Here is a 109597-nt window from a genome sequence, read left to right on the forward strand (position 1 = left end):
CAGGAACGGGAGCGCGCCCGCCCCGGCGGCGCCCCGCAGGAGGGTGCGTCTGCTGATCGCGGGCATGAGTCTCTCCAGAGAGGCCGCGTGGTGGGGCCGGGCCCCCCCCCGGGGGCCCGCCCCCCCCCCCCCCCCGACCCCCCCCCCCGCCCCCCCCCCCCGCAACGCGCCCCCCCCCGCCCGCCCGCGGCCCCCCCGCCCGGCGCCCCCGCCCCCCGCGGACGTGTCGCGTCGCGCGTCCGTGCCCGTGTGGCGGCCCCGCGACCGGCGCCTTCCGGTCAGCGGGCCGGGTAGTCCGTGTAGCCGCGGGCGTCGCCCCCGAAGAACGTGGACGGGTCCGGCGTGTTGTACGGGCCTTCGGTGCGCAGGCGCTCGGGCAGGTCGGGGTTGGCCAGGAAGAGGGCGCCGAAGGCGAGCAGGTCGGCGGTGCCGTCCTCGATCAGGGTGAGGGCGCGGTGATCGGTGGGCCCCTCGGTCGCCGGGTTCAGCACGAGCGGTCCGGAGAACTGCTTGCGCAGCACGAGGGTGGTTTCCCGGGCATCGGGGCCGTGCTCCATCACGTGGAGGTAGGCGAGGCCGAGCCCGTCGAGCTCCTTGACCAGCGCCTCGTACGTCGGCCGCGGGTCCGGCTCGGAGATGTCGTTGTACGTGTTCCCGGGCGACACGCGCAGGGCGGTGCGCTCGGCGCCGATCGCGGCGGCCACCGCCCGCACCACCTCCACCGCGAAGCGGATCCGGTTCTCCACCGGGCCGCCCCACTCGTCGGTGCGCAGGTTCGAGCCGGGGGCGAGGAACTGGTGGATCAGGTAACCGTTGGCCCCGTGCAGCTCCACCCCGTCGAAACCGGCCTCCACAGCGTTGCGGGCTGCCAGGGCGTAGGCGGCGACGGTTTCCCGCACCTCGGCCCCGGTCAGCTCGCGCGGGGTGACGAAGTCCTTCATGCCGTCGCCGGTGAACAACTGCCCCCGGGGGGCCACCGCGGACGGGGCCACGGGTACGAGGCCGTCGGGCAGCAGTGACGGGTGGCCGATCCGGCCGGAGTGCATCAGCTGGGCGAAGATCCGGCCACCGGCCGCGTGCACGGAGTCGGTGACCTCGCGCCAGGCCGCCACCTGCTCGGCGCTGTGCAGCCCCGGGGTGAAGGGGTAGCCCTGCCCGACGGCGGAAGGCTGGATGCCCTCGCTGATGAGCAGGCCGGCGGAGGCGCGCTGGGTGTAGTACTCGGTGACGAGGGCCGTCGCGACGCCGCCCTCGCCCGCGCGGCTGCGCGTCATGGGGGCCAGTGCGATCCGGTTGGGCAGGGTGACGCCGGGAATGCGGACCGGTTCGAACGCGCTGGTCATCTTCGCCTCGCAAAGATAGAAGATAGTTGGTCGGCCAATAATTGGCTGTGGATGCAGCGTACCCCATTGTTTGGCCGACCAATCAAATTGCCCCGGCGGGTAGGATTCGCATGACGGCGGCGGGCCGCCGCCCTCGGGGGCGACGGCCGGTGACCGGATCCGACACACCCCTTCAGGAGGAGCGCCCCGATGACTGCGGAACCCGTTCAGGAGCCGCGCACCGCGCCGGGGTGCGCGGCGGCGCCCAGTGCCGTGCTGGACGGGCCGGTGAGTCACGCGATCAGCCGGGTCTCCCGGCTGCACCGGATCGCGGCGGGCCGGGTCCTGCGCGAACTGGGACTCCATCCCGGGCAGGAGTTCGTGATGATGCACCTCTGGGACAGCGGTGCGGTGCGTCAGTCCGAGCTGATCAAGGCGGTGGGCCTCGACCCCTCCACGGTGACCAAGATGCTCCAGCGCCTGGAGCACGCCGGCCACGTGCGCCGCCGCCCCGACCCGTCCGACCGGCGCGCCTCCCTGGTGGAGGCGACGGAGGCCAGTTGCGGCCTGCTGGTCGAGGTCCGCAGGGCCTGGGGCGAGCTGGAACGTCAGACCCTGGAGGGCCTGGACGCCGTCGAGCGCGGCGAACTGGCCCGCCTCCTGGGCAAGGTCGAGGCCACGCTGTGGACGGAGCTCACGCGTGGGGGCGCTGCGGGGTGCGGCGCCGCGTCCGGGGAGCCGGATCCCTGCTAGGAACCGTCCGGCCGGTCATGTGACCACGGTGAAGTCGTCCGGCAGGATCGGGGGAGGGCCCTGGGTCCACACCACCCGCAGTGCCGAGTCGGAGATCCGCCAGCCGTCGGCCGTCCTGACCAGGCTGGCCTCGGTGTGGCCGGCGGAGATGAAGACGTTGCCCGAGCCGTCTGCCAGGACGTGGGTGCTCAGTTGGGCGCCACGGGCGGTGGCCCGGGCGCCATCGATCTCGATGCCGGTGTTGGTGCCCAGATGCACGGTTCGGTCGAAGAGGGCCATTGCGCGCCGGACATGGGCCATGAGGGCGTCGCGGCCGTGGACGGTGCCGATGGGCATCTCGGCGGTGACGTCTTCGGTGTGGAACGCCTGCGCCCACTCCTCGTCGAAAACCCTGTCGTCCAGTGAGCGCAGGTAGCGGTCCATCAGGTCGGTGATCTCGGCGCGGTCGGTCAGGGCCCGCAGTTGCCGCTGCATCTCTTGGGTGTCCATGACCGAAGACTCCTCCCTCAAGTGTGCTTGAGGTCAAGGCCCTTCATTCGAGTCCATCCGGCCGAAGGTATAGGTCGGTCATCGACATATGTCGGCTGCCGAGCTATGTTGATCGTTGTGAACGATCAACCTCTGCGAGAGCCGACCCTGCTCATCCTCACCGCCATCGCCGACGCCCCGCGTCACGGATACGCGATCGCCCGTGAGGTGGAGCAGATCTCTGAAGGCCGCACGAAGATGCGCACCGGAACGCTGTACGGGGCCCTTGAGCGCCTCCTGGAACAGCAGCTGATCGCCGTCCACGACGAGGAGGTGGTCGACGGGCGCAGGAGGCGCAGTTACGCGCTGGCGCCACGGGGACGTGAGGTCCTGGCCGCCGAGGCGGCCCGGCTGGCGCACACCGCCCAGGAGGCGAACCGGCGTCTGGGGCTGGGCGGATTCGGCCGGGCGGTGACCGCATGACCGTCCTGCTGAAGCTCTACCCGGCCGCCTACCGCCGGGAGTTCGGCGACGAGATCGCCGACGCCCACCGCCGGGCCACCGAAGGCGCGGGCCGACGGGCCCGGACGCGCGAGGCCTTGGACGTCGTCGGGCACGCGCTGCGCATGCGGCTCGGACTGTCCTCGGCGGGCCGCGCCGGGCGGCTGCCGGCGGCCGTGGCGCCGTTCGCCGTCGTCGTGGCCGGCCTGAACGCGATGTTCTGGTCCAGGCTGACGGTCTCGTCCCTGCGCGCGGCTTCCGGGATCGGCGAGGCGGGCCCCGTGCTCCTGGTCGGCGTGTCGGGCTTCGTGACGCTCCTGGGTGCCGTGGCGGCCCTGACCGGCCGCTGGGCGGCGGGGGCCTGGACCGTCCTGGCGGGCACGGTCGCCGCATTCGCCGCCATGGCGTTCCGGCCGGGCTTCGGCCTCGGCTTCGCGGTGGTGGTCGGCGGGCTGCCCCTGCTGGCGGCACTGTCGGCGGTGCTCTGTCCGCCCGACCTGCGGCCGGCCTCGCGTCTTCGTACCGCGACCGGGGCGGCCGCCGTGTCGGCGGGGGCGGTGGCGCTGACCGTCGTGCCCGCGGTGAGCGCACTGCCGTCCCCGCTCGGCGCGCTGTTCGCCGTCGCACCGGTGACCGGCGGGCTGCTGCTGGCCGGCCGCCCGGCGTTCGCCCGGCTGCGCACGGCGCCCGCGGTGCTCGTCGCGGGCCTGCCCGTGGTCGCGCTCGTCACCCTCGCGGGGGCGCTGGGAGCCCCGGCCATGATGCTCGCGCTCGGGCTGTTGGTGGTCGCGGCCACGGTGGTGGGGGTCCGTCGCCGCCGGGGCGGATCGCTGCCGTCGGTGTGAGGCCGGAGGTGCCGCCGCCTGGGCCCCGCGTCCGGCGCGGCGGCGTCACTCCCCAGCGGTGTCCGCAGGCGACGAGGGTCGGGCCGTCGGCGGGGCCCGGCTCGGCTCGGGCCGCGGGACGCCTCAGCGCGGCCGCATTCCGTCGAAGACCACCTCGAAGATCCGCTCCCGGGGCGCAGGATCGGCTCCCAGCTGTTCCAGGGCCCTGCCGGTGCCGGCCAGGAGGGCGACGAACTCCGGCAGCCCCAGATCCGGCCGGACCGCCCCGGCCCGCTGCGCCCCGGCCAGCAGATCGCCCAGCCGGGCCCGGATCTCCATGGTCGGCCCCTGCAGGGACGCGTGGACGTCCACCCCGGCCGCGGCGAGGGCCCCGGCGAGCTCGTTCTTCCCCTCGGACTGCTCCACCAGCAGGCGGAAGCAGGCGAAGAAGGCTTCGGCGGGACCCGCCTCCGCGGCCAACCGTGCTGTCCGGGCGGCCATCTCCTCCAGCCTGCGCACCATCACCGCCTCCAGCAGTGCCTCCTTGGTGGGGAAGTGCCTGAAGAGCGTGCCGACCCCGACCCCCGCGATGCGGGCGATCTCCTCGGTCGGCACGCCGACACCGCGGGTGGTGAACACCTCCGAGGCCACGTCCAGCAGCCTGGCCCGGTTACGGGCCGCGTCCGCCCGCAGCGGGCGCTCCTGCGCGCCACCCATTCCTCTCCCATCCTTCGCCGTCGTCGGCAGAATCCCGAGAACCCTGGACAACCGGAGTGCTCAGTCCGTATCGTGAAAACGGAGTTGCCAGTCCGATTCTAGCCGCGGATCCCATCGGAGGTTCGTCATGCCCGAAGCCCTGTCACCGCGCGAGGTCTTCCAGAAACTGATCGAGGGCATCGGGGCGGGACGGTACACGGAGCTCGCCGAGCTCTATGCCGAGGACGCCGTGGTGGAGACCGTCTTCGCGCCGGTCGGACCGCGCCGGTTCGTGGGGCGGGCCGTGCTCGGGGAGCGGTTCGCCCAGGTCGCCGCGAGTTCGCCCGTGGAACTGACCCCGGCGAACGTGGTCGTGCGCGAGACCGACGACGCGGAGGTGGTCGTCGCCGAGTTCGACTACCACGTGCTTCATCGCGACACCGGGCGGACCTTCGAGGCCGCCAACATCCAGGTGCTGCGGGTCCGTGACGGCCTGATCGTCAACAGCCGCGACTACCACGACCACCTCGCCCTCGCCGTGGCCGGCGGCAACCTGCCCGCGCTGGTGGCGGCCCTGGAAGACGAGTAGCGCGTACCGGCCGGGGAACCGGGGGGGCCGCCGCACCCGGTGCGGCGTACGCTCGTGATCGGGACCCGTCGTCGTCCGCCCTTCGTCGTCCGCCCGCCGACGGCCGCGCGGCGAACCGGGTCCGGACCGAACGGGACGGGACCGCGGGAGGACGTGTGACCGCACTCGGTGACTCGGTCGGGATCGACGGCTCGACCGTGCTGGTCCTGGGACAGGAACTCGCTGTCGAGCGTGGGCAGCCGGACGTCGCCAACGCCCTGGTCCACCGGACCGGCGACACCCTGGTGCTCGTCGACACCGGTGTCACGGACGTCTTCCGCGCGGCACTGGGCGAGGCCGCCGACCGCGTCGGGCCCTGGTCGCGGGCGCTGGTGCTCACCACGCACGGCCATCCGGACCACGTCGGCAACAACGACCTGGCCGATGAACTGGGCGTACCGGTCGAGCACTTCGTGCCCGCCCGGGACCTCGACCAGATGCGGGACCCGGCGGCGTACTGGGCGCGGGCCTTCGAGAGCATCGCCGGACCGGCGCCGGGTCCGGCGCCCGCGCAGGCCGCCGAACAGCTGCTCTCGCTCTTCCGGCCACTCCGGCCCTTCGGCGCGACGACCCGTACCTACGAGGAGCGGCCGCTGGAACGGATCCGCATCGGCTCGCTCCGGTTCACCGGCTGGACCTTCGCCGACGGCGCGGTCCGCGTGCTGCGCAGCCAGGGCCACTGTGCCGGGCACGTGATCGTGCACCTGAGGGACTGCGGTGTCCTGCACCTGTCCGACGAGGGCAACGGACCCTGCGGTGCGATGGCCGACGCCGACCAGCTCAAGATCCAGACCGTGCTCGGCGCGGTCGCCCTCCTCTTCGAGGAGGGACAGGCCGCACTCCTCACCGACGGGCACACCTTCACCGTGCGCCGCGGCGCCGAGGCGGTGTCCTACCTCGACGGGCTCCTGGAGCAGGCCACCGCCCTGCAGGAGGCCGCCCTCGGGCTGACCGGGGAGAGCGGGCGGGCCCGGCTCGGGGCGTTCACCGCGGGGTACGCGCGCAGCGCCACCGAACTCGGCGTCAGCGGCGCCAACCCGAACGCGATGTTCACCGCGCTGATGGCGGTGAACCAGCTCCAGGAGCTCGGGCTGCGGCCGGAGTCCGGCGACGCCGACGCGCCCTGGTCCCGGCCCCCGCTCCACGACCCCGACCCACCCGACGGCTGAACCCCGCCCCCGCGCCCGGCCGTCGGGCGAGCGGGCCGCCCCGCGGGACCCGCGGTCGGCGCCCGCTCCCGAAGCCGGCCCCCCGCACCGTCACGCCGACTAGGAGGAACCATGCCAGATCGTGCGCTCAAGTCAGGCAAGTTGCTCGACGTTGGGTAGCGCGGCGGGCCGCCGACAGGGATCAGGCCGTCGAGGGCGTCGACGACGAACCGGGACGCGGGGCATCGCTTCGAACTCGTCTCGTGAGTCGTCGTTCAGCACCGTGCGTGTTTCAGGTGACGGATGCTCAGCGACGGCTGGCCCCGCCGGTCAGTCGATCCCTTCGATGATGCGGAAGTCGCGCTCGACGCCGTCGGGGAGGGTCACCAGCGCCTTCTGGTATGCCTCGCTCTCGTATGCCGCGAGGGCCTGTTCAAAGCTGTCGAACTCGATCAGAACGACGCGTTGCGTGATTCCGGCCTCGTGGGCGACGACTCGACCGCCACGGGACAGGACGCGCCCGCCCCCAGCCTGGACAGCCGGACCGGCCAGCTTGTCGTAGGCAGCCAGCCTCTCAGGGTCGGAAATGGCGGGGTAGACACTGACCCAGTAGCCCTTGGCCATGGAAACCTCCTGTGTTCGGCCGGACAGGTCTGACTTCGAATCGACACTCAGATCGATCGATCCCGGCATGCGCAGGTTAGGGCTTGATGTGCGGTCGGGGGAAAGACCGGTACGGGATAGACTCAGAACGGATCGTTATCAATCGGCGGGGAGGGCGCGTGGCGCCGGATACGGTGAGCCTGCGGTACTTCCTGGTGCTGGCGCAGGAGTTGAACTTCACCCGCGCGGCCGCACGGATCGGTATCGCGCAGCCCGCACTCAGCGCCCGGATGCGCCGATTGGAGGCGGAACTCGGTACGGCCCTGCTGGTCCGCAACACGCGCAACGTCGTATTGACCACGGCCGGTGCGGCTTTGGCGGAGTCCGCGCCGCCCGCGCTGGCGGCGCTGGACCGGGCGTGGGACACCGCCCGGAGCGCGGCGGCCGGTGAACTGGGCACGCTGCGCATCGGTTACAGCCTCAGCGCCGGGGCCGAGACGGCACCGGCCCTGGTGGACAGACTGATTCGCGGCAACAGCGGACTCGACGTCGGCGCGGTCCCGATGGCGACACCGGAGATCTCCCCCGCGGTCGCCGACGGCCGCATCGATGCCGGGATCACCCGCGGTGAACAACCGGGCCGTGGCGTGCGCCGGTTCCTGCTGCGGCGTCAGCGCATCGGGGTCCAGCTGGCGCAGCACCATCCGCTGGCCGAACACCCGGAGATCGAGATCGCCGACGCGGCCGCGTATCCGCTGCGACTCCCGGACCGTGCGGCCAACCCCGTGATCCACGATCAGCTGTCCGCACTGTTCCGGGACATCCGACCACACCCCCGATTCCACACGCCTGCAGTCTCTTTCGACATGTCTCAGAGCGACCTGCGCGACGGGGTCACCCTCGCCCCGGCCGGAGAAGCCGCGGCCACGGCACAACCGGCCGGCCTCACCTGGCGACCGCTGCGGGGCGCGCCCGGCCTGACGGTCCATCTGGTCCTCCCGCGCGAGCAGTCGCCACTACACCGCCGCATCCGTGCCGTCGCCAAATCCCTGGCGCACGAGCTGCACTGGCTGCCGGACTGACGCGCAAGAGGGGGGTCCGGCCGGCCGTCCCCGCCTCGTTGACCGGGCCCGCCGGGCGCGGTCCGGATGGGCCGCCCACAGCAGGGCGAAGGAGGCCGGTACGAGGAAGGCCGCGCCGGCGCCCTGGGCGAACCGGCACCCGATCAGCGCCACTGCCGAGGGGGAGAGGGCGCAGCCGGTCGAGGCCTGGGTGAACACGGTCAGCCCGAAGAGGTAGAGCGGCCGCTGCCCTGATCGCGGACGCCTCTCGCCCTGCGCCGGAGGGCTGACCCGGGTGGACGATGGACCGCCGGCGCGCCGCCGGAGGGCTCCACCTCCCGGACCGTGGACGGGGAGACGGTCTAACGGTGTGCGCGCTGGGACTCGACCATCCGGCGCACGGTGCCGTCGACGTCCGCCCGCGCCTGGATCCGCTCGGCGAACCCGGGGAACTGGCCGGCGATGGCGCTCAGCAGCCGCAGCTCCAGCGGCGCCACGTTGACCTCGCAGAGGTCGCGGCGGACGGCCCGTACGACGCCGTCGGCGACCTGGCCGGGTGTGACGGTCCTGATGCCGTTCGGGGTCGTGGCACCGGTGTCCGCGAACATCCCGGCGTCCCGGACGAAACCGGGCTGGATCAGGGACACCCCCACCCCCGTGCCCCTGAGCTCCTGGCGCAGGGCGAGGGCGAATCCGCGCAGCCCGAACTTGGTCGCGTTGTACAGCGAGGTCGACCTCGACGCAGCCTTGCCGGAGATGGATCCGACCAGCACGATGTGGCCGCGGCCGCGGGCGACCATGTGCTCCGCGAGCAGCCGGGACAGCAGGAGGGGCGCACGCAGGTTGACGTCGAGGGCGCGGTCGAGCTGATCCTCGGTGTAGTCCAGGAGTTCGCCGCTGGCGGGCAGCGCGGCGTTCGCGACGAGGAGGTCCGTCTCGGCGCAGGCCCCGGCGAGGCGGACGACGTCGGACCTGACGGCGAGGTCGGCGACGACGGTGCGGGCGCCGCAGGCGTCCGCCGTGGCCTTGAGGGCCTCCGGCCGCCGCCCGGTGACCGTGAGGCGGGCCCCGCGCGCGCTCAGGCGTGCGGCCAGGGTGGAGCCGATGCCCCCGGTGGCCCCGGTGAGCAGAACGTTCGATCCGGAAAGGTCCACAACGACTCCTGTGTGACGTCCCTCAACTGTTCGTTCGAACGAACAGTAGGGACCGCTCCGCCCCGTGTCCACACCCGGTCCCCCCAACTCCCGTCTCCCGCAAGGGCGTCCGGGCAGGTCGATGGGGCAGAATGCCGACATGCCCCATGCCTCCGACACCCGCCAGAGCATCATCGACGCCGTACTGCGGATCATCGGGCAGGACGGCGTCGCGGCCGTCACCAACCGGCGGATCGCCAAGGAGGCCGGAGTCTCCCTCGGTTCCGTCACCTACCACTTCGCCACCCAGCACGAGCTTCTGCGCGAGAGCCTGCTGCACTTCGTGGCCGAGGAGACCCGGCACTTCACGGCCCTCGCGGACGTCTGCACCGACGAGCCCTTCGACATCGGGCAGGCGGCCGAGGCGGTGGCGCGGGTCGCAGGCGGCAACGCCTTCGACAGCCGCCACATCGCGCCCTTCGAGCTGTACGTCCAGGCCGGCCGCGACGAGCGGCTGCGCACCGCCGCGGCCGACTGCTTCGCCGCCTACGACCTGCTGGCCACCCGGATCCTGACCCAGCTCGCAGTGCCCGACCCCGAGCGCCTGGCGGGTGTGGCCGTAGCCCTGGTCTTCGGGCAGCAGCTGCGCCGCCTGGCCACCGGCGCCCCCGCGGAGGACCTCGTCGACACCCTGCTGATCCTGACGAAGCTCACCCCGTCGCGCATTCCGTAGGCGCCGGCGGGTGATCCGAGCGCCGCGAACACGCCGATCCGCTCCTGCCCTGCCCTGCCCTGCCCCGATCCGGTCCCGCCCCGCGTCGCCCACGCGTGACGGGCCACCCGGACGCCCCTCGCGAGTGCGCGATATGCCCTGATTCCTCCGATATCTCCTCATGGGGGCGGGAAGTGACTCCCGTCACTTCCCGTGACCGATGGGACATGCCTCCGTAGGACCGGGGCAGGCGGGCCCGAGCATCGCCGCCGCGGGCAGTCCGCGGTGCCGGAATCGGAGGTACAGCGCGTCGTGTCCGAGCAGACGACCATCCACATCGCCGGGACCTGGCGTTCCGCGGTATCAGGAGCCACCCGAGAGGTCCTCGACCCGGCCGACGGCACGGTCCTCGCCGTCGTCGCCGAGGCGGGCGCCGCGGACGCCGACGCGGCCGTCGGCGCGGCCCGCGCCGCCTTCGACAGCGGACAGTGGCCCCGGACCCCCGTCCCGGAGCGGGCCGCACTGCTGCGCCGCACCGCCGACCTGCTCCACCGCGACCGCGACCGCCTCGGGCTGCTGGAGAGCCTCGACGCGGGCAAGACCCTGGAAGAGGGCCGTGCGGACGTGGACTGCGTCGCCGCCGCCTTCCGCTACTTCGCCGACCTCGTCGCCGGCGAGAGCGCGGGACGTGTCGTGGACGCCGGGACCCCCGACGTCCACAGCGTCGTCGTCCACGAGCCCGTCGGGGTCTGCGCCCTGATCACCCCCTGGAACTACCCGCTCCTCCAGGCCTCCTGGAAGATCGCCCCCGCCCTCGCCGCCGGCAACACCTTCGTGCTCAAGCCCAGCGAGATCACCCCGCTGTCCACCGCGGCCCTCGTCGGCCTGCTGGTGGAGGCCGGCCTGCCGGCCGGTGTCGCCAACCTGGTCACCGGCCCCGGCGACCCCGTCGGCGCGCGGCTCGCCGCCCACCCCGACGTGGACCTCGTCTCCTTCACCGGCGGGCTCACCAGCGGTACGAAGGTGATGCGCGCGGCCGCCGACTCCGTCAAGAAGGTCGCCCTCGAACTCGGCGGCAAGAACCCCAACGTGGTCTTCGCCGACGCCTGCGCCACCGAAGAGGGCTTCGACACCGCCGTCGACCAGGCCCTCAACGCCGCCTTCATGCACAGCGGCCAGGTCTGCTCCGCAGGCTCCCGCCTCATCGTCGAGGAGGGCGTCGCCGAGCGCTTCGTCGCCGAACTCGCCCGCCGGGCCGACCGGATCCGCCTCGGCCGCGGCACCGACCCGGGCGTGGAGTGCGGACCGCTGGTCTCGGCCGCCCAGCGCGAGCGCACCGAGGAGTACGTGGCCTCGGCCCTCGCCGAGGGCGCCGTGCTCCGCGCGGGCGGACACCGCCCCGACGGGCCCGGCTGGTTCTACCGGCCGACCGTGCTGGACCGTTGCCACCGCGGGATGCGCGTCGTACGGGAGGAGGTGTTCGGGCCGGTCCTGACCGTCGAGACCTTCCGTACCGAGGCGGAGGCCGTCGCGCTGGCCAACGACACCGAATACGGGCTCGCCGGCGCGGTGTGGACCTCCGACCCGGGCCGCGCTCGCCGCGTGGCGGGCCGGTTGCGCCACGGCACCGTCTGGATCAACGACTTCCACCCCTACCTCCCGCAGGCCGAGTGGGGCGGCTTCGGCAAGTCCGGCACCGGACGCGAACTGGGCCCCTCGGGCCTGGCCGAGTACCGCGAGACCAAGCACGTGTACCAGAACCTCGCCCCCCACCCCGTGCGCTGGTTCGCGGGCTGAAGGAGGAACAGAGCCGTGAACACCCCCACCCCCACCCCCACCCCCACCCCCACGCCCACCCCCGCGCCCGAGGAGCAGGAGTACGACTACGTCGTCGTCGGCGGCGGCACCGCCGGCTCGGTGATCGCCTCCCGCCTGACCGAGGACCCCGACGTCACCGTCGCCGTCATCGAGGGCGGTCCCAGCGACGTCGACCGCCCCGAAGTGCTTACCCTGCGCCGCTGGATGGGGCTCCTCGGCGGCGAGCTCGACTACGACTACCCCACCACCGAGCAGCCCCGCGGCAACTCGCACATCCGCCACAGCCGCGCCCGCGTCCTCGGCGGCTGTTCCTCCCACAACACCCTCATCGCCTTCAAGCCGCTCCCGTCCGACTGGGACGAGTGGGAGCGGTCGGGAGCCGAGGGCTGGCACGCGGCCGCCATGGACCCGTACTTCGACAGGCTCCTGAACAACATCGTCCCGGTGGCCGAGAAGGACCGCAACGCCATCGCGCGCGACTTCGTCGACTCCGCGCAGACCGCCCTGGGCGTCCCGTGCGTCGAGGGGTTCAACGAGAAGCCCTTTCACGAGGGCGTCGGCTTCTTCGACCTCGCCTACCACCCGGAGGACAACAAGCGCTCCTCCGCGTCGGTGGCCTACCTCCACCCCGTCATGGACGAACGCCCCAACCTCCGGATCCTCCTGGAGACCTGGGCCCACCGCCTCGAACTCGACGGCACCCGCGCGCGCGGCGTCCACGTACGCGCCGAGGACGGGACGGAGTTCCTGGTCACCGCCCGCCGCGAGGTACTGGTGTGCGCCGGCGCCGTCGACACCCCACGGCTGCTGCTGCACTCGGGCATCGGCCCGCGCGCCGACCTCGAAGCCCTCGGCATCCCCCCGCAGCACGACCTGCCCGGTGTCGGGGAGAACCTGCTCGACCACCCCGAATCGGTGATCGTCTGGGAGACCGACGGCCCGATACCCGAGAACTCCGCGATGGACAGCGACGCCGGGCTGTTCGTCCGGCGCGACCCCGACTCCGCCGGGCCCGACCTGATGTTCCACTTCTACCAGGTCCCCTTCACCGACAATCCCGAGCGCATCGGCTACGAACGCCCCGCGCACGGGGTGTCGATGACCCCGAACATCCCCAAGCCCCGCAGCCGCGGCCGCCTCTACCTGACCAGTGCGGACCCCGAGGTCAAACCGGCCCTGGACTTCCGCTACTTCACCGACGAGGACGACTACGACGGCCGGACCCTGGTGGACGGCATCAAGCTCGCCCGCGAGATCGCCGCGACCCGGCCACTGGCCGACTGGCTGGTGCGCGAGGTGTGCCCCGGCCCGGAGATCACCGGCGACGAGGAGCTGAGCGCCTACGCCCGCTCCGTCGCCCACACCGTCTACCACCCCGCCGGAACCTGCCGGATGGGCGCCGTCGACGACCCCGGCGCCGTGGTGGGCCCGGACCTGAAGATCCGCGGACTCGAAGGCATCCGCATCGCGGACGCCTCCGTCTTCCCGACGATGCCCGCGGTCAACCCGATGATCGGAGTGCTCATGGTCGGCGAGAAGGCAGCCGAGCTGCTGGCCCGGGAAGGCGGTACCCGGTGAACACCGCCACCGCCACCACCACCGAGGCGCCCGTCTTCGCCGTGGACGGCCTCTGGAAGGTCTTCGGCCCCGAGAAGGCCGCCGCCCGGGTCCCCGGCTCCGCCGAAGCCACCGGCCTGTCCGCCGCCGAACTGCGCGAGCGCACCGGCTGCACCGCCGCCGTCCGCGACGTCACCTTCGACGTCCGCAAGGGCGAGGTCTTCGTCGTGATGGGCCTGTCCGGCTCCGGCAAGTCCACCCTCGTGCGCTGCCTCACCCGGCTCATCGAACCCACCGCCGGAAGCCTGGCCATCGACGGCGAGGACGTCCTCGCCATGGACGCCGCCCGGCTGCGCGCCCTGCGCCGCCACCGCGCCGCCATGGTCTTCCAGCACTTCGGCCTCCTCCCGCACCGCAACGTCCTGGACAACGTCGCGTACGGACTGGAGATCCAGGGCGTCGGCCGCGGCGACCGCCGGGACAAGGCCGCCGAACTCGTCGCCAAGGTCGGCCTCGAAGGACTGGAGGAACGCCGCCCCGGCCAGCTCTCCGGAGGCCAGCAGCAGCGCGTCGGCCTGGCCCGCGCCCTCGCCGCCGACCCCGAGGTCCTGCTGTTCGACGAGCCGTTCAGCGCGCTCGACCCCCTCATCCGCCGGGAGATGCAGGAGGAGGTCGCCCGGCTCCACCACGAGGAGGGCCGCACCATGGTCTTCATCACCCACGACCTCGCCGAGGCCCTGCGCCTGGGCGACCGGATCGCGCTGATGCGCGACGGCCGCATCGTGCAGCTCGGCACTCCCGAGGAGATCGTCGGCTCGCCCGCCGACGACTACGTACGGGACTTCGTCCGTGACGTCCCCCGCGAACAGGTGCTCACCGTCCGCAGCGCGATGCGCCCCGCGGCCGCGGGCGAGGCGGAGCGGGGGCCCGCCCTGGCCCCCTCCACCACCGTGGTCGAGGCCATCCAGGCCGTCGCCCGCAGCGGGGGCGCGGGGGGGGGGGGGGGGGCCCCCCCCCCCCCCGCCGGGCTGCTCGCCGTCGTGGCCGGACTCCCGGCCGGCCCCGGACGGGGGGTGGCGGCATGACCCGCCCGGCCCGCCCCACGGCCCACGCCCCCGACGAACGGAGGTGGTGCGCGTGACCGCGACCCCGACCCACACATCGACCGGAACCCCGTCCGGCAGCCGCACCGCCACCTCTTCGCAGGGCCCGCAGTCCGTCGAACGGTCGGCCGGTCCGAGTCCCGCGGGCGCCTCGCCCGCCGCCCGGGAACGTCCCCGCAGACCCCTGGCCGCCCTCGCCGCGCGCCGCGCCTTCCTCGTCCCGATGGGCGTCGCCGTCGCCCTGCTGATCCCGCTCGCCGTGGCCTTCCCGGGCGCCGGCAGCTGGCCCGCGGCCCTCACGGCCGACCTGTCCGGCCCGCTCGGCCGCGCCGGCGACTGGATCATCGACCACCGCGACAGCCACCCCCTCTTCCTCTACTTCTTCGGCCACATCAGCAACGCCGTCGTGATGTCCGTCCGCGCCGTGTACGTCCTGCTGCTCGCCGCCGGCTGGACCGGGGTCACCGCCTTGGCCGCTCTCGTCGCCTGGCGCCTCGCGGGCATCCGCCTCGCCCTCACCTGCGCCGCCGCCTTCGTCGCCTGCGGGCTGCTCGGCATGTGGGTGCCGACCATGCAGACCCTCGCGCTGATGGCGGTCGCCGTCGCGGCCTCCGTCGTGCTGGGCGCCCTGCTCGGTCTCGCCGCGGGACTTTCCCCGCGCGCCGACCGCCTCCTGCGTCCCGTACTCGACACCATGCAGATCCTGCCGGCCTTCGCCTACCTGCTGCCGATGGTGCTCGTCTTCGGCATCGGCGTGCCCGCCGCGGTCCTCGCCACCGTCGTCTACGCCGCCCCGCCCATGGCCCGCCTCACCGCCCTCGGCCTGCGCGGGGCCGACGCGGGCGTCATGGAAGCCGCCGCCTCGCTCGGCGCGACCGGACGCCAGCGACTGCTGACCGCCCGCCTGCCGCTCGCGCGCCGACAGCTCCTGCTCGGAGTCAACCAGGCCATCATGACGGGCCTGTCCATGGCCGTCATCGCCTCGGTGATCGGCGCGGGCGGCCTCGGCGACCGCGTCTACCAGGCCCTCGCCTCCGTGGACGTCGGCGCGGCACTGGCCGCGGGCATCCCGATCGTGCTGCTCGCCGTCGTACTGGACCGCACCGCCGACGCCGCGGGCCGCCGGATCGGTGCCACCCCCGTGCCCGTCCGCGAACAGCACCTGCTGCGGCGGGTGTTCTCCGGCTGGTACGGCCGGCTGCTCACCTTCCTCGTGGCGGTGGCCGCCGCCGTCGCGGGCCGCGTCGCCGGAAGCTCCCTGTGGCCCGGGTCCTGGACCGTCCCCCTCGCCGACCCGGTGAACTCCGCCGTCGCCTGGATGACCGGCCACCTCTACTCCGGCGTCCCCGTCGTCGGCGGCACCGCCGACTGGGCCGGCCGGTTCACCGGCTGGATCCTCGACCCGCTGCGCTCCGGACTCCAGACCGCCCCCTGGTGGCTGCTCCTCCTGCTGGCCTGCGCGCTCGCCCTCCGCGCGGGTACCTGGCGCACCGCACTCACCGCCGTCCTCGCCCTGGGCGCCGTCGGAGTGCTCGGCGTGTGGGAAGCCTCCCTGGACACCCTCTCCCAGGTCCTGGCCGCCGTCGCGGTCACGCTCGTACTCGGCTTCGCGATCGCCGTGGGCGCCGCCCGCAGCGCCCGGGCGGAGCGGCTGCTGCGGCCCGTCCTCGACGTGTGCCAGACCCTCCCGCAGTTCGTCTACCTCATCCCCGTGGTCGCACTGTTCGGCGTCGGCCGCGCACCGGCCGCCGCGGCCGCCGTGGTGTACGCGCTGCCGGCCGTCGTACGGATCACCGCACAGGGCCTGCGCGAGGTGGACCCGACCGTCGTGGAATCCGTCCGCTCGCTCGGCGCGACCCGCGTGCAACTGCTAAGGCAGGTCCAACTGCCGCTCGCCCGACCCGCGTTGCTCCTGGCCGTCAACCAGGCCGTGGTCCTCGTCCTCGCCGTCGTCATCATCGGCGGCCTGGTCGGCGGTGGCGCGCTCGGCTACGACGTCGTCCTCGGCCTCGCCCAGGGCGACCTCGCCACCGGCCTGGTGGCCGGCGCCGCGATCGTCTGCCTCGGCCTGCTGCTCGACCGCCTCACCCAGCCCGCGAAGGAGGCCTGACATGCGCGACGCACACCCCCGGCGCCCCCTCGGCCGCCACGGCGCGGCCGTACTCGCCGCCGCCACCGCCCTCGCCGCCCTCACCGGCTGCGGCGCGGCCGACATGACCCGCCAGTCCTCCCCGTACGCCGTCGCACAGGGCGCGAAGACCGTCACCCTCTCCGTCCAGTCGTGGGTCGGCGCCCAGTCGAACACCGCCGTCGCCGCCTACCTCCTCGAACACGAGCTGGGCTACCGCGTGGACACCGTCCAGGTCGACGAGGTTCCCGCCTGGGACGCCCTCAGCCAGGGCCGCGTCGACGCGATCCTGGAGGACTGGGGCCACCCCGAGCAGGAGAAGCGGTACGTCGAAGGGAAGAAGACCATCACCCCCGGCGGGGACCTCGGGGTGACGGGCCACATCGGCTGGTTCGTCCCCACCTACTTCGCCGAGGCCCATCCCGACGTCACCGACTGGAAGAACCTCGACAAGTACGCCGATCAGCTGCGCACCCCCGAGAGCCGCGGCAAGGGCCAGCTGATGGACGGCTCCCCGTCCTACGTCACGAACGACAAGGCGCTGGTGAAGAACCTCGGCCTCGACTTCGAGGTCGTCTTCGCCGGTTCCGAGGCCGCGCAGATCACCCAGATCAAGCAGTTCGCGAAGGAGCACAAGCCCTTCCTGACGTACTGGTACGAGCCCCAGTGGCTCTTCGAACGCGTCCCGATGACCGAGGTGAAACTCCCCGAGTACACCGACGGCTGCGCCGACGATCCACAGAAGGTGGCCTGTGCCTACCCGCGCACACCGCTGCAGAAGTACCTGAACACGCGCTTCGCGGACTCGGGCGGCAAGGCGGCCGACTTCCTCAAGAAGTTCCACTGGACCAAGGCGCAGCAGAACGAGGTGTCCCTGATGATCGCCGAGGAGAAGCTCTCGCCCCAGCAGGCGGCGAAGAGGTGGGTGGAGCGCAACGAGGACGTGTGGAAGCCCTGGCTGACCTGACGTCCGCGCACCCCCACCGCCCACCGCCCACCGCCCGCCGGCCTGCCGCAGGAGGGGCACCTGCCGCCGTACGGGCCGTCAGACGGGCGGCCGGGACGGGGTGTCCAGGCCGTCCAGGCTGTCCAGCAGCCTTCGGAAGGGCTGCCGCAGGGCCACCGCCACCGGCTGCCGCACCGCGGCCGCGTACGCGGCGAAGGCACTCCGGGCGGCCGCGACCTCCGTCCGGGCACTGCCACCGGCCAGGGTCTCGTCCACGGCCCGGACCGTGGCGGCGGCCAGGCCGGGCAGATCGCGGCGGGCCCGCGCGACATCGGCGGCCAGGTCATTCCGGCCGGCGAACGCCGCCACCTCCTCGGCCAGGGCCTCCACCCCGGCGCACAGGTCGCGGGCCAGACGCAGTCGCCGTGCGAGGCCGCGGATCTCCTCGCGGTCGCGTCGGCGCAGCGGATTGAACCTCAGGGCCCGTTCGGCGTCACGCGCCTCGTCCCCGGCCCGGCGCACCGCCCGGGTCTCACGGAGCACGAGGTCCAGGTTGTCCCCGGCGGCGGCCGGACCCGTACCCAGCACCTGTACCGTTCCGGCCAGCGCGCGGGTGAGCCGCAGCCGGCACTCCCGTACCGAGACGGCCATCGCTCGGCGGGGACTCGGCGGCCACAGCAGCGGGGCCAGGAGCACCGTGACCGCGGCCCCGGCCGCCGTTTCCCACATTCGGTCCAGGGCGTAGGCGTCGGGGCTGGGGTTGGCCAGGACGAGCAGGGAGGACGCGGCGATCTGGACGTCGAGCGAGGCACCGGCGCGCAACACCATCCCCAGGGCCAGCCCGAGCGAGACCACCAGGGCCAGCGCCGCGGTGGAGGGGCGCAGCCACTGCAGGACGACGATGCCCAGCAACACGCCCGCGACCACGCCGCCGACCCGCTCCAGCGAGGTGCTGAACGCCGCCGCCGGATCACTGCGCAGCGCGACCAGCGGCACGATCGCGGCGAACACCGGGGGCTGGTCGGCGCCCAGCCACAGGGCGGTCTGCCATGCGGCGACCACCGTGACGGCGATACGAGCCGCCGCCGGCCCCTCGGCGGCCGCCCTCCGGCGGACCCGCCCCCACACCTCTGCGCTCATCCGCGCCCATCCGCTCACCGATCCGCGGTCCGGAACCGAAGCCTGTCAGGACGCCCGCGGCGCCGTACGGGAGGCTCCACCACGGGTCCCCCGAACGCGGCCGCGGCGCACGCCCGCCCGCGGAGCTCCGGCCGGGTCGGTGACCGGCTCAGGTGCCGAGCGGGTGGCCGGTCGTCGCGTCCACGTGGTCGGGGACCTCCTCGTGGCGATCGCCCACGGTCGGCGTCCCGGTGGGCTCGAACAGCAGGATGGCGGCGCCGGACGGAGCGTGGGGCTTGTGCTCCGTACCCCGGGGAACGGTGAAGACCGACCCCCGCGGGAGCAGGACCGTACGCTCCCCGGCGGGCTCGCGCAGGGAGATGCGCAGCTCCCCGTCCAGGACCAGGAAGAACTCGTCGGTGTCGTCGTGGACGTGCCAGACGTGTTCGCCCTCGACCTTGGCGACGCGCACGTCGTAGTCGTTGACCCGCGTGACGATACGGGGGCTCCACAGGGCATCGAAGGAGGCCAGGGCCTCGCTGAGGGAAAGGGGTACGTTGCTCATGGGCTCATCCTGGGGCGTTACGCACGGCCGGTGTGAGTGCTAGGAATTGCACATGTCGAAAGAATCCTCGCAAGGGGTGCGCCCGGCCGGCGCGCACCGGGTCGTCGTGATCGTGGACGAGAACTCGAACCCGTTCGAGCTCAGCTGCGCGATCGAGGTCTTCGGCCTGCGCAGACCCGAGCTCGGCCGTGATCTCTACGACTTCCGGCTCTGCTCTCCCGGGCCCCGCACCCTGATGCGGGACGGGTTCTTCACCCTCACCGGAGTCGCAGATCTGGAAGCGGCAGACGAGGCCGACACCCTGATCGTCCCCAACCGCCCCGACGTCGAGGTGCCCCGCCGGCCCGCCGTGCTCGACGCCGTCCGACGGGCGCACGCGCGCGGCGCGCGCCTGATCGGCTTCTGCAGCGGCGCCTTCACCCTGGCCGAGGCCGGAGTCCTCGACGGGCGCCGGGCCACCGCGCACTGGCAGTGGGCCGATTCCTTCCGGGACCGCTTCCCCTCCGTCCACCTCGAACCGGACGTGCTCTTCGTGGACGACGGTGACATCCTCACCGCCGCCGGGAGCTCGGCCGCGCTCGACCTCGGGCTGCACGTGGTCCGCCGCGACCACGGCGCGGAGGTCGCCAACTCCGTGAGCCGGCGACTGGTCTTCGCCGCGCACCGCGACGGCGGGCAGCGCCAGTTCGTGGAGCGCCCCGTCCCCGACCTGCCGGACGAGTCCCTGGCGCCGGTCCTGGCCTGGGCCCAGGAACGGCTGGACACGGTGCTGACCGTGTCCGACCTCGCGGCGCGTGCGGCCATCAGTCCGGCGACCCTGCACCGCCGCTTCCGGGCCCAGCTGGGGACGACGCCCTTGTCGTGGCTCACGGGGGAACGGCTCGCCCTCGCATGCCGGTTGATCGAGCGGGGCGAGTCCCGCTTCGAGGTGGTGGCGCGGTGCAGCGGGCTCGGCACCGCAGCCAATCTGCGCGCCCTGATGCGCCGCGAGACCGGCGTCGCCCCGTCGGTGTACCGGCGCCGGTTCGGGGCCGGGGTGGAATGACGGACGGACGGGCGGGCGGGCGGGCGGGCGGCCCGGTCGCCGCGTCGGACGGGGGAGCGGCCGGAGCCGGGGCGGTCCACCGCCGGTGGGGCGAGGGGGGATGGTGGTGGCGCGCCCTCACCGCGGGCGGATGCCCTCGGTGGGCAGGTCCGCGTGTTCCTTGAGATGGGGGTCGGCAGCGAGGGCCCGCGCGTACCAGGCGCCGTATCGGGCGCCCAGCATTGGGGCGGTGGCGCCGTGCAGGCAGATGCTCAGCGCCACCGTCAGCGCTACCGCACCCTCGACGACCCGGCCGCCGGGAAGCTGCGCCTCGGCCGCGATCAGGCCGAACACGATCGAAGCCAGGCCACGGGGGCCGAACCAGCCGACGTACGCGAAGGTCGCGGGGCGCAGCCCCGTTCCCAGCAGGGCGGCGGCGACCGGGAGCATCCGGATCGCGGTGAGACTGAGTACGGCGTAGACGGGGATCTGCCAGGTCATGTGGCCCAGGGCCGGTCCGAGAATGGCCGCGCCGAACGCCAGGAAGCTCAACGAGGCGAGCAGCACGCCGAGCCGCTCCGCGAAGTCGGTCGCGTCGGCCGGGGGATCCGCGGCGGCGTCGCCCGCGAGGGTGGGTGACCGCAGGACGTTCCCGAAGGCCAGTCCGGCGACCCAGACGGCGATGAACCCGCTGCCCTCGATCTCCACGGCCAAGGGGTAGGCGACGACGGGAACGGCCAGCGACGCCAGCTGACGCCACCCCTGGGCGGTCCACGTGCGCGAGGCCGACCAGCGCAGGAGCCGCGCGACGGTCCAGCCGACGGCCAGCCCGATCGCCGAACTCAGCAGCAGGGCACGCAGGAACGTCTCACCGATGCCCTGTCCGCCCTGCCCGCCGCCCGCCGCCGTCAGCGCGAGGAGGAAGAACGGCAGGGCCAGGCCGTCGTTGAGCCCCGACTCGACGTCCAGACCGTGTCGTACGAGGGCGGGCACCCTGCGGTCCGAGACGGCCTGCTGGCCCAGTGCCGCATCGGTGGGACCGAGGACGACGGCGACGACCGCCAGTTCCCACACCCCCAGGCCCGGAAGCAGCGGCCACGCCACCAGCCAGCCCAGCGCGAACGTCAGCGGCAGCCCGACGGCCAGCAGCCGCAGCGGTACGAACAGTTCCCTGCGCAGCTCCGCCCTGCGGATGGCCGCCGCACCCGTGAACAGCACCACCGCCAGCGCGCCCTCCAGGAGCGCCCTGACGGACTGCGGGTCCGTCCCCTCGTCGACGAGGCCCAGCCCCAGGGGGCCGATGCCCAGGCCGGCGACCATGAACACCAGGGGTCCGGACACGACCGTGGTGGACAGTCGACGGGACAGCGCCGCGTAGCAGGCGATCACCGCGCCCGCCACCATCCACGCCCACGGGCTCACGGCTCTTCCTCCCGGCACGAACGACAGCGGCGAAAACGTCCCGGTGTCATCTTCCGCCGACGGCCCCGCAACCGGTGGCAGGCCCCGCCGCGAGTCGGCGCGCGCCGGAGCGGCGGGCGGGCCGGACCTCTCACACCGTTTTGATGCCGCCGCCCTCGACGCGGTAGTCGGCGCCGGTCACGCTGGCCGCGCGGTCCGAGACGAGGAACGCGACGACGGAGGCGACCTCGTCGGGTTCGACCATGCGGCCGGTGGTCATGCCCATCGCCGCCGGCACCCCGGACACGAAATCGTGGTGCCCGACGCCGTTCGCCTCGGCGAGGCGGGCACCGAAACCGCCGGCGTCCTCCCACATGCCGGTTCGCGTCGGCCCCGGGGAGACCGTGTTCACGCGTACGCCCCTGGGGCCGAACTCCTCGGACAGCGCCTTGCCGAACGCGTTGAGGCCCGCCTTCGCGACTCCGTACTCGATGGGACCCGTGCCCGGCATGCGGGCGCTCATCGACGAGATGTTCACCACCGAACCGCGGCGTTCCAGGATGCTCGGCAGCAGCCGTCGGGTGACGCGTACCGTCCCGAACAGGTTCACCTCGAAACTCCGTGCCCACAGGGCGTCGTCCGTGGCGAGGAACCCGTTCAGGGTGAACTCGTCCCCTCCGCCCAGGTTGTTGACCAGGATGTCCACACCGCCGAGTGCGGCGAGCGCCCGCGCCCCCAGTTCCTCGGCGCCCTCCGGAGCGCTCAGGTCGACCGCGACCGCGTGGGCGCCGGTCTCCTTCAGTTCGGCCGTGATCGTGCGGGCCGCACCGACCACGCGGACCCCCTCGGCGACGAGCCGCCGGGTGATCGCGAGGCCGACGCCCCGGCTCGCCCCTGTCACGACCGCGGCCTTGCCCGCGAGATCGAGCTCCATGTCGGACTCCATTCTCCTCGAATTTTTTTGAACCACAGGTACAAAACAAGCTCATAAAAAAGAGGCGGGCCGCCGCCGGGCGCCGCCGGACTACAGGGCGCCCATCGCCGCGTCCACGACCTGCCGCAACCGCGTGCCGTCCCGGTCGGTCCTCGCCAGCACCCGCATGCCGATCACCGTGGCGAGCAGCCAGGCGGCCACCGCCTCCGCGTCCCGCCCGCCGTCGATCTCGCCGGCCCGTTGGCCCGCCTCCACGGTCGCCCGGAACGCGCTCTCCGTCCGCGCGAACATCATGCGTACGGTGTCGGTCGTCCCGGCGTCCGAAGGGGCGGACTCGGCGGCGGTGTTGACCGCCATGCATCCGCGCCGGTCCGGGTCGCCCAGGTCGAGCTCGACCAGGGCCTCCAACGCGCCCCGCAGCCGGTCCCTCGCGGAGCCGGGGTGGTCGAGGAGCTCCTCCAGCCATGCGGCCTGCGAGTCCCGGTAGCGCGCGAGGGCCCGCTCGAACAGGGCGTGCTTGCTGCCGAAGGCGTTGTAGAGACTGCCCTTGCCGATGCCGATCTCGTCCACGAGGTCCTGAGGCGTCGTCGCCGCGTACCCCTTGCGCCAGAACACGCCCATCGCGCGCTCCACCGCCACGTCCGGATCGAACTGCTTCGGCCTGCCCATGACGCCCACCGTAGCAGTGTTTTTGACCTACGGGTCAAGTAGTCGTCGATTCCCCGGCGCACCGGACCGCCCCCGCGGCTGGGCCGTCCGGGGTCGTCGGCATCGGACTCGCCGTTGTACTGACGTTCGCCCTCGCCCAGGGTTCCTGACAGTGGTTCGCCACGTTCATCGGCGTGACGCTCCTGGCGGTGATCCTGGCCTTTCAGGGACGGCCGCCGTGGACGCCCGGCATCAGGACCGGGTACATGCGCAATCCGGTCGCGTACTCGCTGGTCGTCGGTCTGTGCGTGGCGCTCGTGCCGGCCCCCCATGCTCCAGCGCCGGGCCTGGCTGTTCCCCATGTCGGGCACGCGCAGCGGTTGCCCGGAGATGGGCAGGTACGAGGCCCTCCTGACGGAGGCCGCGCTGGCGGACCTGGCCGGCCGCGACGGCGCCGCTCTGGCGTACGCCCGGGCGAACCGGAGCGGGAAGGCCGTCGCCGACTGCCTGGCGGCCACGACGACCCTGTGGCTGCCCCTCTACGGCGCCGCGGCGGCCGTGCTGGTCGGGGCCCGTAGCCTGGTTCCGCGACCGGGCCCGCGCGCGGCAGGACCCCCGGCCCGCCTCCGTCCCGACGGGGCCGCCGGCCACGGGGGCCCTCCGGGACGGCGCGACGTAGTCCGAAGCGCGCACGTCCATCGGATGACGCACCCGCGGTGGCCGGATGCCGGTGATCAGAGCGGAGCCCCGCCGGCTCGCGGAGGCACGGCGTACGGGCGGAGGACCATCAGGGAGTCTTCGGGGGTCGCCACCATGGCGAAGGGGAAGCGGTCGAGATCGAGGCAGAGCGCGACGTCGTCCGGATGGACTCCCTGGCGCACGCCCCCGGCGAGCTCGGCGGCGGCGCGTGACTCTCCGGCGCGGCGGAGGAACCCGGCCGGATCCGTCCCGGCCCCGGTGGCCCGCCCGGCGATGTACTGGGCGCACGCCAGGTCCTCATCGGCCTGACCGTCCTCGCCGGTGACCACGAACGTGACGCCGTCGCACCCGCGTGTCCGCAGGAGCCGGGCCGTCGCCTCCGCCACCACGAAGGCGGCGCACAGCACCAGCGACGCGTCCTTGACCGCGAGGGCGCCCACCGTCCCCGCCGTGGTCTTCTGCACCACGGTCCGTCCGCCCAGGTCGGCGGAGCGCAGCAGGCCCGGCGAGTTGACCAGGTCGAACCCGGGCGCGGCCGGGCCGTCCTTGAGTGCCACCCAGTCCGGGTGACGGGCCTTGAGGGCCAGGGCGTCGTCCAGGGACTCGGCCAGAACCATCTTCTCCGCCCCTCGGGCAAAGGCCCAGGCGGCCACGGTGTAGGCGCGCATGACGTCGATCACGACCGCCACGGAAGGGGTTTCGACCAGTTCGGAGATGCCGAGGAAACGAGCGTCCATACCGGTCATGATCGTCCATGCCCGCCGCGAAGCCCCCGGATGGTGGTGCGCGTCACAACTGTCGTCCGGGTCCGGGCCGGTGGTGGTGCGCCGCGGGCCGGCCCACGGTGGGGGCCGGCCCGGGGGTCGGGTCGGGTGCGTCGCCGAGGACGCGATCGGGGTACCGCGAGCCGTGTCTCAGGCCGTTGCGGGTGCCGGGGCCTCGGGGGCCGCGGTCTCCGATTCGGTGGCGGGGTGGGGGATGCGGTGCAGCCCCCTGCGGTCGTAGAGGCGGGTGACGGCGAAGCCGAAGACCAGCGCGGCGACCAGGGCGATGCCCATGGAGGCCCACGCGCGGGTCAGCCCCGCGTCGGCCTGGGCGCCGTAGTAGAGGATGGCGCGCATGCCCTCGGTGATCTGGCGCAGCGGCTCGAATGCGGAGAGGGCGTGGAAGAACCCGGGCAGCGCCTGGAGCGGCACGGTCGCGCCCGAGGAGGGGACGGCCATCGCGACGAAGACGATGGTGGCCAGCAGCATGCCGGGGGTGCCGAAGGCGGCGAAGAGGGCCAGGCTGCCGATGCCGACGACGGCGATGGTGGCGACGGAGTAGAGCCACAGCAGGCCGAGGTGGGAGGCGTCCATGTCGAGGATCGCGACGGTGGCGACCTCGACCAGGGTGCCCATGACGAGCGACATGCCGAGCATCAGCGCCATGCCGACGGCCAGGGTGCGCACGCGGCTGGTGTGCTGGACGGGCTCGCGCTTGCGGACCGGGCCGTAGTCGGTGTGCAGGTAGCCGAGCGCGGTGTCGACCTGGGAGTTGACCAGGTTGGCGCCGAGCATGCCGCACACGACCAGGACCAGTGCGTAGTAGAAGGCACTCAGACCCATGGCGCTGCGGGAACCGAGGGGGTGGCCGTCGGCGACGGTGACGGTCACCGGGTCGGCCAGCTTCAGCTGGGCGGCCGTCGGGAGCGGGGTCTTCTGGGCCGCGGCCTGCTTGAGGAGTTCCTGGCCGATGTGGGCGGAGGCCGCGTGGGCGGCCTTCTGGGCGGCCTGGGAGGACATGGAGGAGCCGATGCTGCCGGCGGCCTGGTTCGTCAGCACGGTCAGGGTCGGCGGGGCGGCCTTGCCCTGGGGCGCGGGCTGCGGGGAGGTGAGCGCGGCCACCGTGGCGGAGAAGTCCTTGGGTATGACGAGGGCGCCGAAGACCTTGCCCCGGCCGAGCCGCTTGTCGGCCTCCTCGCGGCTGACGACCTGCCAGTCGAAGCTCTTGTCGCCCTCGGCGGCCTTCTGGATCCCCGAGACGACCTGGTCTCCCAGGTTGACGTGGCGTCCGCCCGCGTCGGCGCCGCTGTCGGTGTTGACCAGCGCCACGGGCAGGTCGCGCAGGTTGCCCCTGGGATTGACGTTGCCGCCCACGTAGAGCAGGGCGAACAGCATCGAGACCACTGCGGCGATGAGTCCCGTCCCGATCCACAGCCGAGGTCTGCGGAGAACGGAGGGGGGCGTGGGCTGAGGCATCGATTCTCCGGTGCGGTGCGGCAGGGTTCCTGAGGCTGGATACTTGAAGTATCCAGCTACTGGATAGTGGCAGTATCTTGTTGTGGTGTCCAATCGCCGATGACGCGCACCGGACGGGTACCGCATGACCGGCAGGGAGGCCGTATGAAGATCTCGGAGCTCAGCCGGCGGACCGGCGTGCCGGTCGCCAGCATCAAGTACTTCCTGCGCCAGGGGCTGCTGCCCGCGGGGCGGGCGACCGCCGCGACCCTCGCCGAGTACGGGGAGGAGCACGCCCAGCGACTGCGCCTGATCAAGGCGCTGACCACGCTCGGCGGCCTCTCCATCGCCGCCACCCGTGACGTGCTCGGGGCCGTCGACCAGGCCCACACCTCCGAGGGCGCGCTCGGAGCGGTCAGCTACGCCCTGCCGGTGCCGGTGGCGGCCCAGAGCGCCGCGGCCGACGAGGCGGAGGCCGAGGCCGCGGCGACCGCGGATGCCGAGGTGTCGGAGCTGCTCGCGGCCCTGGACTGGCGGGCGCCGGACACGTCGCCGCACGTGGAGGGGCTCGCGGTGGCGCTGAAGGAGCTGCGGCGGCTGGACGCGCAGTACGCCCCGGGCGAGCTCGCCGCCTACGCGAGGCTGGCCGAGTCGGTGGCCCGGCTGGACCTGGAGCGGGCGGAGGGCCTCGACGACCCGGTGGCGCTGGCGGAGCGGGCGGTCATCGTCTTCGCGATCTGCGCCCCGGTGTTCGAGCTGCTACGGCGTCTCGCCCAGGAGGACCAGGTCCGGCGGCGGGTCGCGGCCGAGGGGACGGCCTTGCGGACCAGCCGGGGGCCCGCGGCCCCCGAGCTGCCGGACGGTTCCTCTCCCACTACTTCGGGTCGGCGTTGAACTTCGCGGTGGCCCAGAGGTAGCCGAGGGCGGTGAGGGCGAGGTACCAGGTGACGGCGAGCCGGCCGTTGTTGCCGATCTCGGTGCCGAGGAGGAGGCCGCGGAGGGTTTCGATGGCCGGGGTGAACGGCTGGTACTGGGCGATTGGCTGGAACCAGCCGGGGCATCGAGTGGACCGGGGTGAAGGCGCTGGAGAAGGCCGGACGCCGGCGTCCGGCTGGTCTGCCTGCCGCACGCCGGCGGCTCCGCGAGCTTCTGCCTCCCCCTGGCCCGGACCATGCCGGACTTCGCCGACGTCCTGTGCGTCCAGTACCCCGGCCGCCAGGACCGCCGCGCCGAGCCCCTCGTCGACAGCGTCCCGGAACTCGCCGACCCTGCCTGCGCGGCGGGACCCCCCGTTCCTGGTTCGGACACCACGAGCCGATCGCCCGCCGGGACTTCCGGCGCCGACTGTGGGCCGCGGGCGACCGGCCCGTGTTCACCGTTCCGGTGGCGGGCGGACTGGGCCTGCACGTCGTCTACGAGAACGCCCACGAGGAAGTGGGCGTCCACTACCTGGCCCATCACCCCGACTGGGACCAAGCCGAGCTCCTCGCCCGCGACGACGGCCACCGGAGAGGCCCGGGCCTGTCCTGGCCCGAGCTGGTCGCCGCCGCCGACAACGGTCTGCCCGGCGGAACCACCACCGATCCCGACACCCGCCTGCTCCTGCTGCTGCCCGCCCTCGGGGACGCCGACGTGCCCGCGGACGCCGGCAAGCGGCTCGCGGCCTGCCTGCGGGACCGCCTCGGCGCCGCGGAACCCGGCCGGCTCGCCGCGGCCGTGCTGCGCCGCCAGGGCATGGCCGGCCCGACACGCTGGACCTCGGACGCACGGGGGGTCCGGGTCGACGACGGCAGGTACTCGTTCCGCAATCCGGGCAACCGTGACGCGCTGCCCGACTGCCGACTCGCCCAGGTATCCGCCGCCCTCACCCCGGAGCCGGACGCGGCAGCCCTCCGGGCAACCGCGCTCCACGGCGAGCGCGGCCCCGATGACTGCCGACCGGGCGGCTGCCGGGCCACTCCCCAAGCCACCGCCACCTGCCCCCGCCGGGCCGCGTACACCACCTGGCTCGCCACCCTGATGGGGGACTCCCCACCCTTCTGACCATCGCCCCGCTTCCCCTTCGGGGACCGTCCGACGCCTCCGCGCACCCGTCGGCCGCGAGGTGCGGTGGGAGGACCTGCCGGTGGAGGCGGCGCGGAGGCAGTTGACGGCGGCGTGGGGGAACGCGGAGTTCGTCGACGCGAGACTGCGGGCGTGGGGGGCGTTCGTGGAGTCGCCCGAGCGGGTGACCGGCACCGTGGAACGTGTACTGGGGAAGCCGGCGCGGACGTTCCGCTCGTGGACCGGGGAACACGCGGACGAGTTCCGCTGACCGGCTACCGGGGTGGGCGAGGGTCAGCCGTGCGGATGGCCCGGGTGGTGGCCGGGCTGGTGGCCCGGGTTCCCCTGCCAGGGCTGGTACGCCGGAGCGCCCTGTGCCGGCTGCCCGTAGGGAGCCGGGGCCGGGGCCGGGCGGGCGTTGCGCAGCAGCGTGTCGAAGTGGTCGTGCAGGTTGCGGGCCCTGTCGGCCGGGGGAACGTACGCGGTGACGGACCCGTCGGTCCGCTGGACCGTCACCACGACGCCGCCCTGCGGGTCCACTTGATGCCACACCCCGAGGAGAGCGGTCCCCGGAACCCACCCCGGCTCGGTCTCCGGACCGCCGCCGCGCAGCCGGCGCAGCACCGTTCGCCGGTAGCCCGGAATCAGCAGCCCGGGGAACGTCACCACGACGAACAGGAACAACAGGACGTTGGCGACCACCCCGGCGGTCCAGTGCAACAGCGCGATGAGCGTGCCGTAGCAGACCGCCACGATGAACACCCACATACAGGCCGTGACGGCGGCCTCCGGCGCCCCGTTCTTGCGGAGCAGACTGAACAGCCCCACCGACGCGAGCAGCACCAGTGCGGTGATGCACCCGGCTCCGTCGCCGAAGAGCGTTTCGGCGACGCGGCCGACGCGCCGGTCCGGTCTGACGACGAAGCCGTGCTTGTGGAACCGGACGTTCATCCGTCCGCCCGGCGTGGCTCTCACGCCCTTGATCTCGTACATGGTGATCACGCTAGCGTCGACGTTCACCCCGTGGAGGACCGCCCCCCTTCCGCCTCCGCGCCCACCAGGGTGCTGACGTCGCCGTTCCCCCGGCGCAGGAGCAGACCCGTGTGCACCTCCTTGCCGTGACGCCCGTCAGGGCCTGCTCGCCGGACGGGTCCGGTACAGCACACAGCGGCGGAGCGGCCCCTCGGGCACGCTCGGATCCTCGAAGTCATCAGCCGGATCACGGGTCATCCCGATGCGCCGCATCACCGCCTGGGAACGGAGGTTGCGAACGGTCGTCGTCGCAATGATCTCCGGCAGCCCGAGGGTCTCGAAGCCGAAGGCCAGGCAGGCGCGAGCGGCCTCGGTGGCGTAGCCGTTCCCCCACGCCGAACGCACCAGCCGCCAACCGACGTCCACCCCCGCGAACGGCAGGCCCCCGTCCACCGTGTCCAGGCCGGCACGCCCGAGGAACTCACCGGTTTCCCGTGCTTCGAGTGCCCACCAGCCGAATCCGCGCGCGTCGAAGTCCGCCCGCATGCCGGCCACCACGGCGTCGCTCTGCTGCCGCGTCAGCAGTCCCCCCAGGTGTTCGCGCACCTCGGGGTCGGCGTTCATCGCCGCCCACGGTTCGAGGTCCGATTCCCGCCACCGGCGGAGCACGAGACGGTCGGTACGCAGCTCTGGCATGCCGGTCAGCAAACGCCATCACGGCCACCGTGTCGACCGGATATCCGGTTGCGGCCCGGCGATGCGGTGGATGCAATGTCCCGCACGGTCGCCCGGGTACGCCCGCCGGGGCGAGTCGACAAGAACGCGTACGGCCGGGCCCCGCCACTCTGCGATCCGGGCGCACCTCGACCGGATCGCCACACAGGAGACACCAACACATGAATATGCCCCCGTCGCCTTCGGCGGCGGTACGGACCGACGGACCCCCCGTCCGCATAGGCGCCCTCGTTCCGCTGACCCCTCCCGGCTGGGTCGAGGCGGGGCGGCATCTGCTCGCCGGACTCGAACTGGCCGTGCGCGAGGTCAACGACACCGGCGGGATTTCCGGAAGCCCACTGGAACTGGTGGTCCGGGACACCGCGGCCGATCCGCAGAGGGCCGCGGCGGCCGTCGACGAACTCGACCGCCTGGGCGTGGCCGCCGTGGCGGGGGAGTACCACAGCGTCGTCGCCCGCACCGCCGCTGCCAGGGCCGACGCCCTCGGCCTGCCGTTCCTCTGCTCGTCGGCGGTCCTCGACGCGCTCACCGAACAGCCGACGCCATGGGTCGCGCGCCTCGCCCCGCCGCAGTCCCACGGCTGGCGGACCTACGCGGACTTCCTCCTCGCCGCCGGCCACGGCCGCATCGCCGTAGCGGTCGATCCGAGTGTGTACTGGGAGTCCGGCATCCGCATCCTGCGGGACCACATCGCTCCGCGCGGCGCAACCCTCATCGAACTCGACATGCGTGAGCTCGCCCCCGAGGCCGTGTGCGACGCACTCGTCGACCACCGGGCGACGGCCCTGCTGCTCCTGGTCGGCCACCCGGAGCCGGCCGTGCCGATCGTCCGGTCCGTCCGCCGCGACCCGCGCCTCGCCGACGTCCTGATCGGCGCCCCGGCCGGGCAGCCGGAGTTCTCGCAATGGGCGGCGTTGCTGGGCTCCGCCGGCGCCGCGATCCCGTTCCTGCGCTACCTGCCCGAGCACCTCGGCCCACTCGGCGCACGGGTCGGGAAGGCCCTCCGCGAGCGGCTGGCCGAAGCGCCCTCCTTCGTCGCCTTCGAGGGCTACGACACGATCACCGTCCTCGCCGATGTGCTGCGCTCCCACGGCCCGGACCGGGCGCGCATCGCGGAATCCTGGCCGCACGTCACGGTCGAGGGCACCCGGGGGCGGATCCGGTTCTCCCGCACGCCGGACATCAGCGTCTGGCAATGGACCCGGACACCGGTCCAGGTCGTCGACCGGGATCCGGCGCAGCCGGCGCGCTTCCGGATCCTCCACACCGGCTGAGCGACGACGGAGGGGTCCGGCGGGGGCGCCGGCCCCCGCGCGGGCCGGCGGGTGACGGGCCATCACCGCCGGGCCCGCGCGGGGCGGAGGCCGAACGGACAGGGCGGTCGATCGGGCCCGACGGACAGCGGTCGCGCTACGGCTGCCGGGCGCACATCCGGGCGAGCGCCACCGCCCCCGCGAGCCCGTCCCGCACCGGATGCGGGACCAGTCCCCACCGGGACACGCGGTCGGCGAAACGCTCCAGCAGCGGTCCCTCCCGTCCCAACAACCCTCCCGCCGCGACCAGGGGTTCGCCGTGCCCGGGCCGCAGCGCCCGCGCGCTCTCGGCGAGCAGGTCGGCGGCTTCGTCGAGGATCCGGCCCGCCACCGCGTCCCCGTCGACGGCCGCCCCGACCACCAGCGGGCAGTACCGGGCCAGCGAGGCGGGGCCGGATCCGGCGAGGGCGCCGTCGACGAGGGCGAAGCGCACCGACGCGGGATCCGCGGCAGACGCCCCGAAGGCCTCGGCCAGCCGGTCGACCAGCAGTGTCGCGGGCCCGCGCCCGTCGGCGGCGCGCAGGGCACGGCGTACGCCTTCACGGGCGATCCAGAAGCCGCTCCCGTCGTCACCGGTCAGCCACCCGCAGCCGTCCGCGGTCGCGGCGAGGCGGTGGCCACGCATCCGGGCAGCGGCCGCGCCCGTGCCCGAGATGACCACGAGGCCGTCCGGTGGGGTGCCCGGGGCGCCGGCGAAGGCGACCTCGGAGTCGGCCACGACGCGCACGCGGGCCCCCGTCACTCCGTGCCGGAGCAGGGCGGCGGACAGTGCCCGGCCGGCCAGGTCCTGCCCGCCGTCGCCCGCCCGCCCGGGGATCCCCGCCCCGGCGAACCCCGCGACCACGCAGCGCACGTCCGCCGCCCGCCCCGGGGGCAGCACCTCCGCGACGACCTGCGCCAGCCGCTCCGCGAGCACCGCCTCCGGCACGCTCCGGGCGTTGCCCGCGCCCGCCGCCGACGTGGTCGGCGGCGGCCCGCCGTCCGCGTCGGCGACCGCCGCCCGCAGGGTGGAGCCGCCGCCGTCGATCCCCAGCACCAGCGTCATGTCCCGTCTCCCTCGTCCAGGGGCGTGGGCGGCCTTGCCGGCCGTCAGCTCCCGCCGCCGTCGCCACGGTAGGGCCGGACCGCCTCCGGCCTGAGGCCGGTGGCGCGCACACGGGTGGCGAGTACCGGATCCGCGTGCGCGGCGAACGGCGAAGCGGGCGTGTCGGTCACGGCGATCGTGGTCGCGCCCCGGGAAGCGGCCTCCGCCAGGACGTCACGGGGCTCGCGGGTGCCGCCGCTGTGCGAGAGTCGCGGCGCGACCGGACGACGGCCGGCCGGCCCCGCCGTCCCGGGCGGCCGGTCCGCCTCGCCGCGCCGCCCGTACCGCTTACGCGCCACGGCCGCGCTCCTCGCCGTCCTGTCCGCCAGCTCGTGAACGCCGAGTCCTGCCAGGCCGGCCGCCGCGTGTGCCTGGACGTCGCCCTGGCCCGGTTCCTGCTCGGCCACGACCTGGTCACCCAGGTCGTGTTCAAACACTGCCCCCGGCATCCGCTCCGCTGGCAGCTCGCCGACTTCCGGGCCGGCCGGGTGAGCGACGACACGGACTGGCTCCGGGTCAGGCTGCTGGACGTACCGCGTGCGCTGACCGCACGGGGCTGGTTCACGGACGGCGGGCTCGTCCTCGACGTCGACGCCCCGTTCCTCGGAGAGCGCAGCCGCTACCTGCTCACCGTCCGGGACGGCAAGGCGGACTGCGTCCCGACGGACCGGGAGCCCGACCTGTCCCTGGACGTGAGCGTCTGGGCTCGGTCCACCTCGAAGGCACCGTCCCGAGCACGCTCGTGCGCGCCGGACACGTCCGGGCCCATCACCCGGACGCGGCCGTCCTCGCCGACGCCCTCTTCCGCGCCGAGCGCACCCCGCACCGCCTCCACTGGTTCTGACCGCGCACCCGCCGCCGGGGCCCGTCAGGGAGCGCGCGGGGCTCGGGAAGCGACCGCCCGCCCGTCATTCCGGTTCCCGGCACGCCCCGGGTTCCGGAACGGGTGCGGGGAACCGGTCAGGCGTTCGCAGCGGACAGGAGTACGTCCACGAGCCGGTCCGCGGCGTCCGGCCTGCCGTACGCACGTGCCCGGTCCGCCATCGCCGCGCGCCGACCGGGGTCGGTCAGGAGCGGGCCCAGAGCGTCCCCGAGGGCCTGCGTCGTGACCTCGCCCAGCAGGGCGACCGCCGCGCCCGCGTCGGCCAGGTGCTGGGCGTTGTGCGCCTGCTCGTTCCCCGCGGAGGTGGCCAGCGGCACGAACACGGCCGGCTTGCCCAGCGCGGTCAGTTCCGCCAGCGTGCCGGCCCCGCTCCGCGACAGCACCACATCGGCCAGCGCCAGTACGTCGGGCAGCTCCGGCCCGACGAAGCCGGTCACGTGGTACCGCCCGGCCAGGACCGGGTCGAGGGCAGCGGCGGCGGTGCGCAGTTCGTCCACGTTCGCCGGGCCGCACTGGTGGATCACGTTCGCGTAGGTCAGCAGCCAGGGGAGCAGGTCCCGTACGACGCCGTTGATCTGCTGGGCACCCTGCGCGCCACCGGTGACGTAGACCGTGGGCAGCCGCCGGTCGAACCCGTACAGCGCCAGCGCCTCGACCGCCTTGTCCGGGTGACCGGACAGCACCTCCGGCCGCACCGGGTTGCCGGTGACGACCGCCCGGTCCCGCACGTCGGCGGGCAGCAGGGCCAGCGACGACTCCGAGGACACCGCGATCCGGGTCGCCGAACTCGCGAGCTTCCGGTTGGCCAGGCCCAGCCGGACCGTCTGCTCGTGCAGGACCAGCGGGCGCCGGTTGAGCCGTGCGGCAAGACCCGCCGGAACCGCGACGTAACCGCCGGTCGCCAGGACGACGTCGGGCTGGAACTCGGACACGATCGCGCGGGCCTGTGCCACACCGAGCGGCACCCGGGCCATGTCCTTCACGTTCGCGGCGGACAGCATCTTCAGCGGGTTCGACGAGCGACGGATCTTCCCCGTGGCCACCGTCTTGAAGGCGATGCCCTCCGCCGGGGCGACACGCGCCTCAAGACCGTCCTGGGTACCGATCCACAGGACGTCCAGGGTGCCGCCCGCGGCTGCGAGACGGCTTTGCAGGGTCCGTACCGCAGTCAGGGCCGGATAGGTATGACCGCCGGTGCCGCCGCCCGTCACGAGCAGCCGGAAAGAACGCGGGAGCGAGGGAGTATCCACCCGGTCACCCTACTGTTCGACGGCCCGCGACCACGACCGGGGGTCGGGCGGCGTCGCGGCGCAGCCGCCGGAACGCGCGACCCCCGGCCGGTCACGCCGCGCCCCGGGGCACCTCGCAAGGGTGGGCGTGCGGGCGTGATTCCCTGTCCCCGGGCGCCGATCCGTCCGCAGGAACACGCCGTGCCGAAAGACGAACCCGTGACCCGCGCCTCGTTTTCCGACCGTCTCCAGCCGATCGTCGTCCCCGGACCGCTGTCGCTCCTGCCGTACCGGATCTGGTCGGACGAGGAATGGGAGCTCATCCGGCTGGGCTGCGTAGCCCGGGACATGGACGAGAAGTGGAACGTCTTCGCCGAGGGGAAAGTCGTCCATCTGCACCGGAGCCGGACGGGCCACGGGGTCCTCGAAGCGACCTTCGCTCCGCTCGACGGCGGGGGCCGGCAGGTGACCGAGGCGGTGGTGGAGCGTGACGGGGAGCGCTACACCGGCACGGACGATGCGTACGACTGCCTGGTGCTGGAACTCGTGATCGGCGCCATCGTGCTCGGCGAGCCGGCGCAGGAGCTCCGCGCGCGACCGGTGGAGCGGGTCCGCGAGGCGTCGGGCCGTGAGGACGTTCCCGCCGGGATCGTGCTGCACGGCGCCCTGGGCCTCCGCTCGGGTTCGTAGCCCGGCAGCGGCCCGGGGACCGGGCCACGCCGGGGCCGCCCCGCGATGGGGGCGCGCTCGCCGGCGGGGGATTCAGACCCAGGTGTAATTCGCGTCCGTCACGGCGTCCAGGGCGGGGTTGGAGACCGGTGCGCGGGGGTGGTCCAGGGCGGCGAGCGCGGGCCCGATGGGCGGGAAGACCGGCAGCAGGGCGGCGTCGCGGTAGGGGACCCACTCGATGACGCCGATCTCGTGGCCTCCGTCGGGCAGTTCGTCCAGCTCGTGCGTGGCGAGGCGGGCACGGACCTCGGGGGTGATGTGGAGGCGGTAGATCAAGTGGATCTTGCGCGGGGACGGGGTGGGGCCCGGGCGGGTGACGCGTTGGTCGACGACCCACATGAGGTCACCGCCCTCCGCCTGGTCCACGTCGAGTTCGAGCTCTTCGCCGAGCTCCCGCCGCAGGGCCCGCTGGAAGTCTTCGCCGTCCTCGACGTTGCCGCCGGGAGGGGTGTAGTGGACGGATCCGGCACGCTCCCGCCGGATGAGCGCGATGTCGTCGCCGCAGAAGACGACGGCCCCGGCGCGGACCTTGATCCGGGAGAAGGGGGTCGCGGGGGTGTCGGGAGTGTTGGCCATGGCGCCAGTATCGCGGTGCCGACCGGGCGGAGCGCTCGGCCCTTCCCGTGGGGCGACCGCAGGGTTGTAGATCGAGGTGCCTTGACAGCCCAAGTGATTAGGCGCCATATTACTTGCATGACGAGGGACGGAACCGACGGTGAGGCGCCCACGCTGGACCAGGCCAGGCGGCAGGTCGAGCACTACGGCCTGGAGGTCGATCCGCAGGCGGTGCTGGTCGCGGTACGGCTGATCTCGGCGGGTGCGAGGGTCGGCCGGGCGGCCGAGGTGCACTTTGCCCGGTTCGGCCTGTCGACGGGGCGCTACCGACTGCTCGCCGACCTCGAAGACCACGGCGGCGAGAAGACCCCCTCGCGCCTCGCGGCCGACCTCGACGTCTCCCGGGCCACGGTCACCGGCCTGCTGGACGGCCTTGAGCGCGAGGGTCTGATCGCCCGTCGCCCGTCCACGGAGGACGGACGGGGCACGGTGGCCGTCCTGACCGCGCGCGGGGCGCAGCGCCTGCGCGACATGGCGTCCGAGCATTTCGGGCGGCTCGAGGCGATGGTGGGCGGGCTCTCCGGCGAAGAGCGTGCGGTGTTCCTTGACCTGCTGTCCCGCGTCGTGCGCGGCAGTGCGGCCCTGTTCGCAGACTGACCCGACTCGCATCGGGGCTTGGTCCCGCCCTCCGGCGGGACCTCTTTTACGGCGCAATAGTTAGCTGCCTAATTATCTTGACGGGGCGTGGCACGCGGATCCCGAAGGCCCCGCCGCGACCCTTCGCTTCCCTCACACGAACGAGAAAGAGGCCGGCATGCCCGCAACGAACGACAGAACCCGCGGAATCCGGGCAGCCTCCCGGCCGGCCCGGCCGTTCACCCTGTGGCGAGAGGTGCTGACCGCCTACGCCGCCCCCGCGCTGACGGCCGGTACCGCCGGAGTCGTCACCGGGCAACGGGACTTGGCCGTGGCCGCCTGCACCTCCATCGCAGGCACCTCCGCCGTCGTGGCCTTCCTGGTCGGTGCCTGGCTGCGGCACGGAGGGCGGCCCCGACGGTGGACCACCACCGTGCCGCGCATCGTCCTGACGGTGGGGCTCGCCCTCGCCGCCGTCGGTGCGGCGGCCCCGCTGGGTTGGTTCGCCGCCCAATGGCTGCCCGCCCACACCCCGCTCCCCGCCGGCCCGTGGCTGGAGCGCCTGCGCATCGACCTGCCCGCCTCGGCGGCCCTCGCCACCACCATCGTCACCCTGCGCTGGCGCGGCACCACCGCGGCCTCCCCGGCATAGCCCGCCTCAGCGGTACCGCGGCCCGGCCGCCGCACGAGTCCGATCCCGGCCAAGCCCGACCGAACCCACCCCGACCGAACCCACCCCGACCAACCCACCCCGGCCGCATCCGCCGCCGGGAAGCCGCACAGGAATGAGCACACGATGATCGTCGTCATGGGAGCCACCGGAGCGACCGGCAACGCCCTGCTCCACCGCCTCCTCGCACTCGGCGCACCCGTCCGCGCACTGACCCGCACTCCGCACAGGCCGATCCCCGGGATCACCGGTGCCCACCAACCGCCCGTCGAGGTCCAGTACGCCGACGCAGGCGACCCCCGTTCCCTGCGCACCGCCTTCGAGGGCGCCGACCAGCTCTTCCTCGCCATGGCCAACGGCCCCGCACAGGTGGAACTCGAAACCCGCGCCATCGACACCGCCACCCGGGCCGGCATAGGACACATCGTCAAGATCTCCGCACCCGCCGCCGAACCCGATTCCCCGGTCGCCGTCTCCCGCGGACACCACGCCGTCGAGGAACACCTGCGCGGCAGCGGTCTCGCCCACACCATCCTGCGCCCCTACGCGTTCATGCAGAACCTCCTGCGCCTGGCCCCCACCGTCGCCCGGGGCGTCATCCTCGGCACGACGGGCGGCGCACCCTGCAACCACATCGACTGCCGCGACATCGGCGACATCGCCGCAGCCGCCCTCACCAGGCCGGACATCGCAGGCGGCACCTACATCCTGACCGGACCCGAGGCCGTCACCTATCCCGAACTCGCCGCGCGACTCACCGTCCTGACCGACAGTCAAATCGACTACGTGCACCTCACCCGGGACGAAATGCGAGACGAACTCATCCGCCACGCCCACATGCCCACCTGGCTGGCCGACCACGTGACGGAGATCCAGCAGCTCGCCGTGACCCGTCCCGAAACCCCCACCGGTACGGTCGCCGACATCCTCGGCCGCCCGCCCCGCACCCTCGACGCCTTCCTTCGGGAACACCGCGCGCATTTCCTGCAGCGCTCGTGAACCCGGCACGCGGTGACGGACGTTGACGTGCTGCGGACACGGGAAGACCATCGGGCCCGCCGCCGAGCCGATGTGTCAGCGAAGCCCGACACCGCTCCTGCGGCCGGGCCGCCCGATCGACGGCTGCCGGGGCTTCGGCGAGCCGCACGGCATCGCAGGTCAGGCCCGTCACCCCGGTGCCGGGGCCGTCGACCACGGTCACTCCGAGCCCGGCCGGTCGCCCGGCCGCCGAACGCCGGCCCCGGGGGTGCGGGTAGGGGTTCAGCACGCCGCCGCACACAGCGTCACGCGCCGGCCCCGCTCCGCCGCCTCGGCCTCGGTCTCGTGCCCGGCCGGCGGCGGTGCCGGTCGGTCGGTCGGTCGGCTCAGGGCTTCCAGACCGTGCGTACGGTGTCCACGTACGAGGCGGCCTGGACGCGGCCCGCGCGGGCTGCGGCGGCCCGGCGGCTCTGGTCGAGCATGTTGCGGCCGAACGCCGCGCGCGAGGCGCGGTCGGGGGTGAGGACGGCCACCGAGGCTCCGCCCGCGGCGAGTTCCGCGCCCTGTTCGGCCGTGCTCGGGTGCGGACCGACCGCCTTCGGGATCGGGGCGATGGCGACGACCCGCCGATGGCCGCGGGCGAGCTGGACGTTGGCCGTCGAACGGCTGCCGCCGTCCATCCAGCGGCGGCCGGCCACCGATACCGGCGGCCAGACCAGAGGTACCGCGCAGCTCGCCGCCACGGCTTCGGGGAGGGTGACGCCCGAGGCCGCGTCGAAGACCTCCAGGGCTCCGGACCGGGCGTCGACGGCAGCCAGGCGCAGGCCGCGGGCGGGCCATTCCCGTACGCCCTCCAGGAGCGTGGCGACCGCGTCGTGGACGGCCGACTCGGGGGCGGTGCGGGCGGCCAGCGCGGCCCGGCCGAGGCGCTGAACGGAGCGTTCCGGGTCACGCGACCCGAGCGCGGCCCACAGGAAGCGGGCGGTCTGGCCCAGGGTGACGGTGACGTCGAGCTCGGGGGTCCCGGCGAGGTTCTCCTCGTACATCTCCTCGGCCGTCACGCCCGAGGCGAGCCGGGCGCCGACCACCGAGCCCGCCGAGGTGCCGATCGTCACGTCGGCGCCGGAGAGGTCCAGGCCCGCTTCGGCCAGGCCCGCCAGCATCCCGACGGTCCAGGCGAGCCCGACCGCTCCGCCGCCGCCCAGTACCAAAGCCGTGTCCGTCATCGTCCGCGTCCCTCCCGGGAGGCTAACCAGGGAGCGTTCCCCGTTTCCGGGGTCAACGATAGCAGCTAATCGGGGAATACTCCCCGGTTCGTTCCCTGGTTGCCGCCTGGATGAACTGGATGAAAGGGGGAGCGGCGATGGCCGTTGCCCGTACGGCGAGACGCGCGACGCGACCGTCAACGGCTCGTCGAGGCCGCCCGCGAGGCCCTGGCCGACGCGCTGCGCGCCGACGCCCCGGCCGCCCCCTTGCCCGCGGCCCCCTCGTGGACGTCGAACCGGGCCGGGTCCCCTCCCGTCCGGGTCCCCGTCACGGCCGCCGGGGCCGCCCGGCGTGAGCGCCGACATCCGCCGTCCGCGATGGACCGCCCCGCGGGATCGGCCGACGGGACCGGGTCCCGCCGGAACTCCGCCACGTGCCGCTCCGTTTACTCGCTTCCCACCCGGCGCTGCATTCCCTCGGCTCACATTTACCGGCGTCCGGGTGTTCATGCCGGCAGGGGAACCCCAGTTTGCTTTTGAGTCGATCCCGAGCATCAGTTCGGAAGTCGTTAATTCTTCAACATTCATGGTGGGGTGCAGTTCAGGGGCGTGATCGCGCATCACGATGACAGGCCGAACCCTGTCCCGTAGCAGGTAGGAGTCGTGGCGGGATCGGACCTTTACTGCGGGCGGAGTGGGGGGAAAGCTGTACGGCGTAAGTGCCGCGCAGATAGCGTTCAGCGCAACCGGAAAAACCTCTCGTGTTGAATGTGGCGCTCGGATCGAAACCGAGGACTACCTGGTGGGGGAGCCAAAGGCGGGTGCCGGCCGCCGTCGAGCTTGAAGACCTTGATGGCGGTGCGGGGAATGGTGTGTTCGTTCACGGTCGGCCCGGATTTCACATTCGTAGCCCTTGCGGTCCATGGAGAATTCAGGATGAATAAACCCCGGCTGTTTTCATCCCCCGGAGTCGGATTTATTTTCGGTGCACTGCCGGGGGTGCGGGGAGTATCGCCACCCCATACGCTCCCGCGTACTTCTTTTCTGCGCCGGTTGACACCATCCGGCAGCACAACGACACCGTGCGCTCGCCGAACCGACTGACGTCCATCGGGCCACGGCTATACGTTTCTTCTTACCGAAGGCATATTCCAACCAGCGGTCCTCGCCGTTGAGAGGGACAGGCATGACGAGCCACGCAACCGAAGTCGACCTCGAAGATCTGCTCCGCCGGGCGCTGGACGCCACCGGTGAAGGCGCGCGTTGGAGCACCGACGCGGACGAGATGTGGTGCCGCCTCACGCCCCTGTCCGCGACGCAGCACCAGCAGGGCTGGAAGCTGCACGTGTCGGCGACGTCCGCCTCCGCACCGGCGGTCCTCGCGAAGGCCCTGGACGTACTGCTGCGGGAGCACTCGGCGTTCAAGTTCGCCCGGTCCCTGGAGCAGGTGAGCGCACTCAACTCCCGCGCCACGCCACGGGGAAGCTCGGGAAAGTTCATCACCGTCTACCCGCGCTCCGACACCGACGCGGCCCGGATCGCGCTGGAACTGCACCAGGTCACGGCGGGGCTGGCCGGCCCCCGGATCCTGTCGGACCAGCCCTACGCCGCGAACAGCCTGGTGCACTACCGCTACGGCGCCTTCGTAGGCCGGCGGAGGCTGTCCGACGAGGGACTGCTCGTGTGGTTCATCGAGGACCCCGACGGCAACCCCGTGGAGGACATGCGCACCGGTCAGTACTCCCCGCCTTCCTGGGCGGTCAGCCCCTTCCCCGCATCGGTACCGGCCCCACCGCGCACGGAGAAGGCGGCGACGGCCCCGGTGCTGCTCGGCGGACGCTTCTCGGTCCGGGAGGCGATACGCCACACGAACAAGGGCGGCGTCTACCGGGGGACGGACGCCACCACGGGCGCACCCGTCGTCATCAAGGAGGCGCGGCCGCACGTGGAGGCCGACGCGTCCGGCCGCGACGTACGCGACTGGCTGCGCGCCGAGGCCCGGACACTGGAGAGCCTCACCGGCAGCGGCCTGGCACCGGAGCCCCTCGCGATGTTCGAGCACGGCGGACACCTGTTCCTCGCGCAGGAGGAGATACCGGGCGTCCCCTTGCGGAACTGGGTCGCCGAGCACTTCCGCGACGTCGGCAGCGAGCGCTACCGCACCGACGCCCTGGCCCAGGCCGGGCGCCTGGTGGACCTCCTCGCCGCGGCGCACGCGTGCGGGTGCGTCCTGCGGGACTTCACACCCGGCAACATCATGGTCCGGCCGGACGGTGAACTGCGCCTCATCGACCTCGAACTCGCCGTCCTGAAGGACGACGACGCCCTCCCGACGACGGTGGGAACCCCCGGCTTCAGCGCCCCCGAGCGGCTGGCGGACGCACCCGTCTCCCCGACCGCCGACTACTACAGCCTCGGCGCCACCGTGTGCTTCGTCCTCGCCGGGAAGGTACCCAACCTGCTGCCAGAGGAGCCCGCCACCAGATCCGCGGAGCAGCGGCTCGCCGAGTGGCTGGTCGTCTGCGGACGTACGCTCCGCCTGCCGGACGGCTTGCCCGAGATGATCGTCGGGCTGATGAAGGACGATCCGGCCGAGCGCTGGGACCCGGCCAGAGCGCGTACGGCCCTGCGCCGCACCGGGAGGCCGCTCCCCGGGCACCCCGCCGCCGGGCCGACGGACAAGGACCCCGGGCGCGACGCGACGGCGGCCTCGATCGCCGGGATCGTGGACCACCTCCTCGATTCGATGACCCCCCGGGACGAGCGGCGGCTGTGGCCCGTTTCCACCATGGCGGGGGAGACCGACCCCTGTACCGTGCAGCAGGGCGCGGCCGGTGTCCTGGCGGTCCTGACCCGGTACTTCGAGCTCACCGGAGATCCGCGCCTGCCGGAACGGATAGCCACCGCGGGCCACTGGATCGCCGCCCGGACCGAAACCCGCTCCACGCGCCCCGGCCTGCACTTCGGCGGCCGGGGGACCGCCTGGGCCCTGTACGACGCCGGACGCGCCGTCGACGACCGCGCCCTCATGGACCACGCCCTGGCCCTGGCCCTGGCTCCGCAGGAGCCGACGCCCAGTCACGACGTCACCCACGGCTCCGCGGGCAGCGGACTCGCCGCCGCCCACCTGTGGCACCGCACCGGCGACCCGCGCCTCGCCGCACTCGTCGCCGACGCGGCCGACCGGCTGGCCGCCGCCGCACGGCCCGAGCCGTCCGGCGTGAGCTGGCCGATCCCCGCGGAAGCCGTCTCCAAGGAAGCCGGCAAACGCTACCTCGGCTTCGCCCACGGAACGTCCGGCATCGGATGTTTCCTACTCGCCGCCGCGGCCGTCACGAACCGCCGGGAACACCTCGACCTGGCCATGGCGGCGGGGGAGGAGCTGGTGGCCACCGCCATCATGGTCGGCGAGACGGCCCAGTGGCCGGCCCAGGCCGCAGACGTGCCCACGGCCCCCTACTGGTGCCACGGTTCGGCGGGAATCGGCTCCTTCCTGGTCCGGCTGTGGCAGACCACCGGGGACGACCGGTTCGGCGACCTCGCCCGCCACGCCGCACGCGCCGTCGTGGAACGGGCGTCCCGCGCACCCCTCACCCAATGCCACGGACTGGCGGGCAACGGCGACTTCCTCCTCGACATGGCCACGGCCACGGGGGATCCCGCCCACCACACGTCGGCCGAGGACCTGGCCCGCCTCATCGTCGCCGAACGGGCCCACCGCGACGGCCACGTCGTCTTCCCCAACGAGTACGGGGACGTCTCGACGGGCTGGAGCGACGGATCCGCGGGAATCCTGGCGTTCCTCCTGCGGACCCGCCACACAGACTCCCGGCTCTGGATGATCCAGCAGCCGGGTTGAGCGGCAGGGAACCTGCCGCCATCCCACAGAGAAGGAGAAAGCCATGGAGAACCGCGACCTCGAACTGCTGGCTCACCTGCACGCCCTTCCGGAGACCGACCCGGTCGGCGCCGACGGTGTGGCGTTCGCCAACACCTGCGAGTGCGTCGGCCTGCTGACGCTGCTCAACACCGTCTGTGTGGGCATCAGCTGTAACTGACCAGGCGCCAAGCCCCTTCGGCTCCGGTACCGCCCAGCACGCAGGAAAACGGCGGTCTCGTCGCCGAGGCGCTGAACACCGGCCCTGCCGGGAGGGAGTACCCCGTGCTCCCTCCCGGTCGACACCCGAACGGGCAAGACGAAACGGGCCCCAGGAACCTCCGGCCGGCGGCTGTCCCACGGCGCCGCCGTCCGGAGCGGGGCCCCTCCACCGCCCCACGCCCGAGTCCGCAGACGAAACCCGCAGACGAGGACCCGACCATGCAGCCACACGCCGGCGGCGACGCCCCCGCCCAGGCAACCCTCCCGCCGGCCGCCCTCACGAGCCCGCACGCCACGGGGGCCGCGCCCGAGCCGGCGAACGCCATCAGCACACGCGGTCTGGTCAAGAGCTACCCGGGCCCGGACGGCACCACCACCCACGCCGTTCGCGGCCTGGACCTGGACGTCCGTCAAGGCGAAACCTTCGCCTTCCTCGGCCCCAACGGCGCGGGGAAGTCCACCACCATCGCCCTGCTGTGCGCCCTCGCCCGCCCCACCGCCGGAGAGGCCACGGTGGCCGGCGCCGACGTGCTCGGCCAACCGGACCAGGTGCGGCGACAGGTCGGCATGCTCTTCCAGCACAGCGCCCTGGACACCGACCTGACGGCGGAACAGAACCTGCACATCCACGCACGTCTCTACGGGATGAGCCGCCGCCACGCCCGCCGCCGCGCCACCGAGACACTGGAGGCGGTCGGCCTCACCGACCGGCGACGCTCCCCGGTACGCACCCTCTCCGGCGGCATGCGCCGACGCCTGGAGCTCGCCCGCGGCCTGCTGCACGAGCCCCGGATCCTGTTCCTCGACGAGCCGACCACCGGACTCGACCCCCACGCCCGCGCCCAGGTCTGGGAACACCTGCGCGCACTGCGCGACCGGCAGGGCACCACGCTCTTCGTCACCACCCACTACCTGGAAGAGGCGGAGAACTGCGATCGCCTCGCCATCATCGACGGCGGCCGCCTGGTGGCACAGGGCACCCCCCTCGCGCTCAAGGCCGCGATCGGCGACGACCGGGTGGTACTGCGCACCAGCGACGACCCGGCCGGGCACCACGTCGTGCGCCGGACCGCCCCGCCGGGCACCGTCACGACCCTCGACGCCGACGGGATCAGCCTGCGCGTGCCGGGCGGCAGCTCCTGGATCCCCCGCCTGTGCGCGGCCCTGGAAGCCCACGGCATCCCCGTCCGGGCCGCCTCCGCGACCCCGCCGACGCTCGACGACGTCTTCTTCCACCACACCGGCCGCAGCATCCACACCGCACGCCCCCACCCGACGCCCGCCACCACCCAGCCGACCGGAACCACGGCGACGACCGGGGGGAGCCCGTGACCACACCCGCCCTCAAGAAGCCCGGAGCCCCGGACACCCCCGGCAGCCCCGACGCCGCGGCCCCCGCGCCGCCGCACCGCCTGCGCCGTGAACTGCGGGCCGTCCACGCACTGGTCCACCGCGATCTGCTGCGCCTGTCCACCCAGCGCACCCACACCGCCCTGATGCTGATCCAGCCGGTTCTCTACCTCTTCATCCTCGGAGGCGGTCTGGCCGCCCTGATCCCCAACTCCACGCTCGGCGTCGGCTACCAGACCTACCTGTTCCCCGGCATGCTGATGATGACCGTCCAGACCCCGGCCATCATGGTCGGCATCCGCCTGATCACCGACCGCCAAAGCGGCTACCTGCGCGAACTGCTGATGGCCCCCGTACGCCGCTCCACCCTCCTCCTGGGCAGCTGCGCCGGGGGCACCACCGTCGCCGCGGTCCAGGGCGCCGTCCTGCTCGCCCTGGCCGGAGCCGTCGGCCTGCCCTACGATCCGCTCCTCCTGGCCCTGCTCCTCGCCGGCATGGTCCTCGCCTCCTTCACCATCACGGCCCTCTCCCTGGCCCTGGCCGTGACCCTGGGCCGCCCCGAGGTGTTCCACATGCTGCTCGGCCTGGTGATGATGCCGCTGCTGTTCCTCTCCGGCGGCTTCTTCCCACTGGAGAACCTGCCGGGCTGGGCCCGCTCACTGGCCGCCGTCAACCCGCTCGCCTACGGAGTGGACCTGCTCCGGCGCAGCATCACCCTGCGGGTACCCGACCGGGCAGCCGTGCCGGGCCTCGAATGGTTCGGCCACCAGCCCCCGCTCCTCCTCGAAGCGACGGCCCTTCTGACGGTCGGCGCGATGGCCCTGCTCTGGGCCGCCCACCGCTTCAACCGCCCCGAATGACCCCGGACCCGGTGCGGTACTCGAACGCGATCGCGTCGATCCCCCATCGGTGATCCCGCCACCGCCCACCCCGCTTCGGGGTCAAGTCCCTTCAGGCCTTGTTGAGGTAGGTGAGGACCGCGCGGACGCGGCGGTTGGTGTCGTCGTCGTCCGTGACGCCGAGTTTGCCGAACAGGGAGGTCGTGTACTTGCTGATGGCGCCCTCGCTGAGGAAGAGGCGGCGCGCGATGGCGTGGTTGGACAGACCCTCGGCCATCAGCCCCAGTACGGAGTACTCGCGTTCGGTGAGCCGCCCCAGCCCCCGGTCGGGGGCACTGCCGGACAGCAGCTTCGCGATCACGGCCGGGTCCATGGCGGTGCCGCCCTCCGCCACGCGCTCCAGGGAGCCGATGAACTGGTCGGCGTCGAACACGCTCTCCTTGAGGAGGTAGCCGACGCCGCCGGAGCCGTCGGCCAGCAGTTCGCGGGCGTACAGCTGCTCGACGTGCTGGGAGAGGATCAGGACCGGCAGGCCGGGGACCTCGGCGCGGGCGGTCAGGGCCGCGCGCAGGCCCTCGTCCGACTGGGTCGGAGGCATGCGGACGTCGATGACGGACACGTCCGGGCGGTGCGTCCGCAGTGCTTCGAGCGTCTCGGGCCCGGTGGCGGCCGTGGCCACCACCTCGTGCCCGAACGCCTCGATCAGGCGGACCAGCCCATCGCGCAGGAGGTACAGGTCTTCGGCTACGACTATTCGCATGGTACGGCCATCCTGACACGCGTCGGCCCGCCCCGGGGACTGGTGATCGCGAGCGTGCCGTCGAAGACGGCCAGGCGCCGGCGCAGGCCCGCGAGCCCGCCGCCGGGCCGGGCGTCGGCCCCGCCCCGGCCGTCGTCCTCGACCTCCACGACGATGCCCGTGTCGTCCCGTACGAGGGAGACGTGCGCCCGGCCGGCTCCGGCGTGCTTGACCGCGTTGGTGAGGAGCTCCGCGACGCCGAAGTAGACGGCGGACTCGATCGGCGGGTCCAGGCGCAGCGGGCCGCCTGCGCGGACGGCCACGTCGAGGGGGACGTCCAGCGCGAGCGCGCGGACGGCGTCGACGAGCCCCCGTTCGCTCAGGACGGGCGGGCTGATGCCCCTGATCAGTTCACGTAGTTCGGTCAGCGAGGCGGCGGCCCCGGCCCGTGCCTCCCGCATCAGCGCCTTGGCCCGCTCGGGGTCCCGGTCCATCAGGGCTTCGGCGGTGGCCAGGGACAGCCCGAGGGCGACGAGGCGGGCCTGAGCACCGTCGTGGAGGTCCCGTTCGATGCGGCGGATCTCCGCGGCCTGCGCGACGGTGGAGTCGGCGCGCTGGGCGGTCAGTTCGTCCACCCGCTCCGCCAGCACCATCGCGGGTGAGGGCCGCAGGAAACGGACGGCCACCCGGTGGAGGGACCGCCAGGCGTACGGGCCGCAGCCGACGGCCAGGACCAGGGCGCCCGCCCCGACGGGACGCGCGGCGGTTCCGGGCCGGGCGAACCCGAGGACGGCGACGGCGAGCGCGGCCGGCGGGAGGGCGGCCACCACCCCCGCGGTGAGCGGGGCGACGACGGCGAACCGGAGGTCACGCCAGGTTGCGGGATCGCTCCACCACAGCCGCATCCGCTGGTCCATGACGGCGTCCCGGCGGCTGCGTTCGTAGCTGAAGCCGTTCCACCAGTACCCGGTGGACAGCCGCATGACCGGCCCGGCCTCCAGGTACCCGGCGGGGATGTCGGTGCCGGTCCACCGCGCGACGAGGGACCGGACCGCCCGGCAGACGGTCCGCGCCAGGGCGAGCGTGCCCGCGCACACGATCACGACGGGCCCGATCCACGACCACGGGTGCTCCGCCCCGCACCACACCCCCAACCCCACGGCGGCGGCCCACACCACCGGCACGAGCATGCAGACGGCGGCGGCGGCACACGTCCGCCCGAACCCCACCCCGGCCCCCACCACCCATGAACCCACACGTCCCATGACTCCCCCTCACTCCTCGTCCGACACCCCCACTGTGCACCGTCCGGAGCCCGCGACGTCCCGGCCCGGCAGGGGAGTGGGGCCGGCCCCACCCCCCTGTGGGTCCAGGCCGATACCACGCCGTACGGCTGCTCCGTAGCGTCGTGGCCATGGAAACCAACGCGAACACCACGACCACCGACCCGGCCCTCCTCAACACCCCCGCAGCGCGGGCCGCGTTCGGCACGACCCGGGTCAACGTCAGGATCTACGGCGCGCTCACCGCCGCCGCCCTCCTCGCGGTCATCGCGGTGGCGAGCACGGGCCACCTGGTGAACCCGTTCATGTGGATCCGCGCGATCCTGCTCCCCCTCGTCGCGGTGCTGCTCGACCGCCTGGCCGTCTCCGCCTCCCGGGGCTCCCGACGCGCCTTCGAGCGCCTGCGCGGCATCTCGGCCGTCTTCCCGGTCGCGATCGCCGGCGTCGACCTGATCCCGGGCGTCTGCCCGTGGTGGTACGCGGCGGTGCAGACGCTCTGCGTACTCCCGGTCATCCGCATCGCCTTCACGATGCGCGGCGCGACCCTGCGGGCGGCGTTCCCGAAGACACGCTGAGCCGAGAGAAAAAGATGACGTGATCTGTCACCTTTGGCATGCACGGTGGTGACATGGACAAGGACACCGACACCCAGCACCTCGATACCCGGCACCTCGACCACAAGACCCCCCTCGCCGACCGGATCGCACTCGTCGCCGGGGCCACCCGTGGCGCCGGACGTGCCCTCGCCGTCGAACTCGGCCGCGCCGGCGCCACGGTCTACGTCACCGGCCGCACCACCCGCGAGCACCTCAGCGAGGTCGGCCGGGCCACGGAGACCATCGAGGAGACCGCGGAGCTCGTCACGGCGGCCGGCGGCACCGGCATCGCAGTGCCCACCGATCACCTGGACGAGGATCGGGTACGGGCCCTCGTCGGCCGGATCGACCGCGACCGGGGAAGGCTCGACATCCTCGTCAACGACCTGTGGGGCGGCGAGCACCTGACAGCCGGTTCCGTCTTCGGCAAGAAGAGCTGGGAGACACCGCTCGCCGACGGACTGCGCATCCTGGAACTCGGCGTGCGCTCGCACGTGATCACCGCGGCACTCGCCCTCCCGCTCCTGATCCGCTCGGACGCGCCGCTGCACGTGGAGGTCACCGACGGCACGGCACGCTCCAACCGCCGCTACCGCGAGAACATCTACTACGACCTCGCGAAGAACGCCCCCATCCGGATCGCCTTCGGACTGGGCCAGGAGCTGGCGGAGTACGGGGGCATGGCGGTGGCCGTCACACCGGGCTTCCTGCGCTCGGAGCAGATGCTCGCCCACTTCGGCGTGACGGAGGAGAACTGGCGCGACGCCGTGGCGCAGGTGCCGGACTTCGCCATCGCCGAGTCCCCGTACTACCTCGCCCGCGCGGTCGCCGCCCTCGCCGCCGACCCCGCCCGGGCGGCCCGCTGGAACGGGAGGTCCGCCTCCAGCGCGGACCTCGCCAAGGCCTACGGCGTAAGGGACCTGGACGGCAGCCGGCCCGACGCCTGGGCCTACTTCGAGGACGTCGTCTTCGGCGGCAAGGACGGTTCACCGGACGACTACCGCTGATCCTCCGGCTCCGCGCCGTACAGGGCGGCGAGGGCCTGCGCGTGCTCCCGGAAGCGTGTGCGCAGGCCCGGCGGGGCCAGTACCTCCACCTCCGCGCCCAGGCCGGTCAGCTGGGCGAAGGCGACGTCGTCCGACTCCACCGGCAGGTCGAGCGTGACGCGCCCGGAAGGGTCCGGCGCGGACGCCGACGCCAGCGCCTCGCCCACCCCCGCCGGATCCACCACGGAGGGCAGCCGGCGCAGCCCCCGCTCCGTCAGACGCACGGTGACGGTCGCGCGCAGCAGCGCGCGGGCGAACCCGGCGGAGTGGTCCCGCCAGTGCGCGGCCAGGTCGAACGACGCTTCGCGGACGAACGGTTCATCGGCCCCGGGGGCCGGGGACAGCGCGGTGACACGGTCGACGCGGTAGGTACGCCAGGCGCCGCCCCGGCCCGGCCGCTCACCCGGGACACGGCCCACGACGTACCACACCCCCGCCTTCAGGACGAGTCCGTACGGCTCCAGCAGCCGGATCACGCTCCGGGGCGCCGCGCCGTCCCGGCCGGGCCGCGCGTACGCCAGCTCGACCGCGCGATCGGACCACACGGCGCGCGCCAGATCCGGCAGCAACTCCGGCGCCGACGGCTCGCGGAACCAGGCCGGGGCGTCGAGGTGGAAGCGGCGCACCGACGACTCGGCCGCCGCCCGCAGCGACGGGAGCAAGGTGGCCGAAAGCTTCAGCCGGGCCGTGTCCGCGGGGCCCGACAGTCCGAGATCGCGCAGGGCCGCAGGCAGACCGGACAGGTAGAGCGTCTCCGCCTCGGTGGGATGCAGCGTGGTCAGCCGGGTCCGGTGGCCCGGCGCCAGGTGGTAGCCGCCCGTGCGACCGCGCTCGGACCGGACGGGGACGCCCGCCTCCTGCAGGGCCTGGGCGTCGCGGATCACCGTACGCTCGGAGACGCCCAGCTCCCGGGCGAGGGACGCGGCGGTCAGGCCGGGGCTCGACTGGAGGAGAAGGGCCATACGGATCAGGCGGGCAGCACGCATGCCCACAGCATCGCGGACCCGGCGCCCCGGACCGAGCGCGCCCGAGCGGTGGCCGATGCGGAGCGGGAAGACAGGGGCACGGCGCAGGCACGCGCCCGGTCGCGCGAACCGGGCGTCACCCGGTGGTGTGAATGTCTTCGCGCGGGCCCGCGGGGGTGCTTGAAGCCATGCTCCGAGGGGTGGTTCGTCCGGCCTGCACTCCACGCACATGTCGCTATGGCTGCTCAACCACTTCAGCACCATCACGCTGGCCATCGTCGCCGTCGGTGGAACCGTCCTCCTCGCCGTCGCCGGCAGCGTGCTCCTGCGCCGCAGGCATCCCTCGCTGGCCCAGGGAGAACACAACGACATGGTCGGCGTGACGCTGGGGATGTTCGGTGCGATCTACGGGATCATCCTCGCGTTCGTGATCGTCACCCTGTGGACGCAACTGGAGGACACCCAGACCATCGTCGCCTCCGAGGCCACCAACGCGGCGCTCATCACCCGTGACGCCGGCGCGTTCCCGGAAGCGGTGCGCGCCCGTCTCGATGCGGCCATGAGCGGCTACGTCCACGCCGTCGTCGAGGACCAATGGCTCCGGATGCGCGCGGGGAACCCCAGCTACGGGGCCACGGAAGCCCATCTGCAGGACGCGTTCCGGGTGCTCCAGACGTACGAACCGCAAGGCCAGGCACAGCAGGTCTTCTACGAGCAGGCCGTCGGCCATCTCAACGACATCGCCTCCCAGCGCCGCGCCCGCATCACCATGGCCCGCCGGGAACTGCCCCCGCTGCTCCAGGCCCTGGCCTTCGGCGGAGCGCTGGTCCTGATCCCGCTCACGTTCCTCTACGGTCTGCGCAAGCTGAGGGTCCAGGTCCTGTTCGTCGCCTCGGTCGCCGGACTCGTCGGCTTCAGCCTGCTGCTGGTCTTCGTCCTGGACCGCTCCTTCTCCGGGGACCTCAGCGTCAGCCCCGCCCCGTACCGGGAAGGAGCCCTGGCCCGGTACTGGACCCCGTGAACCGGCGACACGGGCGCCCACCCGGCCCGGCAGAGCACGCCCCGCCCTTCCCCGAGGCAGGGCAGCGGCCATCGCGGCACCGGCGTGGCTGGCTTGACCCGTCGGGCCGGGAGCCGCAAAGTCGAGACGGGCACCAAGCGGCCCCGGCACCCCCGCCCACCGGGCACGCGTGCGCATCGCCCGCCCGGCGACCCCGGGCGGCCCTGACCTCCGGGAGCGGTTGTGCCGATGGTCGTCGACCTGGTCGTGATCGGTACGGCCATCACCCTCGGACCGCTGCACAACAGCGGCTTCATCCTGCTGCTCGCGTCGCGCCGAGGTGTGCGCAAGGGCCTTGCCTTCCTGCTGTCCTGGCTGGCCAACCTGGTCGCCGTGGTCGCCTGTGTCGTGCTCCTGACCGGCGGAACGCCGCCCGTCCACCACAGCACCCCGTCAACAGCCGCGGTCGCCGCCAAACTGGCCATCGGCGTCGGCCTGGTGCTGTTCGGCGGCTACCGGCTCCGGCGGCCGCCCCGCCCGCCCCGCCCACCGAGCTGGACGGCCCGCGTGGACAACGCCTCGCTCGGCACGGCCGCCGCACTCGCCTGGCTGCTCCAGCCGTGGGCCCTGGTCGGCGCCGGCGCGGCCACGGTCGTCGACGCCGACCTCTCCTCCCTCTCCGACTGGCTCGCCCTGACCGGCTACTGCCTGCTGGCCACCCTCAGTCTTCTGGTCATGGAGCTGTACACCGTCTGGGCGCCGACCGCCGCCCAGACCCGGCTGAACGCTCTGCGGACCTGGCTCGATCATCACCAGGACCAGCTGATCGTCACCCTCTCCCTGCTGGCCGGAGTCTGGCTGACCGCCAGCGGCATCTACGCACTCGTCGCCTGACGACACACCCGTCGCCGGCCGCAACGCTCACGCTTTTGAAAGAGGCCTGCTCTGGCAGCACGGAAGAACCACGCATAGGGCCTGTCACTCCCATGGCCGAAAGGCAAGCTGCGCAGCCGATTGTGTGTGATCATCTCATTTTCGCGCGGTATCCCGCCCACACCTTGGGTGATTTCAAAGAATCCGATCCGTCCGCACGCTGATAGTTTCCTGGCGTTGACGTTCCGGCCTTCGGGTATCCGGTCGTTCCGACAGGCCGAAAGCGCGGGGGAGCGCACACGGTCCACGCCCGCTCGGGGAATCCCGGAACCACGTCCGAGTATGCCCGGGCAAAAACCGGAGGGCGGGGCACGGAGACCGGGGAACGACGGGCGGGAGTCCGGACCGCTTCCACGGGCCCGCGGCGCCTGCCGAACGGCCCGCCCCGCACCTCCCAGGAGCTCCCGTGTCTTCCGTACCGTCCGCCCGGCCCTACGCCGCCCACCCCCACCTCCACGGAGACCTGCTGGTCTTCACCGCCGACGGCGAGGTGTGGGGCGTTCCCGTCTCCGGCGGCCCCGCCCGGCCGCTCACGTCCGACCGGGCCCGCGCAGCCCACCCCAGAGTCTCACCGGACGGCACCTTCCTGGCCTGGACCTCGCACCGCGACGGCGTACCGGAGGCCTACGTCGCCCCCCTCGACGGCGGCCCCCCGCGCAGGCTCACCCACTTCGGCCACGCCCGCACCCGGGTCGCCGGCTGGACCCCGCGCGGCGAGGTGCTGGTCCTCACCGCCCAGCACACCCACTCTCCGCTCGCCACCTGGGCCTGGGCCGTCGCCCCGGACGGCGGCCCCCCGCGGCGCCTGCCGTACGGGCCGGTCGGTGACCTGGCCGTCGGGCCGGAAGGGCACGTACTGCTGCGCAGCGTCACGATGTTCCCGCAGACCGCCCACTGGAAGCGCTACCGCGGCGGTGCCGTGGGCCGGTTGTGGCTGGCACGCCCCGGAGCGGGCCCGCGCGACACCGAGGCGGGTGCGGACCTCCGGTTCGAGCCCGTCGTGCCCGCGGGACACGGCGACCGCGAAGCCGACCTCGAATGCCCGATGTGGTTCGCCGCGCCGTCCGGCACGGAGCACCGCATCGGCTGGCTGAGCGATGCCGGAGGAGGCCGTGCCCGGCTGTGGTCGAGCCCGCAGGACGGCTCCGAACCGCGCCTGCACACCCCCGACGGTGTGCACCCGGGCTTCGCCGCGCGCAATGCCGCCACCGACGGGACACGGGTCGTGTACCAGAGCGGCGGTGACCTGTGGCTGCTGGCGGACACCTCGTACGGCACCGAGCCGGTCAGGGTCGACATACGCCTGACCGGGGCCCGCCCGGGGCGGGTCCCGTACCGGGTGTCGGGCACGGAGTGGTCGGGCGACTTCGCGGGGGTGCGCGGCGACCCGGGCTGCCTGCTGGAGGTGCGCGGCACGGTCCACATCCTGCCCGCCGCCGCCGACGCCGACGGCCACGACGCGGACGGCGGCCACCACGCGGACGGTGATTGCGACGGCGACGGCGAAGCCAAGGGAGTCCCGCCCCTCCTGCTGTCGCACCGCCCCGGCGTACGGTGCCGGATGCCGAGGCCCCTCGGGGCGACGGGGCGGGTCGCCTGGGTGTCGGACGTCGCGGGCCCCGACGCCCTGGAGATCCTGGACCCGGCCGTGGACCGGGCCGTGGACCCGGCCCTGGACCCACACCACGCCGCCGCCCGCCCCTCACCGCCCCGCGTCCTCGCGGCCGGACGCCTGGGCCGGGTCATGGAATGGCGTGCCTGCGAGCGGGGCAGGTCCCTGGCCGTCGCCGCCCACGACGGCCGCGTCCTCGTCGTGGACGCCGACACGGGCGCGGTCGCCGAACTCGACCGCAGCGCGCACGAGGAGGTCTCCGGCCTGGCCTTCTCCCCCGACGGGAAGTGGCTCGCCTGGTCCCACCCCGGCCCCGAGGGCCTGCGGCAGATCCGGCTCGCCCCGGCCGGGGGCGGCCCCGTCGTGGAGGCCACCGACGGGCGGTTCCGGGACGAGTCGCCCGCCTTCACCCCCGACGGCGCCCACCTCGCGTTCGTGTCGGACCGGGTGTTCGACCCGGAGTACGAGACGCACGTCCTGGACCTGGCGTTCCTCGCCGCCAAGCGCCCCCACCTGCTGACCCTCGGCGACACCCCCTCCCCTCTCCTGGAGCCCCTCCCGCTCCCCGTACCGGAGGCCGCCGCCCCGACCGTGGTCGATCCCGTGGGCCTGGGGGACCGGATCGTCGCCTTCCCGGTGCGGGCCGCCGAGTACGGCCGGCTGACCGCCGCGCGCGGAGCCCTCCTGTGGATCCGCACACCGGCCGTCGGCACCCTCGGCGACCGCTGGACGGGTACGGGGGCGCCGCCTCCGCGCCCCCGCCTCGAACGCTGGGACCTGGGCACCCGCACCCTCACCACGGTCCGCGAAGGCGTCGACGCGTACGAGGTGACCGGCGCGGGCGGCCACGTACTGGTGCGGGACGGCTCCGACCTGCTCGTCCGCCCCCTCGGCCCCGAAACGGCCACCGCAGCGGGGGAGCGGCCCGTGCGGCTCGGGCGGGTGACGGTCACCGTCGACCCGGCGGCCGAGTGGGCCCAGGCCTTCGCCGAGGACGAGCGGCTGATGCGGGACAACGTCTGGCGCGCCGACCTCCCGGAACTCGACGACGGCGGGCCCTGGGCCCGCTACCGGCCGCTGCTCGAACGCCTCGGCGACGCAGCCGAGTTCGCGGACCTGCTCTGGGAGACGCACGGGGACCTGGGCTGCTCGCACGCCTACGTCTGGCCGCGCACCGACGCGGCCGCGGCCGCCCGGCCCGGACTGCTCGGCGCCGACCTCGCGCGCGATCCCGGTGGGACGTGGCGGATCGCGCGGATCGTGCCGGGCGAGAGCTCGGCCCCGGCGGCCCGGTCACCCCTGGCCGCCCCGGGGACGGGGGTGCGCGCCGGAGACGCGCTGCTGGCCGTGGACGGCCGTCCCGTGGACCCGGCCACCGGACCCGCGCCCTTGCTGTGGGGGAGCGCCGACCGCCCGGTCGAACTGACGGTACGACCGGCTTCAGGAGGCCCCGACCGCCGGATCGTCGTCGTACCACTGGCCTGCGAAACCGTCCTGCGCTACCACGACCTGGTCCGTACCCGACGGGCGCGCGTACGGGAAGGCGGCGGGGGCCGGCTCGGGTACGTGCACGTACCCGACATGATGGCGACCGGCTGGGCCCAGCTGCACCGCGACCTGCGGGCCGAGGCGGGCGCGGACGGGCTGCTCGTCGACTTCCGGGGCAACAGCGGCGGCCACCTTTTGGCGATGGTCCTCGAACGCCTCGCGCGCCGCCCGGTCGGATGGCAGCTGCGGCGCGGCAGCACACCGGAGTCCTACCCGCCCCTGGCCGCCCGCGGCCCCCTGGTCTTCCTCGCCGACGAACTGTCCGGCTCCGACGGCGACAACGCGATCGCGGCGGTGCGCGCGGGGGGCCTGGGGCCCGTGGTGGGTACGCGGACCTGGGGCGGCGTCCGGGGCATGGAGGTGGCCCACGGGCTGGTCGACGGCACGCGCCTGGTCCATCCCCGGGGTGCCTTCTGGTTCGCCCACGGCGGATGGGAGCTGGAGAACCGGGGAGTCGAACCGGACATCGCGGTGGCCGTCGCCCCGCACGACCGGGCGGCCGGTGCCGATCCGCAACTGGACGCGGCGATCGCCGTGGCGCTGGCGGCCCTGGACCGGACCCCACCCCTGCGCGCGCCCGAACCCCCGGCAGCCGGGCCGGGGGCCTGAACACACCCCGGCCGGGCCTCCGTCAGCGGCGTACCGGCCCCCCGCCGGCGCCCAGGGCCGTCAGCGCCGCGCGGGCCGCCGACTCCCCCTCGGCGTAGGCGTGTGCCGCGGCCTCCCGCACCGCGTCGTTCAACTGCCGTACGGCGTCCTCGGTGCGGCCCATGCCGGCCAGCGCCTCCCCGCTCAGCGTCCGCAGTACCACGCGCCGGGGCGCCGAGACGGGCGGCGCGGCCAGGGCCAGGCCGCAGGAGGCGTGCTCGGCGGCCTCCGGGTAGGCCCCGGTGCTCACGAAGTGCCGGGCGAGGTGCAGGTGGGCCAGGGTGACCGTCTCGGCGGGGGCACCGCGTTCCGCGAGTACGAGGGCCCGCGCGAGCTGCTCCCGGGCCTGCTCGTGCCGGCCGTGCCCGCCCAGGGCGGCGGCCAGGTTGATCCGGGCGACGGCCTCCCCGGCCGTGTCCCCCGCCAGGGCGGCGAGTGCCGGGGCGCGTTCGAGGTGGGTCAGCGCCTCGTCGGGCCTGCCCTCCTCGATCAGGACCCACCCGAGCAGCGCCCGGGCACGGGACTGGGCGCCGGGCTCGCCGGCCTCCTCCGCCGAGCGGGGACCCAGTTCGAGCAGGGGCGTCCAGCCGTCCCGGGACTGCCACAGGATGAGCGGCCATTGAAGGAGGACCAGCCGCCAGGCGTGGCAGTGCAGCCCCGCGTCGACCGCCGTGGCGACGGCCCCGCGCAGGGTGTCGCGTTCGGCCGCGTACCAGGCCAGCGCGTCCGCGCGGTCCCCGAAGCGGCGTACGCCCGCGGGGCGGCCCGTCCCGGCCGGCAGCGTGCAGCAGGGCTCGCTGCCGGGTTCGGCCGCCGCCGCCGCGGCGAGCAGGGTGTGCAGCCAGTGGTCCAGGAGCCGGGCCGTTGCGCGCGGATCGCCGACCGGGGCGTCGGTGCGCGCGAAGAGCCGTACGAGGTCGTGCACCGCGTACGACTCGGGTCCGGTGGGGGCGAGCAGGTGGGCGGCGGCCAGCCGGTCCAGAGCCGAGGCCGCCTGCCGGGGCGAGCACCCGGCGAGGGCGGCGGCCGTCCCCGTGTCGAGGGTGGCCCCGGTGTGCACGCCGAGGGACCGGAACATGCGACGGGCCGGATCGGGCAGGTGGTGGACCGTCAGCCCGAGGGCCGCCGCGACCCCCGTGTCCTCCAGATCGAGCAGCTCCAGTCGCCGCTGCTCGTCCGCCAGTTCGTCGGCGAGGCGGCCCAGACCGGTGTGCGGGCGGGTGGCGATGCGGGCCGCGGCGACCCGCAGGGCCAGGGGCAGGCCCTCGCACAGCCGCACGAGACGAGCCGCCGACTCGGGCTCGGCCCGGACGGGTTCCTCGCCCAGGACCGCCGCGAGCAGGGCCAGTGACTCGTCGGCGGGCAGCGCGGCCAGCGGCAGCGGGCGGGCCGCGTCCGAGGCGACCAGGCCGTCGAGCCGGTCGCGGCTGGTGACGAGCGTGACGCAGTGCTCACCACCCGGCAGGAGGGGGCGGACCTGCCGGGAACCGCGCGCGTTGTCCAGGACGACCAGCAGACGGCGCCCGGCCGTCAGCGCACGGTAGCGGGCCGCCATGCCGTCCGGGGTCTCCGGTATGCCGTCGGCCGGGACACCGAGGGCGAGCAGGAACTCGCGCAGGACGGAGGTGGTGTCGCGGGCCGGAACGGGGCTGTAGCCGCGCAGGTCCACGAAGAGCCGCCCGTCGGGGAAGTCGTCCTGGCGCCGGTGCGCCCAGTGCACCGCCAGAGCTGTCTTTCCCATCCCGGCGCCGCCGGTGATCATCGCGAGCGGGCCGGGGAGGCCGGCCGTGGCCCGGTCCAGCGCCGCCAGCGCGCCCGCGCGCCCGGTGAATCCCCGGGTCCGGCGCGGGAGCAGGTCCGCGACGGCGACGGGGTCCGTGACCGCGTCGGGCGGCGTCGGGCGCGTGAGCACGGCGCCGGGGAGCCGGGCGTGGGCCGCGCCCCCGGCGGTCGTCGTGCAGGCGGCCTCCCCCGTGTCCACGACGCCGCTGCCGTGAAGCCCTCCCGTGGCGGCGGCGCCGGGGCCGTGCGGGTGCCCCCCGTCCGGCGTGGCGCGGACGGCGTCCGCCCCGCCGCCCGGCAGGGCCGCGTACGCGTGGGTGAGGGCCGGGCCGGGCTCGGCTCCGGACCCTTGCGCGAGCAGCACGCGGGTACGGAGGAACAGCTCGCGCGCCTCCGGCGCCCGGCCGGCCCGGGCCAGGGCGCCCATCAGGGCCGCGGCCAGCCGCTCGCACAGCGGGTGCGCCGCGGCCGCGGCCCGGAGCACGGACACGGCGGAGGCGTGGTCGCCGAGCCGCGCATGGGCCTCCGCTAGCTCCTGTACGGCGGTCAGTCGCAGTTCCTCCAGGGTGTGCGCGGCACTGCCCAGAGCGCGTGTCGCCACCGTCCCCTGCAGAGCGGTCCCGCGCCACAGTGCGAGCGCGTCCTGCAGCAGGGCCGCCGTCTCCCCGGGTTCCGTCCGGGTCCGGGCGAGCTGGAGCAGCTCGTCGAAGCGGTGGGCGTCGAGCCGCTCCGGGGGCACGCGCAGCACGTACGCCGTGCCCCGGGTGGCGAGTTCGACGCCGTACGCCTGCGCCCGGTGCGTGGCGAACAGCCCGCGCAATTGGGAGATGTGCCCGTGCAGCACCGTACGGGCGTGCCGCGGGGACTCGTCGTCCCACAGGGCCCGGGCGAGCCGGTCGACCGTGACGGTGGTGTTGGCGTGCACCAGGAGCACGGCCAGCACGCTGCGCCGTTTGGCGGGGCCGAGCGGGAGGTCCTCCCCGTCCTCCGTCGTCACGGCGACCTCCCCGAGAACCCGGAACTCCATGCGGACAACCCCTCCGTCGATCCGTTCGCGCGCCGCGGCCGTCCCGGCCGGCGGCGGCCGTGTGCCGGGCGTACCGCTATCGCTCGCTAACGCCCGGCTCATGCTGCGCTAATATCCGCAGCATAAGCCGGATGCTATCCGCTAACGCAATTTGGAAGTACGCGCTCCAAGTCCTTTGGAACCTGTGGAACCGCGCTCGCACCCACGTCTTGGATATCCCGTTCCGGCGCGGATCCGGGCATGTGTGAACCTCTAGTTTTTGCCACGGAAATTCAGCCCGCTCTCTGATGATCATCCCTGGAATGGACTCGCAAGTAACTTGTTAGCCTCCTCGGAGTGACGGCCATTCAGGGCGTGGGGGAGGGTTGCGTGACATCGGAAAACAGCCGGGAAAAGCTGGAACCGGATACGCGGATATTTCTGAGACAGGATTCTGTTTTCCTGGAATCGGAGGACGGTGCATTCCTGCGGAGCGGTGCGGGGGACTTCTACATCAAGGGCTCGTCGGCCTACGCCTGGCTGAGCCGGCTCGCCGGCGACCTGGCGGCAGGGACGACCCTGCGGGAACTCTGCGACGGACTGCCGGAGGAACGGGCGGAAGTCCTGTCGGGACTGGTGCGCCACCTCGCCGACAAGGAGTTCGTCAGGAGCCTCGCCGACGAACCGCAGGACCTGCTCGACGCCGAAGAGCGGGAGTGTTTCGCCGAACAGCTCGCCTACCTCGCGCACCACACCCGCACCCCCCGCAGGGCCCTCCGTCGAGTCCGTGACGCCAGGGTGGCCGTGCTGGGCGGCAACGGTCCGGGCAGCGGAGCATGGAGCGCCGTACGGACCCTGGCGCGCAACGGCGTCGGCCACCTCGCGCTGCTCGGCGGCGCGCCGCCCGTCACCGCGCCCGACGGCCCCGCGTCCGCCGCCAGTCCCGTACCCGTCGGCGTACCCGCCGTGCTGGACCGGCTCCCGGCGACCTGGACGGACGGCTGGCAGGAGGCGCTCACGGCCTGGCGACCGACGGCGGTCATCGCCACCCCCGACGGCGTGCCCGGTGCGCTGCTCGGCCCGCTGGCCGACCTCGCCCGCCGCACGGGCGCCGCCTTCCTCGCCGCCCGGGTCCACGGAGACCTCATCGTCAAGGGCCCCCTGACCACGACCGACCGGGACGACGCAGACCGACACGACGCCGACGCGCACGACGCGGGCCGGGAGGACGCGGGCCGGCAGGACACCACCGCCTGCCCCGCCTGCCTCGGACTCCAGCTCGCCGAGCACGCCGACGAGGCCCTCGCCGCCCGCGTCCTGCGCGACGGGTCGATGACGGTGGACCGCACCCGCCACCGGACCGGCGCAGGAGGAGGAACCCTCAGCCCCCTCCTGCGGGCCGTCACCGCCGGCGAACTCGCGACGGAACTCTTCAAGCACCTCTCCGGCGCCCTGGAACCGGACCTCCTCGGAGCGGTGGTCCTCCAGGACGCGGACACCCTGGAGACCTGGCGCGAACGGGTTCCCCAGCGCGCGGACTGCCCGGTCTGCGGCGTGCGTCCCGGGGAAGGCAGTGCCACCGGGAGCCGCCTCAAGGAGTTCCGCGAGGGTCTGCTCGACCTCCCGGCCTCACCCGAGGACCGGTTGACCCGCTACCGCTCGGTGTCCGGCCGCACCACCACGATCCTGCGCGCGTTCGACGACGACGACCTCCCGCAGACCCCCGTACGGTCGGCACGCATCCGCACGGCGGCCACGGCGGGGGGCACGGCCCACGGGTTCGGCGTCACCACCTCGCACGGGGCCCGCGCCGGCGCGGCGGAACGCGCGCTGCGGCACGCCGCGACCCACTCACCCGCACTCCTGCCCGTCCGGCACGCCACGGCGGCGCAACTGGACGCCGAGGGCGCACGCTCGGCGCCCAGCCCCGAGGTGAGTGCACAGACCGGCACGGCCTGGACCCCGGCCCTGCGGCTGCGCGACGACGCACCGGTCTGGGTCCCCCTGGAACGGGCCCTCACGGACGGGGGCGTGGGCGTCGGCGCCACGGTCCGCGATGTCGTCGGGGCCGCCCTCACCGCCGCGTTGCTGGACGAACGGCTGCGCGACTGGCTGGACGGCCGGAGCGTCCCGGGCCCCGTGGACCCGGCCGAGGTGGACGCGCCGCACCTGCCCCTGGCCCTGTCCCTGCTGCGCGCCGGGCGTCTCACCCTGACCGCCCTCCCGCCGGCCGACGGACACGGCCTCCAGGTCGTCCTCGCCCGGCACGAGCCCGCGGACGGGGGACGTCCGCACCAGGTGGCGGGCGGCGGCCCGACCCGGGGGGAGGCAGCCGCGACGGCACTGCGCGAGCTGGCCGGTGTGGTGACCCACCCCGACGCGGCACAGGGACCCGGCGGGCCCCACCACGTTCTCTGCCCGCCCGACTGGCCCGCACCGCCCGGCCACCCCCTGAGCCTCACAGACCTCACGCACCTCCTGGACCTCGCGAGTGCCGCACCCCCCGCGGACTCCGCCCCGCCCGCCGTCTCCGTATCCCCCGCGGACTCCGTGGCGGCCCCAGAGGTCCCGTCCCTCGGCAGCCGCCCGGGCGATCCGGCCGGTCTGGCCGACCTCCTCGGCCTCCTCGGCCCGGGCCGTGACGCGCTCCTCCTGGAGCTGGCCCCCGCGGGCCTGCCCCGTACGCCGACCGGAGAGCCCATCGTGCTCGGCGGCCGGGTCCTGCTCGTCGGCGCACCCCCGCGCCCGGCCTGAGCAGCCCCCAGACGTCCCCGGCCGACCGGCCGGGGAGTGCCGGGCGGTCCCGCCGCCCGGACGCCCCACCCGCACATCCCCGAAGGAGAACCACATGCCCGGCAAGAACAGCAGCTACGACGACCTGACCCTCGAGAACTTCCAGATGGAGCAGGTCCGCATGGAGAACGACCCCACCCTGCTGGCCGCCACCTGTAGCAGCAACGTCGGCTGCTGCTCCACCAGCGGCACCCCGGTCGGCGAGGACGCCTGACCCTCCGCGTCGGCCGTCGCACGACGGCGGCAGTGACCCTGGAAACGGTGTGATCCGTGGGGGGGGGGGGCCTCGCGCCCGGCCCCCCCCCCGCCCCCCCCCCCCCCCCCCCCCCCCCCCCCCCCCCCCCCCCCCCCCCCCCCCCCCCCCCCCCCCCCGGCGCCCTGACGGAGAACCAGTGACCGACACCCGCGCAACCTCCCGCCCACTGCCCGCCGCGCCCCCCGTCGTCAGCGCGCCCGACGCGCGCCACGAGGCGTTCGTACGGGAACTGCGGGCCCACCTAGCCCGCCACGACGACCCGCTCCCCACGACCCACGTGCCGGTCCGGACCCTGGGCCTGGCCCTCGACCCGCCCGGCCGCACCACCCCGCCCCACGACCCTTCCCCGGGCGACCTGACGATCCCCGTCCACCTCTACGGCGACACCGCCCTCATCGGCCCCGCGCACGCCCCCGACGGCACGACCCGCCCCTGCGGCGCGTGCCTGCGCCGCAGGTGGACGAGACTGCGCCCCGAACGCGAACGCCAGGCCCTGGAGTTCGCGGGCGCCCACGCCACCGCCGGACCGGGCAGCCCCGTGCCCGCCGACTGGTACGTGCCCGCCGTCGCCGCCGCCCTGCACCGGCTGAGGGACGCATGGTCACGCACCCCGGACAAGGCCCGCCCGGAAGGGCTCGGCGACGTCCTGGAGATCGACCTCACCAACGGCGCCACCAGCCGTTTCACCCTGCTGGCCGACCCCACCTGCCCCCACTGCGCCCGCCCGCGCGACGACGGCCCGCCGGCGGCGCGGGGCTTCCCGCTCGCCCGGCCGCTGCCGCGGCCCGGCCTCACCCGGCTGCGCCCCTGGCACGCCAGCCCACTGCCCGTCGACGCGCTCACCAACCGCCTCTGCGGCGCACTCGGCACCTCGCGCGCCAATCGGCTCTCCACCGGAATCAACGCCCCCGTCACCGGCAGACTGCGGCTCGGCGGACGCCGGTCGGACCGCACCACGCTGTACGACATCACCTGGGGCGGCCACGCCGCGAGCTACCGCGAGAGCCGCGCCCTCGGCCTCCTCGAAGGCCTCGAACGGTACGCCGGACAGCGCCCGTACGGCCGACGGCCCGCCCTGCGGGCCACCCTCGCGGACCTGGACGACGCGACGGCCGGCCCGGAGGCCACCCGCCCCGCCCTCGACCCCCGCGACACGGTGCTCTACGAGGAGGGCTTCCACGACCGCGACCACGCCCGGCCGTTCGTCCCCTTCAGCCCCACCCGCGAGATTGCCTGGGTGTGGGGCCACTCCTTCGCCCGCGGCGGCCCCCTCCTCGTACCGGCCCAACTCGCCTACTACGGACCGCACCCGCTGCGCGAACAGTTCGTCCTCGGCTCGTCGAGCGGCTGCGCCACCGGCGGCTGCCTGGAGGAGGCGGCCCTGCACGGCCTCTTCGAACTCGTCGAACGCGACGCCTTCATGGTGGCCTGGTACTCGGCCGCCACCCTGCCCGAGATCGACCCCGCCGGCTGCACCGACCCGCAGACGGCGGCCGCGATCGACCGCATGCGGGCCCTCGGATACGACGTACGCCTCTTCGACCTGCGGCTCGACCTGCCGATACCGATCGTCCTCTGCGTGGCCCGGCTGCACACGCCGGGACCGGGGAACCTCTGCATGTCGGCAGGGGTGAGCCCCGAACCGGAGGACGCGGCCCTGGCCGCCGTCCGCGAAGTGGCCAGCTATCTGCCGGGCTTCGCCGAACGCACGGTGCGCGACGAAGCCGAACTCCTCCCCCTGACCGCCGACTACACGGCGGTGACCGAACTGGACCACCACGGAGCCCTGTACGGCCTGCCACAGATGGCGGACCGCTCGCCCTTCCCCGGCCCCCGCACGACGACGCGCACGCTGCGCGAGGCGTTCGCCGACTGGTCCCCGCCCCGGCACGACGACCTGCGCGACCAACTGCTCCACTACGCCGACATGGTCCGCGCCGTCGCCCGGGACGTCATCGTGGTCGAGCAGACCTGCCCCGAACAGGAACCGGCCCGGGTCTCGACGGCCGCGGTCATCGCGCCCGGACTCGTCCCCGTCGACTTCGGCTGGGACTACCAGCGCGCCCTGCACACCGAACGCCTGCGGACGGCGGCCTGGCGCGCGGGCAAGAGGTCCCGACCGCTGTCCGAGGACGAGATCCACCGCCACCCCCACCCCTTCCTGTGAACCCGCCCCCGGCCGAGAGGACCCGAGGAACCATGGCCGAAGCCGACACGGCCCGCGCGACCCTGCCCACACCGGGCCCGCACCCCACCGGTCCGGCGCGGGTCGCCACCGTACTGGCCCACATCGAAGCGGTCCGGGACCGCCCGCGCCGCGGCCTCGACGACGCGGACTTCACCCCCGACTGGTCAGACCGTCCCTCGCCCCACACCGCCCACCCCGGCGCCGAGGAGTTCCCCCTGCCGACGGCGTGCCCGGCCGACGGCGTCGGCAGCCTCGCGGACGCGGTCACGTACGCGCCGTCGGGTACGGCGGCGGAGCGCGGCGACCCGGGCCTCACCCTCCGGTCCTTCGCCGGGGCCCTGCATCTCACGGCCGGGATCCTGTCCCGGCGGTGGCAGATCGACTGGAACGGCGACGCGGCGCGGCGCGCCCGGCTCCGTACCGCGGCCTGGGGCAGGGGCACACCGTCGGGCGGCGCGAACCACCCCTGGGAGCTGTACTGGGTGCCCGCCCCCGGACTGCCCCTCGCGCCGGGCCTGCTGCACTACGCGAGCGGCCGCCACACCCTGGAGCGCCTCGCCACGGGCGACGCGACCCCCGCGATCCGGGCGGCCCTCCCCGCCCACACCCCGCCGCCCACGGGCGGCTACCTGATCTGCACGCTGCGCCCCTGGAAGACCGCCTTCAAGTACGGGAACTTCGCCTACCACGTGGCCACCCACGACATGGGCGCCTTCCTGGGCTCCTGGAACCTGCTCCGGCGGGCCGCCGGCGACCCGGCCCCGGCCGTGCTGGACTTCGACGAGCGCGCCGTCAACCGGGTCCTCGGCCTCGACCCCGGCGAGGAATCCGCCTACGCCGTCCTGCCGCTGGCCTGGCACCCGGACGAACGCCGCACACCCCTGCCCGGCACCACCCCGCCCCCCGCGCCCGCGGGCGGCGGCCCGGGCCGCCCCCGGCCCCGGGAGAAGTCCCGCAGCCCCCGGAGCTTCCCCCTCCTGAACGCCCTGCGCCACGCCACCACCGGCGACCGGCCCCCCACGACGCCGGCCGCCACCCCACCGACGCCCCCGCCCACGGCCCCGCTCCTTCCGCTCCCCCCGGCCGTGATACCCGGTGCGGGCCTGGCCGGACTCCTGTCCCGCCGCCGCTCGGCCGTCGGCCGCCTGGATCCCCGCACCCCCCTGACGGCCGAGGACCTGGCGGTCGTCCTGCGATCCGCGGCCGCGGCGGGGGAGCTTCCTCTGGTCCGGCTCCGGGTGATCGCGCAGCGGATCAAAAAGATCAAGCCCGGAAGCTACGAGTACCGCCCCGAACAGCACGCCCTCCTGCCGACCGGCTCGACATCCCGCCTCGCGCCACACGACTACGCCCTGGACAACTACGCGGTGGCACACGCCGCGGCCGTCATCGCGTTCACCTGGCGCCCGGCTCCTGTCCTCGACGCGCTCGGCGCCCACGGCTACCGGGCCGCGCACGCGGAAGCCGGCGCTGCCGCCCAGCACCTTCACCTCGCCGCCCAGGCCCTGGGACTCGCCTGCGGACTGGTCCTGGGCACCGACCTGCGCGCCGTCGACCACGCCGTGACGGACCCGGCGGACGGGGAGGACGAACTCCGCACGTCCCTGTGCGCGTTCCTGGCCCCCCGCCTACCGGGCACCGCCACCCTCGACGACCGTCTCGTCTAGCGAACCGGATCGCCCGGACCGCGCGGCAGCCAACCAGTGCCCGGCCGGCTTCGTTCACGTTCGGCGGACCGAGCGGTTGCGCTCCACTCCGGCCACAGTCGGCCTGGCCCTTGCGGGCCGTGCCGGGGCACGCATCGCCCGCGTTCTCGGGGTGTCCGTCAGCCGTGGCACGGTGCTCCGGCCGGTGGAGGATCTTCCCGAACCTGAGATCCCCGCGCCGAGGGTGGTCGGCGTCGACGAGTACGCCACCCGCAGCCGATGGGGGTCAGGTGTCGGCGCATTCGTCGATGACGGCGCAGGCGAGGCGAATGCCGCCCAGGTCGGTGGAGATGCCGTCATCGCCGTGCTCCTGTAGCAAGTCCCGCCGCCCGCTCACCCGTCATGGTTCCGGACCGGAACACGCGCAGGTGGTGTTGACTACTTGGGGCGTCCGTGCTGCCTCTGCGTGTGCCTCCTGAGCTGGGCGGAGAGCTTGTCGACGAGCGTGTCGACGGCCGCGTGCATGTCGGAGGCCGCTGCGGTGATGGTGGTGAGGTCCTGGCCGTCCACCTGGAGGGTGCCCGAGGCGGTCTGCTCCGAGCCGTTGATCTTCAGGTTCACGTGAGCGCTGGTGGTTTCGGTGCCGAACGTGTTGAGCCGGGCGAGCTTCTCGCCGACGACACCGCGCAGTGCGTCGGTGATCTCGACGTTGTCTCCGTTGAGTGTGTAGATCATCTTTTGCCTCTCGGTTCTTACAGGTCCTCGCTGGTCAGGCTAGGTGGCTTGGCGGGCACGAACGAAGCCATGCCAGAGCTATGTCCCTTTTGGGTCGATTGCTGTGTACCGGATTCATCCGAGACCGGGTGTGGGGCGGTCCGATGGCGGGGCCGCGAGCGTCGCCCATGGCACGCCGAGGTCGGCGAGTGCGCGCAGCTGTTCCGGGGACAGCCGGTCGCGACGTTGTTTCTGGTTGGCGTACCAGATCCCGGTGCGGTGCTCGGCCCCGTCGGCCAGGACCTGGACGACGGCCCGCCCCGGCATCCGGCCCTCCCGCTCGATGTACCACCTGAGGGCTTCGAGGCCTTTCCGGAAGGCGCCGCCGCCCCTGCCCGGCCTGCCCGGAGCCGTTTTCGCCCCGGTCTTGCGAGCCGGTACGGTCTCCTTCACGCCGAGTTCGCCGAGCCGCGTCTGCTGCTCCTCGTTCAACCGGCTCCAGTCGTGTTGCTGGGTGGTGAGCCACCGCCCGATGTCCTCGCCGTGCCGGGTCACTCCCGGGACGATCGCCGAGAGCAGCGCGCCGTCGTCCAGGAGCTGTTTCAGGTACGTGTAGTGGCGTTGCCAGTCGACGGTCCAGCCGCGTTCGCCCGGGTTCCAGCCGGGGTCGATCGCTGCCAGCGCCGCCGCCCGCCGCTCTGCCCGTGCCGGGTCCTTGCCGAGTCCGCCGGGCCTTCTGACGTTGGTCAGCCATTGTCCGACGGCCCGGTCGAGCATGGTGGCGTGCCGTGGGGCGGCGAGCGTGCCGTGCAGTTCGTAGTAGGCGTGGGCAGCGCCGAGATTCGTCTCGAAGCCGACGTCGGCGGTGTCCCACACGATCCCCAGGCCTTCCAGCTCGGCGGCCCGCTCCCCGTTCATCCGCCCGACGCGGAAGGCCCGGCGCTGGTCGGAGAGCCAGCGTCCGAGTGGGTAGGCGCCTTCCACATGGTCGTACGGCACCTCCAGGTGTTGCTCCCGCTGCCGGAACCGCAACGCGGCTTCGGCGCCGCGGCGCCAGTCCTGGCGTTCGGTGTTGAAGACCTGGTAGCTGATCCACTTCGCGATCAGCGCCGGGTCGCGCGGGGCGGCGAACCGCAGGAGCAGCCGGGCCTCCTCCTTGCCGTCGTCGGGCGCGGAGCCGATCAGTCGGGACGGCTGCACGATGCGCTTCTGCGCCTCCTGTGGAAAGGCGAGCATTTCCACGGCGCGTTCATCATGAGCCCGGAGACCGTTCAGAACCCGAATCAGCGGCCCATAAGATCCAGAGGAGATGATGTCCCCGGGATCCTCGTCGGCGGCCAGGAACACGGGCACGACCAGGGTGGCCATCTTGCCTTCCCCGGGCTTCTGCCGGAGGGCCCGGCCGATGGCCTGGACGATGTCGACGGCGGATCCCTTGGGGTCGATCAGCGCCACGCTGTCCACCGCCCGGATGTCGACGCCTTCGCCCAGAACGCGGCAGTTCGCGAGCACGGCGCGGCCGGCCCGGCGGCCGAAGTCGGCTAGGACGGCGGCCCGGTGTTCGGCCTCGTGCTCCCCGCGCAGCCACCCCGTCCACACCTTCGCCGGGTGCCGGGCCGGGTCGACGGCGTGCAGCCGGCCAGCCACCCGCTCCAGGCCCTCGGCGAAGGCCTGCGCCTCGATGGTGCGGTGGTGGAAGGTGATCGTGGTCTTCAGCTCATGGGTGGCCATGGCCTCCAGGAGGGCGGTTTGCATGGCGGCGAGCCGCTCGCCCCGCAGCCGCTCCTCCCACCGCTCGTCGCCGTAGAGCCGATCCGGCGTCACGACGGGGTCGCTCAGCTCGACCACGACCACCTGATAGCGGGCCAAAAGCCCGCGCGTGATCGCGTCCGCGAGCGACAGCTCATAGACGACCGGCCCGAACACCCGCGGGTCGTCCATCGAGCACGCCAGCTCCGCCGGCAGCGCCTCACGCAGCGGCTGGTACGTCCGCCCCTCGGCCTCGGCCTCGGCCTCCCGCCGCAGCGCCGCCACCTCAGCCGCTCTCTTCTCCTCCCGCGACCGCGGTGTCCCCTCCGCCCAGATCCTGGGCGTGGCGGTCATGTACAGCCGGCGCCGGGCCGGGATCACCTCCTGGCGGTGCACGTCCGCCCAGGCCTTCCCCGCCGACCCCGAAGTCCGGTGTGCCTCGTCCACGACCACGAGGTCGAAAGCCTCCATCGGCAGCCCGTACCCGCCCCGGTGCGCTTCGGCGATCACACCGAGGGAGGCGTAGGTGGCATAGACGGTGACCGGCCCCCGCCCGTGCCACAGTCCCAGTTGCGGCGCCGATGTCGTGGTGCGCACGTTCAGGCCGTGGAGCTGGGCGTTGCCCTCCAGCGAGCACACGGCGACCGCGGGGCCCGCGTGGCCGGCCGCACGCCATTCCCGTGCGGTCTGGGTGAGCAGGTCCAGGGTCGGCAGCAGCACCAGGACCCGCCCACCCCGCACGAGCCGGAGCGCGGCCGCAGCCGCCATGAAGGTCTTCCCGGTCCCGCACGCGGCCACCACCGTCGCCCGCAGCCCTGCCTCGGGGATACGTCTCCCAGGCGGAATGTCCAGCCCATGGACGATTGCCTCCACGGCCTCTTCCTGGTGCGGCCGAAGAGCGATTCTGTTGGTCGCCTGCATTCTGAACTCCGCTGAAAAACAGCCCGCCAGGCGGGAGTGGCCGGGTTTCGGGATGCTACACACCACACCACCAGGTCATACACACATGACTGTACCGGAAACCCAGGAGCCAATCGGCCCAGTGGATACCATAGTATTTCAAGTGGGCTTATTTCGGCATTCTTCCGTCCCGAATACCGATTTTGCGGCCAAAATACCCACTGGTCCGTTCTGTGTCCACCAGTGAGACGCTATTCCGGCCCTTGACGAGCCGCCCTTACGGCTGAAGAGGGAGGGAATGCATGAAGATTCGAGCGGCGGTGCTTTTCGGATTGGTTGCATCCTTCACGGTCGGGTGCGGAGAAAAGCCCGGCAAATGCGGGTGCTGATCGCGGACATCGCGTTCACGGAGAACCGGTTCCCGGTGCGGCGGATCCGGACCTGGTCAGCGACCGAAAGTCCCAGGTCGGAGGAGATTTGATCAAGAACAGCACGCCGAACGGCGGCCTGCTCGGCCTCCGACAGAACCTGGTGCTCTCCCACGCGACGGCCTCGCGGCCGGGACAGCAGTGCGTCCCGGCCTCCGGCCCGCCGCTTCGCCCACCAGTTGTCCACGGCTTTCACCGACACCTTGAACAGGGCGGCAACCTCCACCAGCTCCCGGCCCCCCAGCAGCGCGGACACCGCCGGCAAACGCGGCCTCCTGAGTGACCTGCGGCAGGTATCGGCGCCGCTGATGTCAGAGTCGGCTGGAACACTGCGGCCGTGATCAACGAGACAACCGCAGACCTTCCTGATGCTCCCGTCGGCTCTCTGCCGCCCCCAGCGCAGGCAGAGCTCGCCGACACCGCCTGGGCGGGGCTGCCGCACGCCTGCACGGGCCGACACAATGTGCCCGACACGCCGGACATCCTCATCGGTGTGCTCGCCGTCGACCCTGCCTGCCGGGTGCGGGCGGTGGGGGACCTGTACCGGCTGCTCCTCAATCAGGAACGCGTGTTCCCGGCGACCACCCCGGCAGCCTTGGTCCTCGCCCTTCTTCTCGACGACCCGCGCACCCTCACCGAAGACCGGTGGGAGCGCAGGGCCGGCCGACGGCCGCTGCGCGCCGAGCTGCTGAACTGGCTGGCTTCGTTCGCCGACATCGCCCGCCTGGACGCCGAAGAGGGTGTCGGCGCGGCGCAGAATCTGGCCGCCGCCCGCGCGGCACGGCCGTTGCTCCAGGCCCGCATTGCGGATTTCTGCGAGGACGACGATCGGCAGGTGAGGGAGGCGGCACTCGCGGCCACCGCCCTGCTGCTGGCCGACCCCGCCCTTGCCTCGTCCGCACCCCGATACGCGCCCGCCGTCCGCGCGGTCCTGGCCGTGAGCGCGGACTCGTACTACCGGTGGATCGCCCGGGAACGGCTGGCGGCTTGGGGCGAGGACATCACCGGTCTCGTCGCCGCGGAGAAGGAGCGTCGCGCGGCTCTGAACCGGGCACGCGCTCTGGCGGACGACCCGTTCGCGAAAGGCCAGGAGCAGACGATCCGCTGGCTGGAGGAGCAACCCGAGGACACCGCGGCTCTGGAACGACCCGGCCGCCGGCGCGAGAGCCGGGCCGCACCAGCGCAGGCGACCCCGCACAAGCCGGCTCCCGAACCGCCTGTGGCCGCCCCGGGAAGCGAGGCGGGATCCCCGGACCCATGGCGGATCGCCAGGGGCGAGGAGCGCGCCGAGTGGACGTTCACGCCGTACACAGGCGTCGGCCCACTGCACTTCGGGATGACCTTGGAGCAGATCACCAGCGCCCTCGGCGAACGCCCGACCATCACCTCCTACTCCCATCACGGCGAAGAGCACCGGCTCGACTTCGCCGACTTCGCCGCCACCGGGATCAGGGCACTCTTCCGGGACGGCCGCCTGGGGTGTGTGGCCGTGAACGCGCTCATCGGCCCCCAGGTGAGACTGGACGCAATCCCACTGACCGGCTGCGCTCCCTCCCAGGTGGAGAGCTGGCTCGTCCACCGCGCGACACTGCGGCCCGGCAGCCTGAGGTACAGCGTCGCCGGCGACCCGGTCTTCACCGACCTCGGCCTGGCGATCCGGTCCCAGCGTGCCGGCGACATCGTCCTGACCCGACCGCTCTTCCTTCTCCACGACTGGCTCGACCTGTGGGACTCGCTGCCCCGTGAGGAGTGGAACTGCGTCTAGAGCGTGGTTCGCCGGGCGGCCCCGCCTGCGTGCGCGGCCGCCCGGGGCGACGCCCGTCCACTCGGTGCTACCGGAGGGTGCTGTGTACCGCCGACCGGGTGAGGCATCAACGCGAGCAACTCTGAGGCCGGCCGGCCAGGAGATGGTCCTTTCGGCTACCCGCCGATGGCGTCCGAGCCGTTGTGAGGACTCGATGCCCTTGCGGGCGATGCGATGCCGGCGAGGGCCGCCCCCTTGAGACCGGGCGGACGTCTCAGGCATCACAGGTCGGTAACGCTGACGGACTGATCCCTCTCGCGAGCACGGACCAGGGAGCCGCTGTCTTCTTGGCACCCGAGGTCCATGGGTACCCCGACGGGATCGTGGTCCAGGGCTCGGAAGGTGACTGGGTCGGCCATCCCGTGACCTTCGCCGAGTGGCTGTACCGCTACCTGATCGGCGAGGAGATGGCCGGCTGGGGCAGCGCAGTCCTGCACCCCGGGCCCGTCCTCCTGGAGTATCTGCCCGCAGGACCCGGCCAACGGACCCGCGAGGTGTACGGCCCAGAGCGCGGCGGGTGAGCCCCACCACCCAACGAGACGACGTCTAAGTGCCGAGGCCGCCGTCCTGGCGGAGGGCGGTGCGGACGCCGGTGATGACCACGGCGATCAGGGAGAGGGCGATGACGGTCTCGGCCCACAGGAAGGCGAACCAGTCCACCACGCAGCCGATCGGAGGCGTGCCGGGAGCGGTGTTGCGGAACGCCGCGAGAGCGAACAGCGTGGCGGCCATCCAGGCGAGGGCGGGCCAGACCAGGCCCTCGCCGCGGGTGGTCAGGTACCAGGCGCCGATGAGTACGGACGCGGCCAGCGCCCACATGACGCCCATCATGAAGACCGCGAAGACGAGCAGGCTGCCCGATCGGGTCAACACCAGTCCCATGGCGGCTTCCTGGCGGGAGAGCGTAGGTGTCGCGGAGGCCGAGAAGAGCGTGTCGTTGTTGGAGAACAACATCCGCACCGGCACCTGCCTGCCGCCCAGCTGCGCCCAGAACTCGACGTCGGTGTCGTAGGTGTCGAACGGGTAGTCACTGATCGATCCACCCGTGATCGCGACCTGCACGTCCCTGGTCGTGAGCCGCTCGTGCGCCCTGAACGCCAGGTCGCCGAGGGTTGCCGCGGAGGTCTGAAGGTTGAGATCGGCCACCGGGGCGGACCCCTCCTCCTCGCCGAGGGCCCCGCGCGGGCTGACCCGGACCCGCAGTACCAGCTCTCTGGCAGTGGCATCGACGCGTTGGACGGTGGCCTCCACGTCGACCCGGTCGGTTGCCCCGGATCCGATCGTGTGGACCGTGTCGACCGCCTGCCGCTCGCTGAACTGCAGCCACGACCCCACGGCCACCGCCACCACGATCAGCACCGCGATCGGAAGCAGGACCGGCAGGATCGACGCACGGGAGCGGCGTGGGTGAGGCGGGTCCGGGGGTGGGGCCATGGTGACTCCGACAAGGCGGGAGGGGCTGCGGGCTTGTTCGGACCGACGCCGGGGGCGGACCCCGCGCCCACGCGGCCGCGGTCTGCCGATACCCGGCGCGATCGTCACGGACGACCGCCTTCTCCTGGACGCGGACGACGACCGCAGTGCGATCCTCGTCCACCGCGCCGGCGATCCACCGCAACCGGGAGGGTGTGTCGGCACCGGCCGGCACCCCGGTCCACTCCGAGAGCCGCGAAGCCCTTGCGGATCAATGTCCTCGCCCTCTCGCGTCCTCTCGCGCACCGGAGCCGTGGGCCGAGGACGGTTCCGTGGCCCCCTTCCGGCCCGACCCCGTGTCGGGCAGGATGCCCGTCGCACCGGGGCGTTCCTCCCGGGTGCCGGCACCGAGGGGGAGGCTGCATGTCAGCAGGGGACCAGGGGACGCTCCGGGACGCCTTCTACCGCGATCCCTATCCGCACTACGCACGCGCCCGCCGCGCCGACGGGCTGACCTGGATACCCGAGGCCGAGGCCTGGCTGGTCGCGCGGGACGGCGACGTACGGGAAGTGCTGCGCCGTGCCGAGGACTTCTCCTCCGCCAACGCGCTGCTGCCGGACGTCCCCGTATCGGAAGCCGCCCTCGCCGTCCTCGCCCGCGGGTTCGGGCCGCGGCCGACCGTGGTCTCCTCGGACGGTGCGGCCCACCGCCGCTACCGGACCCCGCTGAACCAGGGGCTGTCCCCGGGCCGGGTCGAGGCCGTACTGCCGTACGCCCGCGAGCAGGCGCGCGAGCTGGTGGACGCCTTCGCCTCCGACGGCTCCGCCGAGCTGGTGGGGGCGTACGCCCGGCGGCTGCCCGGTCTGGTCATCGGACGGCTCATCGGACTGGATCCGGCCGACGTCCCCGCTGCCGTGCACGGGGGCTACCGGGCGGAGGAGTTGCTGTTCCGCCCCCTGTCCCCGTCCGGACAGGCGGCCGCCGCCGAGGACGTCGTCGCACTCCAGGTCCTCCTCGACGGATACGTGCGCGACCGCCGCGCCCGCCCGCGCGAGGACCTGTGCTCGGACCTGGTGGCGGCCCTCGCTCCGGGGGACGGCGACCTGACGCTGGAACAGCGCCACGAGCTGGTCGCCAATCTGCAGAACCTGCTGATCGCGGGCTTCCTGACGACGAGCGCGCTGATCTCCTCCGCTCTGCTGCACCTGCTGGGCGACCGGGAGCAGTGGTCGCTGCTCTGCTCGGATCCGCTGTCGACCGAGGCCGCCGTGGAGGAATGCGCCCGCTTCGACACGGCGATCCAGGCCTTCAGACGGGTCACGACACGGCCCGTGACGCTGGCCGGTACGCGGCTTCCGGCGGGAGCCGGCGTGCTCGTGGCCTACGCTTCGGCCAACCGGGACGAGCAGCGCCACGCGGGCGCGGACCGGTTCGACATCCGGCGCCCCGTGGACCGGCGCCACCTCGCCTTCGGCCACGGCCCGCACGCCTGCCCGGGTGCCCGCCTGGCACGCGCGCAACTCCGCGTGACGCTGGAACTGTTCTCCCGCGTGCTGCCGGGCCTGCGGCTGGACGAACGGTGCCCGCCACCGTCGATGCGTCCGACCCTCATCCACCGTTCGCCGGAGACCCTGCACGTGACCTGGTGAATGGTTCCCGACCACGGTCGAATCCGGCCGTACGAGGGGCGCGCGGGGCCACCGCCGTCGTCACGACTCCGCCGGATCACGTCGCGGACCGGGTGCAGAGGGCGGGGGAGCGGCGACCGGCGGGCCGTCCCCGTCACGAACCGTTCCGCCGCCCGGCAGGCCCTGCGCCACCTCATGGGTTCGGCGTCGGCGCACACGGGTGATCGAGCCCCCACTACGAGGGGCGGAGGACCGGATCGATCCCGGCCAGGCTCTCGCGCAGCCGACGGGCCCCCCGGGCAACACCCTCGTCGGCGTCGCCCGACAACTCCTCGCAGAGCCGTAGCGCCTCGTCCAGGTCGGTCGAGAAGACGCCGAAGACATCGAGGACCGCCGTGTGGATCCAATCGGCGTGATGGCCATCGGCCACTGCCAGTGCGGACGCGATGATCTCGAGTCCGGCCCGGTCCTTTCGCCGAAGCAGGCCCTCCGCCGTCCGCCGGGTTACGAAGGTGTCACCAGGATCGAGCACAAGCCCCAGTAGCGGCCCTACGGCCTCCTTCATCTCGGCGAACCCTGCCAGGCTGTGACCGGCATCCGCCCGGTCACGCCAGTCGTCGCCCCGCCCGAGTTCGACGAGCGTCACGACGACCGCACGCCGCAGGTCACTGTCCACGGAGCCACCCACCCCTTCCACGATCTCGGTCAACGTATCAGCGGGGCGCACCGTGCCGGCCGATCGCCGGAACAGGTCCTCTACCGTGACGATCCGGTGGTCGCGAGCCGGGCGGTGATGGCGGCCGGCCAAGGTCCGGGGTGAACGTGCCGAGCATGACGACCGGTTGGCAGGTCACTTTGGCGAAGGCGTGCAGGGCCCCGAGCAGGGCCGTCACGAGCATGCCCGCGATCGCGTCATGGTCCTCGTCCCCCACCGTGAACCGCACCGAACCGGAGACGATGCAGAAGGCCTCGTGGTGTCATGCGTGACGGTCCTGCTCGATGCGGCGCGCGCCCTGCTCGACCGATATCCCCCTGACCCGCGGGCCGTTCCACCAGAGCGGACTGACCGTGCGCGAGCTGCGCGCCACGATCCGCCGGCCCGCCACGCCGGCCTGAGGCCGGCCGGTCCGGCCGATTGGGCAGATCCGGCCGACCGCCGCTCACTCCTCGCCCGGAGGGTCCCGCCGCTCGTACGGTGCGTCCAGCAGCCCCAGCAGCCCCAGCAGCCCCAGCAGCCCCGGGTGGACCAGCGCGTCCCCCAGGCGGGGGTGGGCGGCGAGGATCCGCGCGTCCCGCAGCCGGGCCAGTGCGGGCCCCGGGTCGTGTACGGTCCGCCCGCGCAGCCACTCGGCCGACACGGCAGGGCCGGAGCGGAAGTGCCGCAACACCTCGGCCGCGGCCGGGTCGCCCGAGACCCGGCCGAGCGCCGCGTCGAGGAGGTTCCCGTACGCGGTGACCGTCGCGGTGCGGTGCCGGGCCGTGTCGGTGACCGCCCGGGCGAACAGGGCGCCCCAGTGCTCCCACTCTCCCTCGGCCCCGGCGACGACGGCCCCGTCGTGCTCCGCGCGGTGCGCGTCGACCCAGCCCTCGACGTCGAGCAGCAGGCCGGGCAGCAGCCCGGCGCCCACGAGATCGCACTGCGCGAGCAGGCGGGCGGTGCGACCGTTGCCGTCGGGGAACGGGTGGACGGTGAACAGCCGCAGCATCCCGAACGCGGCCGCGTCCAGCGCCGGCGAGGCCGTCCCCACGGCCCAGCGGTACCAGCGCTCGACGTGGCCGTGCAGGGCCCGGCCCGGCCCGGAGCGACGCCGATGGCGAAGCGCCGGCCGTCGGGCCAGGTGACGCGCGCCGGGGCACGCCGGAAACCGCCCGGGCCGGGGATGCTCGGGTCTGCCGCCACGAGCATCCGGTGCAGCTCCGCGAGCGCGTCCGGGGTGAAGCAGGGCCGTCGGCCGGGCCGTACGCGCAGCTCCTCGCGCACGGAGGCGACGGCGAGCAGGCCGACGGTGGTGCGGCCCTCGGCGGCGTCGGCGATCCGCTCGGCGAGCAGCGCCGGATCGGCGGGGTCCACGTGGCGCAGGTGCAGCCGGGTGCGGATACGGGGCCGGTGGAAGAGGTCGGGGTTGCCCAGGTGCGCGGCGGTGGCCGCCGCCAGGTCGGCGAGTGCGTCATGGGCGCGGGTGCGGGCGGCGGCGGGTACGCACACGGCGTCCGGCGGCGGTACGACGGGACGGATCCGTCATGCCGCCGCGGTGGCGGGAGCGGCCGTCAGCAACTGCGTGCCGTCACCACGCCGGTGGGCGCGGTGACGTTGACCAGTTGGGTGGTCTGGCCGGCGCTGCTCGTGGTGGTGATCGCGTGGACATTGGTCTGGTACTCGATGTAGAGGCCGATGCTCTGGCCCGGATTGAGGCTCGTGGTCAGTCCGTAGGACTTGGTCATCGTGGTGTTGAGCTCCGTGCCCACGGCGGCCTTCAGCGCGGCGCTCAGGTCGGCCGTCAGGCTCGCGTTGACCTTCACCGACACCGTGTAGGTGATGGTGCGGTTGACCTGGAGGACGGTGTCGCCGCTGTTGCGCTGGCACTTGGGGAGGTCGTCGGCCTGCTCCTCCCACTTCTTGCCCTCGCTGGCCACGATGGCGGTGCTCCCGCAGTCGGCCAGGGAGGCGATGGCCGTCGCGTCCAGCGGAGCGGGTTCCACACGGAGGAGGTGCCCCGTGTGCGAGGCGGCGTCGAGGGCGGCGAGCAGGGCGGGCGGGGTCTGCCGGGGCCGCAGCGCGAAAGCCAGCACCAGCGGGCGCGCGGCGCACTCCTCGGCGAGGGCCTCCACCAGCCGGGCCGAGGCGGGATCCGCGTGGTGGAGGTCGTCGAGGACGAGTACGCTCCCGCGGCCGCCGTCCCGGCGCGCGCACCCGTCGAGCAGTGCGCGCACCAGCTCGTGATCCGATGCCGTGTCCCAGGGCGGCCCGGCCCCGGCGGCGGGCGGACGGAGACCGGCCGTCGGGGGTGCGGCCCGTTTCCAGGCGTCGCGGAATACCTGGTACGGCTTGGCCTCACCGGAACGGGCCCGGGCCCGCAGTACGGTGGCGCCCCGCTCGGCGGCGAGCCGGGCGAGCAGGTTCAACAGGGCGGTTTTTCCGATGCCGGGGTCTCCCGCGACCTCCAGGACCGTTCCCCTGCCTGCGTAGAGGGACTCGACCGCCCGGGTGAGCGCGGCGATCTCCTCCCGCCGCCCCGCCAATGCCGGTGCCTCTGACACGGCTGCCCCCTCCCCACCCCCGGAGGGCGACTGCGGGAAATGCTAACGATCTTCACCAGATCGCGACAAGGGACAAGAGCTGTGAAACGGCGCGCGTGGCTGCGGCGGGAAGCACCGGGGCCGCACAGCCCGCCCGGCCACCCATGTCGGTGCCGGGCGGGCGGCGAGGTCCTGCCGGACGGGCCACGGGCGCGCCCCGTGGCCCGTCCGGTCAGACGTAGCGGCATACCGACGGCGGACGGCAGGAGCACGGTCACCCGCGCAGCGGTCCACCACTGAGGCCCACGGGTTCCGGCCAGTGCGCGCCAACGTCTCCCGAGCCGGTACCCGCTCGGGGAGACGGCCGCAGCGGGCCGCCGCCGACACCCGCCACCGCCGGCAGGACACCGGTAGCCGGTCGGCCGCAGGCGGTCCTCGGCCTTCGCTCAGGAGCGCGGTGAGACCTTGACGATGGCTTCGATCTCCACGAGCTGTTCGGGAACCGACATGTCGGAGACACCGACGATGGTGTCGGTCGTGCGGTGGTTGCCGACGTACTCCTTGTGCAGTCTGGCGGCCGTGTCGAAGTTCTTGCGGAGGTCCTTGGTGAATATCTTCATGCTGATGATCTGGCTGCGCGGGACCCGGTAGTGCGCGAGCACCTTGTCCAGGTTGTCGAACGACGTGCGCACCTGCTTCTCGAAGTCGCCGGCGCCCACGAAGTTCCCGGCCGCGTCATGGGACACCTGCCCCGAGATGTAGATCGTGTCCCCGGCTCTGATGCCCTGCGAGTACCCGTAGGACTCCTCCCACGGCACCCCGAACCCGAAGTGGTCCCAGCCGCGGCGCGCCTGGTCCTGCGCGCTGGCCCCCTGCAATCCCGTGAAGGTGATCATCGCGGTCACCACGGCGGCCACCATCGCGGTGATGCCGAACCTGCGCCTCGACTTGGTCATACCACTCGCCCTTCCGTCCCCGTTGGAGCCTGGAGCCCCGACGCTCCCACGGCGGAAGGGAGAACTCCTCGTACGGGAATCGAGTGGACGTCACATCGCGTGCCGGCATTCCGCGGACGGCACGCCGGGCCCCGTGGTTCAGGTACACGGGATCGCCGGGTCGCGGCAGGAAGGCGTCGTGCACCGCCATTGAGAACTCGACGGTCCGCGCCGAGGGGCATCAGTCCACGGTGCCTCCGTGGACACGTACGTGTGCGAGGCCGTGCTCCTTGAAGCGGATGTCGCCGTCCACGTCGATACCGGGGGACGAGCAGAGATCGGCTTCAAGGCAGTCGCGTCCGACGCTCGCGTCCGGGTAGGTGGTGTGCAGCCACGCTTCCGCTTCATCGCGCGTGGCCTCGAAGTCCATGTTGTACCAAGTGGTCTGCCACTGGCCCTTCGTGCAGCGCTCGTTGCGCGCGGTCTCGGGGGGTGGGGCGGTATGGAGGAAGCGGATGGCCTGGCCGCAGGAGACGGGCGCCTTGCCGTCCAGTTCCAAACCGGCCCCGTACAACCACCAGCCGATGTACGTCACAGCGGTGACGACCACCCCGGTCGATAGCCAGATCGCAACCTTTCTGCGTCGCGCGTACAAGGGAACCTCCCCAGAAGATGATCACTGAACATGTTCAAGGATGCGTTTCGGCCGTAGCTGGTTCCACGTCGCCCCGCACGTGCGCGATGAGACCACGAGTTCCCGCATCCGGCGGGGGACGCGGGTGTTCAGGCGGTGGACCAGCGAGATGAGGTCCCGCTCGCCCAAGCCGCGGTGTGTTCCCTTGCCGACAGGATGAGCACGAAGGCGGTGATACGACCGGCGCCGGCAGTCCGGCCGCATCGCGATCGGCCCGGCCACCGCCGACTGTCCTGAACGCCGGCCGCCGACCGCCACGACCGGGGTGAGGCCTCGTCGGCCCCAGGCCTGTCTGCGGGACGGCCGGCGGGTGAAGCGGGGCTCCGGCCTCGAAGCGGACACGGCCCCGCAGCCAGCCCGGGCCTTCTGCCACCGCCGAGGCCACCTCCCACCACACGGTGCCCGTCTGCTCATCGGGCCCGGAGCACTCCTACCCGTCGAACCCAGTCACGCGTCGCCGAGGAATCCAGGATCGGCAGGCCCCATCTGCCGGGCGAAGTCCGCGGCGGCTCCGAGCACCTCGCGCATCGGCACCGGCCGACGGCTCGTGGCCGCGAGATCGGCGTGAGCTTCCTGCGACCACAGGAACGGGTACACGGAAACCCCCTGTCCCAAATCCAGGGCCGAGGCCTCCTCACGCCAGCCCGGCCAGCGCAAACCGTCGTAGAACGTCTCCAGCCTGCCGGAGAGCAGCCAGGACACCCACCCGGAGTGGCCCATCTCCATTGCCTCCCACGCCAGGGTGTCGGGAGCGAAGTACGTCATCTGGCCAGGTGCTCCAGGGCGGCCCGCAGCCGCGGGATCGCCCCCGTTCAAAGCGAAGACTCCGCCGAGAACGTCATGGCCGACGACAAGACCCGTTGCGGGGTGCCGGCCAGGGGCGAAGTCCGTAGGGAAACGGTTGACCTGCCCCAGGCTCGGGAGCCGTCCACCCGCGGCCGAACCCGAACCCCCGCCGAACACGCGCACCCAACCGTCGTCCACGAGCAGTCCGCCGCTGTGCAACGCCAGAGCTCCCAGCGCCGATCGCGCACTGACCTGCATCTGCACGAGGCATCGCCGACCCTCGTCTACATCGCCGGGCAGCACCTGAACCGGCACGGAACTCGCCCGGAAAATCCCCTGCAGCTCCGGCCAGGCCGGATCGTCCACCATGGCCAACTCATCGATCCCTCGCATCCGAGGATGATCGCACCCTTCGAATGCGATCACTCAGAGGCCGGGGGGATGGTACGGGGATGACTGATCACGTTCTCACCGTGGTTACGGCGCCGGTGCTCGACGCAAAGGGCATACGGGCGCTGGTCGGCTGCTCGGCGATGGCCGGGCCGTTCATGGTGGGTGGCGTCAGCGTCGTCATGGGTCCGACCGGGATGCTGATCACCACGGAAGCGAGTGATGCCCCCACCAGGAACGCTGTGTGGAGCGCTGAGGAGGTCCGCCTGTCCGGGTCCGCACCCGTTCCGGTCACACAGCGACTCATGGGACCGCCCCGAGGGGCGGAAGAGAACTCGTTGCCGATCCACGTCGCAGTCGACCTCGTACGTCGGGGACGCGATGAACGACCGGGCGAGCTTGATTGGCTTCCTGTAGGACACCCGGCACGCTGTGAGGCCCCGCCCCAGCGCATCGCGGGGGCGGGCGCCGCTGCGCGCGCACCGATTTCACGTGCCGGACGCCAGGGGCGCGGAAGGGCGACGCAGTTGCGGACCCCTCCGGTGGGGGAGGCCGACACCCGAACGCGCAGCGGCTCGCGGCCGAACGGCTCGCCGCGGAGCACTCCCCGAGGAGGGCGCGAGGGTTGAAGGTCGCCGGCTTCGGCTGCTGCTCGCCGACAGCAGAGGGGGCAGGGGACGAAGACGTCGGTGACGACGCAGGTGCAGTACCGGCGCTGCGCGGACGGGAATCAGCGCCGCGACACCCCGCCCCCCCTGAGCTGCCTGCCTGGGTGACTCGGCGGTGCATGCCATCAACACGGCGCGGGTCGAAGCCGACCGCCGCCTCGCCCGATGGGAGAGCGCGCTCGACGGACTGCCTGAGGGCGAAGCCGTCGAACTCGGTATATTGACAGAGTCGTTCCCCGGCGTCGACGACCATGGCGGCACGTTCCGCACCCACCTCGAACTCGCATCCCTGACCATCGGGCTGAAGCGCCGGGTGGTCGTCCTCCAGGCCGTCGAGCACGTCCAGAGCGACGTCGGGAATCCGTTCGAGAACTTCACCCGCGCACTCAAGCGCGATCAGCAGCGCCTCGACGAACCGGAGTCGAGCATCGCCGGTGTCCTTGTACGCCTGTCGGCGCTGGAACCGGCACGCCCGAACGGTTTGTGGCCTGTCTTCACGACCCGTGAAGTCGAACGCCTCCTGAGCGCGGCACACCGGATTTCACAAGTCGGGTGCCGGCGTCGCGGCCAACATCCGTACGACAGATGTGGCGATTGAGATCGCCCGCGACAAGGACGGCTCGGTGGTCGTGTTCCCTGCGCTGCCCGCGTAGGCGCATGAGCGCTCGCACGTCGCACCCGGCGGCGAGGGGAGATCGGGACCCTGTGGTGGCCGCCGTCTCAAGCGGTGGCAGCGCCGCCACGACAGCGCACACGCCGGGATCCGCCACCGCAGCCGAAGACGGCGTCCGGGCCACGGCCTTTCGGATGCGGGCGAGGCCGGGCCCGGTCACATGCTCGTGTTCGGGGCGGGCTTCAGCAACCGGGATCACGCGCGCTCCTGTTTTTTAGCATCAGAGGCCAACTATGCGCCCGGCCGCCACCAGGGCGACTACAAATGATCGGACCGATCCGAACCCTGTGACGGGGAGTATGCAGAAGGTGGTGGTCGCGCATGCGCGAATACAGCGGGATCGATCCGACCTTGCTCGGATTACAGCACGGAACGTCGACCTCTGGTGGTCTCCCCTGATGCGGGCGGCCATGCTGAAACCGGTGTCGTTCTCCCCGGCGCTCGCATCAGCGAACGAATATCGACTGCTGACGGCGACCGTACGGTCGAGGGTAGAGGATGCTCAGGGATTTTTCGGCGGGGCCTCGCGGAGACCGGGTGAAATGGCCTACCTGCCGATGCGCGTTCACCTTCAAGGTTTGTCCGTCGAGCTCTACATCGAGCTCCGCCTGCAGGACGCGGGCATGCGCATCGTCGGATTCCGCAACACATTCGAAAATGGGCAGGCCCCGCAGGAAGCATGCGTCCGCCATGTGCGGAACTCCATTGCACCACCCGGGATCCTCCGAACCGAGGTCCTGCCGTTCGGTGGAGATCGCTCCGATCTGGAGAGTGCCGCCGCTGTGCGGCGTGTGGGCATCTTCCTGGGGCGTCGGCCACTGGGCAGCGCGGTTGCCTGGCTGCACCGGAACCGCGAACCGAAGCGCACCGCACACGGAATGCTCGTGCTCTCGGAAATGATCTGCGAGGCTGCCCGGTACCCCGCCCTTGCCGATGCGATGTCACGTATCTGGGTGACCGGCGGACGGCTGTCGGCCGCGGCCTGAAGCGATGCGCCGCGGCGGACGCACCAAGCAGCCCGCAATGAAGGACTCGCGTGGTCCCTCGGGACGCCACGAGGCGCCGCCACCTGGCCAGGGTGGCAGTGCCTCGGCGGCTCGGACTTGCCGCCGGACGGCGGGCTTCGCCCGCCCCGCGCCACCGGAGCTGCTGCCGCCCGCAGCGGTCCCGCCGCCGGCCCGCACGCCGACGGGGTGTGGCCCGTCGATGGGACGGACTCAGCCGCCGCCTCTGTGGAGGAAGAGGAGGAGGTTGTTCGCTTGGGCGGGGGTCAGCTCAACTGGAACGTCGTGGGGAGCCGGTCGCCCATCGGCGATGGCGAGGAGGTAGTCCTCGGCTTGCTCGGGTGGGACGCTGTCGAGGATTTCGTTGATCAGTTTCATCATCTCTTCGTCAGAGAGTGTTTCCGGACCGTCCGGGTTCTTCGGCTTCTTCTTGTCCATTTTCCATCCTTACCGGTCGTGCGGAGCATGGCGACGGTCGGCTCCCGGACGCGCTCCCTCGGTCCGCCTCAGTCGAGGTACGTGTAGGGGAGTGGGTTCGTGAGCTGCCCGCAGGGGGTGGCCGTGTAGACGGGGGCACAGTGTGAGGGCCCGGCGCCCTCGGCGCGCGGGGCGGATGGGACCAGCGGCAGGGTGCACGGGGACAGCGCGGTCAACAGCAGCGCGGCTCGGTGGCGGGTGCGCGGCATGGCGGAGCCTTCCGGTGGTGGGAGCCGGACCGGGCCAGTCCCGGCCCGCCCCATCATGGGGAAGCCGTACCGTACGAAGCCAGAACAAACCGCTCATGTCGCCCATGATCCGATGGGGGCAGGGGTCCAGGACCACACGACGGGGAGGCTGCCCGCAGTGGCCAGGCCGAACATCGGCTGCTTCCCGGAGGCGTCGACCAGTACGGGGGGCGGCCTCGCCCGTGGCTCGTGCGTGGTTGCCGCTGCCATCGCCGCCTTCCGCGAGGAACGGGCCACCGGCAGTGGCCTGCCGAGTGCCCGGGGCATCGAAGGAGACCCGGCCCCCGGGCTGAAGGGTGGACGGCCAACTGCCTCGACAGCCTCCCGAAGTCAGCTCAGCCCGCGGCAAAGAAGGCCATCCAGGACATCGACAACGCCGAGGACAAGGAGCACACGGCCGCCGCGGTCATTCCGGGCCGCCGCCCTGGCGATGGTCTTCAAGCTCGTCGAGTCCGCCCAGGCCCGCCGGCGAGCCGTGGATGCCATGCACCCCACCTCGTTGCCCGCGTCCGCGCCTGGGCCCGCTCTGAACGCGGCGAGCTCGTTGAACGGCTGCAGACAACCGCGGCGTGAATAGGGTGGCGGACCTGGCTCGAAGTTCGAGAACATCCGGTCATGTTGGATGGCACGGCAGGACAGGACCTTCCGGTCGGCTTCGGGTTCCGGCCGTATCGCGGAGACGAAGACCACGGCGCCATGGCCGCGGTGCGGCTGGGGTGTGTTGAACGGGACCGGGTCGATGTCCATTCGGTTGTGGAAGGGCTCCCGACAGCGGCCGAGATCGCCGAAGCCTCTGCCAAGTCGGAAGAGCCGTCCAAGAACCAGATCCTGGTGGTACTCGACGGGAGTGTCGTCGGCTACTCGACGATCCGGTGGTGGCAAGAGCGCGACTATACGTGGTTGTACCTGCACCGCGGCTACCTCTTGCCCGGGCATCGCGGGCAGGGCATCGGCTCAGCCATGCTGCGCTGGGCCGAAGAGCGGATCCACCAGCTCGTCAAACAGCATGGAACGGCGCGGACGGCAGTGATCGGCGCGAACGCCATGGCCTCCGAGCAGGACGCCACGGCACTTCTGCGCGCAGCCGGCTACCGACGTGTCTTCAGCCTGGTCGAGCTGAAGCTCGACGATGTGCAGCAGGTGCCCGAGCCGGGCAGCGAGCTGCCGGCCGGGATACGGACTGGGCCGATCGGGACGAGCCACTACCGTGCGGTCTGGAGGACGGTCGTCGATTCGTATACGGACTCCGGTTTCACTCAGCGATGGCCTTTCCAGGACTTCGTCGACACCGCCGACCCGGCGTGCTGGAGGGCTGCCTGGAACGGGCAGGACATGGTCGGCGTCGCCCTCTGCTCCATCCGCCGCCACGACCACACCGTGGGCGAGGTGGAAGAGCTGAGTGTCCGGACGGACCAGCGACGCCTCGGAATCGGCCGGGCCCTGCTGCTGGACGGGCTGCGGAGCCTTCGCGAGCAAGGTGCAACGACCGCCCGGCTGTTCACGGGTACGGCAAACCCGCACCGGTCCCACGACCTTTACCAGAGTGTCGGCTTCCGGCGGCAGAACGAGTTCGTCCGTTACCGCAAGCCGCTTGCTTGACCGACGGGCCATCGGGCTGTCTTGTCGGTCCACAGGATTTGACAATGCCTCGCACGTCGAAGCGACCGCCGCTCTGCGCGAGTACGTCGGGACGGGGCTGAGGCGGCTCGCCCACTTGTCACGGCGAGCCGATCTGAGGCAGCAAGCGGGTGCCGGTCACCAGTCGCGAATGGAGTCCGCGCCCTTGATGAGCGCCGTGCGAGCGGAGGTCAGGTCGTGACTGACAGCTGTTCGGCCCGCGCAGGGCCACGCCGAATCCTGTGGCGACGCCCAGATTCAGTCTCTGCAGTCACCGCGTGGCCACCGAGGACGAACACCCAGGTCACCCCGAGATCGCCGCGATGCTCACTGTCCAGCTCGACGAGAGCATTGAGATCCTCGCCGCGGTACCGCGGCGAGCAACTGCGAACCGGGAGCATCGTCGCAGCAGACCGGCTCTCGTTCTTCACCCCGTACTTCGACGCCACCGGGAGTGAGCTTTCGGCGTGCGACGGGTGCTTTCCGGGGCCAGGCACGAAGGACTCGTTCGAGCCGTGAGGCAGTCGCATCACCGGCCTCTGCCCGACCGAACCGCCACTACCTGCAGAATCTCACCTTCAGGCAATGGGCGGTCGCAGTTGGCCAGGTCGATCCGCGGTCGCGATCCGAGATCGAGGCTCCCGGCCGTCATGGAGCGAGTTCGGCTTGGCGAAGGCTGAGGAACACCGCCGGGGTCGTCCATCCGCGCAACGTGGCCTGAATCGCCGATCGGAATGCGGCCTCGGAAGTGACGGCGTCGAGGGCACCAGCAAGTTCGAGAGTCACGAGCCCGTGCAGGGTGGCCCAGATCGACAGAGCGATCGACGTTGCCTCCCCCACGAGGACGGACGCCGCCAACGCGCGATCGATCGCTGCGATGAGTGGACGGATCGGGTCACTGGCACCGACATCCCCCGATGGGTCGAAGGACTGCACACCACCGAACAGCACCGTGTACAGGTGTCTGTGTTCGCGCCCCCAGCGTCGGTAGGCGACGGCCAGTGCGTAGAGGTCGGCGAGAGGGTCCGCGGAGGTCTGCACCGCCGACAGGTCCCGGAACAGGCCGGCGACGGCTCTGTCGCGCACCGCAGCGACCAGCCCGTCCTTGCCACCGAACAACGAGTACACCGCCGTCGTCGACGCCTCCGCAGCAGCGGCCACGGCGCGGACCGTGAGCGACTCCCGCGGACGGGTGGCGAGCATCTCGGTCGCGCATTCCACAAGCCGCTCTTTGACGGCCTCGTCGTTTGTTCTGGGCCTACCCACGGCCAGCAGCCTACCCCTGTTTGGTAACGTCGTTTTGAAACGACGTTCTGAAACTGTTGGAGGTCCGCCATGCTCACGTCCGCCATACGTCTCGTCCGCTCCATCGGACGCTTACTCCTGGCCTTGGCCGCCGCAGCGATGCTGGTCGTCGTCTTTCTCGCACTGATCGCCCTCACAGACGGGGCAGGCTCGGGCCTCGCCGCGTGGTTGGCGACCCTTGGAGTCGGGGCTGTCCTCGCGACGTGGCGGGGGCGGCGCCGCACTTGGCCGGCGCGGCTCGTGCCGTTCCTGCCAGTGGCTGTCGCGGCAGCGTTGACGGCGTCGGTCTGCATCCCGACCGTGCCGACGGCCCGGCGGTACCCGCCCGCCCTGCCCTTCGTGACCCCGCAGCACTGGAGCCTGACCACGGGCAGCCGGGTCGCGGTGTATCACTACCCGCCCGCGCAGACCGGCCCCCGGCATCCCACTCCGCTCGTGTACCTCAACGGCGGACCGGTCCGTGGCATCTCGGTGCTCGACCACCGGTTCCTGCAACTCCTGGCCCGCCAGGGCTACGACGTCTACGCCTACGAACAGGCCGGCGGCGGACGAAGCGACCTGCTCCCCATGGGTCAGTACACGATCTCCAGGTCGGTCGGCGACCTCGCCGCCGTCGTCGACCGCCTGAACAAGGGCAAGGTCGACATCCTCGGATTCTCCTCCGGCGGGGCCGTGCTCACCCGAGCCCTGGCCGACCCGAGCGTCGCCGCACGCCTGTACCGGGCGATCATTGCCGAGCCCGGCCCCATGGACGGCCCCACCGCACACATCGCCTGGCACAAGGGCCGAGAATCCGCACGCGGCCTCGCTCCGGCCCCCACCGGACCGCGATTGACGCACATCCCCCGGTACGCCGTGGCATTCGGCCTCATGCGACTCGGACTCCTCAGCCCTGACACCGGACTGATCGGACAGGCCGAAGGCGACAACGCCTTCACCGCCGCAGACCTCGGCAGCGACACCGCATCCGCCTACTGCGCGCGCGACGCGCACCGCATTCCCGCCGAGGACACCGCACAGAACTTCTCCTTCAGCCCCGCCGCGAGCCTCCGCATCCAGCAGACGGTCAAGGACTCACCCTCGATGGCCCCGCAACTGAGGCAGTCCCGGACCCCCGCGATGCTGATGATCGCCGAATGCTCTTCCCAGGTCCGTCAGTGGGAGACCGCCGTCCTGGCCGATGACCCCGCCATCCAGCGCACGCAGTACATGCCCGGGGTCGGACACCACATGTGGAACGGCCTGGACGACAACAACGACCGAGCCGCCGCCGTCATCACCGCGTTCCTTGAGGGCAAGCCGGCACCCCTGCCGAACTACCCGACCCGCGACGATCTCCCTGCCTTCCTGCGCACCCACAAATGACGAGGGGGTGCAGCCCGTCACCGGCAACGGCTGATGTGCCCGGCCGGGGAGGCCGACGCCTTCTCGCTCCGGCTTCACCCCGAGGCTGGCCGGGCGGCGCTGCTGTTTCTCGGTGAGGCGGTGGAAGCCGCGAGGTCGGGTGGGCGTCGGGCTGATCCGAGCGGTCTCCGGCGAAGTCCCGCAAGGGCCCCCGTCGGGCGGAGGCGGCTCGATGTGGGCCAGGACCGCGGCCTCCAGGCGCGTCCGACGTCGGTGACCGCGATCCGGTGCGGCGGCCGCTCGGCGGCCGGGTACGTTGCCGCACTTCTGCGGAGCGATTCAACGGACCTTCACCGGCATCGGCTCGTACGCACTGACGTGGCTCACCCATGGCCGATTCACGTTCTGTCGCTCTGTGATTGCTTTCGGTAACGTTCCCGCGTTGGCAAGATCACTAGTGAGGGAGTTCGATGAGCGAGACCACGGTGGCCCCTGTGCTGGGACAGCTGCTTACGGCCCTGGCGGCCGAGCCCGGGACAGCGGCCAAGTTCGAGTCCTGGACCGGCCAAGGCGCCAACGAACCGCTGTCCGGAGAAGAAGTGGCCGCCGCCGCTCCCGCCGGCATGCTCAAGCAGCTGGCGGAGCTGGCGCAAGTGACCGAAGCGGAAGCCGCGGCTTCCCTGGCCGTGGAGATCCCCGCTCTGGTGGACGCGATTCCGGCCGAGACCATCGAGGCGTTCCGCGCCGCTTCGAAGATCGCGGCCCTGACGCCCGAAGAGGAATCGGCTGCCGAACAGATCGTGGCCGAGACCCGGGCCCTTGCGGCTGCCCTGCCGCAGAGCAGTTCCTGGCTCGGCTCGGGCCCCAACGAGCCCCTCACCGAGGAGCAGGTGGTCCAGGCCCTCGGCGAGGACAAGATCGCCGAAGCCGCCGCGGCGCGTGGCCAGGACAGGACCGAGGTCCTCACGGATCTGACGCGGACCCTGCCCGTGTTCATCGACGCGATCTCCCCGTACGGCTGGGTCGATGTCGATGTCCTGCGGTTCGTCCTGGCCCAGGACGATGTGAACGTGACGTCCGCGTAGCGCTTCCCGACACCCATACCGATCACCGACTGGGAATGATCACATGCTGACGCTCAACACCAACATCATGTCGCTCACCACGCAGAACTACCTCAACATCACAGGATCCACCATGGGGGTCGCGGCCGAGCGGCTCGCCTCCGGCAAGCGCATCAACTCCTCGAAGGACGACGCCGCGGGCCTGGCCATCTCCGACCGGATGACCACCCAGATCAACGGATCCCTCCAGGCGTCGCGCAACAGCAACGACGCCGTCTCCCTCGCACAGACCACCGAGGGCGCCCTGAAGGAGGTCACCAACAACCTCCAGCGCATCCGCATGCTGACCGTCCAGGCGGCCAACGGCATCTACGCCGTCACCGATCGCCGCACCATCCAGCAGGAGGTCGCCCAGCGGCTGGAGGCCATCGACACGATCTCGCAGCAGACCCAGTTCAACGGGATCAAGGTGCTGGCGAAGGACACCAGCATGAATTTTCAGACCGGGGCCAACGACGGTGACATCATCGCCGTCGCCCTGAAGACGGTGAACGCCGGCACACTCGGCCTGGAGTCCTACGACGTCGCCAAGACGCCCGCCTTCACCGACGAGACCGACCCCACAAAGATCAAGTACGTCGGCCCGGACGGCCAGACCGCCACGATCAGCAAAACCGACGCGACCACGGCCGGCACCTTCCTCATCGACCCGCTCTCCCTGATCGACGCCGCGCTCGTCCAGGTCACCAGCCTGCGTTCGATCCTCGGGGCCGTCCAGAACCGCTTCGAGTCCAACATCCGCACCCAGGACACCGGCGTGATCAACCTCAGCGCCGCCCGCGAGCGCATCGAGGCCACCGACTACGCCCTGGAGACCGCGAACTACACCCAGGCCAGCATCCTCCAGCAGGCCGGCATCTCCGTCCTCGCCCAGGTCAACGCCCAGCCCAAGAACATCCTCCCCCTGCTCCAGCAACTCGGCTGACTCCACCCGAGCCTCACACCGGTCTTCAAGTGCCCTCGACCGCACCGTGGGCCAGGAGCGTTTCCGACTGATGTCCGGATGGCGGGCCCCCGGCTCCGGCGTGATGCCGGGGCCGGCCTTGTTGTGATCCCAACAGGCAGTCCGGTCTGCCGGGCGCGGTCGCGAGGCCTCCCAAGGCGGTGTCTGGATCGCCCGGTGGACACGGGCACCGAGTGGGAAAGGCCAGGCAGCCCCCGCTAGACGATCAAGCTGTGGCCGTGGCAGGCGACTCGATCAAGTCGAGCGAACTCACGGCAGGCTCAGCACGGACGGCAGGGTTTCTCCGGGACTACCTCCTCAACTGTCTCCTGCGCCCCATCCACGACGAGGTCGGCCCGCACGACGCGCTGCGCCCACCGTGGTGCCCGTGGACCGGACATCGCGGGGGCCGTCGAAGTGGTCGACATGGGCGTCACGTCCCTGTGCGGCCCGGTGGTTCTTGCGTCGCCGGGCCACGCGACTGGTCAGGCGAGGCCGAGCTGCTTGTAGAAGGTCTGGCTGTCCCAGAAGAGGAACTCCTCATCCATGACTCCGGCCTTGTTCCAGATGCCGACCGTGACCATGTTGATGGAGAACTTCTTGCCGGTCGGCTGGATGAAGCCGCCCTTGCCGTCCGGCATGGGGCGGGTGAAGGTGCCCTGCATGACTCCGGTCACCGAGGTCAGGTTGCCCTTGGCGATGCGGTTCGGGTGTTCGGTGATGCGTGTGTCCGGCGCCCAGACGAACTGGCTCTTCATGTCGGCGATGTGCTGGTCGAGGCCGTCCGTGTAGTGGCCGTCGGGCCAGTGGACGCGGACGTTCTTCGCGTGGCTCTCGTCGATCCGGTCCCACTGCTGACCGGAGTAGACGTTGAAGTCCAGGTCGTCGAAAGCCTTGAGGTTCCTGCGCTCCTCGTGGGTCAGGCCGGTCGGCCAGGACGACTCGGCCTGCGAGGTGGAGGCCGGGTCTCCGAGGGGCCCCGGGCTGCTCGCGGCCGGGGCTGCCAGGCCGGTTCCGGTGGCTACCGCGGTGAGGACGAGGGCACCGAAAGCGGCGGCGCCCGCGCCCTTCAGGATGTTGCGGCGGTTGATCATGTCGAACTCCTTGACTACGAGATCACGCTGAGGGGAGGGGGAGGGAAGGGGAGGGGCTCAGAAGGCGTAGGGGCCGAAGCGGCCCCAGGCCACGACGGCGGCCAGGGCGAGCAGCAGCAGGGCGACCGGGAGGGCTGTCGCCTCCTTGCGGCGCAGGTGCAGCACGGTGGCGCCCAGCATGGTCGCCGCAAGGCCGAGGGCGGCCCAGGCCGCCAGGGCCGGCGCTATGCCGAGCGCGGCGGGGACGATCAGCCCCACGGCGCCGAGCACCTCGACGGCGCCGACCGTCTTTACGGCCCCCGCGGAGAAGTCCGCGGTCCAGGCCATTCCGGAGGCGGCCGGCTTTTCTCGAGGCTGGCTGATCTTCATCAGTCCAGCCGCCAGAAACATGAGCGCGAGGGGCCGCCATGGTGATCAACCTGTCGAACGCCCTCGACGCCCAGTTGCAGCGCGACGCCCAGATCAGCCACTTCGAGTACCAGGTCCTCGCCACTCTCTCCGAGGCCACCGAGCGCACCATGCGCATGAGCGACCTGGCGATCCTCACCAACGGCTCGCTCTCGCGCCTGTCCCACGTGGTCAAGCGCCTGGAAAAGCAGGGCTGGGTGCGCCGCACCCCCGACCCGGACAACGGCCGCTACACCCTGGCCGTCCTCACCGAGCCCGGCTGGGAGAAGGTCACCGCCACCGCGCCGGGCCATGTCGAGGAGGTCCGCCGCCTCGTCTTCGATCCGCTCACCCAGGCCCAGCAGCGGACCCTGCAGACCATCGGCCACCGCGTCAACCAGGCGATCGACCCCACCGGCACCTGCACGGAATGACGATGCACCCCACCCACCGGTCCGGCCCGCCCCGCGGAAGGCTCGTCGCGTCCCCGACACCCGCTCCCGCAGCGCCGGCAGGCGCCCAGCGCGACTGAACCCCGGGGATCCTGTCCGGGCCCCTGCGGGCGATGCGGATCACCCGTCCGGCCGTGGCCGGCCGCGTCCCGAACGGTCCCGACCGACTTCCCGCCCTAGATTCGACGACGTCCGTACCAGTGCGCGCGAGGCGGTCAACCACGGCCCACCCCCCGTCGACGCGTGGCGAGCGAAGGGCAGGACATGACCGGTCGCCCCAACATCCTGCTGATCGTCACCGACGAGGAGCGCGCCACCCTGCCCCGCCCCCAGGGGTTCTCACTGCCGGCCCGGGAACGGATCGCAGCCCGCGGCACCACCTTCGAGCGCTACTACACCGCCTCAGCGCAGTGCAGCTCCGCCCGGTCGGTGATCTACACGGGCCGGCACCTGCCGCTCACCGAGATCTACGACAACGACAACATGCCCTACATCCGCCCCCTCGACCCCGCGCTGGGCACCCTTGGCACCATGCTGCGCGCGGCGGGCTACTACACCACCTACCAGGGCAAGTGGCACCTCTCGAACTGCTACGTGACACCCGAGAACCCCGGCCCGACCACCGACGCCCTGGAGCCCTACGGCTTCAGCGAGTTCAACGACTGGGGCGACATCGACGGTGGAGCCTGGGCCGGCCTCAAGCTCGACCCCGTCATCGCCGGCCAGGCCGTGCGCTGGCTGCGCAACCGCGCACCGGTCGTCAGCGAGGACCGGCCCTGGTTCATGGCTGTCAACTTCGTCAACCCCCACGACATCATGAGCTTCGACTACGGCGGCCGCCCTCAGGTGCAGCTGCCCTTCGGCCTCGCCCACGCCGTCGTCACCCGCGCGGCCGCGAACATCCCCGTCTACCGGCGCCGCTGGGACGTCGACCTCCCAGCCAGCCTCCACGACGACCTTTCCGGCGCGGCCCCCGCGGTCGCCGAATACGCGCGGATGCTGGACAACGTCTTCGGACCGGTCGCCGACGACGAGCACTGGCACGACGGCCTGAACTTCTACCTCAACGCCATCCGCGACGTGGACCGCAGCGTCGAGTTCGTCCTCGACGCTCTGGAGGCCTCCGGCCAGGCTGACCGCACCGTCGTCGTCTTCACCTCCGACCACGGCGAGATGGCCGGCTCCCACGGGCTGCGCCAGAAAGGAAACCTCGTCTACGACGAGAACTTCCACGTCCCCTTCATGATCGCCCACCCCGACGTGCCAGGCGGCGGACGCACCGATGCCCTCGCCTCCGCCGTCGACATAGCACCCACCCTGCTGGAAATCGCCGGTGTCGATGTGACCGGGGCAGCCACCCGACACCCCGCGCTCAAGGGCCACTCGCTGATGCCCGTGCTCCACGGCCGCCCGGTACGGCAAGGGATCCTGAACGCGGTGGAGTCGATCACGACGCTCGACGCCTCATTCTGGTTCGAGTTCGCCGACCCGGACGCGCCCAAGCGCGTCGCATCCGGGGACCTGCGCCCCGACTGGAACAAGCGCGGCTTCCTGCGCGCCTACTCCGACGAGCGCTACACCTTCGGCCGCTACTTCTCCCCACTGAACCCCAACCGCCCCACCGACACCGACGCGCTGCTGGCCGACAACGACGTCGTCCTCTACGACCGCGAGCAGGACCCGGCCGAGCTGCACAACCTGGCCACCGACCCCGCCCACCACGACCTCGTCGAGCGCTACCGCGCCCTGCTGGAGGGCCTCATCGACGCCGAGATCGGCCCCGACGCCCGCGCATGGGTCACCGAGCGCCCGCAACTGCTCGGCTGGCCCACCTGGCACGGCGACGACCACCGGCCCGAGACCCTCACCGCGCAAGGACGCTGACCCCCAGCCGGCAACCGCGGCCCCACTTTCCCCTGCGCCTCCGGCGAACCGGCGGTGACTTCCCCCCGCCCGTCCTCCCTCCGGGTGCCCGCTGCGGATGTTCCTCAAGCCTCAATCCTCAAGCCTCAACCCGATTCCTGATCCGAACGCCTGCGCGCTTCCCTCCGCGCTTGAGAGGATCCGGCTGGGGAAGCCGTCTCGACTCGTACCTGGAGGGACACATGCACCGCGCGCGTGCGCTGTCCGTACTGCCCGCCACCCTCGTGGCCGCGCTGCTGGCCGTCTCGGGATGTTCAGGAGGTGGCAAGTCTGCCGCCCAGGCCCCGGCTCCCACACCCTCCGGTCTCGTGCACTATGCGCCCGCCACCGGCTCCGCCGCCCCGGCCGCGAGCCCGACGCCCACCGCGCCCAAGGAGTGCGTGCGGACCGCCGGAATGGGCGTCGAGCAGCTGACCGGCTACCTGAAGGAACTGCGCAGCTCCAGCGGGGACTACCAGACCAAAGGCCTGACCCTGGACTCCTCCGGCCTGAACTTCACCCCGGAGGACATCAAGCGCCCGTGCGAGGCGGTCACGGTCAAACTCGCCCACTACTGGGTCGACCTGAAGAAGACGCACGAAGCCAATCCTGTCAGCGGGGCCCGCTACGAATACTCGTACACCCTGATCGGCACCGCCTCCCACGCGGCCGGCCCGCAGGACGGCCGGGTACCCGACACCGCGCCGCCGGGGCCATCAGCCTGTCGCGGCACGGTCTCGGTGACCTACCTCGGCGAGGACATCCCGCTGCGGTCCCTGCCGTACGACCTGAAACTGGTCGACACCACCGCCCCCGTCCCGGTCAAGGTGGCCGGCGACGGGGTGCTGTCCGCGATCTACGTGTCCCCTCCCCACCCGGATTCGTGCTGACACCGGCAGGCACCGGCCACGAGACCGCCCGGCCCTGGTGAAGAGATGGAAGCCTACCGTCGAGGATGACGTACGCCTCCTTCCGCACGGTCCCCATGGCCTGTTCCAGCATGGGCCGCGGGCGGCCGGGAGGTCGGCGCCGGAGGCGCCGAAGGCCGTTGTGGTGTATAGAGCTTCATCCAGGGCTTCGCTGCCCACTGGGCTGGTGCCTTGGAGAGCGGTGACGGGTGGGCGGAGACCGATCTGGCCGCTGCCGAGGAGCGGCTGGGTGTCCGGTTGCCGGCGTCACAGGGCGTGGCGACCAGGCCGTTCGGCCCGACACGGGTCGCGTTGCGCGCGGCGGTTCGTCGCAGCGCCCTACGGTGACGTCGGAGTGCCGCTCATCGACCCGACGGACACCGCCGCGGTCGCTGCCTGCCTGCTTGCCTGCTGGGCGACCGGCACGCCGGTGGCGTGTACGAGCTGACCGGACCGCAGGTCATCACGCCCCCCGGCAGGCCGAGGCCCTCGGCGCCGCGCCGGGCTCGCCCTTACGGTTCGACGACCTCATCCGCGACGGGGCCAAGGCCGCCATTGCCCGGAGCATGCCGGCCGTACTCGCCGACCTGCGCGTCAGCCCGGACGTCCAGCGGGTCCTGGGCCGCGCCCCGCTCCCGTTCGCCGACTGGGCGGCCCGCAACGTCGCCGCGTTCCGCTGAGGTGGACCCGCAGGCGGAGCGGCGGTTCCTTGGTGTCGACACCTTCGCCGAGGACCTGCACGGACCCGAGGCGGCCCTTGAACCCGCCGAGGACGCGGCGGCGGTGGAGCGGCGTGTGCTCGCCGCACATCCGGTCCGCCCACCTGCTGGCCGGGTACCGTCGAGGGTGGAGGCCGCCTCCTGCCGTCCGCCGCGGACGGCGCCGGCGGCTCCCGTTCCGTGGACCATTCCCGCCGACCACATCACGCCCTTAGACTGCGACCGCTCCGAAACCGGGCGATCATCAGGAGGGCGCACGAGATGAACCGATTACTGATCAGCGGATTGGCGGCCGTGACGTTGGTCGTGTCCGGGGGAGGTGCCGCCACCGCTTCCGACGGCGCTCCGCCGCGCACCACGCACGGCCCCTGCCAGTACACACAGACCCCGGACGAGCCGCCCGCGCGCCGTGTTCCGCTACCGCCCGACCCACGGCGCACCCCCAGCCGCGGCGTGATCGACATGGCCGTCCCGACCAGCCAGGGACCCCTCCCGCTGCACCTTGACCAGGCCAAGGCACCGTGCACGGTCCAGAGCTTCCTGCACCTGGCCCGGCACGGGTTCTACGACCGAACGGTGTGCCACCGCCTGACGGCGTATCCGACGCTGAAGGTCCTGCAGTGCGGCGACCCGACCGGTACGGGTGAGGGCGGGCCCGGGTACAAGTACAAGGACGAGCTCCCGGTGGACCTGCCGCCCGCACCGACCGATCCGACAGGCGCGCGCCGCCTCTACGGGCGCGGCCTGCTGGCGATGGCCAACGCCGGGCCGGACACGAACGGTGCACAGTTCTTCGTCGTCTACGGCGACTCCGCACTGCGACCGAACTACACGGTGTTCGGCACGGTCGGCCCCGACGGCCTGGCAACGCTCGACAAGGTCGCCGCCGGAGGAATCCAGCCGACCGCGGAGGAGCCGGCACCGGTCGACGGCACACCCGTACTGCGGACCGAGCTGTTCCGCGTCCGGCCGTCCGGCTGGCACTGACGCCCCCTACGGTCCGCGCGGCTTGTGCACCTTGTCCCGTCCCAGGCTCTGCCTCGCCGACGTGACCCGTGCACGGGCTGACCGGCCCGCTGAACCCACAACCCGACTGCCCGGCGGCCGGGGCACGCCACGGACCCGGCCGCCGGGCAGTCCCAGCGCGCCTCGGCAAGCCTCCCCGGCAGGGGACGGCTGTAGGCCGCACCCGGTTCCGGAGGGGGGTTGCACCAGACGCGGACGCGTTCGTCGCCGACATGCCCTCCTGGTTCCGCCTGGACCGCACTACGGGCCAGCAGCAGGCCCCGTACGGCGCCGCCGAGAAGGACACCCTCCGCCAGAAGCCGACCGGCCGGCTCGTCTCTTCGATCCAGCCGGGGTCCGAGAACGCCGGCTGCCCTGACACGTCGCCCGCCACGACGGTCGTGGCGGGGTCGTGGCCCTGCTGGGCGAGGAACGGCGCGAACACCTGCCAGTCGCGGCGCAGGAGATGCCCGAGCGCGTTGCGGGTGCTCTGCGTTGTCTTCGGCCGCCGTTCGCGCAAGCCCCACTTTGCGCGGCGCAACATCACCGGCTCCGGCCGACGCGGTGAACGTCCCGTACGTCAGGGTGACGGCCAAACCCGGCGCCCCGGCCGTGACCGTGACGCCCGGACTCGATCTCGGTGCCAGGATCCGGGTGTGGAACGCGTCCTGGTCCTCGGGATCACCGGAGCCGGCAAGTCCACCCTGGCGCGTGCGCTGGGGCGGAGGCTCGGCCTGCCCTTCCACGAACTGGACGCCCTGCACTTCGCCGGACCCGCGTGGCAGGTCAGTGCCACGTTCGCCGAGGACACGGCCCGCATCGTGGCGGGGGAGCGGTGGGTGCTGGACGGCCAGGGGCCGGAGGCGGTCCGGGACCTCATGTGGGAGCGGGCCGACGCCGTGGTGTGGCTCGACTTCCCGCGGCGCGTGGTGATGCTGCGGGTCCTGCGGCGCTCACTGCGCCGGAGCCTGTTCCGGGAGCGCCTGTTCGGAGGGAACCGCGAGCGGTGGCGCGAGTGGCTGCGCGGGGACCATCCGGTGTGGTGGGCCTGGTCCCGGCACGCCGAGCGACGGGCCGACATCGGCCGGCGCGCCGCCGACCCGCGGTTCGGCCCGGTTCGCGTCATCCGCCTGCGCAGCCCGGGCGAGGCCGAGGCCTGGCTGAACGGCCGGACCGGTCCCCGCCTCGATCCCGGTTCCGATCCCGCTCAGGGCAGGATCGAGTCGACGTAGCCGCCGTCGACCCGTACGGCCCCGCCCGTGGTGGCCGAGGCCAGCGGTGAGCTCAGGTAGACCACCATGTTCGCGATCTCCTCGGGCTCGATCAGCCGTTGGAGCAGCGACTGGGGCCGGTGCTCGCGCATGAAGGCGCGCTGCGCCTGGTCCCAGGGCAGGTCCCGGTCCACCAGCTCGTAGACGAAGTCCTCCACGCCACCGGTGTGCGTCGGGCCGGCGATCACCGAGTTCACGGTCACGCCCGTCCCGGCGGCCTCCTTGGCGAAGCCGCGGGACACGGCGAGGAGGGCGGTCTTCGACATGCCGTAGTGGATCATCTCGGCCGGGACCGCCACGGCCGAGTCGCTGGCGATGTTCTGGACGCGGCCCCAGGAACGCTCGATCATGCCCGGCAGGTAGTGCCGGGTCATCCGTACGGCCGTCAGCACGTTCGTGTCGAAGTAGCGCCGCCACTCCGCGTCGTCGATCTCCAGAGCCGGACGCGCGCCGAAGATCCCGAGGCTGTTGACCAGGATGTCCACGTCAGGCGCCGCAGCGAAGACGGCCTCCGCGCCCTCGTCCGTCGCGATGTCGCCGGGCGCGGCGAAGAACACGCCGCCGCTCCCCGAGCCCAGCCGCGCCACCGCCGCGTCGACGGACTCCTTGCCCCGGCCGTTGACGGCGACCCGCGCGCCGGCCGCCGCCATCCCGGCGGCGATGGCGGCGCCGATGCCCTGGGTGGAACCGGTGACCATGGCCGTCTTCCCGGAAAGATCGATGCGCACGCTGCCTGCCCCTGCCCCTGCCCGTCTGCCGTGTGGTTGGACGTCGTCCTGAGTGCGACTTCCCGCCTTCTGCCCGGATGACACCTGTGCGTACTGCAGGTGCCCAGAGGCCCGAGGCCCGAGGCCCGAACGGAATTCCCTGGCGGCGGTCGACGGCCCGGTGACGGGTGACCGGGTACGGGGGGCGAGGCCGCCCTGCTGCGGACCAGGGCGGGCGTACCGCCCGGGGTCGCGGCGTCGAGAAGGCCCCGCCCGGTCAGCCGCCCTGGCCGGCGCTGCCGATCGGGCCGACCTTGATCGGGGAGCCGGAGCCGTCCGTGACGGGCAGGGTGGCGGCGCCCGGCCAGGCGAGGGAGACCGGCTTCGTCTCGTCCGGCGGGGTCACGACCAGCCCGGTGATGCGGACGCCGGAGCCGCCCGACGTGTTGAGCGGGTAGTTGACGCCGAAGTAGACGGACGTGCCCGTCTTGAGGACGGCCGGGCCGGGGTGCTCGCCGGTGCGCTTCGCCGACAGCGATCCCGCGCTGGTCTTCACGTCGACGCCCGCGTACTCGGAGAGCGTGCAGTCCCCGCTCCCGCGGTTCTTCAGCTGCACCGCGACGGTGCCCTCGGCGTCGCCGCCGACGGTGCTGTCGCTCGCCGTGATCTCCAGGTCGTCGGTGCGGCACTTGCCGCCCTTGGCGCTGTCGCCGGAGCCGGCCCCGGCGGCCGTGCCCTTCCCGTTGGAGCCCGTCCCGGCGGAACCCTGTCCGCTGCCCTGGTTCGCACTGCCCGCGCTCGAACCGCCGCCCGACGAGGAGGGGGTGGACGGGGTGGAAGCGGCGGGCGCGGTGGGCGCGGAGCCTTGTGCCGCCCCGTCCTCGCTACGCGTCGCCGACCAGCCGCGACGCCGGATCGAGCCACGGTTACCCACCGGCTACCGGCCACCTGGCCGCCGGGACGGACCCGTGACGTGGCGGATCTTGACCACAGGGGCTGACATCCCCCCTCAAGTCGTCCGTGCGGCGCGACGTGCGGCCTCAGGAGACCGGCCCGTAGCTGCCCCGGCCCGTCAGCCACAGGCCCACGAGCGGGGAGAACGTGAAGACCAGCTGGTCTCGGTGGTGGCCGGGCCGCTCAGCCGCCCGGAACCCGGGCAGCTCCGGAGCCGGGGGAGGCTGACCGGTCAGCCCACGAGGTCCGGCGCCCGGAGCACGGCGGACGGAATGCCCCAGGCGTCGACGAGGTCGACGGCGAGCGGACGCACCTTGCGGCAGAGGCCGTTCACCTCGCGGCTGATCGCCTTGGAACGCTGGACGGTCAGCCGCCCGTGCTCCATGAACCAAGCCCGGTCCGCCTCGATCGCCGACAGGGCGAACAGGTCGCACAGCAGGCCCAGGGCCGCCTTCCCACCCCCCTCGGGCAGGGCGCGCACCTGGTCCACGAAGGCCTCCGCGACCAGCCGCTCGACATGCGCGCGGGCGAGGGCGATGACGTGGTCCTGGACCTGCGAGAACACGGCGCCCGCCGCGTGCTCCTGGTCGATTCCGCGCTTGATCCGCCGGGCCAGCCCGGCGAGCAGGTGCTCCTCGCGGAAGCGGAACATGGCCAACTGGTACTCCGGGTCGAGCAGGCCGGCTTCTCGGTCCCAGGCGTCGCCGCCGGGCAGCAGATCGCGTACCCGTTCGAGCAGTTTGTGTGCCGAGGTCCGCTCGATGACCGTTTCGACGGCCAGGCCGGTGACGTAGCGGACCATGCCGAGCTGGTCGAGTCCCTCGAACTCGCTCGCGTGATCGGTGAGCAGCCCCTTGGCCACGAGCTGCAGCAGGACGTGGTTGTCGCCTTCGAAGGTGGTGAAGACGTCGCTGTCGCCCTTCAGCGCGGCGAACCGGTTGACGGCGAGGTAGCCGGCGCCGCCGCACGCCTCGCGGCACTCCTGGACGACGCGGGTGGCGTGCCAGGTGCTGAGCGCCTTCATGCCCGCCGCCCGTGCCTCCAGCCGGCGTCGCGCCCGCGCGTCGTCCTCGATGCCGGAGAAGACCTCGTGCAGCTGGGTCCGCACGACGTCCTGCGCCGCGTGCAGGGCGTAGGTCCGGGCGATCAGCGGCAGCAAGCGGCGCTGGTGCAGCCCGTAGTCGAGGAGAACCTGCTCCTCGGAGCCCTGACCCACCCCGAACTGCCGGCGTCGCGCGGCGTACTTCGTGGCGACCGTCAGCGCCACCTTGGCGACGCTGGTCCCGGCACCGGCGACACTGACCCGGCCCTGCACCAGGGTGCCGAGCATGGTGAAGAAGCGCCGGTTGGGATCGTCGATCGCGCTCTCGTAGCCGCCCTCCGGTGTGACGTCGGCGAACCTGTTGAGCAGTGCCTCGCGCGGTACCCGTACGCCGTCGAACCAGATGCGGCCGTTGTCCACGCCGTTGAGCCCCATCTTGCGGCCGTCGTCCTCGATCCGGACGCCGGGCGCCGTCCTGCCACCGGTCCGCAGCGGTACGACGAAGGCGTGCACGCCCCGCGACCTGCCGTCCACCTCCAGCTGGGCGAAGACGACCGCCAGTTCGGCATGGCGGGCCGCGTTGCCGATGTAGTCCTTGCGGGCGTCCTCGTCGGGGGTGGTGATGACGAACTCCCCGGTCGCACTGTCGTACGTCGCGACCGTGCCGAGCGCCTGGACGTTGGAGCCGTGGCCGGTCTCGGTCATCGCGAAACAGCCCATCAGCGCCCCGGTGATCAGGTCCGGGAGGTGGGCCTCGTGGTGGCGCCGGGTCCCCAGGTGCAGGATCGCGCCGCCGAAGAGGCCGAACTGCACGCCCACCTTCACCAGGACGGAGAGATCGCCGAATGCCAGGGTCTCGAACGCGGCGATCGATGCCCCGACGTCCCCGCCCCCGCCGTACTCGACGGGGAAACCCATGCCGGTCTGGCCGGTCGCGGCCATCTTGACGACGATCTCCCGCACCCGCTCGCGATACGCGTCGATGCCGAGTTCGTCGGCCTCGTCGAGGATGGAGGAGTACGTCGTCAGGTTGCCGCGGACCAGGTCGCGGATCCCGGCGTACTCCCCGTCGAGGACGGCCGTCAGCGAAGCGACGTCGATATCGGGCTGCACGTAACCGGTCGCGGGTACGGAAGAGTTCTCAAGTGCCATGCCGATCCGCTACCCCGCCGAAGGGTGCTCAACCAGGGGCGGACGAGCGCCGGCCCTGGGGGAGGGGGCAACGCCGCCGCTCAGGCCGTGGGCGGGGTGAAGTCCACGAGGAGGGACCTCGGGCCGCGGGTGAAGACGCCCTGCTCGGCCGGGTCGTAGCCGGAGGCCGGCCGCAGGTCCTGCATGGCGTCCAGGAGCTGGTTCGTGGCGATCTCGACCTCGGCCCTGGCCAGCAGGGCGCCGACGCAGAAGTGCCGTCCGAGGGCGAACGCCAGGTGGTCCGCGGCCGCGGAGAAGGCCGTGGTCGCCGTCAGGTCGTCCCGGAAGACGTCGAAGCGGTCCGGATCCTTGTAGCGCCCGGGGTCGCGGTTGGCCGCGCCGATGAGGCAGGTGACGGTGGCGCCGGCCGGGACGGTGCCACCGCTCAGCGTGACGTCGACGGCGGCCTGACGCATGATCATGTGTACGGGCGGGCTGTGGCGCAGCGTCTCCGCGAAGGCCCGGTCGATCAGCGCCCGGTCCGCCCGGACGGCGGCGAGCTGCCGCGGATCGGCGAGCAGGTTCGAGAAGAGTCCTGCGATGGCCTTGTCCGTGGTCTCGGCGCCCGCCGTCAGCAGCAGGCTGCAGAACGCCTTGATGTCCTCGTCGCTCATGCGAACCCCGTCGACCTCGGCGGTGCAGAGCGCGGACAGCAGGTCGTCACCGAGGTGTTCGCGCCGGTCCCTGATGACCGGCAGCATGTACGCGGCGAACTCGGCCTGGGCCCGCGCCCCGGCCGCCGCGCACTCGGGATCCCCGGCCAGGTTGCCGATGAACGCCACGAAGGCCCGGTACCAGCCGCTGATGCGCTCCTGGCCGGAGCGGTCCAGCCCGAACATGTCGGCGATGACGGTGACGGGGAAGCGGGAGGCGAAGCCGCTCACCAAATCCACCGAGCCGGCGTCGCGGAAGGCGTCGATCAGCTCCCGGGCATTGCGCTCGATGAGCGGAACGACCTTCTCCCGCAGCTCGTTGCCGCGGAAGGCCGGGGCCACCAGCGCGCGCCGGGTGGCGTGCTCGCGGCCGCTCATCTGGAGGAGGGTCTTGCCGTGGACGGGCTCGGCCTGCCAGGCGTAGTTGTCCGTGGTGAAGAGCGAATCCTTGTCCCTGAAGGCCCGCGCGACGTCTTCGTAGCGCGAGATGAGGTAGCTCTGCGTCGGCTCGTGCCAGACGAGGGGCGCGCTCTCACGCAGGGCCCTGTAGGTGGGGTACGGGTCGTCGGCGAACTCCTGCGACAGGATGTCGGGGATGGCGGGGACGTCGTGAGCGGCGGTCATGGAATTCCCCCGTCAGCTTGGCTTCCGTCGCCCCGACATCGTCGGCGCGGTGGCACCCGGCCTCTTTCTGCAAGGAAACACCACACTGCCCGCCGTGGCCAGGGTCTCGACACCCACGCCGAATTCCCCGGCGACGCGCTGGGCGCCACTGTCCCGGAGACCTCACCATCACCCCGGTGACCTGCGGAGTCGACAGGCACGCGGGAAACGGGAGTCGTATTTCACGCCCGCTCGGAATTGCGTCGAAAGGGCTTGTGGGAATGGGAGACCGGTGTGAATTCCGCGCGCCGAGCGCTGGCCGGGGCCCCTTCGATTCGGGACCTCCTGCTTGCCGAGGAGCCATGAGCGGGCCCGAGCCGAACCAGCTCCGGTTACTCCCCGGGAACCCGGCCCGGAGCGATCCCGACGGGGCGGAGACCGCTGCCACCGCCCCCCGCCCCCGGGATCGTTGCACGGGCTTCCGCCCTCGGCCACCCGCTCCGTGCGCCCGGTCTCGCGCCCCCGGCTCAGCCCTGTGCAAGGTCGGCCACGGGCTGCCACTTCTCCCACACCGCGAGACGCTGCTCGTAGTCGGCCTTGGCGATGCCGAGCGGCGCCGAACCGAAGAAGCAGCGCAGCGGCGGCTCGTCTGCATCGACGATCTTCAGCACGGCCGCGGCGGACGCGGTCGGATCGCCCGGCGTACCGACGCGCTTGCGGCGCTGCTCCTGCACCTCCTGGTGGAGGTCGGCGTACGCGGGCAGCGGCTCGGACGTGCTGGACGAGGAACCCGCCCAGTCGGTGGCGAACCCGCCGGGCTCGATCAGCGTGACCTTGATGCCGAACGGCGCCACTTCCTGGGCCAGCGCCTGGCTCATGCCTTCGAGCGCCCACTTCGACGCGTGGTAGATCCCGACCAGCGGGAAGGCGCTGATGCCCCCGATGGAGGAGACCTGGAGGATGTGGCCGCTGCCCTGCTCGCGCAGGAACGGCAGCGCCGCCTGCGTGACCCACAGGGCACCGAACAGGTTGGTCTCCAGTTGCGCGCGCGCCTCGGCCTCGGTGAGTTCCTCGATCATGCCGAAGTGGCCGTAACCGGCGTTGTTGACCACCACGTCCAGGCGCCCGAACCGCTCGTACGCCTGCCGCACGGCGGCGAAGTCCGCGTCACGGTCCGTCACGTCGAGGCGCAGGGGCAGCAGTCGCTCCCCGTACTTGTCGCGGAGGTCGCCCAGCGTGGAGAGGTCGCGCGCGGTCGCGGCCACCGAATCGCCGCGTTCGAGGGCGGCGATGGCCCACTCCCTGCCGAAGCCGCGTGAGGCACCGGTGATGAACCAGATCTTCTGCGTCATGGTGTGCTCCTCGAGGAAACTCGTCATCCGTTTGGTCAGCACGTCGCGGTGTTTCCCCACCAGCCAACACCATCGAGTGGACTCGAAGGCAACTCCGGCACCGGGGCGAGCCCGTCGTACGGGGCCCGGCCCCGTCGGCGCAACACCCCGGCGGCGCCTGCTCGGTGGCGGCCCGGCCGGCACGCGGATCCGCTGGGCGCGTACGGGATCCGTGCGGGGCGGGGGTTCAGCGGCGCAGGACCGTCGGGGCTGCTCGGCGACCGCACGGGTACCGGGGGCCGGTGCCGTTCGGCCTTCCGGCGCAATCCTGGGCGCTCTCCCCGCCCCCCTCCCGGGAGGCGGGCGTTCCGGCGCCTAGGTTGGTCGGCCGGAGCAGCGTTGCCTCAAGACCGCCCCCCATTACGTGGTGCTGCACGGCGATCCCGTGTCGACGCACAACTACCTGACCGTCCCGGCCTGCCGGATCACGGGCATCGAGTGCCCGTTCCTGCTGAACCCCAACGTCGCGAACTACTGGCACGAGGCCTGGGAGAACGCCCGCAGGGGCGGCGACGTTCCCGTGCAGTACGGCTACATCGGGCTGGGGATCAACTCGCAGTCCGCCCGGCAGCTCAACCAGCTGCACATCCACATGGCCGGGGTCCGGGACAGCACGCAGCTGCGGCTGCAGGCCCTGGACGCTGCGGGACGGGTCGCGACGCACCCGTCGCAGTGGGGGGACACCCAGTACCAGGCGCCGGTGACGGGAACGGGAGGGGACCGCACCTACCGGATCCTGCGGCTCCCTGCGTTGACGACGAACCTGTTCGCCCTGCTGAACACGAACGTGGTGCGACCATTCGGACTCCAGATGGCGGGCCAGACGCTGATCGTCGTGCCGAGGATGACCCCGACCGCTTTCGACGGCGCCTTCTACGTCCTCAACAGCGATGTCTCGCTCCCCAGCGGCACCATCACCTGCGACCGCCTGCTCGTGTACTGACGCCGGTCCGCGGGCGCCCGGCGGCCGGGCCGCCACCTGCGTACGACGGCCCGCACCTCGTCCGCCGCCCCGAGGCCCCTCAGGGACGGCGTCCGGCCCAGGCCACCAGCCGGTCGATGGCCGGGGCCCCGGCGTCCACGGCGACCACCTCGGCGAAGGGGATCCGCCCGCCACGGGTCTCGGCCGGCAGTGCGCGACGTACGACGTCGATCACCCGCTCGATCAGGGCCTGGTCCCACTCCGGGTCCTGTCCGGTCGCCCTGGCCAGGTCCCAGGTGTGCACCGTGAGCTCGTGGGTGTAGACGGCCGCGGCGGCCGCACCCGGCAGGACGCCCATCGGCAGGCGCAGCTGCCGCCCCAGGACGCCCGGATCCGCCCACACCTCCGCGACCTCGCGGGCACCCGGCTCCCAGGCCGCCGCCCATCCGCCGTCGGGGATCTCGTCGGCGAAGGACGGCACGCCGAACGGGTCCTCGCCGCGCCCGATCACCGAGATCCGGCGGACGACGGCGACGAGGTGGCTGGACAGCCGCCGCACGTCGAACTCCTCGCAAGGGGTCGGGGCGTCGTACTGCTCGGGCCGGACGGCGGCCAGCGTACGGCCCGCCAGCTCGACGGCCGCGGCGAGGTCGGCCCGCGGATCGAAGGAAGAAGGGGAAGGGGCAGAGGCGGGGTCGGAGGGGGCGGCGGCGGTACCGGTGGAGTCGGACGGCGTCTCGATGAGCTGCTCGGTGTGGTTCATACGTCCATCCTGGAAGCAAAAGTGGCCATCCTCCGGCCAGTTTTCCGCGGAGAATGCGAAGGCGACGACGAGCCCGCCCACGCAGGAGGAAAGAACGTATGAGAGCCGACCGTCTGGTGGCGACCCTGCTCTTCCTCCAGGAGCGCGGCCGCGTCACCGTCCCCGAAGTGGCCGCCGAACTGGAGGTGTCCCAGCGCACCGCGCGCCGCGACCTGGAGGCCCTGGCCACGTCCGGCATCCCCGTCTACTCGCAACGCGGCCGCGGCGGCGGCTGGTCCCTCGTCGGCGGGGCCCGTACCAACCTCTCCGGGCTGACGGCCGAGGAGATCCGGGCGCTCTTCCTGATCACCGGCCCCCTGTCGGCCACCCCCGAACTGCGCACCGCCCTGCGCAAGCTGGTCCGGGCCCTGCCGCCGCCCCTGAGGTCGCAGGCCGAGGCCGCGACCCGCGCGGGGGTCGTCGACGCCACGGACTGGTCCCGCAACGCCGTCACCGCCGATGCCGCCCACCGTTCCGCGCTCCAGGCCGCCGTCGTGGACGGGATCCGAGTCCGCCTCGGGTACGCGGGCCTCGGCAAACCCGCCGGCGAGCGTACCGTCGACCCGCTCGGGCTCGTGGCCAAGGCGGGGGTGGACTACCTGGTCGCCGGTACGGAGAGCGGCCTGCGCACCTTTCGGCTCAGCCGGGTCACCTCCGTCGTGCCGACCGGTGAACCGGTGGTCCGGCCGCCCGACTTCGACCTCGGCACGGCGTGGCGGGCGCTGTCCGGGGCCTTCCAGGACGGCATGTACGCGGTGACCGCCCGGGCCCGCGTCCGCCCTGACACGCTGTCCCTGCTGCAACGGTTCCTCGGCGGCCGTGTGCGGGTCGGCGGTCCGCTGCCCGACGGCTGGACCGAGGTCTGGGTGGCCGGCCCGGCCGCCAAGGCCCTGGCGGGCCACCTGGCCGGACTGGGGGCGGGGGTCGAGGTGCTGGAGCCGCCCGAGGTACGGCAGTGGCTGGCCCGGATCGGCGCCGAACTCACGGACACGTACCCGGGGGAGGAACCGCCCGCTCCACCCGGCCCGTAGGGTATATTCGATCTTGTGCTCGCAGCCGGGACTCCCGACCGCGGGGCTCGCGTTGGTGGTCCAAGGAAAGACACCCCACTTCCCGTGGGGGAATGCAGGTGCAAGGCCTGCCCAGCGCTCGATCAAGGCCCCGGCCTCCTCGCAGAGGCCGGGGCCTTTTGCCGTGTCACGGCCTCACCGGACGGTGACCACGCCGCTCGCCGGGGTGGGGCGGACCGCCGGTGGGCCGCCGGCGTCGTAGAGCACCTTCCCGGTGGCGGAGTTCACCGTCGCCGAGAACAGCCGCTCGCGACCGCCGACCGCCGCTCTGACGAAGTACCGCCCGTCGGAGTCGCGCTCCAGCGTGATGAACCTGATGTCGGCCCCTCCGGACACCTCGATCACATCGTCCGCGCCGAAGGTGCCTTCGGAGGCGGAGTCGGAGTCGGAGTCGGACGCGGGGGACGGCGCGTCCACCTCGTACACGGCCACGACCTGGCCGGACGGATCGACGACGTCGAGCCTCGCGGGGATCGAGGTCCCGCCCAGTGCCACGAGTACGGGCCCCTCGTCGCGGTAGTACAGAGCCAACGTCGCCACGCTCATGTCGGACACAGCCCCACCCCTCGATAGACGAACACCCACGGGACTCTGCCCTCGGCCTGCGCGTTCCACCGGCCTTCGAGGATTCCAGGTGGCTCCGGCCCGGCCGTCGGACGGGATGGTACGTCCCGGTCTCGGGCCTGTAGCAGCGCGTTTCGCCGCTCTCCAGGTCGTGGCAGCAGCCGTGGACACGCAGGCGGTCATGTCCGAGGGGTCCCTCCCGTCGGGGACGAAACCACCCGGGGTGCGGAGTGCGAAGACCTCGCCGGGGAGGGAGCCGACGATGAACGCCGCGTGCAGACGCGGGTCCGTGCAGGCGATGAGCAGGACGTCGGGGCGGGGGGCGCCGGCTACACCGGCTGGGCGACCTGGGCATCTGCCGGAGCGCCCGCGGCTGGCCTCCGTCGATCGCCCCGACCCCCGGGGGGGTCCCCTATCTCTTTGGTCAAGGTGGATGGGTGCTGGTTCGGGCGTCTGGAACGATGTGCTTGTGCATGCTGATGATCAGGTTGGCGAGGGTGTCTCTGCGGAGCTCGCGGTGTTCCTCCGGAAGGCTGCCGACGGCCGTCCGGTGAAGATCGTTCCTTCCGTCTGCGGCGGGTGTGGCGGGCGCGTGTTCTTCGTGCTCGTCGACGATGTCGAGGGCGGAGCCGAGCGGGTGTGCGCTGGTTGCGGCGGCCGTGCGTTCATCGCGGATAGCGAGGAGTTCTGGGAGGACGCGGACCCTGGCGAGGCCTGCTGCCCGTGCGGGAGCGAGGAGTTCGAGACCGCGGTCGCGTTCTCCCTGGCCGACGACGGATTGGTCCGCTGGGTGACCGTTGGGCTGCGGTGCCGGAAGGACGGCGCTGCGGGGGTCTATGCCGACTGGAAGATCGACTACGGCCCCACGGACCACCTCCTGACCCTGGTCTAGGTCTGCGGAGCGACGGCCCGGGGGATCTCCGGCGACCCGGTTGCCCAAGGGCTCCTCGACGCCCTCCTCAGCGACCTCACGCCGCAGCGGATCTGCGACCGCGGCCGGCAGGACGAGATCGACTTCCCCACGGCCAAGGGCGGAGGCGCCCGTCACGTCCTCGCCCTGGGGCACGTGCGGGGAAAAGCCACTGGAACCCCCGCCACCAAGAAGCGTACGTCCCGCGGGCCGCGGGACGCGTGACTGCTTGTCCGTGTCGACGGAGAACGGACCGTCGCAGACGGCTGAACGCCTCCGGGAGGGGGGCCACCGCCGAAGCCCTCCTCAGCACCCCCAGGCGCGGCTACCGTGGTGAGGAGACCCCGTATGGAGGAGCCCGTGAGCGCCCAGCCCGAGCACACGTGCGGCCGGGCACGGCCGGGCCGCACGGGGAACACCGGCACGATCGATGACGGTTCCCCACCCGGCCCGGGGTGCTGCTCCGCTCGGCCCATGCCGGGCTGCGAACCCCCTTGAGCCTCCCTACCGTGGCCGGATGGCCCTCAGTCCGTCAGCACACAGGCTCCTCGCCCGGGCGACCGCCCTGGCAGCCGGCGCGAGCGTCGTCCTCATGCCCCCGCTCACCGGCGCCGCGGCGTGGGCCGAGCCCGCTCCGCCGCGCGCCGAGGCCCCGCCGGACCCCGCGCTGCTGCACCGCCCCGGGGTCCAGGTCCGGCCCCGCCCAGGCGCCCCTGCCCTGCCCGACGACCTGTCCGCACTGTCCTGGCTGGTGGCCGACTCCGGAAGCGGGGAGGTGCTCGCCGCCCACAACGCCCACCTGGGACTGCCGCCCGCCAGCACCATGAAGACCCTCTTCGCGCTCACGGCCCTGCCCCACCTGCCGCGCGGCGGCACCCACACCGTCACCGACGCCGAACTCGCCGACGTGGGCGAGGGCAGCAGCCTCGTCGGGCTCGACGCCGGCCTGACCTACCGGATCTCCGACCTGTGGCGGGGCGTCTTCCTCAGCTCCGGCAACGACGCCGTCCACGTCCTCGCCTCCATGAACGGCGGCTGGACGCAGACGGCCGCCCAGATGCAAGCCCGGGCCCGCGCCTTGGGCGCGACCGACACCCACGTCGTCTCCCCTGACGGCTACGACGCCGAAGGCCAGGTGTCCTCCGCCTACGACCTCGCCGTCTTCGGCCGGGCCGGGCTCGCCGACCCCGACTTCGCCCGCTACGCGGCCCTCACCGACGCGCAGTTCCCCGGGGACACGGACGCCGAGGGGCGGCCGGCCTGGACGTACGGCATCGAGAACACCAACCGGCTGCTGACCGGCGAGGACGGCGTCGGCGTCTACCCGGGCATCGTCGGCGTCAAGAACGGCTACACCTCCGAAGCCGGATACACCCTGGTCACGGCCGCACGACGGGACGGCCGCACCCTCCTCGTCACCGTCATGAACCCCCAGCAGGGCGGCGCCTTCGCGGTGTACGAGGAGACGCGGGCCCTGCTGGACTGGGGCTTCGCCGCCGCCGGCCGGGTGGAGCCGGTCGGCTCGCTCCTACCGCCGCCCCGGCCCCAACGAGCCGGAACGGCCGCCCCGCCCGCCGCCCCGCCGCCCCCGGCGTCC

General features: G+C 72.7%; 97 protein-coding genes and 7 pseudogenes. 56 read left to right on the forward strand and 48 right to left on the reverse strand.

From position 1 onward, the window contains the following. Nucleotides 1-278 precede the first annotated feature (278 nt). Nucleotides 279-1316: an alkene reductase gene (locus ACEPPI_RS06630; protein WP_373914386.1), complete on the reverse strand. Its 1038-nt coding sequence runs from the start codon at nucleotides 1314-1316 to the stop codon at nucleotides 279-281. A 216-nt stretch (nucleotides 1317-1532) separates the two neighbouring features. On the opposite strand from ACEPPI_RS06630, the gene ACEPPI_RS06635 reads away from it, so the two are divergent. After that, on the forward strand, nucleotides 1533-2075 hold the full coding sequence (locus ACEPPI_RS06635; protein WP_373914292.1) for a MarR family winged helix-turn-helix transcriptional regulator: 543 nt from the start codon (nucleotides 1533-1535) through the stop codon (nucleotides 2073-2075). Between the two features lie 15 nt (nucleotides 2076-2090). Here ACEPPI_RS06635 and ACEPPI_RS06640 read toward each other — a convergent pair whose 3' ends face one another. Beyond that, a complete protein-coding gene (locus ACEPPI_RS06640; protein WP_373914293.1) occupies nucleotides 2091-2564 on the reverse strand; it encodes a nuclear transport factor 2 family protein in 474 nt (157 codons plus the stop codon). 117 nt (nucleotides 2565-2681) lie between these two features. On the opposite strand from ACEPPI_RS06640, the gene ACEPPI_RS06645 reads away from it, so the two are divergent. Continuing rightward, on the forward strand, nucleotides 2682-3026 hold the full coding sequence (locus ACEPPI_RS06645) for a PadR family transcriptional regulator (RefSeq protein WP_373914294.1): 345 nt from the start codon (nucleotides 2682-2684) through the stop codon (nucleotides 3024-3026). Beyond that, nucleotides 3023-3889, forward strand: coding sequence for a hypothetical protein (locus tag ACEPPI_RS06650; protein WP_373914295.1), 867 nt, complete (start codon nucleotides 3023-3025; stop codon nucleotides 3887-3889). The genes ACEPPI_RS06645 and ACEPPI_RS06650 overlap by 4 nt, the downstream gene beginning before the upstream one ends. 123 nt (nucleotides 3890-4012) lie before the next feature. Here the strand turns inward: ACEPPI_RS06650 and ACEPPI_RS06655 are convergent, their stop codons facing one another. Next, a complete protein-coding gene (locus tag ACEPPI_RS06655; RefSeq protein WP_373914296.1) occupies nucleotides 4013-4585 on the reverse strand; it encodes a TetR/AcrR family transcriptional regulator in 573 nt (190 codons plus the stop codon). Between the two features lie 127 nt (nucleotides 4586-4712). On the opposite strand from ACEPPI_RS06655, the gene ACEPPI_RS06660 reads away from it, so the two are divergent. Together ACEPPI_RS06660 and ACEPPI_RS06665 are read left to right on the forward strand one after the other, a co-directional pair. Next, nucleotides 4713-5153, forward strand: coding sequence for a nuclear transport factor 2 family protein (locus ACEPPI_RS06660; protein WP_373914297.1), 441 nt, complete (start codon nucleotides 4713-4715; stop codon nucleotides 5151-5153). A 155-nt stretch (nucleotides 5154-5308) separates the two neighbouring features. Next, nucleotides 5309-6361, forward strand: a complete 1053-nt coding sequence (locus tag ACEPPI_RS06665; RefSeq protein ID WP_373914298.1) for an MBL fold metallo-hydrolase — start codon at nucleotides 5309-5311, stop codon at nucleotides 6359-6361. A gap of 309 nt (nucleotides 6362-6670) precedes the next feature. On the opposite strand, the gene ACEPPI_RS06670 is transcribed toward ACEPPI_RS06665, so the two are convergent. Beyond that, the gene (locus ACEPPI_RS06670) at nucleotides 6671-6964 is read right to left on the reverse strand and encodes a DUF1330 domain-containing protein (protein ID WP_373914299.1); all 294 of its coding nucleotides are present in this window, start codon (nucleotides 6962-6964) and stop codon (nucleotides 6671-6673) included. Nucleotides 6965-7122: 158 nt separating this feature from the next. Here ACEPPI_RS06670 and ACEPPI_RS06675 point away from each other — a divergent pair, with 158 nt between their 5' ends. Further along, the gene (locus tag ACEPPI_RS06675) at nucleotides 7123-8025 is read left to right on the forward strand and encodes a LysR family transcriptional regulator (RefSeq protein WP_373914300.1); all 903 of its coding nucleotides are present in this window, start codon (nucleotides 7123-7125) and stop codon (nucleotides 8023-8025) included. A 341-nt stretch (nucleotides 8026-8366) separates the two neighbouring features. On the opposite strand, the gene ACEPPI_RS06680 is transcribed toward ACEPPI_RS06675, so the two are convergent. Then, on the reverse strand, nucleotides 8367-9158 hold the full coding sequence (locus tag ACEPPI_RS06680; RefSeq protein WP_373914301.1) for an SDR family NAD(P)-dependent oxidoreductase: 792 nt from the start codon (nucleotides 9156-9158) through the stop codon (nucleotides 8367-8369). 139 nt (nucleotides 9159-9297) lie between these two features. Here ACEPPI_RS06680 and ACEPPI_RS06685 point away from each other — a divergent pair, with 139 nt between their 5' ends. The 6 genes from ACEPPI_RS06685 (at nucleotide 9298) to ACEPPI_RS06710 (ending at nucleotide 17422) form a co-directional block, all read left to right on the forward strand. Next, nucleotides 9298-9870 (forward strand): TetR/AcrR family transcriptional regulator, encoded by a 573-nt coding sequence (locus ACEPPI_RS06685; protein ID WP_373914302.1) that lies wholly within the window; start codon nucleotides 9298-9300, stop codon nucleotides 9868-9870. Between the two features lie 291 nt (nucleotides 9871-10161). Continuing rightward, nucleotides 10162-11646, forward strand: coding sequence for an aldehyde dehydrogenase family protein (locus ACEPPI_RS06690; RefSeq protein ID WP_373914303.1), 1485 nt, complete (start codon nucleotides 10162-10164; stop codon nucleotides 11644-11646). Nucleotides 11647-11661: 15 nt separating this feature from the next. Continuing rightward, nucleotides 11662-13245: a GMC family oxidoreductase gene (locus ACEPPI_RS06695; RefSeq protein ID WP_373914304.1), complete on the forward strand. Its 1584-nt coding sequence runs from the start codon at nucleotides 11662-11664 to the stop codon at nucleotides 13243-13245. After that, the gene (locus ACEPPI_RS06700) at nucleotides 13242-14309 is read left to right on the forward strand and encodes a glycine betaine/L-proline ABC transporter ATP-binding protein (RefSeq protein WP_373914305.1); all 1068 of its coding nucleotides are present in this window, start codon (nucleotides 13242-13244) and stop codon (nucleotides 14307-14309) included. The genes ACEPPI_RS06695 and ACEPPI_RS06700 overlap by 4 nt, the downstream gene beginning before the upstream one ends. A gap of 202 nt (nucleotides 14310-14511) precedes the next feature. Next, entirely contained in the window at nucleotides 14512-16437 is a 1926-nt protein-coding gene (locus tag ACEPPI_RS06705) for an ABC transporter permease subunit (RefSeq protein WP_373914387.1), read from the forward strand. Nucleotide 16438: 1 nt separating this feature from the next. Continuing rightward, a complete protein-coding gene (locus ACEPPI_RS06710; RefSeq protein ID WP_373914306.1) occupies nucleotides 16439-17422 on the forward strand; it encodes an ABC transporter substrate-binding protein in 984 nt (327 codons plus the stop codon). A gap of 78 nt (nucleotides 17423-17500) precedes the next feature. Here the strand turns inward: ACEPPI_RS06710 and ACEPPI_RS06715 are convergent, their stop codons facing one another. Further along, complete coding sequence (locus ACEPPI_RS06715; RefSeq protein ID WP_373914307.1) at nucleotides 17501-18541, reverse strand: aromatic acid exporter family protein; 1041 nt, start codon at nucleotides 18539-18541, stop codon at nucleotides 17501-17503. 148 nt (nucleotides 18542-18689) lie between these two features. Then, nucleotides 18690-19085 carry a cupin domain-containing protein gene (locus tag ACEPPI_RS06720; RefSeq protein ID WP_373914308.1) on the reverse strand — a complete coding sequence of 132 codons (396 nt, stop codon included), beginning with the start codon at nucleotides 19083-19085 and terminating at the stop codon, nucleotides 18690-18692. A gap of 52 nt (nucleotides 19086-19137) precedes the next feature. On the opposite strand from ACEPPI_RS06720, the gene ACEPPI_RS06725 reads away from it, so the two are divergent. Next, nucleotides 19138-20130 (forward strand): GlxA family transcriptional regulator, encoded by a 993-nt coding sequence (locus ACEPPI_RS06725; protein ID WP_373914309.1) that lies wholly within the window; start codon nucleotides 19138-19140, stop codon nucleotides 20128-20130. Nucleotides 20131-20247: 117 nt separating this feature from the next. Here the strand turns inward: ACEPPI_RS06725 and ACEPPI_RS06730 are convergent, their stop codons facing one another. The 5 genes from ACEPPI_RS06730 to ACEPPI_RS06750 all read right to left on the reverse strand — a co-directional run bounded on the left by ACEPPI_RS06730 (nucleotide 20248) and on the right by ACEPPI_RS06750 (nucleotide 26031). Next, nucleotides 20248-21531 carry a cation:proton antiporter gene (locus ACEPPI_RS06730; protein WP_373914310.1) on the reverse strand — a complete coding sequence of 428 codons (1284 nt, stop codon included), beginning with the start codon at nucleotides 21529-21531 and terminating at the stop codon, nucleotides 20248-20250. A gap of 130 nt (nucleotides 21532-21661) precedes the next feature. After that, the gene (locus tag ACEPPI_RS06735) at nucleotides 21662-22444 is read right to left on the reverse strand and encodes an oxidoreductase (RefSeq protein ID WP_373914311.1); all 783 of its coding nucleotides are present in this window, start codon (nucleotides 22442-22444) and stop codon (nucleotides 21662-21664) included. A 90-nt stretch (nucleotides 22445-22534) separates the two neighbouring features. Further along, nucleotides 22535-23113: a TetR/AcrR family transcriptional regulator gene (locus ACEPPI_RS06740; protein ID WP_373914312.1), complete on the reverse strand. Its 579-nt coding sequence runs from the start codon at nucleotides 23111-23113 to the stop codon at nucleotides 22535-22537. 713 nt (nucleotides 23114-23826) lie between these two features. Continuing rightward, on the reverse strand, nucleotides 23827-24528 hold the full coding sequence (locus ACEPPI_RS06745) for a 2-phosphosulfolactate phosphatase (RefSeq protein ID WP_373914313.1): 702 nt from the start codon (nucleotides 24526-24528) through the stop codon (nucleotides 23827-23829). Between the two features lie 177 nt (nucleotides 24529-24705). After that, nucleotides 24706-26031, reverse strand: a complete 1326-nt coding sequence (locus ACEPPI_RS06750) for a YhgE/Pip family protein (RefSeq protein WP_373914314.1) — start codon at nucleotides 26029-26031, stop codon at nucleotides 24706-24708. Nucleotides 26032-26175: 144 nt separating this feature from the next. Here ACEPPI_RS06750 and ACEPPI_RS06755 point away from each other — a divergent pair, with 144 nt between their 5' ends. Beyond that, nucleotides 26176-26904 carry a MerR family transcriptional regulator gene (locus ACEPPI_RS06755; protein WP_373914315.1) on the forward strand — a complete coding sequence of 243 codons (729 nt, stop codon included), beginning with the start codon at nucleotides 26176-26178 and terminating at the stop codon, nucleotides 26902-26904. Here ACEPPI_RS06755 and ACEPPI_RS06760 read toward each other — a convergent pair. Continuing rightward, nucleotides 26885-27107: pseudogene (locus ACEPPI_RS06760) on the reverse strand (ABC transporter permease); the annotation flags it as partial. The gene ACEPPI_RS06755 and the pseudogene ACEPPI_RS06760 sit on opposite strands and share 20 nt — an antisense overlap. 14 nt (nucleotides 27108-27121) lie before the next feature. On the opposite strand from ACEPPI_RS06760, the pseudogene ACEPPI_RS06765 reads away from it, so the two are divergent. The 3 genes and pseudogenes from ACEPPI_RS06765 to ACEPPI_RS06775 all read left to right on the forward strand — a co-directional run. Further along, nucleotides 27122-27277: pseudogene (locus ACEPPI_RS06765) on the forward strand (thioesterase II family protein); the annotation flags it as partial. Nucleotides 27278-27378: 101 nt separating this feature from the next. Further along, nucleotides 27379-28053: a hypothetical protein gene (locus tag ACEPPI_RS06770; protein WP_373914316.1), complete on the forward strand. Its 675-nt coding sequence runs from the start codon at nucleotides 27379-27381 to the stop codon at nucleotides 28051-28053. An 82-nt stretch (nucleotides 28054-28135) separates the two neighbouring features. Further along, complete coding sequence (locus ACEPPI_RS06775; RefSeq protein ID WP_373914317.1) at nucleotides 28136-28324, forward strand: hypothetical protein; 189 nt, start codon at nucleotides 28136-28138, stop codon at nucleotides 28322-28324. A 23-nt stretch (nucleotides 28325-28347) separates the two neighbouring features. Here ACEPPI_RS06775 and ACEPPI_RS06780 read toward each other — a convergent pair whose 3' ends face one another. Both ACEPPI_RS06780 and ACEPPI_RS06785 read right to left on the reverse strand, forming a co-directional pair. After that, entirely contained in the window at nucleotides 28348-29073 is a 726-nt protein-coding gene (locus ACEPPI_RS06780) for a hypothetical protein (RefSeq protein ID WP_373914318.1), read from the reverse strand. 108 nt (nucleotides 29074-29181) lie between these two features. Continuing rightward, nucleotides 29182-29721 (reverse strand): GNAT family N-acetyltransferase, encoded by a 540-nt coding sequence (locus tag ACEPPI_RS06785; RefSeq protein ID WP_373914319.1) that lies wholly within the window; start codon nucleotides 29719-29721, stop codon nucleotides 29182-29184. Between the two features lie 200 nt (nucleotides 29722-29921). On the opposite strand from ACEPPI_RS06785, the gene ACEPPI_RS06790 reads away from it, so the two are divergent. Then, on the forward strand, nucleotides 29922-31034 hold the full coding sequence (locus ACEPPI_RS06790; RefSeq protein ID WP_373914320.1) for an ABC transporter substrate-binding protein: 1113 nt from the start codon (nucleotides 29922-29924) through the stop codon (nucleotides 31032-31034). A gap of 136 nt (nucleotides 31035-31170) precedes the next feature. Here ACEPPI_RS06790 and ACEPPI_RS06795 read toward each other — a convergent pair whose 3' ends face one another. After that, on the reverse strand, nucleotides 31171-32118 hold the full coding sequence (locus ACEPPI_RS06795) for an N-acetylglucosamine kinase (RefSeq protein WP_373914321.1): 948 nt from the start codon (nucleotides 32116-32118) through the stop codon (nucleotides 31171-31173). A gap of 44 nt (nucleotides 32119-32162) precedes the next feature. Continuing rightward, entirely contained in the window at nucleotides 32163-32594 is a 432-nt protein-coding gene (locus ACEPPI_RS06800) for an SIS domain-containing protein (RefSeq protein ID WP_373914391.1), read from the reverse strand. On the opposite strand from ACEPPI_RS06800, the pseudogene ACEPPI_RS06805 reads away from it, so the two are divergent. Then, nucleotides 32538-33001 (forward strand): annotated as a pseudogene (locus ACEPPI_RS06805) (sterol carrier protein domain-containing protein); the annotation flags it as partial. The gene ACEPPI_RS06800 and the pseudogene ACEPPI_RS06805 overlap by 57 nt on opposite strands. Nucleotides 33002-33117: 116 nt before the next feature. Here the strand turns inward: ACEPPI_RS06805 and ACEPPI_RS06810 are convergent. Further along, the gene (locus tag ACEPPI_RS06810) at nucleotides 33118-34290 is read right to left on the reverse strand and encodes a glycosyltransferase (protein WP_373914322.1); all 1173 of its coding nucleotides are present in this window, start codon (nucleotides 34288-34290) and stop codon (nucleotides 33118-33120) included. 180 nt (nucleotides 34291-34470) lie between these two features. Between ACEPPI_RS06810 and ACEPPI_RS06815 the strand changes: the two genes are divergently transcribed. Further along, nucleotides 34471-34959: a hypothetical protein gene (locus ACEPPI_RS06815; RefSeq protein ID WP_373914323.1), complete on the forward strand. Its 489-nt coding sequence runs from the start codon at nucleotides 34471-34473 to the stop codon at nucleotides 34957-34959. A gap of 72 nt (nucleotides 34960-35031) precedes the next feature. Here the strand turns inward: ACEPPI_RS06815 and ACEPPI_RS06820 are convergent, their stop codons facing one another. Next, nucleotides 35032-35574, reverse strand: a complete 543-nt coding sequence (locus ACEPPI_RS06820; RefSeq protein ID WP_373914324.1) for an NUDIX domain-containing protein — start codon at nucleotides 35572-35574, stop codon at nucleotides 35032-35034. A gap of 117 nt (nucleotides 35575-35691) precedes the next feature. Here ACEPPI_RS06820 and ACEPPI_RS06825 point away from each other — a divergent pair, with 117 nt between their 5' ends. The 3 genes from ACEPPI_RS06825 to ACEPPI_RS06835 all read left to right on the forward strand — a co-directional run bounded on the left by ACEPPI_RS06825 (nucleotide 35692) and on the right by ACEPPI_RS06835 (nucleotide 37858). Beyond that, the gene (locus ACEPPI_RS06825; protein ID WP_373914325.1) at nucleotides 35692-36210 is read left to right on the forward strand and encodes a MarR family winged helix-turn-helix transcriptional regulator; all 519 of its coding nucleotides are present in this window, start codon (nucleotides 35692-35694) and stop codon (nucleotides 36208-36210) included. Nucleotides 36211-36367: 157 nt separating this feature from the next. Next, nucleotides 36368-36841 carry a hypothetical protein gene (locus ACEPPI_RS06830; RefSeq protein ID WP_373914326.1) on the forward strand — a complete coding sequence of 158 codons (474 nt, stop codon included), beginning with the start codon at nucleotides 36368-36370 and terminating at the stop codon, nucleotides 36839-36841. Between the two features lie 144 nt (nucleotides 36842-36985). Beyond that, on the forward strand, nucleotides 36986-37858 hold the full coding sequence (locus ACEPPI_RS06835) for an NmrA family NAD(P)-binding protein (RefSeq protein ID WP_373914327.1): 873 nt from the start codon (nucleotides 36986-36988) through the stop codon (nucleotides 37856-37858). Between the two features lie 365 nt (nucleotides 37859-38223). Here ACEPPI_RS06835 and ACEPPI_RS06840 read toward each other — a convergent pair whose 3' ends face one another. Further along, nucleotides 38224-39063 (reverse strand): patatin-like phospholipase family protein, encoded by an 840-nt coding sequence (locus ACEPPI_RS06840; protein WP_373914328.1) that lies wholly within the window; start codon nucleotides 39061-39063, stop codon nucleotides 38224-38226. Nucleotides 39064-40228: 1165 nt separating this feature from the next. On the opposite strand from ACEPPI_RS06840, the gene lanL reads away from it, so the two are divergent. The 4 genes from lanL to ACEPPI_RS06860 all read left to right on the forward strand — a co-directional run bounded on the left by lanL (nucleotide 40229) and on the right by ACEPPI_RS06860 (nucleotide 45351). Next, nucleotides 40229-42901, forward strand: coding sequence for a class IV lanthionine synthetase LanL (gene lanL / locus ACEPPI_RS06845; protein ID WP_373914329.1), 2673 nt, complete (start codon nucleotides 40229-40231; stop codon nucleotides 42899-42901). 43 nt (nucleotides 42902-42944) lie between these two features. Continuing rightward, the gene (locus ACEPPI_RS06850) at nucleotides 42945-43100 is read left to right on the forward strand and encodes a VenA family class IV lanthipeptide (protein WP_356220958.1); all 156 of its coding nucleotides are present in this window, start codon (nucleotides 42945-42947) and stop codon (nucleotides 43098-43100) included. A gap of 260 nt (nucleotides 43101-43360) precedes the next feature. Continuing rightward, entirely contained in the window at nucleotides 43361-44473 is a 1113-nt protein-coding gene (locus ACEPPI_RS06855; RefSeq protein ID WP_373914330.1) for an ATP-binding cassette domain-containing protein, read from the forward strand. 80 nt (nucleotides 44474-44553) lie between these two features. Then, nucleotides 44554-45351 (forward strand): ABC transporter permease, encoded by a 798-nt coding sequence (locus tag ACEPPI_RS06860; protein WP_373914388.1) that lies wholly within the window; start codon nucleotides 44554-44556, stop codon nucleotides 45349-45351. Between the two features lie 91 nt (nucleotides 45352-45442). On the opposite strand, the gene ACEPPI_RS06865 is transcribed toward ACEPPI_RS06860, so the two are convergent. Both ACEPPI_RS06865 and ACEPPI_RS06870 read right to left on the reverse strand, forming a co-directional pair. After that, nucleotides 45443-46090 (reverse strand): response regulator, encoded by a 648-nt coding sequence (locus ACEPPI_RS06865; RefSeq protein WP_373914331.1) that lies wholly within the window; start codon nucleotides 46088-46090, stop codon nucleotides 45443-45445. Then, the gene (locus tag ACEPPI_RS06870) at nucleotides 46081-47334 is read right to left on the reverse strand and encodes a sensor histidine kinase (protein WP_373914332.1); all 1254 of its coding nucleotides are present in this window, start codon (nucleotides 47332-47334) and stop codon (nucleotides 46081-46083) included. The genes ACEPPI_RS06865 and ACEPPI_RS06870 overlap by 10 nt, the downstream gene beginning before the upstream one ends. Before the next feature lie 149 nt (nucleotides 47335-47483). On the opposite strand from ACEPPI_RS06870, the gene ACEPPI_RS06875 reads away from it, so the two are divergent. Together ACEPPI_RS06875 and ACEPPI_RS06880 are read left to right on the forward strand one after the other, a co-directional pair. Then, nucleotides 47484-47927, forward strand: coding sequence for a hypothetical protein (locus ACEPPI_RS06875; protein ID WP_373914333.1), 444 nt, complete (start codon nucleotides 47484-47486; stop codon nucleotides 47925-47927). 53 nt (nucleotides 47928-47980) lie between these two features. Then, complete coding sequence (locus tag ACEPPI_RS06880) at nucleotides 47981-48955, forward strand: SDR family oxidoreductase (RefSeq protein ID WP_373914334.1); 975 nt, start codon at nucleotides 47981-47983, stop codon at nucleotides 48953-48955. On the opposite strand, the gene ACEPPI_RS06885 is transcribed toward ACEPPI_RS06880, so the two are convergent. Continuing rightward, nucleotides 48946-49980, reverse strand: a complete 1035-nt coding sequence (locus ACEPPI_RS06885) for a helix-turn-helix transcriptional regulator (protein WP_373914335.1) — start codon at nucleotides 49978-49980, stop codon at nucleotides 48946-48948. The genes ACEPPI_RS06880 and ACEPPI_RS06885 overlap by 10 nt on opposite strands. A 208-nt stretch (nucleotides 49981-50188) precedes the next feature. Here ACEPPI_RS06885 and ACEPPI_RS06890 point away from each other — a divergent pair, with 208 nt between their 5' ends. The 3 genes from ACEPPI_RS06890 (at nucleotide 50189) to ACEPPI_RS06900 (ending at nucleotide 55661) form a co-directional block, all read left to right on the forward strand. Next, entirely contained in the window at nucleotides 50189-50980 is a 792-nt protein-coding gene (locus ACEPPI_RS06890) for a DUF4239 domain-containing protein (RefSeq protein WP_373914336.1), read from the forward strand. A gap of 228 nt (nucleotides 50981-51208) precedes the next feature. After that, nucleotides 51209-51853: a GAP family protein gene (locus tag ACEPPI_RS06895; protein WP_373914337.1), complete on the forward strand. Its 645-nt coding sequence runs from the start codon at nucleotides 51209-51211 to the stop codon at nucleotides 51851-51853. 445 nt (nucleotides 51854-52298) lie between these two features. Then, a complete protein-coding gene (locus ACEPPI_RS06900) occupies nucleotides 52299-55661 on the forward strand; it encodes a PDZ domain-containing protein (RefSeq protein WP_373914338.1) in 3363 nt (1120 codons plus the stop codon). Nucleotides 55662-55683: 22 nt separating this feature from the next. On the opposite strand, the gene ACEPPI_RS06905 is transcribed toward ACEPPI_RS06900, so the two are convergent. Next, nucleotides 55684-58509, reverse strand: a complete 2826-nt coding sequence (locus ACEPPI_RS06905) for a BTAD domain-containing putative transcriptional regulator (protein ID WP_373914339.1) — start codon at nucleotides 58507-58509, stop codon at nucleotides 55684-55686. A 369-nt stretch (nucleotides 58510-58878) separates the two neighbouring features. Between ACEPPI_RS06905 and ACEPPI_RS06910 the strand changes: the two genes are divergently transcribed. The 4 genes from ACEPPI_RS06910 to ACEPPI_RS06925 all read left to right on the forward strand — a co-directional run bounded on the left by ACEPPI_RS06910 (nucleotide 58879) and on the right by ACEPPI_RS06925 (nucleotide 65392). Further along, complete coding sequence (locus tag ACEPPI_RS06910) at nucleotides 58879-61242, forward strand: hypothetical protein (protein WP_373914340.1); 2364 nt, start codon at nucleotides 58879-58881, stop codon at nucleotides 61240-61242. 94 nt (nucleotides 61243-61336) lie between these two features. Further along, nucleotides 61337-61495: a hypothetical protein gene (locus tag ACEPPI_RS06915; RefSeq protein ID WP_373914341.1), complete on the forward strand. Its 159-nt coding sequence runs from the start codon at nucleotides 61337-61339 to the stop codon at nucleotides 61493-61495. Nucleotides 61496-61673: 178 nt separating this feature from the next. Further along, nucleotides 61674-63704: a TOMM precursor leader peptide-binding protein gene (locus ACEPPI_RS06920; RefSeq protein ID WP_373914342.1), complete on the forward strand. Its 2031-nt coding sequence runs from the start codon at nucleotides 61674-61676 to the stop codon at nucleotides 63702-63704. A gap of 32 nt (nucleotides 63705-63736) precedes the next feature. Further along, nucleotides 63737-65392: a nitroreductase family protein gene (locus tag ACEPPI_RS06925; RefSeq protein ID WP_373914343.1), complete on the forward strand. Its 1656-nt coding sequence runs from the start codon at nucleotides 63737-63739 to the stop codon at nucleotides 65390-65392. 417 nt (nucleotides 65393-65809) lie between these two features. Here the strand turns inward: ACEPPI_RS06925 and hpf are convergent, their stop codons facing one another. The 3 genes from hpf to ACEPPI_RS06940 form a co-directional block, all read right to left on the reverse strand. Then, a complete protein-coding gene (gene hpf / locus ACEPPI_RS06930) occupies nucleotides 65810-66106 on the reverse strand; it encodes a ribosome hibernation-promoting factor, HPF/YfiA family (protein ID WP_373914344.1) in 297 nt (98 codons plus the stop codon). A 114-nt stretch (nucleotides 66107-66220) separates the two neighbouring features. Next, the gene (locus tag ACEPPI_RS06935) at nucleotides 66221-68755 is read right to left on the reverse strand and encodes a Helicase associated domain protein (RefSeq protein ID WP_373914345.1); all 2535 of its coding nucleotides are present in this window, start codon (nucleotides 68753-68755) and stop codon (nucleotides 66221-66223) included. Between the two features lie 324 nt (nucleotides 68756-69079). Beyond that, a complete protein-coding gene (locus ACEPPI_RS06940) occupies nucleotides 69080-69418 on the reverse strand; it encodes a helix-turn-helix domain-containing protein (RefSeq protein WP_373914389.1) in 339 nt (112 codons plus the stop codon). An 81-nt stretch (nucleotides 69419-69499) separates the two neighbouring features. Between ACEPPI_RS06940 and ACEPPI_RS06945 the strand changes: the two genes are divergently transcribed. Beyond that, a complete protein-coding gene (locus ACEPPI_RS06945; RefSeq protein ID WP_373914346.1) occupies nucleotides 69500-70927 on the forward strand; it encodes a hypothetical protein in 1428 nt (475 codons plus the stop codon). A 120-nt stretch (nucleotides 70928-71047) separates the two neighbouring features. Here ACEPPI_RS06945 and ACEPPI_RS06950 read toward each other — a convergent pair. After that, nucleotides 71048-71140, reverse strand: a pseudogene (locus ACEPPI_RS06950) (IS5/IS1182 family transposase); the annotation flags it as partial. 113 nt (nucleotides 71141-71253) lie between these two features. On the opposite strand from ACEPPI_RS06950, the gene ACEPPI_RS06955 reads away from it, so the two are divergent. Continuing rightward, nucleotides 71254-71487 (forward strand): hypothetical protein, encoded by a 234-nt coding sequence (locus ACEPPI_RS06955; protein ID WP_373914347.1) that lies wholly within the window; start codon nucleotides 71254-71256, stop codon nucleotides 71485-71487. Between the two features lie 25 nt (nucleotides 71488-71512). Here the strand turns inward: ACEPPI_RS06955 and ACEPPI_RS06960 are convergent, their stop codons facing one another. Then, on the reverse strand, nucleotides 71513-72400 hold the full coding sequence (locus ACEPPI_RS06960; protein ID WP_373914348.1) for a DUF4436 family protein: 888 nt from the start codon (nucleotides 72398-72400) through the stop codon (nucleotides 71513-71515). A 402-nt stretch (nucleotides 72401-72802) separates the two neighbouring features. Between ACEPPI_RS06960 and ACEPPI_RS06965 the strand changes: the two genes are divergently transcribed. Further along, nucleotides 72803-74029, forward strand: coding sequence for a cytochrome P450 (locus tag ACEPPI_RS06965; protein ID WP_373914349.1), 1227 nt, complete (start codon nucleotides 72803-72805; stop codon nucleotides 74027-74029). A gap of 214 nt (nucleotides 74030-74243) precedes the next feature. On the opposite strand, the gene ACEPPI_RS06970 is transcribed toward ACEPPI_RS06965, so the two are convergent. Both ACEPPI_RS06970 and ACEPPI_RS06975 read right to left on the reverse strand, forming a co-directional pair. Beyond that, on the reverse strand, nucleotides 74244-74684 hold the full coding sequence (locus tag ACEPPI_RS06970) for a hypothetical protein (protein ID WP_373914350.1): 441 nt from the start codon (nucleotides 74682-74684) through the stop codon (nucleotides 74244-74246). 484 nt (nucleotides 74685-75168) lie between these two features. Beyond that, nucleotides 75169-75951 carry a Fic family protein gene (locus ACEPPI_RS06975; protein WP_373914390.1) on the reverse strand — a complete coding sequence of 261 codons (783 nt, stop codon included), beginning with the start codon at nucleotides 75949-75951 and terminating at the stop codon, nucleotides 75169-75171. Here ACEPPI_RS06975 and ACEPPI_RS06980 point away from each other — a divergent pair. After that, nucleotides 75918-76394 carry a hypothetical protein gene (locus tag ACEPPI_RS06980; protein ID WP_373914351.1) on the forward strand — a complete coding sequence of 159 codons (477 nt, stop codon included), beginning with the start codon at nucleotides 75918-75920 and terminating at the stop codon, nucleotides 76392-76394. The genes ACEPPI_RS06975 and ACEPPI_RS06980 overlap by 34 nt on opposite strands. Here ACEPPI_RS06980 and ACEPPI_RS06985 read toward each other — a convergent pair. The 5 genes from ACEPPI_RS06985 to ACEPPI_RS07005 all read right to left on the reverse strand — a co-directional run bounded on the left by ACEPPI_RS06985 (nucleotide 76277) and on the right by ACEPPI_RS07005 (nucleotide 80261). Then, nucleotides 76277-77266 (reverse strand): DUF6426 family protein, encoded by a 990-nt coding sequence (locus ACEPPI_RS06985; RefSeq protein WP_373914352.1) that lies wholly within the window; start codon nucleotides 77264-77266, stop codon nucleotides 76277-76279. The two genes, ACEPPI_RS06980 and ACEPPI_RS06985, sit on opposite strands and share 118 nt — an antisense overlap. A gap of 425 nt (nucleotides 77267-77691) precedes the next feature. Then, nucleotides 77692-78201 carry a RidA family protein gene (locus tag ACEPPI_RS06990; RefSeq protein WP_373914353.1) on the reverse strand — a complete coding sequence of 170 codons (510 nt, stop codon included), beginning with the start codon at nucleotides 78199-78201 and terminating at the stop codon, nucleotides 77692-77694. Nucleotides 78202-78421: 220 nt separating this feature from the next. Then, nucleotides 78422-78790, reverse strand: a complete 369-nt coding sequence (locus ACEPPI_RS06995) for a hypothetical protein (RefSeq protein ID WP_373914354.1) — start codon at nucleotides 78788-78790, stop codon at nucleotides 78422-78424. Nucleotides 78791-79321: 531 nt separating this feature from the next. Then, nucleotides 79322-80053 (reverse strand): DUF2625 domain-containing protein, encoded by a 732-nt coding sequence (locus ACEPPI_RS07000; RefSeq protein WP_373914355.1) that lies wholly within the window; start codon nucleotides 80051-80053, stop codon nucleotides 79322-79324. Between the two features lie 67 nt (nucleotides 80054-80120). Then, entirely contained in the window at nucleotides 80121-80261 is a 141-nt protein-coding gene (locus tag ACEPPI_RS07005) for a hypothetical protein (RefSeq protein WP_373914357.1), read from the reverse strand. Nucleotides 80262-80824: 563 nt separating this feature from the next. Between ACEPPI_RS07005 and ACEPPI_RS07010 the strand changes: the two are divergent. Then, a pseudogene (locus tag ACEPPI_RS07010) lies at nucleotides 80825-81371 on the forward strand (hypothetical protein); the annotation flags it as partial. 319 nt (nucleotides 81372-81690) lie between these two features. Further along, entirely contained in the window at nucleotides 81691-82377 is a 687-nt protein-coding gene (locus ACEPPI_RS07015; protein WP_373914359.1) for a ribosome-inactivating family protein, read from the forward strand. A gap of 231 nt (nucleotides 82378-82608) precedes the next feature. Here the strand turns inward: ACEPPI_RS07015 and ACEPPI_RS07020 are convergent, their stop codons facing one another. Both ACEPPI_RS07020 and ACEPPI_RS07025 read right to left on the reverse strand, forming a co-directional pair. Beyond that, entirely contained in the window at nucleotides 82609-82833 is a 225-nt protein-coding gene (locus ACEPPI_RS07020; RefSeq protein ID WP_373914361.1) for a hypothetical protein, read from the reverse strand. Between the two features lie 68 nt (nucleotides 82834-82901). After that, on the reverse strand, nucleotides 82902-83081 hold the full coding sequence (locus ACEPPI_RS07025) for a hypothetical protein (protein ID WP_373914362.1): 180 nt from the start codon (nucleotides 83079-83081) through the stop codon (nucleotides 82902-82904). Between the two features lie 654 nt (nucleotides 83082-83735). On the opposite strand from ACEPPI_RS07025, the gene ACEPPI_RS07030 reads away from it, so the two are divergent. Then, on the forward strand, nucleotides 83736-84719 hold the full coding sequence (locus ACEPPI_RS07030) for a GNAT family N-acetyltransferase (protein WP_373914363.1): 984 nt from the start codon (nucleotides 83736-83738) through the stop codon (nucleotides 84717-84719). A gap of 666 nt (nucleotides 84720-85385) precedes the next feature. Here the strand turns inward: ACEPPI_RS07030 and ACEPPI_RS07035 are convergent. Next, a complete protein-coding gene (locus tag ACEPPI_RS07035) occupies nucleotides 85386-86003 on the reverse strand; it encodes a TetR/AcrR family transcriptional regulator (protein ID WP_373914364.1) in 618 nt (205 codons plus the stop codon). Nucleotides 86004-86342: 339 nt separating this feature from the next. On the opposite strand from ACEPPI_RS07035, the gene ACEPPI_RS07040 reads away from it, so the two are divergent. The 3 genes from ACEPPI_RS07040 (at nucleotide 86343) to ACEPPI_RS07050 (ending at nucleotide 89435) form a co-directional block, all read left to right on the forward strand. Further along, the gene (locus ACEPPI_RS07040) at nucleotides 86343-87407 is read left to right on the forward strand and encodes an alpha/beta fold hydrolase (protein ID WP_373914365.1); all 1065 of its coding nucleotides are present in this window, start codon (nucleotides 86343-86345) and stop codon (nucleotides 87405-87407) included. 449 nt (nucleotides 87408-87856) lie between these two features. Beyond that, nucleotides 87857-88471 (forward strand): YidB family protein, encoded by a 615-nt coding sequence (locus tag ACEPPI_RS07045; RefSeq protein WP_373914366.1) that lies wholly within the window; start codon nucleotides 87857-87859, stop codon nucleotides 88469-88471. A 43-nt stretch (nucleotides 88472-88514) separates the two neighbouring features. Continuing rightward, nucleotides 88515-89435: a flagellin gene (locus tag ACEPPI_RS07050; protein WP_373914367.1), complete on the forward strand. Its 921-nt coding sequence runs from the start codon at nucleotides 88515-88517 to the stop codon at nucleotides 89433-89435. A gap of 503 nt (nucleotides 89436-89938) precedes the next feature. Here ACEPPI_RS07050 and ACEPPI_RS07055 read toward each other — a convergent pair. Further along, nucleotides 89939-90547, reverse strand: coding sequence for an ester cyclase (locus ACEPPI_RS07055; RefSeq protein ID WP_373914368.1), 609 nt, complete (start codon nucleotides 90545-90547; stop codon nucleotides 89939-89941). A 57-nt stretch (nucleotides 90548-90604) separates the two neighbouring features. Further along, a complete protein-coding gene (locus tag ACEPPI_RS07060; protein ID WP_373914369.1) occupies nucleotides 90605-90937 on the reverse strand; it encodes a DoxX family protein in 333 nt (110 codons plus the stop codon). Between the two features lie 17 nt (nucleotides 90938-90954). On the opposite strand from ACEPPI_RS07060, the gene ACEPPI_RS07065 reads away from it, so the two are divergent. The 6 genes and pseudogenes from ACEPPI_RS07065 (at nucleotide 90955) to ACEPPI_RS07090 (ending at nucleotide 97152) form a co-directional block, all read left to right on the forward strand. Further along, nucleotides 90955-91368 (forward strand): MarR family winged helix-turn-helix transcriptional regulator, encoded by a 414-nt coding sequence (locus tag ACEPPI_RS07065; RefSeq protein ID WP_373914370.1) that lies wholly within the window; start codon nucleotides 90955-90957, stop codon nucleotides 91366-91368. Between the two features lie 282 nt (nucleotides 91369-91650). Next, nucleotides 91651-93270 (forward strand): sulfatase-like hydrolase/transferase, encoded by a 1620-nt coding sequence (locus tag ACEPPI_RS07070; RefSeq protein ID WP_373914371.1) that lies wholly within the window; start codon nucleotides 91651-91653, stop codon nucleotides 93268-93270. Nucleotides 93271-93491: 221 nt separating this feature from the next. Continuing rightward, on the forward strand, nucleotides 93492-94178 hold the full coding sequence (locus ACEPPI_RS07075; protein ID WP_373914372.1) for a hypothetical protein: 687 nt from the start codon (nucleotides 93492-93494) through the stop codon (nucleotides 94176-94178). A 210-nt stretch (nucleotides 94179-94388) separates the two neighbouring features. Next, nucleotides 94389-94876: pseudogene (locus ACEPPI_RS07080) on the forward strand (NmrA family transcriptional regulator); the annotation flags it as partial. Between the two features lie 300 nt (nucleotides 94877-95176). Then, complete coding sequence (locus ACEPPI_RS07085) at nucleotides 95177-95902, forward strand: peptidylprolyl isomerase (RefSeq protein WP_373914373.1); 726 nt, start codon at nucleotides 95177-95179, stop codon at nucleotides 95900-95902. Nucleotides 95903-96576: 674 nt separating this feature from the next. Beyond that, a complete protein-coding gene (locus ACEPPI_RS07090; protein ID WP_373914374.1) occupies nucleotides 96577-97152 on the forward strand; it encodes an adenylate kinase in 576 nt (191 codons plus the stop codon). On the opposite strand, the gene ACEPPI_RS07095 is transcribed toward ACEPPI_RS07090, so the two are convergent. From ACEPPI_RS07095 to ACEPPI_RS07115, 5 genes are all read right to left on the reverse strand, one after another. Continuing rightward, on the reverse strand, nucleotides 97128-97919 hold the full coding sequence (locus ACEPPI_RS07095; RefSeq protein ID WP_373914376.1) for an SDR family NAD(P)-dependent oxidoreductase: 792 nt from the start codon (nucleotides 97917-97919) through the stop codon (nucleotides 97128-97130). The two genes, ACEPPI_RS07090 and ACEPPI_RS07095, sit on opposite strands and share 25 nt — an antisense overlap. A gap of 256 nt (nucleotides 97920-98175) precedes the next feature. Beyond that, nucleotides 98176-98832: a DUF4232 domain-containing protein gene (locus ACEPPI_RS07100; protein WP_373914377.1), complete on the reverse strand. Its 657-nt coding sequence runs from the start codon at nucleotides 98830-98832 to the stop codon at nucleotides 98176-98178. Between the two features lie 252 nt (nucleotides 98833-99084). Beyond that, nucleotides 99085-101046, reverse strand: coding sequence for an acyl-CoA dehydrogenase (locus tag ACEPPI_RS07105; RefSeq protein WP_373914378.1), 1962 nt, complete (start codon nucleotides 101044-101046; stop codon nucleotides 99085-99087). 80 nt (nucleotides 101047-101126) lie between these two features. Next, nucleotides 101127-102362, reverse strand: a complete 1236-nt coding sequence (locus ACEPPI_RS07110) for a cytochrome P450 (protein WP_373914379.1) — start codon at nucleotides 102360-102362, stop codon at nucleotides 101127-101129. 506 nt (nucleotides 102363-102868) lie between these two features. Continuing rightward, nucleotides 102869-103693 carry an SDR family oxidoreductase gene (locus ACEPPI_RS07115; RefSeq protein ID WP_373914380.1) on the reverse strand — a complete coding sequence of 275 codons (825 nt, stop codon included), beginning with the start codon at nucleotides 103691-103693 and terminating at the stop codon, nucleotides 102869-102871. Nucleotides 103694-104090: 397 nt separating this feature from the next. Here ACEPPI_RS07115 and ACEPPI_RS07120 point away from each other — a divergent pair. Next, nucleotides 104091-104675, forward strand: a pseudogene (locus ACEPPI_RS07120) (CDP-diacylglycerol diphosphatase); the annotation flags it as partial. 79 nt (nucleotides 104676-104754) lie between these two features. On the opposite strand, the gene ACEPPI_RS07125 reads toward ACEPPI_RS07120, so the two are convergent. Beyond that, the gene (locus tag ACEPPI_RS07125; protein WP_373914381.1) at nucleotides 104755-105417 is read right to left on the reverse strand and encodes a TIGR03086 family metal-binding protein; all 663 of its coding nucleotides are present in this window, start codon (nucleotides 105415-105417) and stop codon (nucleotides 104755-104757) included. A 98-nt stretch (nucleotides 105418-105515) separates the two neighbouring features. Here ACEPPI_RS07125 and ACEPPI_RS07130 point away from each other — a divergent pair, with 98 nt between their 5' ends. Then, entirely contained in the window at nucleotides 105516-106487 is a 972-nt protein-coding gene (locus ACEPPI_RS07130; RefSeq protein WP_373914382.1) for a helix-turn-helix transcriptional regulator, read from the forward strand. Nucleotides 106488-106661: 174 nt separating this feature from the next. Here ACEPPI_RS07130 and ACEPPI_RS07135 read toward each other — a convergent pair whose 3' ends face one another. Continuing rightward, complete coding sequence (locus ACEPPI_RS07135; RefSeq protein ID WP_373914383.1) at nucleotides 106662-107081, reverse strand: hypothetical protein; 420 nt, start codon at nucleotides 107079-107081, stop codon at nucleotides 106662-106664. A gap of 442 nt (nucleotides 107082-107523) precedes the next feature. Here ACEPPI_RS07135 and ACEPPI_RS07140 point away from each other — a divergent pair, with 442 nt between their 5' ends. Together ACEPPI_RS07140 and ACEPPI_RS07145 are read left to right on the forward strand one after the other, a co-directional pair. After that, the gene (locus tag ACEPPI_RS07140) at nucleotides 107524-107982 is read left to right on the forward strand and encodes a hypothetical protein (RefSeq protein WP_373914384.1); all 459 of its coding nucleotides are present in this window, start codon (nucleotides 107524-107526) and stop codon (nucleotides 107980-107982) included. Between the two features lie 535 nt (nucleotides 107983-108517). Beyond that, nucleotides 108518-109597: D-alanyl-D-alanine carboxypeptidase family protein (locus tag ACEPPI_RS07145; protein WP_373914385.1), on the forward strand; the 1080-nt coding region annotated here is incomplete at its 3' end.

It is taken from the genome of Streptomyces sp. AB3(2024) (genome assembly GCF_041862025.1).
Classification (GTDB): Bacteria; Actinomycetota; Actinomycetes; order Streptomycetales; family Streptomycetaceae; genus Streptomyces.

Coding starts and splice junctions, on each gene's coding strand:
- ACEPPI_RS06635 (WP_373914292.1), top strand. CDS start 1,533: ATGACTGCGGAACCCGTTCAGGAGCCGCGCACCGCGCCGGGGTGCGCG.
- ACEPPI_RS06640 (WP_373914293.1), bottom strand. CDS start 2,564: ATGGACACCCAAGAGATGCAGCGGCAACTGCGGGCCCTGACCGACCGC.
- ACEPPI_RS06650 (WP_373914295.1), top strand. CDS start 3,023: ATGACCGTCCTGCTGAAGCTCTACCCGGCCGCCTACCGCCGGGAGTTC.
- ACEPPI_RS06655 (WP_373914296.1), bottom strand. CDS start 4,585: ATGGGTGGCGCGCAGGAGCGCCCGCTGCGGGCGGACGCGGCCCGTAAC.
- ACEPPI_RS06660 (WP_373914297.1), top strand. CDS start 4,713: ATGCCCGAAGCCCTGTCACCGCGCGAGGTCTTCCAGAAACTGATCGAG.
- ACEPPI_RS06670 (WP_373914299.1), bottom strand. CDS start 6,964: ATGGCCAAGGGCTACTGGGTCAGTGTCTACCCCGCCATTTCCGACCCT.
- ACEPPI_RS06685 (WP_373914302.1), top strand. CDS start 9,298: ATGCCCCATGCCTCCGACACCCGCCAGAGCATCATCGACGCCGTACTG.
- ACEPPI_RS06710 (WP_373914306.1), top strand. CDS start 16,439: ATGCGCGACGCACACCCCCGGCGCCCCCTCGGCCGCCACGGCGCGGCC.
- ACEPPI_RS06715 (WP_373914307.1), bottom strand. CDS start 18,541: ATGAGCGCAGAGGTGTGGGGGCGGGTCCGCCGGAGGGCGGCCGCCGAG.
- ACEPPI_RS06720 (WP_373914308.1), bottom strand. CDS start 19,085: ATGAGCAACGTACCCCTTTCCCTCAGCGAGGCCCTGGCCTCCTTCGAT.
- ACEPPI_RS06725 (WP_373914309.1), top strand. CDS start 19,138: ATGTCGAAAGAATCCTCGCAAGGGGTGCGCCCGGCCGGCGCGCACCGG.
- ACEPPI_RS06735 (WP_373914311.1), bottom strand. CDS start 22,444: ATGGAGCTCGATCTCGCGGGCAAGGCCGCGGTCGTGACAGGGGCGAGC.
- ACEPPI_RS06740 (WP_373914312.1), bottom strand. CDS start 23,113: ATGGGCAGGCCGAAGCAGTTCGATCCGGACGTGGCGGTGGAGCGCGCG.
- ACEPPI_RS06745 (WP_373914313.1), bottom strand. CDS start 24,528: ATGGACGCTCGTTTCCTCGGCATCTCCGAACTGGTCGAAACCCCTTCC.
- ACEPPI_RS06750 (WP_373914314.1), bottom strand. CDS start 26,031: ATGCCTCAGCCCACGCCCCCCTCCGTTCTCCGCAGACCTCGGCTGTGG.
- ACEPPI_RS06755 (WP_373914315.1), top strand. CDS start 26,176: ATGAAGATCTCGGAGCTCAGCCGGCGGACCGGCGTGCCGGTCGCCAGC.
- ACEPPI_RS06785 (WP_373914319.1), bottom strand. CDS start 29,721: ATGCCAGAGCTGCGTACCGACCGTCTCGTGCTCCGCCGGTGGCGGGAA.
- ACEPPI_RS06790 (WP_373914320.1), top strand. CDS start 29,922: ATGAATATGCCCCCGTCGCCTTCGGCGGCGGTACGGACCGACGGACCC.
- ACEPPI_RS06795 (WP_373914321.1), bottom strand. CDS start 32,118: ATGACGCTGGTGCTGGGGATCGACGGCGGCGGCTCCACCCTGCGGGCG.
- ACEPPI_RS06820 (WP_373914324.1), bottom strand. CDS start 35,574: ATGGCCAACACTCCCGACACCCCCGCGACCCCCTTCTCCCGGATCAAG.
- ACEPPI_RS06825 (WP_373914325.1), top strand. CDS start 35,692: ATGACGAGGGACGGAACCGACGGTGAGGCGCCCACGCTGGACCAGGCC.
- ACEPPI_RS06830 (WP_373914326.1), top strand. CDS start 36,368: ATGCCCGCAACGAACGACAGAACCCGCGGAATCCGGGCAGCCTCCCGG.
- ACEPPI_RS06835 (WP_373914327.1), top strand. CDS start 36,986: ATGATCGTCGTCATGGGAGCCACCGGAGCGACCGGCAACGCCCTGCTC.
- ACEPPI_RS06840 (WP_373914328.1), bottom strand. CDS start 39,063: ATGACGGACACGGCTTTGGTACTGGGCGGCGGCGGAGCGGTCGGGCTC.
- lanL (WP_373914329.1), top strand. CDS start 40,229: ATGACGAGCCACGCAACCGAAGTCGACCTCGAAGATCTGCTCCGCCGG.
- ACEPPI_RS06850 (WP_356220958.1), top strand. CDS start 42,945: ATGGAGAACCGCGACCTCGAACTGCTGGCTCACCTGCACGCCCTTCCG.
- ACEPPI_RS06855 (WP_373914330.1), top strand. CDS start 43,361: ATGCAGCCACACGCCGGCGGCGACGCCCCCGCCCAGGCAACCCTCCCG.
- ACEPPI_RS06865 (WP_373914331.1), bottom strand. CDS start 46,090: ATGCGAATAGTCGTAGCCGAAGACCTGTACCTCCTGCGCGATGGGCTG.
- ACEPPI_RS06870 (WP_373914332.1), bottom strand. CDS start 47,334: ATGGGACGTGTGGGTTCATGGGTGGTGGGGGCCGGGGTGGGGTTCGGG.
- ACEPPI_RS06875 (WP_373914333.1), top strand. CDS start 47,484: ATGGAAACCAACGCGAACACCACGACCACCGACCCGGCCCTCCTCAAC.
- ACEPPI_RS06880 (WP_373914334.1), top strand. CDS start 47,981: ATGGACAAGGACACCGACACCCAGCACCTCGATACCCGGCACCTCGAC.
- ACEPPI_RS06885 (WP_373914335.1), bottom strand. CDS start 49,980: ATGCGTGCTGCCCGCCTGATCCGTATGGCCCTTCTCCTCCAGTCGAGC.
- ACEPPI_RS06890 (WP_373914336.1), top strand. CDS start 50,189: ATGTCGCTATGGCTGCTCAACCACTTCAGCACCATCACGCTGGCCATC.
- ACEPPI_RS06895 (WP_373914337.1), top strand. CDS start 51,209: ATGGTCGTCGACCTGGTCGTGATCGGTACGGCCATCACCCTCGGACCG.
- ACEPPI_RS06905 (WP_373914339.1), bottom strand. CDS start 58,509: ATGGAGTTCCGGGTTCTCGGGGAGGTCGCCGTGACGACGGAGGACGGG.
- ACEPPI_RS06915 (WP_373914341.1), top strand. CDS start 61,337: ATGCCCGGCAAGAACAGCAGCTACGACGACCTGACCCTCGAGAACTTC.
- ACEPPI_RS06925 (WP_373914343.1), top strand. CDS start 63,737: ATGGCCGAAGCCGACACGGCCCGCGCGACCCTGCCCACACCGGGCCCG.
- hpf (WP_373914344.1), bottom strand. CDS start 66,106: ATGATCTACACACTCAACGGAGACAACGTCGAGATCACCGACGCACTG.
- ACEPPI_RS06935 (WP_373914345.1), bottom strand. CDS start 68,755: ATGCAGGCGACCAACAGAATCGCTCTTCGGCCGCACCAGGAAGAGGCC.
- ACEPPI_RS06960 (WP_373914348.1), bottom strand. CDS start 72,400: ATGGCCCCACCCCCGGACCCGCCTCACCCACGCCGCTCCCGTGCGTCG.
- ACEPPI_RS06965 (WP_373914349.1), top strand. CDS start 72,803: ATGTCAGCAGGGGACCAGGGGACGCTCCGGGACGCCTTCTACCGCGAT.
- ACEPPI_RS06990 (WP_373914353.1), bottom strand. CDS start 78,201: ATGACCAAGTCGAGGCGCAGGTTCGGCATCACCGCGATGGTGGCCGCC.
- ACEPPI_RS07000 (WP_373914355.1), bottom strand. CDS start 80,053: ATGCGAGGGATCGATGAGTTGGCCATGGTGGACGATCCGGCCTGGCCG.
- ACEPPI_RS07015 (WP_373914359.1), top strand. CDS start 81,691: ATGCAGAAGGTGGTGGTCGCGCATGCGCGAATACAGCGGGATCGATCC.
- ACEPPI_RS07020 (WP_373914361.1), bottom strand. CDS start 82,833: ATGGACAAGAAGAAGCCGAAGAACCCGGACGGTCCGGAAACACTCTCT.
- ACEPPI_RS07025 (WP_373914362.1), bottom strand. CDS start 83,081: ATGCCGCGCACCCGCCACCGAGCCGCGCTGCTGTTGACCGCGCTGTCC.
- ACEPPI_RS07030 (WP_373914363.1), top strand. CDS start 83,736: ATGTTGGATGGCACGGCAGGACAGGACCTTCCGGTCGGCTTCGGGTTC.
- ACEPPI_RS07045 (WP_373914366.1), top strand. CDS start 87,857: ATGAGCGAGACCACGGTGGCCCCTGTGCTGGGACAGCTGCTTACGGCC.
- ACEPPI_RS07050 (WP_373914367.1), top strand. CDS start 88,515: ATGCTGACGCTCAACACCAACATCATGTCGCTCACCACGCAGAACTAC.
- ACEPPI_RS07055 (WP_373914368.1), bottom strand. CDS start 90,547: ATGATCAACCGCCGCAACATCCTGAAGGGCGCGGGCGCCGCCGCTTTC.
- ACEPPI_RS07060 (WP_373914369.1), bottom strand. CDS start 90,937: ATGTTTCTGGCGGCTGGACTGATGAAGATCAGCCAGCCTCGAGAAAAG.
- ACEPPI_RS07065 (WP_373914370.1), top strand. CDS start 90,955: ATGGTGATCAACCTGTCGAACGCCCTCGACGCCCAGTTGCAGCGCGAC.
- ACEPPI_RS07070 (WP_373914371.1), top strand. CDS start 91,651: ATGACCGGTCGCCCCAACATCCTGCTGATCGTCACCGACGAGGAGCGC.
- ACEPPI_RS07075 (WP_373914372.1), top strand. CDS start 93,492: ATGCACCGCGCGCGTGCGCTGTCCGTACTGCCCGCCACCCTCGTGGCC.
- ACEPPI_RS07085 (WP_373914373.1), top strand. CDS start 95,177: ATGAACCGATTACTGATCAGCGGATTGGCGGCCGTGACGTTGGTCGTG.
- ACEPPI_RS07105 (WP_373914378.1), bottom strand. CDS start 101,046: ATGGCACTTGAGAACTCTTCCGTACCCGCGACCGGTTACGTGCAGCCC.
- ACEPPI_RS07110 (WP_373914379.1), bottom strand. CDS start 102,362: ATGACCGCCGCTCACGACGTCCCCGCCATCCCCGACATCCTGTCGCAG.
- ACEPPI_RS07115 (WP_373914380.1), bottom strand. CDS start 103,693: ATGACGCAGAAGATCTGGTTCATCACCGGTGCCTCACGCGGCTTCGGC.
- ACEPPI_RS07125 (WP_373914381.1), bottom strand. CDS start 105,417: ATGAACCACACCGAGCAGCTCATCGAGACGCCGTCCGACTCCACCGGT.
- ACEPPI_RS07130 (WP_373914382.1), top strand. CDS start 105,516: ATGAGAGCCGACCGTCTGGTGGCGACCCTGCTCTTCCTCCAGGAGCGC.
- ACEPPI_RS07140 (WP_373914384.1), top strand. CDS start 107,524: ATGGGTGCTGGTTCGGGCGTCTGGAACGATGTGCTTGTGCATGCTGAT.